Source organism: Marinobacterium sp. MBR-111, assembly GCF_040547585.1.
GTDB lineage: Bacteria > Pseudomonadota > Gammaproteobacteria > Pseudomonadales > Balneatricaceae > Marinobacterium > Marinobacterium iners.
Genome location: NZ_JBEPQA010000005.1, coordinates 1 through 115,343, shown reverse-complemented (window position 1 = coordinate 115,343; position 115,343 = coordinate 1). Strand labels below are relative to the sequence as shown.

Annotated in this window: 110 protein-coding genes, 3 tRNA genes and 2 riboswitches (1 of these 115 running past the window's edge); of the genes, 54 read left to right on the top strand and 59 right to left on the bottom strand. The window is 54.8% G+C overall.

The features are described from left to right. Nucleotides 1-743, bottom strand: partial view of a thioredoxin-disulfide reductase gene (gene trxB, locus ABIE61_RS05270; protein WP_354407382.1) — the 5' portion only. 214 nt of this gene lie to the left of the window's left edge; only the first 743 of its 957 coding nucleotides appear in the window; its start codon is at nt 741-743; its stop codon lies off the left edge, out of view. A 175-nt stretch (nt 744-918) separates the two neighbouring features. Here trxB and ABIE61_RS05265 point away from each other — a divergent pair, with 175 nt between their 5' ends. The 6 genes from ABIE61_RS05265 (at nt 919) to ABIE61_RS05240 (ending at nt 8,395) form a co-directional block, all read left to right on the top strand. Beyond that, on the top strand, nt 919-3,381 hold the full coding sequence (locus ABIE61_RS05265) for a DNA translocase FtsK (RefSeq protein ID WP_354407381.1): 2,463 nt from the start codon (nt 919-921) through the stop codon (nt 3,379-3,381). A gap of 1 nt (nt 3,382) precedes the next feature. Continuing rightward, entirely contained in the window at nt 3,383-4,009 is a 627-nt protein-coding gene (lolA, locus tag ABIE61_RS05260; protein ID WP_242530169.1) for an outer membrane lipoprotein periplasmic chaperone LolA, read from the top strand. Continuing rightward, on the top strand, nt 4,009-5,364 hold the full coding sequence (locus tag ABIE61_RS05255) for a replication-associated recombination protein A (RefSeq protein ID WP_206841557.1): 1,356 nt from the start codon (nt 4,009-4,011) through the stop codon (nt 5,362-5,364). The genes lolA and ABIE61_RS05255 overlap by 1 nt, the downstream gene beginning before the upstream one ends. Further along, nucleotides 5,361-5,732, top strand: a complete 372-nt coding sequence (crcB, locus tag ABIE61_RS05250; protein ID WP_206841561.1) for a fluoride efflux transporter CrcB — start codon at nt 5,361-5,363, stop codon at nt 5,730-5,732. Before ABIE61_RS05255 ends, crcB begins: the two co-directional genes overlap by 4 nt. 37 nt (nt 5,733-5,769) lie before the next feature. After that, the gene (serS, locus tag ABIE61_RS05245; protein WP_354407377.1) at nt 5,770-7,044 is read left to right on the top strand and encodes a serine--tRNA ligase; all 1,275 of its coding nucleotides are present in this window, start codon (nt 5,770-5,772) and stop codon (nt 7,042-7,044) included. 142 nt (nt 7,045-7,186) lie between these two features. Further along, a complete protein-coding gene (locus tag ABIE61_RS05240) occupies nt 7,187-8,395 on the top strand; it encodes a UbiH/UbiF/VisC/COQ6 family ubiquinone biosynthesis hydroxylase (RefSeq protein WP_354407375.1) in 1,209 nt (402 codons plus the stop codon). 67 nt (nt 8,396-8,462) lie between these two features. Here ABIE61_RS05240 and ABIE61_RS05235 read toward each other — a convergent pair whose 3' ends face one another. Then, entirely contained in the window at nt 8,463-8,957 is a 495-nt protein-coding gene (locus tag ABIE61_RS05235) for a phasin family protein (RefSeq protein ID WP_354407372.1), read from the bottom strand. 270 nt (nt 8,958-9,227) lie between these two features. Then, complete coding sequence (locus ABIE61_RS05230; protein WP_091824119.1) at nt 9,228-9,614, bottom strand: phasin family protein; 387 nt, start codon at nt 9,612-9,614, stop codon at nt 9,228-9,230. 316 nt (nt 9,615-9,930) lie between these two features. Between ABIE61_RS05230 and ABIE61_RS05225 the strand changes: the two genes are divergently transcribed. Next, complete coding sequence (locus ABIE61_RS05225) at nt 9,931-12,852, top strand: insulinase family protein (protein ID WP_354407369.1); 2,922 nt, start codon at nt 9,931-9,933, stop codon at nt 12,850-12,852. A 99-nt stretch (nt 12,853-12,951) separates the two neighbouring features. Here the strand turns inward: ABIE61_RS05225 and ABIE61_RS05220 are convergent, their stop codons facing one another. Continuing rightward, nucleotides 12,952-15,180, bottom strand: coding sequence for an NADP-dependent isocitrate dehydrogenase (locus tag ABIE61_RS05220; protein WP_354407367.1), 2,229 nt, complete (start codon nt 15,178-15,180; stop codon nt 12,952-12,954). A 263-nt stretch (nt 15,181-15,443) separates the two neighbouring features. Beyond that, entirely contained in the window at nt 15,444-19,166 is a 3,723-nt protein-coding gene (metH, locus tag ABIE61_RS05215; protein ID WP_502915035.1) for a methionine synthase, read from the bottom strand. Nucleotides 19,167-19,533: 367 nt separating this feature from the next. On the opposite strand from metH, the gene panD reads away from it, so the two are divergent. The 5 genes from panD (at nt 19,534) to ABIE61_RS05190 (ending at nt 29,214) form a co-directional block, all read left to right on the top strand. Next, on the top strand, nt 19,534-19,968 hold the full coding sequence (gene panD, locus ABIE61_RS05210) for an aspartate 1-decarboxylase (protein WP_091824107.1): 435 nt from the start codon (nt 19,534-19,536) through the stop codon (nt 19,966-19,968). 297 nt (nt 19,969-20,265) lie between these two features. Next, nucleotides 20,266-22,200: a propionyl-CoA synthetase gene (locus ABIE61_RS05205; protein WP_354407537.1), complete on the top strand. Its 1,935-nt coding sequence runs from the start codon at nt 20,266-20,268 to the stop codon at nt 22,198-22,200. A 143-nt stretch (nt 22,201-22,343) separates the two neighbouring features. Further along, entirely contained in the window at nt 22,344-24,701 is a 2,358-nt protein-coding gene (locus ABIE61_RS05200) for a sensor domain-containing diguanylate cyclase (protein ID WP_354407362.1), read from the top strand. Between the two features lie 128 nt (nt 24,702-24,829). Then, the gene (locus tag ABIE61_RS05195) at nt 24,830-26,896 is read left to right on the top strand and encodes a DctP family TRAP transporter solute-binding subunit (protein WP_354407360.1); all 2,067 of its coding nucleotides are present in this window, start codon (nt 24,830-24,832) and stop codon (nt 26,894-26,896) included. Further along, entirely contained in the window at nt 26,893-29,214 is a 2,322-nt protein-coding gene (locus ABIE61_RS05190; protein ID WP_354407358.1) for a putative bifunctional diguanylate cyclase/phosphodiesterase, read from the top strand. Before ABIE61_RS05195 ends, ABIE61_RS05190 begins: the two co-directional genes overlap by 4 nt. Before the next feature lie 6 nt (nt 29,215-29,220). On the opposite strand, the gene ABIE61_RS05185 is transcribed toward ABIE61_RS05190, so the two are convergent. Beyond that, a complete protein-coding gene (locus tag ABIE61_RS05185) occupies nt 29,221-29,640 on the bottom strand; it encodes a DUF6691 family protein (RefSeq protein WP_354407356.1) in 420 nt (139 codons plus the stop codon). Between the two features lie 8 nt (nt 29,641-29,648). Further along, complete coding sequence (locus ABIE61_RS05180; RefSeq protein ID WP_354407353.1) at nt 29,649-30,095, bottom strand: YeeE/YedE family protein; 447 nt, start codon at nt 30,093-30,095, stop codon at nt 29,649-29,651. 179 nt (nt 30,096-30,274) lie between these two features. On the opposite strand from ABIE61_RS05180, the gene ABIE61_RS05175 reads away from it, so the two are divergent. The 5 genes from ABIE61_RS05175 to ABIE61_RS05155 all read left to right on the top strand — a co-directional run bounded on the left by ABIE61_RS05175 (nt 30,275) and on the right by ABIE61_RS05155 (nt 34,175). Continuing rightward, nucleotides 30,275-30,607: a 4a-hydroxytetrahydrobiopterin dehydratase gene (locus ABIE61_RS05175; protein WP_354407350.1), complete on the top strand. Its 333-nt coding sequence runs from the start codon at nt 30,275-30,277 to the stop codon at nt 30,605-30,607. 280 nt (nt 30,608-30,887) lie between these two features. Beyond that, nucleotides 30,888-31,730, top strand: coding sequence for a transposase (locus ABIE61_RS05170; RefSeq protein ID WP_354407347.1), 843 nt, complete (start codon nt 30,888-30,890; stop codon nt 31,728-31,730). A gap of 487 nt (nt 31,731-32,217) precedes the next feature. Then, a complete protein-coding gene (locus ABIE61_RS05165) occupies nt 32,218-33,099 on the top strand; it encodes a GIY-YIG nuclease family protein (RefSeq protein ID WP_354407345.1) in 882 nt (293 codons plus the stop codon). Continuing rightward, nucleotides 33,083-33,601 (top strand): hypothetical protein, encoded by a 519-nt coding sequence (locus tag ABIE61_RS05160; protein WP_354407342.1) that lies wholly within the window; start codon nt 33,083-33,085, stop codon nt 33,599-33,601. The genes ABIE61_RS05165 and ABIE61_RS05160 overlap by 17 nt, the downstream gene beginning before the upstream one ends. A 22-nt stretch (nt 33,602-33,623) precedes the next feature. Then, nucleotides 33,624-34,175 (top strand): DUF6933 domain-containing protein, encoded by a 552-nt coding sequence (locus tag ABIE61_RS05155; RefSeq protein WP_354407340.1) that lies wholly within the window; start codon nt 33,624-33,626, stop codon nt 34,173-34,175. A 397-nt stretch (nt 34,176-34,572) separates the two neighbouring features. Here the strand turns inward: ABIE61_RS05155 and ABIE61_RS05150 are convergent, their stop codons facing one another. The 4 genes from ABIE61_RS05150 to ABIE61_RS05135 form a co-directional block, all read right to left on the bottom strand. After that, nucleotides 34,573-34,869, bottom strand: coding sequence for a hypothetical protein (locus ABIE61_RS05150; RefSeq protein ID WP_354407339.1), 297 nt, complete (start codon nt 34,867-34,869; stop codon nt 34,573-34,575). 47 nt (nt 34,870-34,916) lie between these two features. After that, nucleotides 34,917-35,591, bottom strand: coding sequence for a response regulator (locus ABIE61_RS05145; protein WP_354407337.1), 675 nt, complete (start codon nt 35,589-35,591; stop codon nt 34,917-34,919). Nucleotides 35,592-35,664: 73 nt separating this feature from the next. After that, on the bottom strand, nt 35,665-36,114 hold the full coding sequence (locus ABIE61_RS05140; RefSeq protein ID WP_354407335.1) for a response regulator: 450 nt from the start codon (nt 36,112-36,114) through the stop codon (nt 35,665-35,667). Nucleotides 36,115-36,155: 41 nt separating this feature from the next. Next, entirely contained in the window at nt 36,156-36,782 is a 627-nt protein-coding gene (locus tag ABIE61_RS05135) for a DNA-binding protein (RefSeq protein WP_354407333.1), read from the bottom strand. Between the two features lie 181 nt (nt 36,783-36,963). Here ABIE61_RS05135 and gap point away from each other — a divergent pair, with 181 nt between their 5' ends. The 4 genes from gap to ABIE61_RS05115 all read left to right on the top strand — a co-directional run bounded on the left by gap (nt 36,964) and on the right by ABIE61_RS05115 (nt 39,529). Continuing rightward, nucleotides 36,964-37,968, top strand: a complete 1,005-nt coding sequence (gap, locus tag ABIE61_RS05130; RefSeq protein ID WP_354407330.1) for a type I glyceraldehyde-3-phosphate dehydrogenase — start codon at nt 36,964-36,966, stop codon at nt 37,966-37,968. Nucleotides 37,969-38,074: 106 nt separating this feature from the next. Continuing rightward, nucleotides 38,075-38,160: transfer RNA gene (locus ABIE61_RS05125), tRNA-Leu, on the top strand. Nucleotides 38,161-38,441: 281 nt separating this feature from the next. Then, complete coding sequence (locus ABIE61_RS05120) at nt 38,442-38,657, top strand: hypothetical protein (protein ID WP_206841686.1); 216 nt, start codon at nt 38,442-38,444, stop codon at nt 38,655-38,657. 37 nt (nt 38,658-38,694) lie between these two features. After that, a riboswitch (glycine riboswitch) is annotated at nt 38,695-38,779 on the top strand. A 3-nt stretch (nt 38,780-38,782) separates the two neighbouring features. Beyond that, nucleotides 38,783-38,882: riboswitch (glycine riboswitch) on the top strand. A 29-nt stretch (nt 38,883-38,911) separates the two neighbouring features. After that, nucleotides 38,912-39,529 carry a trimeric intracellular cation channel family protein gene (locus tag ABIE61_RS05115; RefSeq protein ID WP_091824066.1) on the top strand — a complete coding sequence of 206 codons (618 nt, stop codon included), beginning with the start codon at nt 38,912-38,914 and terminating at the stop codon, nt 39,527-39,529. Between the two features lie 188 nt (nt 39,530-39,717). Here ABIE61_RS05115 and ABIE61_RS05110 read toward each other — a convergent pair. The 9 genes from ABIE61_RS05110 to mtnN form a co-directional block, all read right to left on the bottom strand. Next, nucleotides 39,718-39,791 (bottom strand) — tRNA-Cys (locus tag ABIE61_RS05110). 13 nt (nt 39,792-39,804) lie between these two features. Further along, nucleotides 39,805-39,880: transfer RNA gene (locus tag ABIE61_RS05105), tRNA-Gly, on the bottom strand. A gap of 89 nt (nt 39,881-39,969) precedes the next feature. Beyond that, the gene (gene pgsA / locus ABIE61_RS05100; protein WP_091824538.1) at nt 39,970-40,518 is read right to left on the bottom strand and encodes a CDP-diacylglycerol--glycerol-3-phosphate 3-phosphatidyltransferase; all 549 of its coding nucleotides are present in this window, start codon (nt 40,516-40,518) and stop codon (nt 39,970-39,972) included. 33 nt (nt 40,519-40,551) lie between these two features. Further along, the gene (gene uvrC / locus ABIE61_RS05095; protein ID WP_354407326.1) at nt 40,552-42,417 is read right to left on the bottom strand and encodes an excinuclease ABC subunit UvrC; all 1,866 of its coding nucleotides are present in this window, start codon (nt 42,415-42,417) and stop codon (nt 40,552-40,554) included. After that, complete coding sequence (locus tag ABIE61_RS05090; protein ID WP_091824061.1) at nt 42,404-42,721, bottom strand: excinuclease ABC subunit C; 318 nt, start codon at nt 42,719-42,721, stop codon at nt 42,404-42,406. The genes uvrC and ABIE61_RS05090 overlap by 14 nt, the downstream gene beginning before the upstream one ends. A gap of 71 nt (nt 42,722-42,792) precedes the next feature. Continuing rightward, nucleotides 42,793-42,939 (bottom strand): hypothetical protein, encoded by a 147-nt coding sequence (locus tag ABIE61_RS05085; protein ID WP_175527586.1) that lies wholly within the window; start codon nt 42,937-42,939, stop codon nt 42,793-42,795. A 71-nt stretch (nt 42,940-43,010) separates the two neighbouring features. Further along, a complete protein-coding gene (locus tag ABIE61_RS05080; RefSeq protein ID WP_354407324.1) occupies nt 43,011-43,883 on the bottom strand; it encodes an NAD(P)-dependent oxidoreductase in 873 nt (290 codons plus the stop codon). Nucleotides 43,884-43,895: 12 nt separating this feature from the next. Continuing rightward, nucleotides 43,896-45,074 (bottom strand): pyridoxal-phosphate-dependent aminotransferase family protein, encoded by a 1,179-nt coding sequence (locus tag ABIE61_RS05075; RefSeq protein WP_354407322.1) that lies wholly within the window; start codon nt 45,072-45,074, stop codon nt 43,896-43,898. A gap of 34 nt (nt 45,075-45,108) precedes the next feature. Further along, nucleotides 45,109-45,879 (bottom strand): 5'-methylthioadenosine/S-adenosylhomocysteine nucleosidase, encoded by a 771-nt coding sequence (mtnN, locus tag ABIE61_RS05070; protein ID WP_206841696.1) that lies wholly within the window; start codon nt 45,877-45,879, stop codon nt 45,109-45,111. A 414-nt stretch (nt 45,880-46,293) separates the two neighbouring features. On the opposite strand from mtnN, the gene ABIE61_RS05065 reads away from it, so the two are divergent. Next, nucleotides 46,294-46,500, top strand: coding sequence for a cold-shock protein (locus tag ABIE61_RS05065; RefSeq protein ID WP_091824050.1), 207 nt, complete (start codon nt 46,294-46,296; stop codon nt 46,498-46,500). A 134-nt stretch (nt 46,501-46,634) separates the two neighbouring features. Here ABIE61_RS05065 and ABIE61_RS05060 read toward each other — a convergent pair whose 3' ends face one another. Further along, entirely contained in the window at nt 46,635-47,936 is a 1,302-nt protein-coding gene (locus ABIE61_RS05060; RefSeq protein WP_354407318.1) for a DEAD/DEAH box helicase, read from the bottom strand. A 268-nt stretch (nt 47,937-48,204) separates the two neighbouring features. On the opposite strand from ABIE61_RS05060, the gene ABIE61_RS05055 reads away from it, so the two are divergent. Further along, nucleotides 48,205-48,684, top strand: coding sequence for an S-ribosylhomocysteine lyase (locus ABIE61_RS05055; protein WP_091824044.1), 480 nt, complete (start codon nt 48,205-48,207; stop codon nt 48,682-48,684). 12 nt (nt 48,685-48,696) lie between these two features. On the opposite strand, the gene ABIE61_RS05050 is transcribed toward ABIE61_RS05055, so the two are convergent. Further along, the gene (locus ABIE61_RS05050; protein WP_354407315.1) at nt 48,697-49,464 is read right to left on the bottom strand and encodes a pseudouridine synthase; all 768 of its coding nucleotides are present in this window, start codon (nt 49,462-49,464) and stop codon (nt 48,697-48,699) included. Between the two features lie 143 nt (nt 49,465-49,607). Between ABIE61_RS05050 and ABIE61_RS05045 the strand changes: the two genes are divergently transcribed. From ABIE61_RS05045 to ABIE61_RS05015, 7 genes are all read left to right on the top strand, one after another. Next, complete coding sequence (locus ABIE61_RS05045; protein ID WP_354407312.1) at nt 49,608-50,288, top strand: Bax inhibitor-1/YccA family protein; 681 nt, start codon at nt 49,608-49,610, stop codon at nt 50,286-50,288. Between the two features lie 68 nt (nt 50,289-50,356). Next, the gene (gene tusD / locus ABIE61_RS05040) at nt 50,357-50,755 is read left to right on the top strand and encodes a sulfurtransferase complex subunit TusD (RefSeq protein WP_206841771.1); all 399 of its coding nucleotides are present in this window, start codon (nt 50,357-50,359) and stop codon (nt 50,753-50,755) included. After that, nucleotides 50,752-51,114, top strand: a complete 363-nt coding sequence (tusC, locus tag ABIE61_RS05035) for a sulfurtransferase complex subunit TusC (RefSeq protein ID WP_091824032.1) — start codon at nt 50,752-50,754, stop codon at nt 51,112-51,114. Before tusD ends, tusC begins: the two co-directional genes overlap by 4 nt. After that, the gene (tusB, locus tag ABIE61_RS05030) at nt 51,111-51,392 is read left to right on the top strand and encodes a sulfurtransferase complex subunit TusB (RefSeq protein ID WP_091824030.1); all 282 of its coding nucleotides are present in this window, start codon (nt 51,111-51,113) and stop codon (nt 51,390-51,392) included. Before tusC ends, tusB begins: the two co-directional genes overlap by 4 nt. Nucleotide 51,393: 1 nt before the next feature. Next, nucleotides 51,394-51,729 (top strand): TusE/DsrC/DsvC family sulfur relay protein, encoded by a 336-nt coding sequence (locus tag ABIE61_RS05025; RefSeq protein WP_206841773.1) that lies wholly within the window; start codon nt 51,394-51,396, stop codon nt 51,727-51,729. Nucleotides 51,730-51,731: 2 nt separating this feature from the next. Further along, nucleotides 51,732-52,526, top strand: a complete 795-nt coding sequence (locus ABIE61_RS05020; RefSeq protein ID WP_354407307.1) for a hydroxypyruvate isomerase family protein — start codon at nt 51,732-51,734, stop codon at nt 52,524-52,526. Further along, nucleotides 52,523-53,089: a chemotaxis protein CheW gene (locus tag ABIE61_RS05015; protein WP_091824021.1), complete on the top strand. Its 567-nt coding sequence runs from the start codon at nt 52,523-52,525 to the stop codon at nt 53,087-53,089. The genes ABIE61_RS05020 and ABIE61_RS05015 overlap by 4 nt, the downstream gene beginning before the upstream one ends. Nucleotides 53,090-53,116: 27 nt before the next feature. Here ABIE61_RS05015 and ABIE61_RS05010 read toward each other — a convergent pair whose 3' ends face one another. The 14 genes from ABIE61_RS05010 to ABIE61_RS04945 form a co-directional block, all read right to left on the bottom strand. Then, complete coding sequence (locus tag ABIE61_RS05010) at nt 53,117-54,022, bottom strand: radical SAM protein (RefSeq protein ID WP_354407304.1); 906 nt, start codon at nt 54,020-54,022, stop codon at nt 53,117-53,119. Nucleotide 54,023: 1 nt separating this feature from the next. After that, complete coding sequence (locus tag ABIE61_RS05005) at nt 54,024-54,803, bottom strand: TatD family hydrolase (RefSeq protein ID WP_354407302.1); 780 nt, start codon at nt 54,801-54,803, stop codon at nt 54,024-54,026. Between the two features lie 12 nt (nt 54,804-54,815). Continuing rightward, nucleotides 54,816-55,166, bottom strand: a complete 351-nt coding sequence (locus ABIE61_RS05000; protein WP_091824011.1) for a PilZ domain-containing protein — start codon at nt 55,164-55,166, stop codon at nt 54,816-54,818. A 19-nt stretch (nt 55,167-55,185) separates the two neighbouring features. Next, on the bottom strand, nt 55,186-56,178 hold the full coding sequence (locus ABIE61_RS04995; protein ID WP_206841785.1) for a DNA polymerase III subunit delta': 993 nt from the start codon (nt 56,176-56,178) through the stop codon (nt 55,186-55,188). Next, complete coding sequence (gene tmk / locus ABIE61_RS04990) at nt 56,168-56,803, bottom strand: dTMP kinase (RefSeq protein WP_206834231.1); 636 nt, start codon at nt 56,801-56,803, stop codon at nt 56,168-56,170. Before tmk ends, ABIE61_RS04995 begins: the two co-directional genes overlap by 11 nt. A gap of 6 nt (nt 56,804-56,809) precedes the next feature. Further along, on the bottom strand, nt 56,810-57,844 hold the full coding sequence (gene mltG / locus ABIE61_RS04985; protein WP_354407297.1) for an endolytic transglycosylase MltG: 1,035 nt from the start codon (nt 57,842-57,844) through the stop codon (nt 56,810-56,812). Next, nucleotides 57,838-58,683, bottom strand: a complete 846-nt coding sequence (gene pabC, locus ABIE61_RS04980; RefSeq protein ID WP_354407294.1) for an aminodeoxychorismate lyase — start codon at nt 58,681-58,683, stop codon at nt 57,838-57,840. Before pabC ends, mltG begins: the two co-directional genes overlap by 7 nt. A gap of 16 nt (nt 58,684-58,699) precedes the next feature. Further along, nucleotides 58,700-59,938, bottom strand: a complete 1,239-nt coding sequence (gene fabF / locus ABIE61_RS04975) for a beta-ketoacyl-ACP synthase II (protein WP_206834235.1) — start codon at nt 59,936-59,938, stop codon at nt 58,700-58,702. Nucleotides 59,939-60,032: 94 nt separating this feature from the next. Continuing rightward, nucleotides 60,033-60,266, bottom strand: a complete 234-nt coding sequence (gene acpP / locus ABIE61_RS04970) for an acyl carrier protein (protein ID WP_010323864.1) — start codon at nt 60,264-60,266, stop codon at nt 60,033-60,035. Nucleotides 60,267-60,448: 182 nt separating this feature from the next. After that, nucleotides 60,449-61,192, bottom strand: a complete 744-nt coding sequence (gene fabG, locus ABIE61_RS04965) for a 3-oxoacyl-ACP reductase FabG (RefSeq protein ID WP_091823995.1) — start codon at nt 61,190-61,192, stop codon at nt 60,449-60,451. Between the two features lie 25 nt (nt 61,193-61,217). Further along, nucleotides 61,218-62,147 carry an ACP S-malonyltransferase gene (gene fabD / locus ABIE61_RS04960; protein ID WP_354407290.1) on the bottom strand — a complete coding sequence of 310 codons (930 nt, stop codon included), beginning with the start codon at nt 62,145-62,147 and terminating at the stop codon, nt 61,218-61,220. A gap of 93 nt (nt 62,148-62,240) precedes the next feature. Further along, nucleotides 62,241-63,284: a phosphate acyltransferase PlsX gene (gene plsX / locus ABIE61_RS04955; protein WP_206834238.1), complete on the bottom strand. Its 1,044-nt coding sequence runs from the start codon at nt 63,282-63,284 to the stop codon at nt 62,241-62,243. Nucleotides 63,285-63,286: 2 nt separating this feature from the next. Further along, complete coding sequence (gene rpmF / locus ABIE61_RS04950) at nt 63,287-63,466, bottom strand: 50S ribosomal protein L32 (protein WP_091823987.1); 180 nt, start codon at nt 63,464-63,466, stop codon at nt 63,287-63,289. Between the two features lie 17 nt (nt 63,467-63,483). Beyond that, on the bottom strand, nt 63,484-64,008 hold the full coding sequence (locus ABIE61_RS04945) for a YceD family protein (RefSeq protein ID WP_354407287.1): 525 nt from the start codon (nt 64,006-64,008) through the stop codon (nt 63,484-63,486). 119 nt (nt 64,009-64,127) lie between these two features. Between ABIE61_RS04945 and ABIE61_RS04940 the strand changes: the two genes are divergently transcribed. Then, nucleotides 64,128-64,721 (top strand): Maf family protein, encoded by a 594-nt coding sequence (locus ABIE61_RS04940; protein WP_091823981.1) that lies wholly within the window; start codon nt 64,128-64,130, stop codon nt 64,719-64,721. Here the strand turns inward: ABIE61_RS04940 and ABIE61_RS04935 are convergent. From ABIE61_RS04935 to paaN, 5 genes are all read right to left on the bottom strand, one after another. Further along, on the bottom strand, nt 64,713-65,753 hold the full coding sequence (locus ABIE61_RS04935) for a S49 family peptidase (RefSeq protein ID WP_502915033.1): 1,041 nt from the start codon (nt 65,751-65,753) through the stop codon (nt 64,713-64,715). The two genes, ABIE61_RS04940 and ABIE61_RS04935, sit on opposite strands and share 9 nt — an antisense overlap. 9 nt (nt 65,754-65,762) lie before the next feature. Further along, nucleotides 65,763-66,428 (bottom strand): HAD-IA family hydrolase, encoded by a 666-nt coding sequence (locus ABIE61_RS04930; protein ID WP_091823979.1) that lies wholly within the window; start codon nt 66,426-66,428, stop codon nt 65,763-65,765. A 44-nt stretch (nt 66,429-66,472) separates the two neighbouring features. Then, nucleotides 66,473-67,219: an SDR family oxidoreductase gene (locus tag ABIE61_RS04925; protein ID WP_206834240.1), complete on the bottom strand. Its 747-nt coding sequence runs from the start codon at nt 67,217-67,219 to the stop codon at nt 66,473-66,475. Nucleotides 67,220-67,366: 147 nt separating this feature from the next. Then, nucleotides 67,367-68,152, bottom strand: a complete 786-nt coding sequence (locus ABIE61_RS04920; protein ID WP_206834243.1) for an enoyl-CoA hydratase-related protein — start codon at nt 68,150-68,152, stop codon at nt 67,367-67,369. Between the two features lie 11 nt (nt 68,153-68,163). After that, nucleotides 68,164-69,834, bottom strand: coding sequence for a phenylacetic acid degradation protein PaaN (gene paaN, locus ABIE61_RS04915; RefSeq protein ID WP_354407283.1), 1,671 nt, complete (start codon nt 69,832-69,834; stop codon nt 68,164-68,166). A gap of 403 nt (nt 69,835-70,237) precedes the next feature. Between paaN and paaF the strand changes: the two genes are divergently transcribed. Genes paaF through paaK form a run of 6 tightly spaced genes read left to right on the top strand, consistent with a single transcriptional unit; the run spans nt 70,238 to nt 76,368 of the window. Then, on the top strand, nt 70,238-71,020 hold the full coding sequence (gene paaF / locus ABIE61_RS04910; protein WP_354407280.1) for a 2,3-dehydroadipyl-CoA hydratase PaaF: 783 nt from the start codon (nt 70,238-70,240) through the stop codon (nt 71,018-71,020). 5 nt (nt 71,021-71,025) lie between these two features. Further along, on the top strand, nt 71,026-71,817 hold the full coding sequence (gene paaG, locus ABIE61_RS04905; protein ID WP_206834246.1) for a 2-(1,2-epoxy-1,2-dihydrophenyl)acetyl-CoA isomerase PaaG: 792 nt from the start codon (nt 71,026-71,028) through the stop codon (nt 71,815-71,817). A 3-nt stretch (nt 71,818-71,820) separates the two neighbouring features. After that, nucleotides 71,821-73,326, top strand: a complete 1,506-nt coding sequence (gene paaH / locus ABIE61_RS04900; RefSeq protein WP_354407277.1) for a 3-hydroxyacyl-CoA dehydrogenase PaaH — start codon at nt 71,821-71,823, stop codon at nt 73,324-73,326. Then, nucleotides 73,323-73,778: a hydroxyphenylacetyl-CoA thioesterase PaaI gene (gene paaI, locus ABIE61_RS04895; protein WP_091823952.1), complete on the top strand. Its 456-nt coding sequence runs from the start codon at nt 73,323-73,325 to the stop codon at nt 73,776-73,778. Before paaH ends, paaI begins: the two co-directional genes overlap by 4 nt. Nucleotides 73,779-73,789: 11 nt before the next feature. After that, entirely contained in the window at nt 73,790-74,998 is a 1,209-nt protein-coding gene (gene pcaF / locus ABIE61_RS04890; protein WP_354407275.1) for a 3-oxoadipyl-CoA thiolase, read from the top strand. Nucleotides 74,999-75,057: 59 nt separating this feature from the next. Then, complete coding sequence (paaK, locus tag ABIE61_RS04885) at nt 75,058-76,368, top strand: phenylacetate--CoA ligase PaaK (RefSeq protein WP_091823946.1); 1,311 nt, start codon at nt 75,058-75,060, stop codon at nt 76,366-76,368. 96 nt (nt 76,369-76,464) lie between these two features. Here the strand turns inward: paaK and rnk are convergent, their stop codons facing one another. After that, complete coding sequence (gene rnk / locus ABIE61_RS04880) at nt 76,465-76,851, bottom strand: nucleoside diphosphate kinase regulator (protein WP_206834249.1); 387 nt, start codon at nt 76,849-76,851, stop codon at nt 76,465-76,467. Nucleotides 76,852-77,237: 386 nt separating this feature from the next. On the opposite strand from rnk, the gene ABIE61_RS04875 reads away from it, so the two are divergent. Then, nucleotides 77,238-77,669: an RrF2 family transcriptional regulator gene (locus ABIE61_RS04875; protein ID WP_206834251.1), complete on the top strand. Its 432-nt coding sequence runs from the start codon at nt 77,238-77,240 to the stop codon at nt 77,667-77,669. Between the two features lie 98 nt (nt 77,670-77,767). Continuing rightward, nucleotides 77,768-78,670: a DMT family transporter gene (locus ABIE61_RS04870; RefSeq protein WP_354407270.1), complete on the top strand. Its 903-nt coding sequence runs from the start codon at nt 77,768-77,770 to the stop codon at nt 78,668-78,670. Here the strand turns inward: ABIE61_RS04870 and ABIE61_RS04865 are convergent. After that, on the bottom strand, nt 78,645-79,256 hold the full coding sequence (locus tag ABIE61_RS04865; protein ID WP_091823933.1) for a hypothetical protein: 612 nt from the start codon (nt 79,254-79,256) through the stop codon (nt 78,645-78,647). The two genes, ABIE61_RS04870 and ABIE61_RS04865, sit on opposite strands and share 26 nt — an antisense overlap. Before the next feature lie 61 nt (nt 79,257-79,317). On the opposite strand from ABIE61_RS04865, the gene ABIE61_RS04860 reads away from it, so the two are divergent. Both ABIE61_RS04860 and ABIE61_RS04855 read left to right on the top strand, forming a co-directional pair. Further along, a complete protein-coding gene (locus ABIE61_RS04860) occupies nt 79,318-81,057 on the top strand; it encodes an ABC transporter transmembrane domain-containing protein (protein ID WP_354407267.1) in 1,740 nt (579 codons plus the stop codon). Then, nucleotides 81,044-82,867, top strand: a complete 1,824-nt coding sequence (locus ABIE61_RS04855; protein ID WP_354407264.1) for an ABC transporter ATP-binding protein — start codon at nt 81,044-81,046, stop codon at nt 82,865-82,867. Before ABIE61_RS04860 ends, ABIE61_RS04855 begins: the two co-directional genes overlap by 14 nt. Here the strand turns inward: ABIE61_RS04855 and ABIE61_RS04850 are convergent. After that, complete coding sequence (locus ABIE61_RS04850) at nt 82,823-83,170, bottom strand: PilZ domain-containing protein (protein ID WP_091823924.1); 348 nt, start codon at nt 83,168-83,170, stop codon at nt 82,823-82,825. The genes ABIE61_RS04855 and ABIE61_RS04850 overlap by 45 nt on opposite strands. Before the next feature lie 184 nt (nt 83,171-83,354). Here ABIE61_RS04850 and ABIE61_RS04845 point away from each other — a divergent pair, with 184 nt between their 5' ends. Together ABIE61_RS04845 and ABIE61_RS04840 are read left to right on the top strand one after the other, a co-directional pair. After that, nucleotides 83,355-83,924: a rhodanese-like domain-containing protein gene (locus tag ABIE61_RS04845; RefSeq protein WP_206834262.1), complete on the top strand. Its 570-nt coding sequence runs from the start codon at nt 83,355-83,357 to the stop codon at nt 83,922-83,924. Between the two features lie 61 nt (nt 83,925-83,985). After that, complete coding sequence (locus tag ABIE61_RS04840; RefSeq protein ID WP_091823919.1) at nt 83,986-84,657, top strand: response regulator; 672 nt, start codon at nt 83,986-83,988, stop codon at nt 84,655-84,657. 16 nt (nt 84,658-84,673) lie between these two features. Here ABIE61_RS04840 and ABIE61_RS04835 read toward each other — a convergent pair whose 3' ends face one another. The 8 genes from ABIE61_RS04835 to pedF form a co-directional block, all read right to left on the bottom strand. Next, nucleotides 84,674-87,274, bottom strand: coding sequence for a NahK/ErcS family hybrid sensor histidine kinase/response regulator (locus tag ABIE61_RS04835; RefSeq protein ID WP_354407261.1), 2,601 nt, complete (start codon nt 87,272-87,274; stop codon nt 84,674-84,676). Next, entirely contained in the window at nt 87,264-88,424 is a 1,161-nt protein-coding gene (gene nosP / locus ABIE61_RS04830; protein WP_354407258.1) for a nitric oxide-sensing protein NosP, read from the bottom strand. Before nosP ends, ABIE61_RS04835 begins: the two co-directional genes overlap by 11 nt. A gap of 253 nt (nt 88,425-88,677) precedes the next feature. Beyond that, nucleotides 88,678-89,817 carry a porin gene (locus ABIE61_RS04825; protein WP_354407256.1) on the bottom strand — a complete coding sequence of 380 codons (1,140 nt, stop codon included), beginning with the start codon at nt 89,815-89,817 and terminating at the stop codon, nt 88,678-88,680. 312 nt (nt 89,818-90,129) lie between these two features. Next, entirely contained in the window at nt 90,130-91,902 is a 1,773-nt protein-coding gene (locus ABIE61_RS04820) for a PQQ-dependent methanol/ethanol family dehydrogenase (protein WP_354407254.1), read from the bottom strand. Nucleotides 91,903-92,081: 179 nt separating this feature from the next. After that, nucleotides 92,082-93,005 carry a quinoprotein relay system zinc metallohydrolase 1 gene (locus ABIE61_RS04815; RefSeq protein WP_354407251.1) on the bottom strand — a complete coding sequence of 308 codons (924 nt, stop codon included), beginning with the start codon at nt 93,003-93,005 and terminating at the stop codon, nt 92,082-92,084. A gap of 10 nt (nt 93,006-93,015) precedes the next feature. Then, nucleotides 93,016-93,783 carry a quinoprotein dehydrogenase-associated SoxYZ-like carrier gene (locus ABIE61_RS04810; protein WP_354407249.1) on the bottom strand — a complete coding sequence of 256 codons (768 nt, stop codon included), beginning with the start codon at nt 93,781-93,783 and terminating at the stop codon, nt 93,016-93,018. Nucleotides 93,784-93,824: 41 nt separating this feature from the next. Continuing rightward, the gene (locus ABIE61_RS04805) at nt 93,825-94,763 is read right to left on the bottom strand and encodes a substrate-binding periplasmic protein (RefSeq protein ID WP_354407246.1); all 939 of its coding nucleotides are present in this window, start codon (nt 94,761-94,763) and stop codon (nt 93,825-93,827) included. Continuing rightward, nucleotides 94,750-95,193: a cytochrome c-550 PedF gene (gene pedF, locus ABIE61_RS04800; protein WP_091823895.1), complete on the bottom strand. Its 444-nt coding sequence runs from the start codon at nt 95,191-95,193 to the stop codon at nt 94,750-94,752. The genes ABIE61_RS04805 and pedF overlap by 14 nt, the downstream gene beginning before the upstream one ends. Before the next feature lie 388 nt (nt 95,194-95,581). Between pedF and ABIE61_RS04795 the strand changes: the two genes are divergently transcribed. Both ABIE61_RS04795 and ABIE61_RS04790 read left to right on the top strand, forming a co-directional pair. After that, nucleotides 95,582-97,447 (top strand): methanol/ethanol family PQQ-dependent dehydrogenase, encoded by a 1,866-nt coding sequence (locus ABIE61_RS04795; protein WP_354407244.1) that lies wholly within the window; start codon nt 95,582-95,584, stop codon nt 97,445-97,447. 47 nt (nt 97,448-97,494) lie between these two features. Then, on the top strand, nt 97,495-98,130 hold the full coding sequence (locus tag ABIE61_RS04790; RefSeq protein WP_354407241.1) for a pentapeptide repeat-containing protein: 636 nt from the start codon (nt 97,495-97,497) through the stop codon (nt 98,128-98,130). Between the two features lie 92 nt (nt 98,131-98,222). On the opposite strand, the gene ABIE61_RS04785 is transcribed toward ABIE61_RS04790, so the two are convergent. The 3 genes from ABIE61_RS04785 to ABIE61_RS04775 are packed head-to-tail and all read right to left on the bottom strand — an operon-like array spanning nt 98,223 to nt 100,587. Further along, nucleotides 98,223-98,870: a response regulator gene (locus ABIE61_RS04785; protein ID WP_091823890.1), complete on the bottom strand. Its 648-nt coding sequence runs from the start codon at nt 98,868-98,870 to the stop codon at nt 98,223-98,225. Beyond that, nucleotides 98,870-100,147 carry an ATP-binding protein gene (locus tag ABIE61_RS04780; RefSeq protein ID WP_354407238.1) on the bottom strand — a complete coding sequence of 426 codons (1,278 nt, stop codon included), beginning with the start codon at nt 100,145-100,147 and terminating at the stop codon, nt 98,870-98,872. The genes ABIE61_RS04785 and ABIE61_RS04780 overlap by 1 nt, the downstream gene beginning before the upstream one ends. An 11-nt stretch (nt 100,148-100,158) precedes the next feature. Continuing rightward, nucleotides 100,159-100,587: a cupredoxin domain-containing protein gene (locus ABIE61_RS04775; protein WP_091823884.1), complete on the bottom strand. Its 429-nt coding sequence runs from the start codon at nt 100,585-100,587 to the stop codon at nt 100,159-100,161. 166 nt (nt 100,588-100,753) lie between these two features. Here ABIE61_RS04775 and ABIE61_RS04770 point away from each other — a divergent pair, with 166 nt between their 5' ends. From ABIE61_RS04770 to ABIE61_RS04755, 4 genes are read left to right on the top strand one after another with little or no spacing between them, the layout of a single operon-like run. Continuing rightward, the gene (locus ABIE61_RS04770; RefSeq protein ID WP_354407236.1) at nt 100,754-101,926 is read left to right on the top strand and encodes a lanthanide ABC transporter ABC transporter substrate-binding protein PedA1; all 1,173 of its coding nucleotides are present in this window, start codon (nt 100,754-100,756) and stop codon (nt 101,924-101,926) included. A gap of 21 nt (nt 101,927-101,947) precedes the next feature. Continuing rightward, nucleotides 101,948-102,916 carry a YVTN family beta-propeller repeat protein gene (locus ABIE61_RS04765; RefSeq protein ID WP_206834279.1) on the top strand — a complete coding sequence of 323 codons (969 nt, stop codon included), beginning with the start codon at nt 101,948-101,950 and terminating at the stop codon, nt 102,914-102,916. 7 nt (nt 102,917-102,923) lie between these two features. Then, the gene (locus tag ABIE61_RS04760; RefSeq protein ID WP_206834281.1) at nt 102,924-103,664 is read left to right on the top strand and encodes a lanthanide ABC transporter ATP-binding protein PedB/LutE; all 741 of its coding nucleotides are present in this window, start codon (nt 102,924-102,926) and stop codon (nt 103,662-103,664) included. Further along, entirely contained in the window at nt 103,655-104,458 is an 804-nt protein-coding gene (locus ABIE61_RS04755; protein ID WP_242529948.1) for a lanthanide ABC transporter permease protein PedC, read from the top strand. The genes ABIE61_RS04760 and ABIE61_RS04755 overlap by 10 nt, the downstream gene beginning before the upstream one ends. A gap of 3 nt (nt 104,459-104,461) precedes the next feature. Here ABIE61_RS04755 and ABIE61_RS04750 read toward each other — a convergent pair whose 3' ends face one another. After that, nucleotides 104,462-106,198: a PAS domain-containing hybrid sensor histidine kinase/response regulator gene (locus ABIE61_RS04750; RefSeq protein WP_354407232.1), complete on the bottom strand. Its 1,737-nt coding sequence runs from the start codon at nt 106,196-106,198 to the stop codon at nt 104,462-104,464. Beyond that, entirely contained in the window at nt 106,182-107,342 is a 1,161-nt protein-coding gene (gene ercA / locus ABIE61_RS04745; protein WP_206834285.1) for an alcohol dehydrogenase-like regulatory protein ErcA, read from the bottom strand. The genes ABIE61_RS04750 and ercA overlap by 17 nt, the downstream gene beginning before the upstream one ends. Nucleotides 107,343-107,572: 230 nt before the next feature. Between ercA and ABIE61_RS04740 the strand changes: the two genes are divergently transcribed. From ABIE61_RS04740 to ABIE61_RS04730, 3 genes are all read left to right on the top strand, one after another. Continuing rightward, on the top strand, nt 107,573-108,880 hold the full coding sequence (locus ABIE61_RS04740) for an NAD(P)/FAD-dependent oxidoreductase (protein ID WP_354407229.1): 1,308 nt from the start codon (nt 107,573-107,575) through the stop codon (nt 108,878-108,880). A 121-nt stretch (nt 108,881-109,001) separates the two neighbouring features. Further along, nucleotides 109,002-109,868 (top strand): ADP-ribosylglycohydrolase family protein, encoded by an 867-nt coding sequence (locus ABIE61_RS04735; protein WP_354407226.1) that lies wholly within the window; start codon nt 109,002-109,004, stop codon nt 109,866-109,868. 290 nt (nt 109,869-110,158) lie between these two features. After that, entirely contained in the window at nt 110,159-111,709 is a 1,551-nt protein-coding gene (locus tag ABIE61_RS04730) for a methyl-accepting chemotaxis protein (RefSeq protein WP_354407223.1), read from the top strand. Here the strand turns inward: ABIE61_RS04730 and ABIE61_RS04725 are convergent. Next, entirely contained in the window at nt 111,706-112,323 is a 618-nt protein-coding gene (locus ABIE61_RS04725) for a LysE family translocator (protein WP_354407220.1), read from the bottom strand. The two genes, ABIE61_RS04730 and ABIE61_RS04725, sit on opposite strands and share 4 nt — an antisense overlap. A 155-nt stretch (nt 112,324-112,478) precedes the next feature. Here ABIE61_RS04725 and ABIE61_RS04720 point away from each other — a divergent pair, with 155 nt between their 5' ends. Next, the gene (locus ABIE61_RS04720; RefSeq protein WP_354407218.1) at nt 112,479-113,900 is read left to right on the top strand and encodes an aminotransferase-like domain-containing protein; all 1,422 of its coding nucleotides are present in this window, start codon (nt 112,479-112,481) and stop codon (nt 113,898-113,900) included. A gap of 58 nt (nt 113,901-113,958) precedes the next feature. Then, a complete protein-coding gene (locus ABIE61_RS04715; RefSeq protein WP_091824526.1) occupies nt 113,959-114,138 on the top strand; it encodes a PLDc N-terminal domain-containing protein in 180 nt (59 codons plus the stop codon). A 102-nt stretch (nt 114,139-114,240) separates the two neighbouring features. Here the strand turns inward: ABIE61_RS04715 and ABIE61_RS04710 are convergent, their stop codons facing one another. Next, nucleotides 114,241-115,212, bottom strand: a complete 972-nt coding sequence (locus tag ABIE61_RS04710; RefSeq protein ID WP_354407215.1) for a TRAP transporter substrate-binding protein — start codon at nt 115,210-115,212, stop codon at nt 114,241-114,243. Nucleotides 115,213-115,343: the final 131 nt, after the last annotated feature.

Sequence of the window (115,343 nt, the reverse complement as noted above, 5' to 3'; positions counted from 1 at the left end):
TTCGGCTTGTGTCCAATGGCGACAAACACGCCCTGCAGATCAAGCTCGTGCGTTGTGGCATCGGTTGTGCTGCGGACGCGAATACCGGTGACCCCACTCTGGTCACCCAGCACCTCATCAAGCTGGTGGTTCCAAACGATATTGATGTTGCCGTTTTCAGCCCGTTCCAGAATTTTGTCCTGCAGGATTTTCTCGGAGCGCAGGCTGTCACGACGGTGAATCAGGGTGACTTCTGCCGCAATATTGGACAAGTAGAGTGCTTCTTCAACAGCGGTGTTGCCACCGCCGATCACAGCCACCTTCTGGCCACGATAGAAAAAGCCGTCACATGTGGCACAAGCGCTGACACCTTTGCCCATAAAAGCCTCTTCGGACGGCAAGCCCAGGTACTGTGCCGATGCCCCTGTTGCGATGATGAGGGCATCACAGCTGTATTCGCCCATATCACCCTTGAGGCGGAAAGGGCGGCTCTGCAGCTGTGTTTCATTAATGTGATCGAAAATCACCTGAGTATTGAAGCGTTCGGCATGGGCCTGCATCCGCTGCATTAACTCAGGGCCCTGCACACCATCCACATCTCCGGGCCAATTGTCGACTTCGGTGGTAGTGGTCAACTGCCCGCCAGCCTGCATGCCGGTAATTACGACCGGGTTCAGGTTGGCGCGTGCAGCATAGACGGCAGCGGTGTAACCGGCAGGGCCAGAGCCCAGGATAATCAGACGATGGTGTTGTACTTCACTCATGGGTGTTGGGTATCCGGATTGAATGGTTCCTGTTACTGATTGCAGCCGACTCTAAACCCGCGATGGCGGATTGTCTATGACAGCACGGGTGAGCATGGCAATATTCGGTGTCCGTGGCCGATATATGGTATTTTTGCCGCTGCATCGAGATCTGTTGAGTGTAAGGAAAACCGGATTGAGTGAAAAGCGACCCCCCACAGTGCCTTCTCTGACAACCCAGCTGGCCAGTATTGCCCGCGAGGGTGGGCTGATCCTGCTGGCTGGAGCCTGTCTGTTTTTATTGCTGGCACTGATTGGATATGACCCGCGCGACCCGGGATGGTCGCATCTGGCTTACCAGCCAGAGGTGAAGAATTTTACCGGAACTGCAGGCGCCTGGATGGCTGATGGCATGATTTCCGCTTTTGGCGTAGGCGCCTATCTGTTACCGCTGCTGGTGTTGTGGCCAGCCTGGCGCTATCTGCGCCAGGTCCGCGTGGGTATTATGGAAACCTTGCCATTCCTGATGCTGCGCAGCCTGGGGGCCGCTATCTTCCTGCTAGCCCTCTGCACACTGTCATCCATCCATCTTTCCAACGACAGCCTGCATTACCCGTTTACGGTGGGCGGCTTGCTGGGCGAGGCCACTTCTGACTGGGCTGTCAGCTGGTTCAGCGTTACCGGAAGCTCAATTCTGTTCTGGACTCTGATGCTGCTGGGCCTGACCTTGTTTCTGGAGTTCTCGTGGCAGGAGCTGCTCGAACTGCTTGGTGGCGCTCTTCTGCGGATGGTTGACCAGTTGCGCGGACGGCTGCCCCTTACGACTGCAGACGAACCCGCAATTGCAAATAACGCGTTTGCAAGAGCAGCTGATTCACCTGACGTGGCACCTCGTGTTTCACGACCGGTCAGCCCAGCCCCAGCCATGCATGAACGCATTGAACCACACATGGAACCATCCATTGCGGAAAATACTGTCATTCCGTCTTCAGAAGAGTCTACGACTGCTGCGAAAGCGGCCATGGCCAAAACAAGTGCAGCCGCTGGAGCGGTTACAGAAGCGGCAAAACGCAGCCTCAAAATTGTGCCGCTGTCTGAAACTCACCAGCCGATGGCGGATGAGCCTGACAGCGAGCCGACCCCGGTCAAACGCAAACAGTTACCCAGACTGCCATCTCTTGATCTGCTTGACCCGCCAGAGCTGCAGCAGCAGCAGGGCTACAGCGAAGATGAGCTGGAGCAAATGTCACGCCTGCTGGAAAGTAAGCTGAAAGACTTTGGCGTAGTCGTTGAAGTGGTTGAGGTCAATCCGGGCCCTGTCATCACACGCTTTGAGCTTCAGCCAGCCCCTGGGGTGAAAGCCAGCAAAATCAGTAACCTGTCGCGTGACCTTGCCCGATCCATGGCCGTCATGAGTGTGCGAGTGGTTGAGGTCATTCCGGGCAAATCCGTTGTTGGGGTGGAAATTCCAAACGAGGTCCGTCAAACCGTGCACCTGAGCGAGGTTTTGAACGCCAGGCCTTATCTGGAAGCCTCCTCACGCCTGACGCTGGCACTGGGCAACGATATTGCAGGCAATCCGGTGGTAGCCAACCTTGCCAAGATGCCACACCTGCTGGTGGCCGGTACGACAGGTTCGGGCAAATCAGTGGGCGTCAATGCCATGCTGCTGAGTCTGTTGCTGAAGGCAACGCCGGAGGAAGTGCGGCTGATTCTGGTTGACCCCAAAATGCTGGAGTTGTCGGTCTACGAGGGCGTCCCACATTTGCTGACTCCCGTCATTACCGATATGAAAGAGGCCGCCGGTGGTTTGCGCTGGTGTGTCGCCGAGATGGAGCGACGTTACCGCCTGATGGCCAAAATGGGTGTGCGCAATATTGCCGGTTTTAACGACAAGGTCATTCAAGCGCAGGAAGCAGGGAAGCCGATCCCGGACCCGCTATGGAATCCGCAGGAATACGGCCTGCCCGATGATGAGCCAGCCCCAACGCTGGAAACGCTGCCCTATATTGTGGTGGTGATTGATGAATTTGCCGACATGATGATGATGGTGGGCAAAAAAGTCGAAGAGTTGATTGCCCGTATTGCACAAAAGGCGAGGGCGGCCGGCATACATTTGATTCTTGCCACGCAACGCCCCTCCGTGGATGTGATCACTGGTCTGATCAAGGCCAATATTCCGACCCGTATCGCCTTCCAGGTGTCATCGAAGATCGACTCGCGCACCATCCTTGATCAGGGCGGTGCCGAGAGTCTGCTGGGTTATGGGGACATGCTCTACGTGCCGGCCGGCACCAGCATTCCGAACCGTGTACATGGCGCCTTCGTCAGCGATGACGAGGTCCATCGAGTGGTTGAGCAGTGGAAGCTGTTGGGAGAGCCGAACTACATTGACGTGAATCTGTCAGATGGGTCAGCAGGAGATGGCGGCAGCGGTGGTGATCTGTTTGATGACGAACAGGACCCACTTTACGACGAGGCGGTAGCGTTCGTGACCGAGTCCCGCAAGGCGTCCATCTCCAGCGTACAGCGCAAGCTCAAAATCGGTTACAACCGTGCTGCACGCATGATCGAAACCATGGAAGCAGCAGAGGTTGTTTCCGAGGCGGGCAGTAATGGTCAGCGCGAAGTGCTGGCACCGCCACCACCGAGGAACTGAGATGCTGAAAAAACTGATGGCTACACTGGCGCTGGGTATAGGCACCGCCTTTGCAGGCCCGGCCGACGATCTGCAACAGCGCCTGTCCGGGTATGAATCGGCACGAGCCGAGTTCAGCCAGTTTGCGCTCAGCAGTGACGGTGACCGAGCCGAGGAATCGGTTGGCTATTTTTACGTGGCCCGTCCGGACCGTTTCCGCTGGGTAACAGAACAGCCATTCGTGCAGGAGATCGTCAGTGATGGGGAGTCGATCTGGATACATGATCCAGACCTGGACCAGGTGACTCGCAGACCCTCCGGTTCACATGGCAACAGCGCTCCTGCGCTGATTCTGAATGGCCAGATCAGCGAACTGCAAAAACAGTTCAGTATCAGTCGCATCGATGAAAACGAACAGGGCATCTCCCTGTTTGAATTACGGCCGTTGAACCCTGAAGGCAACACATTCGCCCGTATACGGTTATTGTTTGAACAGGAGCGCCTGACAGAACTGTCCATGGAGGACAGCCTGGGCCAACGCAGCATGCTGGTTTTGCATGACCTGGAATACAACCCGGAACTGCCGCAGGACATTTTTGAGTTCAGCCTGCCGCCAGGCGCTGACCTGATTGAAGATCCGGGCTTCTGATGCAGGACCTGTTCAGCAACCAGGCCACCGGCTATCAGCCTCTGGCCGCCCGCATGCGACCGCACACACTGGAGCACTATGCTGGTCAGAGTCACCTGCTCGCAGCGGGTAAACCATTACGTCAGGCGCTGGATCAGGGGCTGATCCACTCCATGATTCTGTGGGGGCCGCCGGGGGTCGGTAAAACCACCTTGGCACAACTGGTCGCACACAAGGTCGATGCCCATTTCATCACCCTGTCGGCCGTACTGTCAGGCGTGAAAGAGATTCGCCAGGCGGTAGAAGAAGCACGTCAGGTAAAGGCGCAGAGCGGGCGCAAGACCATCCTGTTCGTGGATGAGGTACACCGTTTCAACAAATCACAACAGGATGCCTTTCTGCCCTATGTGGAAGATGGCACTTTGATCTTTATCGGTGCAACCACCGAAAACCCGTCCTTCGAGCTGAATAATGCTCTTTTGTCCCGGGCGCGCGTTTACCTGCTGCGGGCATTGCAGCCCGATGAGCTTATGCAGGTTGTCCATCATGCCTTGAGCGATGTCCAGCAAGGGCTGGGTTCGCTGCAGTTGAAGGTTGAACCTGACCTGCTGCAGCGACTGATTACAGCGGCTGACGGTGATGCTCGCAGCGCACTCAATCTGCTTGAGATCGCTGCTGATCTGGCACAGCCGCAAGCTGACGGCACCCACCTCGTAACGGAAGCAGTACTGCATGAAGTACTACAGGCGGGAGGGCGCCGCTTTGACAAGGGCGGAGATCACTTCTACGACATGATTTCTGCCTTTCACAAGTCGGTGCGTGGCTCTTCACCGGACGGGGCGCTTTACTGGTATTGCCGTATGCTGGATGGCGGCGCTGATCCGCTCTATGTCGCGCGCCGGTTGGTGGCAATTGCATCGGAAGATATCGGCAATGCCGATCCCCGTGCCATGCAGGTGGCGTTATCAGCCTGGGACGCGTTTGAGCGCGTGGGTCCTGCCGAAGGTGAACGGGCGATAGCACAGGCTGCGATCTACTGTGCCTGCGCACCCAAAAGCAACGCAGTCTACAAGGCATTCAACCAGTGTCTGATGCAGGTAAGAGGCGAAGGCTCTCATCCAGTGCCGGATCATCTGCGCAATGCGCCCACCAGTCTGATGAAGTCGCTCGGGTACGGTGATGAATACCGCTATGCCCATGATGAGCCGGATGCATATGCGGCAGGGGAGAACTATCTGCCGGAGGCCTTGGCTCATCAACGTTGGTATGAGCCCGAACCACGTGGGCTGGAAATCAAAATCCGTGAAAAACTGCAACGCCTTCGTGAACAGGACCAGCGCAGCCCACGGCGACGTTATCCAAGGAGCCCAGGATGATACATCTGTTCGCTGTGGCGCTGGGAGGAGCACTGGGTGCGGTGGCGCGTTACTGGGTCAGTGGCTGGCTCAATAACGCTGAGCATCCCATACCGATCGGTACGCTGAGCGTAAACGTACTGGGCTCTTTCTTGATGGGGGTATGCTTTGTACTGATCCTTGAAAAGGCTCGCCTGTCGCCAGAACTTCGGCCTCTGGTGATGGTTGGATTTTTGGGTGCCTTTACCACTTTCTCGACCTTTTCTCTGGAAACGGTGGCGATGATCAGCGAGGGGCATATAATGTCGGCCCTGATTTATATATCATTAAGCGTTCTATTGTGCATTGCCGCACTGGGTGCCGGATTGTGGTTGACCCGTCTGTTCTGACAACTCTGTACTGACAACACAAGGTAAGTTTGCTCTCATGCTGGATCCTAAATTTGTACGCGCCAACCCTGAAGCAGTCGCTGAGCTGCTGAAAAAGAAAGGGTTTGAATTCCCGGTTGAGCGCTTTATCGAGCTGGACAATCAACGCAAAGCCATCCAAACCGAAACCGAAGCGCTGCAGAATGAGCGCAACACTCGCTCCAAGAGCATCGGCAAGGCGAAAGCCTCCGGTGAAGACATCCAGCCCCTGCTGGATGAAGTGCAGAGCCTGGGCCAGCAACTCGACGATGCCAAACAGCGCCTGAATCAGGTGCAGGCTACACTTGATGCATTGTTGCTGGGTGTTCCCAACATTCCGCATGAATCAGTGCCTGCCGGAGCCGATGAAGAGGACAACGTCGAAGTCCGCCGCTGGGGCACGCCGGCACAGTTCAGTTTTGAGCCTCAGGACCATGTTGCGCTGGGAGAAAAAAACAACGAGCTGGACTTTGAAACTGCCGCCAAAATAACAGGCTCTCGTTTTGCCGTGATGAAAGGCAAGATTGCCCGCCTGCACCGCGCCCTGACTCAATTCATGCTCGACACCCATATTGCCGAGCACGGCTACACCGAAATCTATGTGCCGTATCTGGTCAATGCCGACTCACTGCTCGGAACCGGCCAGCTACCCAAGTTTGAAGAAGACCTGTTCCGCACGCCGCTGGGTGATCGAAACTACTACCTGATTCCCACCGCTGAGGTCCCGGTTACCAATACGGTGCGTGACGAAATCATCGACGCGGCCCAGCTGCCACTGCAGTACACCTGCCACACACCCTGTTTTCGTTCCGAGGCAGGCGCTTCTGGTCGTGACACTCGTGGCATGATCCGCCAGCATCAGTTTGACAAGGTTGAGCTGGTACATGTGGTCGAGCCGGCAAAATCCTGGGATGCCCTTGAGGCTCTCACCGGGCACGCTGAGGCCATTCTGCAGAAACTGAATCTGCCCTACCGGGTTGTCGCCCTCTGTGGCGGCGATCTCGGTTTCAGTGCCGCCAAGACCTACGATATCGAGGTTTGGCTACCGGGGCAGGGCAAGTTCCGCGAGATCTCTTCCTGCTCCAACATGGGTGATTTCCAGGCGCGTCGCATGATGGCACGTTGGCGCAATCCGGAAACCGGCAAACCGGAACTGGTACACACGCTGAACGGTTCCGGCCTTGCTGTTGGCCGAACACTGGTCGCTGTACTGGAAAACTACCAGACCGAAAGTGGCTCTGTTCGCGTACCCGAAGTGCTGCAGCCTTACATGGGCGGCATTACCGAACTGTGACTCTGCTACGCGCCATCCTAAAGCCCCGCAACTGCGGGGCTTTTTGTTTCCTGCTCACAATAGACACGGTTTGATCTGACGCAAGCGACCATTCAGGGCTTCCGGTATACTGACGCGCATTGCGATTTGAAGGAGCACCCTGATGAAAACCCGATACGATATTTTGATTGTCGGTGGCGGAATGGTAGGGTCGGCACTGGCCTGCGCCCTGGGTAATTCCGGCCTGTCGGTGGCCGTGCTGGAGCGTCAACTACCTGCCGGCTTCGAGCCTTCCCAGCCCCACGATCTGCGCGTGTCCGCCTTGAGTATTGCCTCCGAACGCTTCCTTCAGAATATCGGCGCCTGGGGTGGAATAAAGGACCGACGCAGCTGCCCCTACCGACGCATGAAAGTGTGGGAGAAAAGCTCAACTGCCGCAGCCACCGAGTTTGATGCCACTGCTATAGGCTACGACCACCTTGGTCATATCGTTGAGAACCGCCTGATCCAGATTGCGCTGCTGGAGCGCCTGAAAGCATTTGACAATATCGATCTGATTTCGCCAGCTCCTACAACGCGGATTGACTATGTTCCCGGTGCAACACTGGTGCAACTGGAGGATGGCCGCGAGTTGGTAGGTCGTTTGGTTGTGGCAGCGGATGGCGGAGACTCAAAGGTACGCCAGGCAGCCGGTATCGGTGTGACCAAGTGGGATTACGAACAGCATGCCTTGGTCGCCGGTGTTACGACCGCCTATGGCCAGGAGGATATCACCTGGCAGCAGTTTACCCCGACCGGGCCGCTGGCCTTCTTGCCGTTGAGTGGACACAACGCTTCACTCGTGTGGTACAACACGCCAAACGAGGTCAAACGCCTTCTGGCCTTGCCTGAAGAACAGTTCCTGCAGCAATTGCATGCTGTATTTCCGAGCGAGTTGGGCCATATCACCGAGATACAGGGGCGCAGCAGTTTCCCGCTGCGACGTCAGCATGCTCAGCAATATTGCCATGAAGGGGTTGTGCTGGTCGGGGACGCTGCCCATATGATTCATCCGCTGGCCGGGCAGGGCGTCAATATTGGTCTGCTGGATGCAGCTGCACTGGCACAAACGCTGCTTGCAGCGCATCAATGTGGCGAATCCATCAGTGATCTCAGTGTGCTTGAGCGTTTCGAGAAACAGCGCCGCCGCCACAACCTGCTGATGATGCAAGTCATGGACGGATTCTATCGCATATTCAGCAATGATATTGGGCCGCTCAAACTGCTTCGGAATGCGGGCTTGGGGCTGGCAGGGCACTTGCCGCCGGCACGTAACCGGGTAATGGAGTTTGCGATGGGGCTCAGAGGAGAGCTACCCGATCTGGCCAGATAGGCGCTCGGTACAGAAACAAAAATGACCGCCCTTGGGCGGTCATTTCATATACAGCGAAGAGGCGGTATCAGGATGCAGCAGAGGCGCTGGCTGCTGAAGCGGCCTTGCGAGCAGCAGGCTTGGCTGCCGGCTTTTCGGCTTCAGTTTTCGGCATGAAGTTGCTGATATCGAACTTGGTCATATCAAACTGGTTCATGTCGAACTTGGGCAGATCGAGTTTGGTCAGGTCGAAGTAGGGCATTTCGCTCAGTGAGCTCAGGCTCTGCTCGAACAGGCTGGATACTTCTTCACGCACTTCATTCAGCGTGGCCAGCTCCTGTTCGGCAACTTCGGTCCACTTCGCCTCCTGCTGCTTAATGAAGCCCATCTGAAGCTCCAGTGCCTGCTTCGGCTCTTTCACTTCAGCCAGTGCCTTAACCTGAGCCAGGCTGGCATTAACGCAATCGGCAAAGTAGCCGGACTGCAGAGCAAAAATTTTCTCAACAGCTTTTTTGTTGATTTCAGCCAGCTCGGTAACGGGCTTCATTTTGTCCTGCATCTCTTTCAACATGTTGTCGTACATAGTCACTTACCTTTAATAACAGTGCAAAGAACCGACTTCAGCGTTTTTGCTGCGGTGCAAAAACTGCATGATAGACATTCAATTCTCACTCTGTCAAACCTGCAGCCAACAAAGTGAATTCTTTTTGATTTGCGTTAATCTGCTGCCAGATCGACGAAATTCAGTATCTTTTAGCAGACAGCAGCAGTGCTGAATACATGCCACGGATGAGTCAATCAAGCGCAGCCAGCAGGTCGGGGATTGTGCAAACGCACAACCCCAACCACCGATTTACTTGCTGCTTTTGGCAGCCATGTCCATCGGCTTCATGAACTTCTGCAGCTCAGCCATGAAGGGAACATCCTTCAGGTCACCGATTTCGGCAACGCTTTTCTCAACCAGACCGGTAAGTTCTTCCTTGGCTTCAACCAGAGCAGCCATCTCTTTCTCGGCCACGTCTGTCAGTTTGGCTTCGATCTCTTTCAGATACTTGACCTGAAGCTCCAGTGCAGCCTTGGGATCGCGCGACTCAGACAGGGTCTTCATCTGGTTCAGACTGGCGTTAACAAATTCAGACACGTAGGCAGACTGCAGAGCAATCAGCTTCTCGGTGGTCTTTTTGTTGATTTCAGCCATATCCATGACCGGCTTCATTTTGTCTTTCATGTTCTCGTACATAGTAAGTCACCTCTTCAATGACGTTTGCAGCATTCGCTGCGTTTTTGTGCATTGCAACAATGAGTTCACTTTAGTGATCCTGAAGCAGAGTGTCAAGCCCGTTTTGTGCATTGCACAATAATATTTTCGATCAGCCAAAATCGCCTGTATAGACTGGGATTGGGAACGAATCGTCTGTTCTTTTCCAGCACTACAGCCATTCCGACAAGCGTCATGCGGCAGCGCAACAAACAGGCCAGTCAGGTTGAACTGCAATGATGATCCGGAATGGTTACAATGAGGTAAATACGACATGAATTCCGACACAAGGCACTCTATGCATACTGAAATCTGTCATCCCGGGTTCCGCTTTCTACAACACAAGGCGATTGAGTCACTCAATATTGAAGTGGCGGAGTATGAGCACATTACAACTGGGGCGCTGCATTATCACATTGCGTCAGAGCATGATGAGAATGTATTTCTGGTTGCGTTCAGAACCATGCCGGAAGACTCTACCGGTGTGGCACACATTCTGGAGCACACCGCACTCTGTGGCAGTGAACGCTATCCGGTTCGCGACCCCTTCTTCATGATGACCCGGCGCTCGCTTAATACGTTCATGAATGCTTTCACCAGCAGTGACTGGACGGCTTATCCCTTTGCCAGCCAGAACCGGAAGGATTTCTTCAATCTGCTGGATGTGTATCTGGATGCCACCTTCTTTTCACGACTTGATCCACTGGATTTTGCTCAGGAAGGACATCGTGTCGAGTTCAGCGAAGCAGCCAACCCTGACTCCTCACTGGTGTACAAGGGGGTGGTATACAACGAGATGAAGGGGGCAATGAGCTCACCGGTTTCCACGCTGTGGCAAACGCTGACACGCTACCTGTTTCCCACCACCACCTATCATTACAACAGCGGTGGTGAGCCGGACTGTATTCCGGATCTCAGTTACGAAGAACTGCTGGAGTTCTACCGTAGTCATTACCATCCCAGCAACGCAGTCTTCATGACCTTTGGCAACCTGCCGGTTGAAGAGCTGCAGCAGCGCTTTGAAGAGCAGGCTCTGTCCCGCTTTGAACGCCGTGATGAGACATTGAACGTAGACAACGAGAAGCGTTATTTCGCCCCTTTGAGAGTTGAAGAGGCGTATGCGCTCGAACAGGACGACCTGACAGCATCTACCCATCATGTTATAGGCTGGCTACTGCCGCGTTCGATTGAGCTTGATCAGCTGATGCAGGCCCACCTGCTCAGTCGGGTGTTGCTGGACAACTCCAGCTCACCATTACGGGCAGCACTTGAGTCGACCGATCTGGGCAGCGCCCCTTCACCGCTGTGTGGACTTGAAGACTCCAACCGCGAGATGAGCTTTATGTGTGGCCTTGAAGGCAGTGAGCCTGAAAAGGCGGCGGCCTTCGAGCAACTGGTGATCGATACGCTTGAAAAGGTTGCAGAAGAGGGCATACCGCAGGAAACGGTTGAGGCCCAGCTTCATCAGCTGGAGCTGAGTCAGCGTGAAATTACCGGTGACGGTTACCCATTTGGTCTGCAACTAATTCTGTCGGCTATGCCGGCGGCCATTCACCGGGGCAACCCGATTGGGGTGCTGGACATTGATCCCGCCCTGGAAAAGCTGCGCGAACAGATCAAGGATCCAGCGTTCATTCCTGGGCTGGTACGCCGCTGGCTGCTGGACAATCCGCACCGTGTGCGCCTGACACTGCGACCGGATGCCGAACTGGCTGCCCGTCGTGATGCAGCTGAAGCGGCACGGTTGGAACAGATCAAGGCAGGCCTGAGCGAAAGCGATAAACAAGATATTATTGATCGTTCTCAGGCGCTTGAAGCACGCCAACAGCAGGTTGATGATGACAGCATTCTGCCCTGTGTCACCCTTGAGGACGTCCCGGCTGAGCTTAACCTGCCGACTGCCACTGAACTGGCCACCGATCCGCTTAAAACGACCTGGTTTGGTGCCGGTACCAACGGTCTGGTTTACCAGCAGGTGATTCTTGACCTGCCTGAACTGAGTGAGCGTGAACAATCCCTTATGCCTCTGTACACCTACTGCCTGACAGAGCTCGGCTGTGGTGATCGCGACTATCGCGCCAATCAGGCCTACCAGAGCCAAGTGACCGGTGGACTGCATGCTTACACAAGCCTGCGAGGCAGCGTCGATGACGAACAACAGGTCAGCGCCTACCTGGTGATGTCCGGCAAGGCCCTTAGCGTTAACAGTGAAAAACTGACCGCGCTGATGGCCGAAACGCTTGCTGATGCGCGTTTTGATGAAACTGCCCGCATCCGTGAAATTGTGGCGCAACAGCGTGCACGCCGTGAGCAGAGCATTACCGGATCAGGCCACAGCCTGGCGATGATGGCCGCAGGGGCCGGTTTCAGCCCGGTAGCCCGACTGTCACACCAGACCCGTGGCCTTGCCGGCGTACGCTTTGTCAAACATCTGGACAAAAGTCTGGCAGAGGAGAATATGCTGACGGCTCTGTCAGCTGAACTGACGGCGCTGCATGAGCGTATTCGGTCGGCGCCTCGTCGCTTCCTGCTGGTCGGTGAAGAGGAGCATCGTGACAGTCTGCGTCAGCAGCTTGAGCAGTTCTGGATAGGTCAGGCTGACAGTCGAGGTAATTTTGTTGCTCTGTCATTGCCCGAAACCCGCTCAGCGGTTCAGCAGCTATGGCTGACCAGTACCCAGGTCAGTTTCTGTGCCAAGGCCTACCCGACAGTACCAACAGGCCACCCGGACGCAGCAGCACTGACCGTGCTGGGTGACTATTTGCGTAACGGCTACCTTCACCGTGCCATCCGAGAGAAGGGTGGGGCCTATGGGGCAGGCGCCGGGCAGGACAATGGCGATGCCATCTTCCGCTTCTTTTCCTATCGCGATCCGCGCATAGAGGGAACGCTGGACGACTTCGATCAGGCGCTGCAGTGGTTGGCCACCTCTGAGGGGGATCCGCAGCGACTACAGGAGGCGATTCTGGGTGTAGTCAGCTCCATGGATAAGCCCGGCTCCCCAGCCGGAGAAGCCAAATCGACCTACCACAGCAGCTTGTTCGGCCGCACGCCAGAGGTGCGTCAGGCCTTCCGCCAGCGGATTCTGTCGGTCACGCTTGATGACCTCAAGCGCGTGGCATCGACCTGGCTCTCGCCCGAAAAGGCGAGCATGGCTGTTGTGACCAGTCACAAGGCTGCAGATTCACTGCCGGCAGAGTGGGAGAGAATCGAAATCTGAACTCCGCTTGCGGCAGCATCAACATGGCTGCCGTAATACTTACGGACAGACACAAAAAACCCGGGCTTGCCCGGGTTTTTTCTTTTTAGATCTCAATGATCACTTCTTGAAGTCATCCAGGATCTTGTTGAAGGTAGTGCTTGGGCACATCACCTTGAACACGGTATCGAGATTTGCGTGGTAGTAACCATCCAGCTCGGCAGGCTTGCCCTGTACCGCATTCAGCTCGTCCACGATGGTCTGCTCGTTCTGAGTCAGCGCATCAGCCAGCGGCTTGAATTCGGCTGCAAGATCAGCATCCTCCGCCTGAGCAGCCACTTCCTGTGCCCAGTACAGGGCCAGGTAGAAATGGCTGCCACGGTTATCCAGTTCGCCGGCCTTGCGTGAAGGTGACTTACCGTTTTCCAGCAGACGCTCGGTTGCTTTATCGAGTGCGGTTGCCAGTACCTTCGCACGGACATTGCCTTTCTTGATGCCCAGCTCTTCCAGAGAAACGCCCAGTGCCAGGAACTCACCCAGTGAATCCCAACGCAGGTGGTTTTCCTGCATGACCTGCTGAACATGTTTCGGTGCAGAACCGCCGGCACCGGTTTCGTACATGCCGCCGCCAGCCAGCATCGGCACGATGGACAGCATCTTCGCAGATGTACCCAGTTCCATGATCGGGAACAGGTCGGTCAGGTAGTCACGCAGAACGTTACCGGTCACAGAGATAGTGTCCAGGCCGCGAATCAGACGTTCCATGGAAACACGGATCGCTTCGTTGTAGGACATGATGGAGATGTCGAGACCTTCTGTATCGTGCTCTTTCAGGTACTCTTTGACTTTTTTGGTCAGCTCCAGATCGTGCGCACGTTCCTGGTCCAGCCAGAAGATGGCCGGAGTATCGGACTGACGTGAACGGTTGACCGCCAGCTTGACCCAGTCACGGATCGCCGCGTCCTTGGTCTGGCAGGCGCGCCAGATGTCGCCTTTTTCCACTGCGTGCTGCATCAGGACAGTGCCGTCAGCCTTCACGACGCGCATGGTACCATCAGCCTGGATCTCAAAAGTCTTGTCGTGAGAGCCGTACTCTTCGGCTTTCATCGCCATCAATCCCACGTTCGGTACGCTGCCCATGGTAGTGGGATCGAACGCGCCGTTAGTTTTACAGAAGTTGATCATTTCCTGGTAGATGCGCGCATAGGTAGACTCAGGCATAACAGCCTTGGTGTCTTTCTGCTTGCCATCGCGGCCCCACATCTGGCCGGAGTTGCGGATCATGGCCGGCATGGACGCATCAACGATTACGTCACTTGGGATGTGCAGGTTGGTGATACCTTTAACGGAATCAACCATCGCCATTTCCGGGCGGTGTTCGTAGCAGGCATGGATCGCTTCTTCGATTTCGTCCTGAGTGGACTGTGGCAGAGACTTGATCTTCTCGTAGACGCTGCTCATGCCGTTGTTCGGGTTAACACCCAGTTGCTCGAACAGCTCACCATACTTGTCGAATACTTCACGGTAGAACACACGTACCGCATGGCCGAACACGATCGGGTGAGATACCTTCATCATGGTCGCTTTGACGTGCAGGGACCACATGACACCTGCTTCTTTACAGTCCTGAAGTGTGTCTTCGAAGAAAGCGTCCAGCGCCTTGGCACTCATGAACATGCTGTCCAGAACTTCGCCTTTTTCCAGGCTGAGCTCTTTTTTCAGGACCGGCTGACCGCCATTGGGAACAAACTCGATGCGTACATCGGTTGCCTCAGGCATGGTGACCGACTGTTCGCTGGAGAAGAAGTCACCGCCACGCATGTAATCCGCGTGGGAGCGTGAAGACTTGCTCCATTTGCCCATTGAATGCGGGTGCTTGCGAGCGAAAGCCTTGACCGCAGCCGGCGCACGACGGTCAGAGTTGCCCTGACGCAGAACCGGGTTTACAGCGCTGCCGAGAATGCCGGCGTAACGGGACTTGGCTTCTTTTTCTTCGTCGGTCTGCGCGTTCTCAATGTACTCAGGCACGTCGTAGCCCTGCTCCTGCAGCTCTTTGATGGCGGCACGCAGCTGGGGAACGGAAGCACTGATATTCGGCAGTTTGATGATGTTGGCATCAGGGTCTTTGGCCAGATCGCCGAGGAAAGCGAGACCATCTTCGACGCGCTGCTCTTCGGTGAGGCGCTCGGGGAAGGCAGCAAGAATACGGGCAGCCAGGGAGATATCGCTCAGATCAACTTCAATATCGGCAGAAGAAGCGAAGGTGCGAATAATCGGCAGCAGCGAAGCGGTCGCCAGTGCCGGAGCTTCATCAGTTAGGGTATAGATGATTTTTGATTTTGTAGGCATGTTTTTCCCCGAAATGATTTATGGCTGGATTGCCAAGGGCTCGTTCGGGCGATGGATAATCACCCTGCGCTGTATGAATGAGCCTGGCGCTTGTAAATCGGCTACAAATTATAAAGGCTGAAGGGGCTTTTTGATACCCGGGCACTATCGACTTAGGGCTAAAGAATGGGCCTGAGATGATAAAAAGGCGTGATTGAATGTAGCAAACCAACAACCTGACAGGCCCGGCCGGAAAGCCTGTCAGGTTAGTGCGAAACGAGGGGTCAGCTCTGTTCCGGCTCATAGCCCAGATTGGGTGCCAGCCAACGTTCGGCCTCATCCATGCTCATCCCCTTGCGCTTGGCATAACTTTCGACCTGGTCTTCACCAATTTTGGCAACGCCGAAGTATCGCGCATCAGGATGGCTGAAATACCAGCCGCTGACCGCTGCGGTCGGCAGCATGGCAAAACTGTCGGTCAACGTCATGCCTGCGTTATGCTCCACATCCAGCAGCTCCCACAGCAGAGCCTTTTCAGTATGGTCGGGGCAGGCCGGGTAGCCCGGAGCAGGGCGAATACCCTGATACTGCTCACGAATCAGTGCATCATTGTCGAGGTTTTCATCGGCGGCATAGCCCCAAAACTCGGTGCGAACACGCTTGTGCATGCACTCGGCAAAAGCTTCAGCCAAGCGGTCAGCAAGGGCCTTGACCATGATGCTGTTATAGTCATCGTGATCAGCTTCAAACTCGGCGATCATTTTATCGATACCGATGCCAGCCGTGACCGCAAATGCGCCGATGTAGTCGTCAACACCCGAGTCATGGGGAGCAACATAGTCACCCAAACAATGGTTGTAGCGTCCCTCTACTTTTTGCGTCTGCTGACGAAGGTGGTGCACGCGCATGCGAACCTGGTCCCGCGTATCATCGGTATAGATTTCGATGTCATCCGCGTTGCGGCTGTTGGCGGGGAACAGGCCGATAACGCCACGGGCGCGCAGCTTTTTGTTGTCGATGATATCGCGCAGCATCCGTTTGGCATCTTCATACAGCTTGCGTGCTTCTTCACCGACAATTTCATCATCCAGAATGCGCGGGAAACGCCCGGCCAGCTCCCATGATTGGAAGAAGGGCGTCCAGTCAATGTAATGGCTCAACTCCTCCAGGTCATAGTCCTCGAACACATGAATACCTGGTTTGGCTGGCGCGACGGGGGTGTAATCACTCCAGTCGATCGGCTGACGGTTGGCACGGGCGGCTTCCAGTGTTACTCGGCGCTGATCATTCTGGCGCGCTGCGTGACGTTCGCGTACTGCCTGATATTCATCCTGTATCTCTTTGATGAAATTAATTCTTTTTGTCTCTGACAGCAGCGATGAAGCAACACCAACAGAGCGCGAAGCGTTGGTAACATGCACGACCTGATTGTTCTTGTAGTTGGGTTCAATCTTCACCGCCGTATGCGCCTTGGAGGTAGTGGCACCGCCAATCATCAACGGAATGGTAAAGCCCTGGCGCTGCATCTCTTTTGCCACATGTACCATTTCGTCCAGAGACGGGGTGATCAAACCGGAGAGGCCAATAATATCGGCGTTGTGTTCACGGGCGGCCTGCAGAATCTTTTCCGAAGGTACCATTACACCCAAGTCAACGATTTCGAAGTTATTGCACTGCAGAACGACACCAACGATATTCTTGCCTATGTCATGAACGTCACCTTTCACGGTGGCCATGATCACCTTGCCGGCGGAGCTGCTGGCATTGTCAGCCTTTTCCTCTTCTATGAAAGGCATAAGGTAGGCAACAGCCTTTTTCATCACGCGAGCGGACTTGACCACCTGGGGCAGGAACATTTTGCCGGCACCGAAAAGGTCGCCCACGATGCCCATGCCATCCATCAGCGGACCTTCAATTACCTGCAGCGGGCGCTCATAGAGGTGGCGACACTCTTCCACATCCTCTTCGACATAGTCAGCAATACCTTTGACCAGTGCGTGGGCAAGCCGTTTGTTGACCTCCCAGCTGCGCCACTCAAGATCCTGTTTGACCGATGATTCGGAGGCGCCGCCCCGGTATTTCTCCGCCAGCTCAAGCATCCGCTCGGTGCCGTCTGCGCGTCGGTTCAGAACGATGTCTTCAACATGCTCGCGCAGATCTTCCGGCAGGTCATCATAGATCGCCAGCTGGCCGGCATTAACGATACCCATATCCATGCCGTTTTTAATGGCGTGGTACAGGAAGACACAGTGAATCGCTTCACGCACCTTGTCGTTGCCGCGAAATGAGAAGGAAACGTTGGACACACCACCGGACACCTTGGCGTAGGGCAGGTGCTGCTTGATCCAGCCAGTCGCATTGATGAAATCGTTGGCGTAGTTGTCGTGTTCTTCGATCCCGGTGGCAATGGCGAAGATATTGGGGTCAAAGATGATGTCTTCCGGCGGGAACCCCACCTTGTCCACCAGCACACGGTAGGAACGCTCACAGATTTCGATTTTGCGTTTGTAGGTATCAGCCTGCCCGGACTCATCAAACGCCATGACCACTACAGCGGCACCGTACTGACGAATCTTGCGCGCCTGTGCGATGAAGTTCTCTTCGCCTTCCTTGAGGCTGATCGAGTTGACCACACCCTTGCCCTGAATGCGCTTGAGCCCTTCCTCCATAACATGCCACTTGGAGGAGTCGAGCATGATCGGCACCCGTGAGATGTCAGGCTCAGAGGCGATCAGGTTCAGGAAGCGGTTCATCGCGGCTTCGGCATCCAGCATCCCTTCATCCATGTTGATGTCGATGATCTGGGCACCGTTTTCCACCTGCTGGCGGGCCACTTCAAGTGCTGTTTCGTAGTCACCCTCCTTAATCAGGCGACGGAACTTGGCCGAGCCGGTGACATTGGTGCGCTCACCCACATTGATGAACAGGGTATCGGCACCAATATTCATCGGCTCCAGACCGGACAGGCGACACTCGACAGCCAGTTCAGGAATTTTCCGTGGCGCCTGATCCAGCAGTGCTTCGCGAATGACGCGGATATGTTCCGGCGTAGTACCGCAGCAGCCACCAACGATATTCACAAAACCGGATTGTGCCCACTCGCGGATTTCGTCTGCCATCTGTTCGGGCGTTTCGTCATACTCGCCGAATGCATTGGGCAGGCCTGCATTGGGGTGCACGGATACGAAGGTGTCGGCTACCCGAGACAGCTCTTCCACATACTGGCGCAGCTCTTTCGGCCCCAAAGCGCAGTTGAGCCCAATACTGATCGGGCGGGCGTGACGTACCGAGTTCCAGAAGGCTTCGGTGGTCTGGCCGGAAAGCGTACGCCCGGAGGCATCGGTGATGGTGCCGGAAATCATCACCGGCAGGCGAATATCATGCTGCTCAAAGTAGTGCTCAATGGCATAGATCGCCGCTTTAGCGTTTAGGGTGTCAAAAATGGTTTCGATCAGAATGATGTCGATGCCACCTTCAAGCAAACCGTCGATGGACTCGGTGTAGGCCTCTACCAGCTCATCAAAGGTCACATTGCGATAACCTGGATCGTTTACATCCGGTGAAATGGTCGCTGTACGGTTAGTCGGACCCAGCACCCCGGCTACATAGCGAGGGCGATCAGGGGTTTGGGCTGTTATCCTGTCAGCCGCCTCGCGTGCCAGGCGGGCAGCAGCCACGTTGATTTCGCGGGTCAGCACCTCCATCTCGTAGTCCGCCATGGCGATGCGGGTAGCGTTGAAGGTGTTGGTTTCGATAATGTCCGCGCCCGCCTCAAGGTAGGCGATATGAATGTCGCGAATGAAATCCGGCTGAGTCAGTACCAGAAGGTCGTTGTTGCCCTTGACGTCCAGGTGCCAATCGGCAAAGCGTTCGCCACGGTAATCCGCCTCAGACAGCTTGCGCTCCTGGATCATGGTGCCCATGCCGCCATCAAGCATCAGGATACGCTGGTTCAGTGACTGGCTGAGCTGTGTGTGCAGATTTTTGTTGTTCACGTGTACATCCATTGCAATAACCTTTGAGAGAGCGCCATTGTAGTCCAAACAGAGGGCGCTTTGCCTGAGGGCTTGTCATACAGTATTGAAAATATTTTGAGATTGCTGCGTTGCATAAATTTTCCTGAACGCGCACTTATAATTTGAAACAAACGTGCTAGAATGCACCCGCTTTTTCAGATCGCTGTTTCTCAGGACCAATTCGACGTCCATCCCCTCCATGGCACCCTCAGACTTCCAGCCGGAACCTGTGGGATCATTTTGCCTATTCAGTGAAGGGGTTAGCCGCGGACGGACGTCCGGTATCACAGATACCAGAGAGCGGTGTTAATGAGTACCGGCAAGCCGGTCATACAGAGAGAAGACGCAGGTTTTCAGTATGCTGCAGACATTCTTGAAAGCGAAACTGCACCGGGTAACTGTTACCCATGCAGAGCTTCATTATGAAGGTTCATGTGCCATCGATGGTGAACTGCTGGAAAAATCCGGCATTCGTGAATATGAAATGATCCATATTTACAACATCAACAACGGCGAACGCTTCACCACATATGCCATCAGGGCTGAAAATGGCAGTGGCGTCATTTCTGTCAACGGAGCGGCCGCGCACAAGGCTCAGAAAGGCGATCTGCTGATTGTCTGTTCCTACGTCCAATTGGACGAACAGGAAGCGGAAGGCTACCAGCCAACTCTGTGCTACTTCGAGAATGCCAAGTCGGATAACGGCGTCGGCATTACCGATGATGAACTGCGCGCTCGAAACCAGCTGACTGGCATGAAGTCAGCCATCCCGGTCCAGACCAGCGACATGTAACGCAAAACTGGATTGAAGAACCCGCCCGGCACCCGCCGTGCGGGTTTTTTTAGTGTCTTTCATTGCTGATAGGTATTTACCCCTATTTGGTGACACCATGTCGACACTTTGAGACTATTCGTTTCATATGTGATCAGCATCAATTTTACCGAAGCCTGCAGCATGGCTCGCTTTACGGCCCCACGGCCTTTATTGAAGTAGCTGTTTACGCCTTTTGTCTTAGTTTACTCGGCAAGAACTTTCGCTAAAGTGTCGCCACCTGTCTCAGGGACTGTCAACAATACAACTATAAACCTCCTGAGCTATTCACCAACCCGAGAGTTAGAGGCCGCTGCGATGTCTTACCATGCAGAGTACACCAAGTCTGTTGAAACCCCAGAAGCTTTCTGGGCCGAAAAGGCGGCAGACCTGCCCTGGTTCAAACAGCCCCAAACCATCCTGTCCAAGGATGAAAACGGCATTGACCGCTGGTTTGCGGATGGCGAAATGAACACTGCCTATATGGCACTGGATCATCATGTCGAAAATGGCCGTGGTGACCAATTGGCTGTCATCTATGATTCACCGGTCAGCAATACCAAGCGCCAGCTGACCTATCGCGAAATGCGTGATCAGGTGGCACTATTCGCCGGGGTGCTCAAGGCGCAGGGCGTGGAGAAGGGCGATCGCGTTGTAATCTATATGCCAATGGTGCCAGAAGCCCTGATCGCCATGTATGCGGTTGCACGACTGGGGGCAATTCACTCCGTGGTATTCGGTGGCTTTGCTCCTCACGAGCTTGCAGTTCGCATAGATGATGCTGAGCCTAAGGTGGTAGTAACAGCTTCCTGTGGTCTTGAAGTCTCGAAAATCATCGAATACAAGCCAATGTTGGACGAGGCGATCGAGCAATCTGCTCACAAGCCTGAAAAGTGCATCATACTGCAGCGTCCGCAGGCAAAAGCCAGCCTGATTGCCGGTCGCGATCTGGACTGGGAAGAGGCGATCGCGGCTGCCGAGCCGGCCGATTGCGTGCCGGTAAAAGGGACCGACCCGCTTTACATCCTTTATACCTCAGGCACAACAGGCAAGCCCAAGGGCGTAGTGCGTGACAATGGTGGTCACGCTACCGCGCTGAAATACTCCATGAAGGCGATTTACAACATCGACGCCGGCGATACATTTTTGGCCGCGTCCGATGTCGGCTGGGTTGTAGGACACTCCTACATTGTCTACGCACCACTACTGGCGGGTGCAACCACTATTGTTTACGAAGGCAAGCCCGTACGCACACCGGATGCCGGTGCATTCTGGCGCCTTTGTGAAGAGTACAAGATCAAGGCTCTGTTTGCTGCGCCGACAGCGTTCCGCGCCATCAAGAAAGAAGATCCGGACGCCAAAGAGATCAGCAAGTACGACCTGTCCAGTCTTGAGATCATCTTCATGGCAGGTGAGCGCCTTGATCCACCAACCTACCACTGGACCATTGAAAAAACTGGCAAACCGGTCATCGATCACTGGTGGCAGACCGAAACCGGCTGGGCCATTTGCGGCAACCTGATGGGCATCGAGCAAAAAGAGCCCAAGCCGGGTTCTGCCACCTTGCCGGTGCCAGGCTTCAATGTGCAGATTCTGGACTCAGAAGGTAATCAGATGCCGGCAGGCGAGCAGGGCTCAATTGCCATCAAGCTGCCACTGCCACCGAGCTGCCTGCCGACCATTTGGGGCAATCATGAGCGCTTCCGAGCCGGCTACCTGTCTGACTTCCCGGGCTATTACACATCTGGTGATGGCGGCTATAAGGATGAAGACGGCTATGTGTTCATCATGGGTCGCACTGATGACGTCATTAACGTAGCAGGCCATCGCTTGTCTACCGGTGAAATGGAAGAGATCGTTGCGGATCACCCTGCAGTTGCCGAATGCGCCGTCATCGGTATCAATGACGCACTTAAAGGACAGGCCCCTATTGGTCTCGTCTTACTCAAGGATGGCGTCGATGTGGACGAAGCTGCTCTTGAAAGGGAGTTGGTCGCAATGGTACGCAAGGAGATCGGCCCGATCGCCTGCTTCAACCGTGCCATCGTGGTACAACGCCTGCCCAAAACTCGTTCCGGCAAGATCCTGCGCAAGCTGCTGCGCCAGATCGCGGATGGTCAGGAATACACTGTACCGTCTACCATCGATGACCCGGCCAGCCTGTCTGAAATTGAAGGCATCATGGACAGCCACGGGCTGGTTCAGCACAGCTGAGCAGCTTGAGTGACCTAACAAGGGCAGCCACAAGGCTGCCTTTTCTGTTTTGATTACTCAATAAGTCCTCATACGGTCGTAACTTACGTTCCATCTGGTAAACTGTCTGTTTAAAGATACCCCTCAAGGCCCCTGCGTCCGTTATGCGAACCATCTCTTTTCGCGCACTTCTGATCACCTCCAGCCTCTTATTGCTGCTGATCTTCTTTGGCATGACAGTTTACAGTCTGAATGAACGCCAGAATCTATTTCAGCAACAACTGGATCGCAAGGCTGACTCGCTGCAACAAAGTTTTGAACTGATGCTGCATGAGCAGGAAAACAAAATGATGTTGCTGGCCTCCATGGTAGCGGCCGACCCGGCAGTTCAGGAACTGTTCTACCATGGATCTCGCATGGTACTGATAGAAGGTGGAGGCAAGGGCGGCGTAGAAGCGGCACGCTTGCGACAGGCCCTGTTTGATCGAGTAGCCCCTGCGTGGCAACAGATGCAGGAGCAATATGCACTACGCCAGCTGCACTTCCACCTGCCACCTGCAAAATCCTATCTGCGCGTCCATGCCCCAGATCATTTTGGCGACGACCTTTCATCCATCCGTCCCATCATTGTAAACACCAATCACACAGGTGAGCCCCAGACTGGCTTTGAAATTGGACGCGTCTACTCTGGTATTCGTGGTGTCACGCCTGTGTGGTACACCCGCCAGGATGGAACGCGGGTGCAGGTCGGAGCACTCGAGGCAGGCGCTTCGGTTGACAGTGTATTGAGCCGGCTGGCACCCATGCTGGATTCCGAGCTGACCCTGTTGCTAAATCGAAAGGATGTTGAGCGGGCTGTCTGGGACGAGTTCAAGCCAAAACCTGTATCAGCTTGCGATTGTTACATAGAAGCCACAACCTCAGATCGCTTCACCCAATGGATGCAGCACTCAGAGCTTTCATTTGATGAGCTGAGTCGGCAGGGCGGTGTTGAGATATTGAACTGGGAAGGCCGTATATACAGTCTGGCACGCTTCCCACTACAGGATTACAGCAGTCAAACAGAGAGATCAGCCCTGCCACCCCCTGGTATTATCATCAGCTGGCAGGATATAACCGAACTCTGGCATGAAGAGCAGCGCGCTCAGCAACTTCTGATCCTGATTACAGCAGGGGCCTATATGCTGACCCAGCTGCTGCTTTTGCTTTTGCTGCGCCGGCTGAGAGAAATGATGCAACAGCGCGTGAATGCTGCCGCCGCGGAGGCGGAGCAGGCACAGCTGCAACTCACCAGCCTGCTGAGCGATTCTCCTGTCGTTACCTACAGCCTTCGCATTCCCGGCACTTCACTTGACTACATATCACCCAACTGCACACATCTGCTTGGCTATCATCCAGAGCATATTATTGGGGACGACCACTGGTGGAGTGAGCATATTCATCCACACGATCGTGAGTATGTTCGCCAGACGCTGGATTGGACGCAATGGCCGACAAAGGGCATTCGCAGGCGTTATCGACTGCAGCACAATAACGGCCAGTGGCGCTGGATAGAAGACCGGTGCCGTGCATCCCGCTCTGCAGATGGTGTGCAGATGCTGAATGGGGTATTGCTTGATATTACAGCGCAGCACCGCGCTGAAGAAGCCCTTAAAGAAAGTGAACGCAGCTTGAGAAGGGCGCAACGAATAGGCGCTGTAGGCAGCTGGGAGTATCACTTTGCTGATCAGTCTCTTACCTGGTCGGAAGAAACCTACCGCATTTTTTCGGTTACACCGGAGCAAACACCAGACTATGCTCTGTTTATCAGCCGAGTCCACCCGGACGACCGCGAGCTCGTCGACAGCACTTGGCACAATGCCATACAAGGCGGTCGTTACGATCTTGAGCACCGCGTTGTTGCTGGAGGAGAGGTCCGCTGGGTACGTGAAATGGCTGATTTCGAGCACGATGAAACCGGAGTTTTACGGGCCACCGGAATGGTGCAGGACATTACAAGCCAGAAACTGCGTGAGCAGGAACTGCATCGACTGGCGACAAGTGATGCGCTGACCGGGCTTGCCAATCGGCGCTATTTCATGGAACGCCTGGAGCAGGAGAGGGCAAGGGCCGTCAGATTCAATACGCGCTGCGGCCTGATGATGATAGATCTGGACCACTTTAAGCAGGTCAATGACCAGTTTGGCCACGCGACCGGTGACCGCGTACTGAAAGCCTTCGCAGATACGGCTGCTGCCCAAATGCGCCAGATCGATATTATTGGCCGTATCGGAGGTGAGGAGTTTGCCGTCCTCCTGCCAGGTACAGACATGGAGGGCGCCAAGATTTTAGCTGAGAGACTGAGGCTGGCCATAGCCGCAATCAGTTTTGCAGACATTTACTCATTGCACGTTACTACCAGTATCGGTGTAACCGTCATCACTAAAACGGATCATGAAGTGGATGCGCCACTCGGCCGGGCTGACAAGGCCGTATATACAGCAAAGCATAATGGTCGCGACCGAATAGAGATTGCCGAATGATTTGTATTTTTAATACTTAATACGTAATTAGTACTGCAATAGCATGGAGCAGCGATGGCTGATCTGTGACATATATCCTTATCAATATTGCGGTATATTGAGCAGGTTCAGACACTAAGGCCCATAACATGAAGCATCTCCTTAGCCTGCTTGCTGTAGCTATACTGCTGCTCGTCCTGATATTGTTGGTCATATGGCCGCTCGACCAAGACACCACCGTTCAACAGAGGCAAGCAGAAAACAGCCTTGGCAGCCAAGTATTGCGCTTTGGCTATAACATTCCCGAACGCAGTGCGCTCCATCTGGCAGCCATGCGCTTCAAGGAAGAGGTCGAACGCAGGACAGAAGGGCGTATTGAAATCCAGCTCTTCCCCAACCAGGCCCTCGGAAATGACCACCAGATGCTGGAAATGGCCCGACGCGGCGAGCTTGACCTCCTACTGATTCCCTCCGCCAAGCTCAGCGTGGCACTGCCTGAGATGCAATACGCCGACATGCCCTTCCTCCTGCCTACGCGAGAAGACATGTATGCAATGCTGGACGGTGAACCAGGCAGGCTGCTTTTGGAAAAAATGAACAAAATCAAAATGGTTGGCGTTACTTTTTGGGGTAATGGATTCAAACATTTCACCGCTAACCGGCCGTTGAAGAAACCTTCAGATTTTGCGGGCCTCAACATCAGAATCATGAAAAGCCGCCTGCTGCGTGATCAATTCAACCTCATGGGCGCGGAAGCGGTACCGATAGACTTTCACGAAACGCGCCAGGCACTTCTTGACGGCGTAGTGGATGGTCAGGAAAACCCTCTGGTGGCGATTCACAGTATGGGCATACACGAAGCACAAACCGATCTAACCCTGAGCGAGCACGCGTATCTGGCCTATATATTTGCCATCAGCGGAAAACGCTTTAACCAACTACCGGGACACCTGCAAACCCTTCTGATTGAAACGGCACGCGCAATCACACCCTGGCAACGCGCCGAAACTGAACGACAGGAAAGCGAATTTCTGGCCGAAATTGCAGCCACAGGCGTTCACATTCATCGACTGAGCGAGTCGGAGCGAATACAGTTTCAGCGCGCTGTACAACCACTTGCTGATCGCTTTGAAACCACCATCGGCGCCGACATCCTTGCATACACTATCGAATACGCCACATTGCAGCACCCACAGAAGAACCGCTGGCTTATCGGCGTAGACACTGACCTGAGCACCGTGTCGCCTAAGCTTGGCTTGGAAATCAAGCGTGGTGCAGAGTTGGCCGTCGAGCGGTTTCGCAGGGCAGATCCAACTCTGATCCCGGATATTCGAGTAATAACCCGCGACAATCGCAACCTTATCGGACGCTCAAACCGAACACTGGATGACTTTGCTCGCCAACCATCCATGATCGGGATTATTGCGGGAGTAGGGCCACTCTCTTTCCAGGCCCAACATATGATCACAGAAGCATCGCCGCCCATACTCAATCCATGGATGAGCCACACCGAGCTATTTTCAGCCGACAGTCGCTTGATCAACCTTGCACCATCATCATTCCAGATAGCCAAACAGCTGGGACAAGAGCTAAGCCAGCGAAACATCAGCACAGTACAGCTGCTGACAGAAGCAACAGCTCTGAGTGAAGATCTTGCTGCCGCAATAGAAACCGAGGCAATCAAAACAGGCCTTGAGGTCCACTCAAAGATCAAGCTTGACCCTACAAAGCCATTAGCCCAACAGCTTAAAATCCAACAAAATACAGCAACAGACGCTATTATTCTGGTACTACACAGCCAGTTGCTTGAACAGAGCCTGGAATGGTACGAAGATCAGCCTGATACACCACTGCTGATCTCAGCAGTAGACTGGACAGTTTCGGCAAACGCCCCCAATCTGCTCAGCCTTCAGAGCTGGCACCATGGAAATACAATAGACGATATCATAGCGGCATATACTGACCGTTACGGCAACGAACCAGCGTCAGTTTCAACGCTTTTGCAGTCACATGACGCAACCTGGATATTGCTATTCGCGGCAACACGGTGTGAGGCCGGACTGAGCGACAATATCAAGCAGGCACTTAACGCTGCAGTACCATGCGAACGAGTGGCATCGGATTTTTCAACGACAGCTCCTGACCAGCCGGGGCAATTCAGGCTTCACCTGGCGCCAGCCTATCGGCAAACCGGTAGCAAAAGGGGGACACCATGAAGTTATTGACCTCTGACCAGCCACCCAAGCATTACCGCAGCCTTCAGCGCAAACTGACACTGACAATATGCGGCTTTGTGGCGCTGGTTATGCTCATCGTTACTTTCACGGTTGCCTACATTTTACGCAATGAGCTATATCAGCAGGCATACAAAGGGCTAGGGGAAAGCGCTCACTCGTCATTGATCCAGCTGGAAAACCGTATTGCCTATCTAGTTGAGGGTACCGCAAGACTGGCGGAAAACCCTTTCATGGTGAATGGGTTAATTGACAGTCAGGCTCGCACCACCGATTTACCGCCATTGTTGGCAAACTTCTCTTCAGGGACGTCCATGCGCTCGGCAGCCCTGCTGGATTTTGATGGACAGCCGGTATATCAGGATGAACACTGGCTGCCTGAGTTTAACCAGTCAACAGAATTGAGAGCCGCTCTCTCGATGGGGGAAATTGCGCTCTATAACGACTCTGCCAACCGACAAATGACCGTCATTGCGCCAATCAAGTTCTACGACACAACTCAGGGTGCACTGCTGGCAGCCTTCGACCTGCGTGAACTGGTCGCACGTCATGCCTTTCGTGAAAACGAAGGATTCCTGAGGCTCTATACAGAAAACACTTCAGTGTTAACCCTGGGCCATGATGAAAACATCAATTACATCAGCAGTCGACAGCGACCGACCGTGGACACACCACTACTTCAGCAACTTGATTTAAGCCTTGAAACCGGCATTCCTGAATCCCAATTCGAGTCAGTCATCACAACGACTGTAACTCGCTTCGTCGGCATTGGCATCATTCTGACCTTGATAGCCGCCATACTGGCAGCATGGATTGGGCAGGGGATAGCCTCACCCATAATCGAACTGTATCGCAGAGTGAAGGATACTCGCCGCACATCCTGCGCTCCTCTTGGGACCCATGATGAACTTGAAGCTCTTGCGGAAGCCTTTGATGAACGCACGCGCGCATTGGAATTGGCACAACTGGGGTTGCAGGAGCAACGCGACCGGTTTGAGTATGAGGCCAACCACGATTCGTTGACTGGATTGCCTAATCGTTTCAATTTCAATCAGCAGCTGGAACTTGCCATTAGCCAAGCGGTACACGACAGTCTCAACTTCACTCTGGCGTATATTGATCTGGACCGCTTCAAGCTGATCAATGACAGCCTTGGACACCCTGTCGGGGATAAGGTACTGATCACCGTGGCTGACCGCCTTAAAGCTTTGCTTGGAAAGGGGGATCGTCTTTTCCGGCACGGCGGTGACGAATTTTTCCTGCTGCTGGCTGCCAGTGCCGATACCCGACATGAAGACGAACTTCTGCCACGCGTTGTGGCCGCCCTGTCAGATCCCGTCATCAAACATGGACATCATCTGGACGTTAGGGCCAGCATCGGAGTCACGCGATGCCCACAGGATGGCAATACCGCTCAAGCACTGACACGCAACAGCGATCTCGCCATGTACCTGGCCAAGAAGATGGGCGGCGGACAGTATCAGCACTTTCATACCAGCCTCAGTGATCAAGCACTGCAACGTATGGAAGTTGAAGCAGGGTTGAAACAGGCACTGCAAAAAGGGGAGCTGCGGGTATATTTCCAACCCCAGGTCGATATGCGCAATGGCCACATGACGGGCACCGAAGCACTGGTACGTTGGCAGCACCCGGATAAGGGACTCCTGATGCCAGGCGCATTCATTCCGATTGCCGAGGAAACCCGGCTGATTATTGATCTGGGCAACGAGGTCATGCGACAAGCCTGTCAGCAACAGGTCGAGTGGTATCGTGCTGGCTTCAACCCGGGAAGGGTCTCCGTAAACCTTGCGGGGGCACAGATTCACGAAGCTGACTTGGTTGAATCCGTTCAAAGCGTGCTGCATCAGACTGGTTGTAAACCACAATGGCTTGAACTGGAGGTAACCGAGGGCTTTATTATGCAGGACACAGCCAGGACCGTGCCAACCCTAAAGCAGCTTAAGGAAATGGGAATACTGTTGTCGATCGATGATTTTGGCACCGGATACTCATCACTGACCTACCTCAAACGGCTGCCGGTATGCCGGCTGAAAATCGACCAATCGTTTGTCCGAAACTCAGTAATGGATCCCAACGATCTTGCCATTATCGAAGCCATCATTGCATTGGCAAATAAACTGGACCTGGAGCTTATCGCAGAAGGAGTTGAAACCGAAGAACAGAAGAAATTGCTTCTACAGGCTGGATGCCCGCATGCACAGGGCTATTTATATGGCAAACCCATGCCGGCACTGGAGCTGATGGAGATGCTCCGTGAGAACCAGGCCGGCACGGCATAATAGATATTAAGAGCTTCGGTGAAGAACCCAGCGAGCGGCGAATGTACCCACCACAAACGCCATCACGACTGTCAGAATATCGCTGTCAGCAAAACTCAATGATGTAATCATCGGTCCGGGACAGTACCCTGCAAGCCCCCAGCCCACACCAAACACAACACCGCCAATAACAAGACGTTTATCAATCTCAGCCTTGGTTGGAAGCCTGAAAAATTCAGCCAGAAGCGGGCGCTTTTGTTTCAAAATCAGTGGCGTCAGCAGCGCATTAACCAGCAAACCGCCAGCCATTACGAATGCCAGAGACGGATCCCAGCTGCCCAACAGATCAAGAAAGTTTGTAACCTTGGTAGGATCAATCATCTGTGACAAGCCAAGACCAAAGCCGAATAGCGCACCAGCAGCAAGTGCGGCCAGCAGTTGTTTCATGGACTGACTCATGCTGCACCTCCCATAAGGTGACGCACAACATACACGGTTACTATCGCACTGCCCATAAAACAAAAAGTAGCCACCAGCGAACGCGGACTGCGGCGCGCAAGGCCACAAATACCATGACCGCTGGTACAGCCCGTACCGACCTGTGTACCAATACCCACAAGCAGGCCCGCAATAATCAGCACCGACTTGTCAGCAACCGCTACGATATGCTGCACACCAGCACCCAGCCCCGACCACTGATAGAGGAAGCCCCCCAGAATCAACCCAAGAATGAACACGACACGCCAGCCAATATCATCACGGGACTCGGGATAGATAATACCGCCGGCAATTCCGGAAATGCCGGCCACCCGACCTTTTGCAAGCAGCAGAAACGCAGCCGAGAGGCCGATTAAGGCCCCGCCGATCAGTGCAGGGACCGGGGTAAAGTTTATGATTGTCATGGATAGAAGATGCCTTGAAAATTGATATTTAAATTAGATTAGTCTTATATAAAAAGATTATCCCTGAACTAGCAAAAAGTGCAAGCGGAGTAGAGCAGGCCCAGACCACTGCGGCATGACTTCAGATTGGCGTCTACACTTTTATAGTCCAGTGACACATAATTAATGGGGAAGCAGACATGCTGCTGGCAGAAAAACGCTGCATACCTTGCCATGGTGAAGCATCAGCGCTCACACGCAAGGATGCCGAAAATTACCTTAAGCAAGTACAAGGCTGGTCACTTTCAGACAACGCGAGTCGCATCCACCGGGAGTTCATTTTCCCCGACTTCAAAACCGCCCTGACTTTTGCTGATCATGTTGGAGAGCTGGCAGAGGAGGTGGGGCACCATCCTGAAATATGCTTCGGCTGGGGCTATACCAAAGTAGAGATATGGACACACAAAATTGGCGGTTTACATGAAAATGACTTCATTCTGGCAGCACGGATAGACGCTATTGAAGAGGCTTGACTCTCAGCTGCATTAGATTTCTGAATCATACAAATCAATTAATTAAATTAAACACCTAAGAATTTAAATTACTTGAAAGAAGCCAATGGCCTGGCTCAACCGCATCTGGGTGACACCATGCTCAAGCTGGGTTATGACTGAGAAAACGACACTCAGCCCACGAAACTGAAATCTTCGACCCTCTGCGCACCGCTTGGTTAAGGCTTGATCACACACCGAAATCCGGTAGTGTTCAGAATTCTGCGTCATTTCTTTAGACTGAACCGAAAAGAGATGACTCATGACCAAACCTACATTCGATATGGATGCCGCACTTCAAGCCCTGCGTGAGGGCAAAGACCTCACCGGCAAAGACGGTATCCTGACCCCGTTGATCAAGCAACTCACCGAAGCCGCCATGCAAGGTGAGCTGGAGGCCCATTTAGCCTCGGAGGACACAGCTAACCGCCAGAACGGTTCCAGTCGCAAGACCATGAAAGGACCGACTGGCAGCTTTGAGCTCGACGCACCGAGAGACCGGGCCGGCACCTTTGAGCCCCAGATCGTCAAGAAGCACCAGACCCACCTCACTGACGAACTGGAACGTAAAATCATCGCCCTGTTCGCACTCGGTAACAGCTATCAGGACATCCGTACGCACATCGCCGAGCTGTATGGTGTTTCGCTCTCCAACGGCACTATCAACGCCGTCACCGACAAGCTGCTACCCGAGCTGCAAGCCTGGCGTGAGCGTGACTTGGAAGCCGTCTACAAGGCTGCCACACTCAATGCCGCCGAACTTGCGCTTGATGACCTGGAAGCCAAGTGGGGCGATAAATATCCCATGGTGATCAAGTCTTGGCGGGACAAGTGGCCCACGCTCTCAGCCTACTTCAAATACCCCGATTACGTGCGCAAGGCGATTTACACCACCAACGCGGTGGAAGCCGTACACCGCCAGTTCCGCAAGCTCACCAAGACCAAGGGCGGCTTCGCCAATGAGAACAGCTTACTCAAGCTGCTCTATGCCGGTATACTCAAGGCCTCTGAGCGCTGGACGCACCCCGTGCAGAACTGGAACTTGACGCTGTCACAGATGGCCATCCACTTCCCAGGGCGCTTGGAACATCACATCAGCCTATAAGGCTGGTTGGCTGACACAGAGTTTTGAACACCCTCACTGGAGGAGTAGAGTCGGTATATGGTGATGTTATTGGTTGGGTTCATGGTTTCCCGCTGATCATTGGCTTCGATCACCCAGAGCGCCACTTTCACATTGATGAACCTGCTACAGATGAGGCTCGTGCAGGGGTGATCAGGATTGATTTTAGTGCCACCTTGGGTTGTTTTTTTGGGCATACAGGAAAGGGCGTGCAGTCATTCAAAGAGCAGCTCAAATCATATTTGTTCGATAGCCCCGAGCATATGTTCACTGGCTCTACCATCCGCGTAGAGACAGGGCTATTGAGTGGACGAAAACTAATATGCCCGACCCAGCGAGCATGTCCACACTAGACCTCTTTACCAGCACTCGGAACACCTCAACAGCACCAGGCAAAGACAACTTCATTGATCGTGCACTCGCTGGGTTCACTCTCAACCGAAGCAGACGGTAACCAAAGGAATTCGTTATGTCACAATCACCTTTCTCAATCCGAATATTCGTCACGGATGGCGATCCAGACGGCTTGCGGCTGGTCGAGCGCTCAAACTGGATAGGGAAGGCGGTGCTATTTCCACGTTCACACCTGCCACGCGTCAAGAACCGTGATGAATTCAAGCAGACAGGCGTCTACCTCCTGCTTGGGCCTGAAGAGGTCGGCGATGGTGAGATGCTCTACATCGGGGAAGGCGATCCCGTTTTGCCGCGCCTTGAGAGCCACTTTGCCAAAAAGGACTTCTGGAACCGTGGCGTGTTCTTCGTATCGACGGCAGGGCAGCTGAACAAGGCACATGTGCAGTACCTTGAGCATCGCCTTGTCGATATCGCCAAAGAAGCCAAGCGGCTGGCGCTGGATAACATCCAAACGCCATCCAAGCCAACGCTGACCGAGGCGGACCAGGCTGACATGGAGGTTTTCCTCGACCATATTCTGGGCATCCTGCCTGTTCTGGGTATCCATGCGTTTGAGCAGCCACCTTCCAAGAAGGCATCACCAGCCACAAGGTTGTATATCAAGGCCCCGACAAAAGGCATACAGGGATCGGGAACAGAGTCGTCCCAGGGCTTTACAGTATTTGAGGGCACTGATGTCTCACCTGAAGAGGTGGCATCGGTGCCAACCTCCGTTTCTCAGATGAGAGCCAAGCTGCTGGCAGCTGGGGTCATTGCGGAAATGAATGGCCGTTTAAAATTCACCCAGGACTATAGCTTTTCATCACCTTCAACCGCGGCAGGAGTCGTGCTCGGACGCTCAGCGAATGGACGTCTGGAATGGTCAGATAAGAATGGAAGATCACTCAAGGAAATCCAGGAATCACAGGTCCCGCTGAGTAGTGAGCACGAAAGCTAACGCAGTTCCGCCTGACAATGAAGATGACGATGTCGACCTCAGCAATGTCACGCTGAGCCATTACCGCCTTTCAAAGATCAAACAGCAAGATCTACAGCTGAAAGAAGGCCAGGGCGAGTACGGCCTTGAGCCAGGTAACGAGATGGGTTCAGCAAAAGCCCGAGACAAGAAAGAGGAATTTCTTTCTACCATCCTTCAGCGACTGAATGAGCTGTTTATCACCGACAATCTGACTGATGACGACATGCTCAATTACGCTCGCACGGTTGCAGACAAAGTAGGGGAGAATGAAAGGGTGATGCATCAGCTCAGGAACAACTCGCCCGGTCAGGCTTTTCTTGGAGATTTCCCGCAGGCCGTAGATGATGCAGTCATGGGCAGTTCGGAAGCACATCAGAATCAGATGATGAAAATCCTTAGCAACCCGGGTAATCCCCCCGCAGATCGCACAAGGCTTCGCACGTGTCGTTTCCGATATGCAAATCAACAAAACTATAAATAAATCATATGGTTGAAGAATTATCTTGAGAATCCACGTTACAAAAAAGTTGGCAGGAAAACTCAAGAAGGCTGGCTTTGAAATCGCTGATTCAGCTGAAGAGCAGCCATCTGTGCTAGGCGACTGGCATGCCAATATCACCACAATCCAGCGCCGCCAGTGCCTGGTGCTTACTCACGACCAGACGCGGTTCTCATTGGCATTGATGTGCGTGACGCAAAAAGAGCTTAAGGAGCTGACATTCTGGTTCAGCGATATGCTGGCTAACACCATGCTAAAGCTGGGCTATCCTGCAGAGTTGATGGAACGTGCCGTGAGTTCATTTAGTGAACTCAGCTTCGACACACAGTGCAGCCGCTCAGTTCAAGGAACATTACGCAACATGATCTGGGACCTGGAATCATTTACGTGGGACGGCACAGAGATCACTGACTTGGCACCATACTCGATTTCCGCAAGCCTCTGTGAACATCCATGCAGCATCAAGGGCATGAGAGGGTTGGACTGCCTTTGGCCAGCCAAAGAGATGCAGAAGCTACTGGAGCAGCTACCAGACCCACATGAGACTCTTCACTGATCGGATCAGTACAGAATCACGCCAATCACAAATCGTCACGAGCTTGCACGGAACGACACTCAGCTCACGAAACTGAAATCTTCGGCACTCTCCGCACGGGTGTGATTAATCCTTAATCACACCCAAAAATTCTGCTTAGCGTTTTGCTCTCGAAAAAGCAGGATCTCATCTTATCGACAGTTAACCGTTTTGGCAGAACAGGGCGAATCAGTCTGTAGGCCAGGCGCTGTCTGAGATTGGGCTTTAGTCCGTAAGATGAGACCGATCTCACGGTAAAATACAAATAACAGCCGAACAGCCACCGGAGACTAACCAGACAAATAATTTAACATAATATACATTATACGAAGTTAAATAATCCCAAAAGAACAGCCATTGAGCATCAGTAAGTACTTATTTATGCATGATATATCTCGTGAGGATTTTGCAGATAATTGCAGATCAAACCGGGATGCAACTGAATTAGCTCTTCAGTAAGCTCAGACTGCACGACAAACATGGGATGAAATGGAGAAAGATCAGTCTTGGCCAGCACCTCATAGAGATGCCCTCTCGTCAAGACGAGCGTATTGTGGTCGATCAGATCAGCCTCAAGCTGTACCAGCGAGCCCACATCAATCTCATTCCAGAGCTGAAGCGACTCCAGCATCATGTCGGCAACAAAGTCTGTTGAGACACCAGTATGCGGACTCATAACCACCACCTCTTGCAGCAAAAAGCTTACAGTCAGTATAGACCCGATCAGGCCTGTATGATTCCGGTCCTCAATGCGAGATGAATGATTTCGGAACCATTGGTGAGACTCAGCTTGCGAAGAATATTGGCACGGTGCGCATGAACTGTTTTAGGGCTGAGAAATATAGTTTCAGCGATGGCATTTACGCTGCGCCCCTCAGCCAAAAGTGTAAAAATTTCCAGCTCACGTCGGGTCAGCTGCGCAATAGGAGAATACTCTGGCGGAACATGTGAGTCTTGCCCAATCTGATCACTAACCGACCTGGAAAAATAGCTGCGCCCACAATAGATTTCACGCACAGCATGCACAAGCTCATCCTGGGCACAGCGCTTGGTCACATAGCCTTTCACTCCCGCATCAGCCACCCGCGCGGGGTAAGGACTGGCCTCCCAGATTGTTAACACCAGAATACGCGCATAGGGATCAATAGCCAGAATATGCTTGATGGCATCAAGACCACCAGTCGTCGAGGTCGCCTCTACAGTCGTACTATCAGCAGGCATGGCGAGATCCATTACAACGACGTCCGGCGATAACTCTCGATACAGCTCAACAGCCTGACTACCGTTCTCAGCCTCTGCCAAAATCTCCATATCTTCTTCTTTCAACAACATATGCTGGAATCCAGCACGGACGATCGAGTGATCATCAACCAGCAATATGCGGATAGTATCGCTCATATCAGCCCCCGTGTGTTGATCGAAACGCGCAGAAAGAATACCAGAACCACCCTGCCAACTCACCACTCAGGAATTACCCTTTAGTATATTCCCCTATACTGTCAGCGCCCCGATAAACACCAGAGGTGTCAACATCTACGGCCTCAGCCGAGAGACAAGCGCTGTTATCAAGATGAGCCGGCACTGCAACCAGCTCATCACTGAACCCGATCAGTCGAATCCCTTCTTTATCACAATGAGCCAGCACACGTTCCAATGCCTTAAGCACCGACTCCTGTCGATCATTGAATCGATCCAGCTTTTCAACCTGGTGCCTGCGACGGCTGGTGACCGTACGCAACACATAATCGCCGGCATCCAGCAGCTGAATCGTGAGCCCTGCAAGCTTCTCACGCACCAGTACAGCCTTGGCAACTTCGAACAGAGCCTCATCAGAGCAACTCACCTGATCACCCGGCGAGCAGGCACGCAGACGTTCTGTCACTTCCTGTACACCAACATCGCTGGATAAATAAAATTCCATATTTTCAATTCGTTAGGGAGGCAAGTTAAAAGGCTTTATGATCATTCACCCAGTCGATTCCTCAGCCGGGCATTCTCCTGGCTCAGCCGGTCGCCAAGCTGGCGCAAACGCTGAAGCTCCTCTTCCTGCATTCGCGAGCGTACCCTCAGCTCAATCATAGCCTCAGCATGTCCGCCATTTTCGGCACCCATATGTTGCAGTTGGCGCACCTCACGCTGAGCAGCATCGCGCTCCACAGTAAGCTTCAACTGCTGCTCTTCCAGCTCAAATACGCGCCTTTCAAGCTCACGTTTCTCCTGCGCCAGCTGCTCGCAACGATCGAGCAGCCTTGCGTTCTGACTATGCGCATCAGAAAGAGCCCGCTCACCACCACTGTTTTTTTGCTGTGCAGACTGCAGCAACTCCTGCTGCCTTTGCTCAAACACTCGTTTTTGCTCAGCGAATTGATGCTCGGCATAAGCCAGAGCACGATCCCAGGTTTGATTGGCCAAAGTCAGGACCGGTTCAGGCAGTTGCGGGTGTTCATTTCGACGAGAAATACGCTGCGCAAGAGTATGCCACCAGTCATTCAAAGCGCGATTGATCGTCGTCAGACTACCGCTACCCAGCCTCTCGCGTACATTTTGCTGTGTGGGCCTGATTCCTTCTTCCAGGAGTTGATCAGCCACCTCAATGACCCGGCCATGTGTATCGCTTTTTTTGGACATATAGTACGCAATATGTATTGAATGATATGTATCGAGTTAGGCCAATTTAACGCCTCACTGACAGGAAACGCAAGCCACACATACCCCGATCAGCCAAACTCATCTAAGATGCTGTAAAGCCGATAAAAAAGGAGCAGCAACCATGGCTATACGCATTGCAATCAACGGGTACGGCAGGATCGGTCGCAACATTCTGCGCGCCCTGTACGAGAGTGGCCGCGAGCAGGAATTTGAGGTTGTGGCGATCAATGATCTTGGAGACAGCACAATCAGTGCTCACTTGACTGAATACGACTCAGTGCACGGCCGCTTCATGTGGCCAGTTCGCGCCGAAAAGGATCGTTTGATTCTAGGGGAGCACTCTATTCCGATGCTGCGTGAGCCAGATCCTCACGCCCTCCCCTGGCGCGAACTGGGCGTTGATATTGTGCTCGAGTGCACAGGTCGATTTACAGACCGCGAACAGGCCAGTATTCATTTGCAGCAAGGTGCCGGCAAGGTACTAGTTTCTGCCCCAGCCAAGGGAGCCGATGCAACTATTGTTTTCGGCGTTAACGAATCGATACTTACCTCAGAACATCAAGTTGTCTCAAACGCATCCTGCACAACGAATTGCCTGGCCCCGATGGCAAAAGCTCTGAACGATTCGATCGGCATCCAGCAAGGCCTCATGACAACCATCCACTCGTACACCAACGATCAACACTTGACTGATGTGTATCACACAGACCTGTATCGAGCACGGGCGGCAGCTCTATCCATGATTCCAACCAAGACCGGTGCCGCCAAGGCAGTTGGGTTGGTGCTGCCGGAACTCGACGGCCGACTTTCAGGTCTTGCTGTACGCGTTCCAACTGCAAACGTTTCACTGGTTGACCTGACCTTTACCGCCAACCGCAACACTACAGTTGAAGAGGTGAACGCCATCATGAAACGTGCAGCCGAGGCCAGCAAAGGGATTATTGAGTACAACAAAACACCTTTAGTATCGATAGATTTCAACCATCACAGCGCCTCAACAATCTTTGACAGCCTTCAAACTCAGGTACTTGGCAGCATGGTTAAGGTGTTCGCCTGGTATGATAACGAGTGGGGGTTTTCTAATCGCATGCTGGATACAGCCAGTTGCATGCACAAGACCTCCTAAGCCAGGGAGCAGAGCGCGTATTTCGTTTGACTTTTTATTCAAGCAACGGGAGAATGCGCGCTCAACGCTTTGATTGAAAAGACCAAGCCCTTAATCAGCGCGCAAAGCCCCGATGGTGAAATTGGTAGACACAAGGGATTTAAAATCCCTCGGCCTTTGGCTGTACCGGTTCGAGTCCGGTTCGGGGCACCAGTCAGTCTGTAAAGAAACCCTTTAAACAACACTTGGATTCTAAAAACAAACTCCCTTTTGATAGTTTTTGCACATAATCACGCCCGTTATATTGCCACCAAGATATCCATGCAAGATCCTAATCTGCACTCCCGAATAAGGCTTGCAGGTGACCTATGGCCTATATACAATCGATATCCGTAGTTTTATTTGCTGCACACCACCTGGATACAACACCTTCTTTATAATCTGTACTGGATGTACACCTAACGTGATACTGACTTGTCAGGAACTATATTGGTATGAGTGAAACCGAACTGCCTGCCTATTTAATGAACCTGGAGCCTGAACAACTGGAACAGGTTCGCAAAATGCTCGTACAGCGTATTGAAGATCAGCAGCAACAGAAACTCAAACAACGCTCCCTCCCCCCCGCCTTTCATGATCTCGATGCCCTTGCAGCCAATACCGGACTGGACTTGTCCAGCTTGATGCGCGACATCAAACGCCGCAGCTGATTTGGACGGTTGCCTTATTTCCTGCACAAGCTATAATCGCCGCTTCGCAGGAGAGAGGGCTCACGCCCCGCCGAAGGCGCAAACTCCCATAATCGCTCAGGCTCAGGTACTGCGACCACACACATATTACGTCGACTGGAGAGCGGTCAGCCAGAACTGACCCACCGAAGGGGCAACACGCCGAAAGCGTGCAAACTCTCAGGTAACCCGGACAGAGGGAGAGGCGGATAAACACCCTAACGGGAGGTTTACACGTGCTCACCTACATCTACATTCTCGCCATTACCGCAGAAGCCATGTCTGGCGCACTTGCTGCCGGCCGTCGCAATATGGATATGTTTGGCGTAAGTGTTATCGCCTTCATCACCGCCCTGGGCGGTGGCACCATTCGCGATATTCTACTGGGACACTTTCCTGTTTCCTGGACACAGCACCCCGAGTACATCTACCTGACTGTCTCAGCCGGACTGATCACCATGCTGATTGCCCGCTTCATGCATCATTTGCACAAGATCTTCCTGCTGCTGGACGCCATGGGCCTTATTGCATTCACCATCATTGGCTGCAATGTAGCCCTTGAGCTCGGCTACAGTACACCCATAGTTGTTATGGCAGGCATGATAACGGGTATTTTTGGGGGCATTCTGCGCGATGTACTGTGTCAGCGAGTACCTGTAGTTTTTCGACACGAACTCTATGCAAGCATCTCTTTGCTGGTTGCATTGCTTTATCTCCAGCTGGAGCAAATGGGATTAAATCATGATCTCAATCTAATACTGTCGTTTGCCACCGGCATCATGATGCGTGTAGCCGCCATATACTGGCACTGGTCGTTGCCTGTATTCAGCTACGCCCCTGGACGCTGGAAATAAATGCCTGAGGGCAGGCGTACGCCTGCCCGTTTAAACCAAGGCGGAGCAGACAGAATCGATAAGCCGAAAAAGAGAGTAATTGATTAGATATAGAGCTGTGCAGAATATTGACAGCATTAACAACGAAGAGGGGAAGTTTTTTGTATGGTTCCATTCCTCTCAGGTGTCAAAAAATCACCTGAGAGGAATGGAGGCTGGAGTCGGAATCGAACCGGCGTACACGGAGTTGCAGTCCGCTGCATGACCACTCTGCCATCCAGCCATACCGTTGAGATTGGAGCGGGAAACGAGACTCGAACTCGCGACCCCGACCTTGGCAAGGTCGTGCTCTACCAACTGAGCTATTCCCGCGCCTCAACAGTGGTGCGTATTATAGAGAGATCCCGCGGGGTGTCAACCATAATACTGAAAAAAATTTGCTTAAATATTAACCACTTACTTCAGATATCATCACTCAGATGAGGCCATGCCGCGTGCAGGTAGAGCACCATTGACCATAGTGTCAGCGCCGCAGCACCATACAGCGCAACAATTCCCAACCAGGAAAGCGGACTATACAGCGGCATTGCTATCAAGATGAGAATCGAGACCATCTGCAGTGTTGTCTTGATTTTTCCAATATTTGATACTGCCACACTGGCACGCTCGCCGAGTTCAGCCATCCATTCGCGCAGAGCCGAAATAACAATTTCTCGCCCTATAATGACAATTGCAGGAATAGTGACCAAAGGAGAAGCGAATACCTCAACCAGCACTACAAGTGCGGCAGCCACCATCAATTTATCTGCCACAGGATCAAGAAAAGCCCCAAAGGGGGAAGCCTGATCAAGCTTCCGAGCCAAATAGCCATCAAACCAGTCAGTAATCGCGGCCAGGCCAAAAATGGCGGATGCAGCCCAAGGTGACCACGCATATGGCAGGTAATAAACCAGTATGAAAACTGGAATCAGGACGATGCGAAGCAGCGTCAGTAGGTTGGGTAGTTTTATCGTATACAAATGAGTGTCCCGTTACTTCCTGCTTCAACTTTCGGGGTGGAGTGCGGCATAAATTTCCTGTGCCAACGTCCGGCTTATAGTAGAGACTTTTGCGATTTCTTCAACACTGGCCCGCTCGACCTCTTTGACACCACCAAAATGCTTCAGCAGTTCGCGTCTGCGCTTGGGGCCTACTCCAGATATTCCTTCCAAGGTTGATTTGCGGCGCGCTTTGCCGCGCCTCGCCCGATGCCCTGTAATGGCAAACCGGTGCGATTCATCACGAATATGTTGCAATAGATGCAAAGCGGGCGAATCCGATGCAAGCACAGTCTCTTCCCCGCTATCACCACGAATCAACACTTCAAAGCCCGCTTTCCGAGTCGGCCCCTTCGCCACTCCTACGACCAGTACGTCGTTGATTTGCAGCTCTTCCATAACCATCACTGCCTGTGCAACCTGCCCTTTTCCACCATCAATGATCAACAGATCCGGCAACACCCCCTCCCCCTTGCGCACTCGTGTATACCGACGACTGAGGGCCTGATGCATGGCGGCATAGTCATCCCCGCCTGTTATATCTTCAACATTAAAACGCCGATAGTCCGACTTCTTCGGCCCCTCTCGGTCAAAGACAACACAGGAGGCTACTGTTGCCTCGCCTGAACTGTGACTGATATCAAAGCATTCAAGGCGTTGCGGGATTGAGTCCAGCCCCAGTGCATCCTGCAGTGCCAAATAGCGATTATAGATATTCTGCTTACTGGCCAGATGACTGCCCAGCTGCTGCTCCGCGTTGGTTTGGGCCAGACGCTGCCAACCAGCGCGATCCCCCCTCACGCGCGACATGATGGCCATCTTGCGTCCGCGCCGCTGCTCCAAGGCCTGCTGAATACACTCCTGATCAGGTAGCTCAACGGAAACAATCACGGCTGCAGGAATCTCACGTGGACCGCTTAAATAAAACTGAGCGATAAAAGCAGACAATACTTCCGCTGGCGTATCCTCAATCGACACCCGAGGATGATAAACCTTGCTGCCGATGACGCGCCCACCACGCACAAACAGTGCATGAACACAGACACCACCAGGCTGAACTGCACACCCCAGCACATCGGCATCACCACTTTGCCCACTGACAAACTGCTGCTCCTGTACCTGCTGCAATGCACTGATCTGGTCACGCAGACTGGCGGCACGCTCAAATTCAAGACGGGCGGCGGCATCCTCCATTTCCTGCGCCAGTGTCTGCATCAATTCTTGGCTACGCCCCTGCAGGAACTGCATTGCGTGATTGAGGTCCTGACGATAGGCATCCTCACTGATCAGGCCGACACAGGGTGCCGTACAGCGCCTGATCTGATACTGCAGACAGGGGCGAGAGCGATTTCGAAAGAAACTGTCTTCACACTGGCGAATCCGAAACACCTTCTGCAGCAGATTGAGACTCTCTTTCACTGCACCGGAACTGGGATAGGGGCCAAAATAGCGCCCATTTTTACGCCCTGCCCCCCGCTGAAAAGTGATGGCCGGGAAAGTATCGCGGTCACTGACAAAGATATAGGGATAGGATTTATCGTCGCGCAGCAAAATATTGTAGGGAGGACGCTGCTGCTTGATCAGGTTTTGCTCCAGCAACAGAGCTTCCGTCTCACTGCCGGTGACGGTGACCTCAATACGGCAGATACGAGCAACCAGTGCCTGAGTCTTTGTACTCAGCCCACTGGAGCGAAAATAGCTGCTGACCCGGCTCTTGAGATTTTTAGCTTTACCAACGTAAAGAATTTTTCCGCCGGCATCATACATCTGATACACACCGGGCCGCTGGGTTAATCGGCGCAGGAATGCCTTGCTGTCAAACCCGACAGCGCTATCGGCAGCCGGGTCTTGTTGCTCTTCAGCTAACTTCATTCAGGTTTTTGTTGGCATCCATATGCAGGTGGGTGGCCTCGCGATGAATGGCTTCAAGCTGCTCACGGGTTGCATCCAGAATACCCGCGCCCCGGGAGAGCGACACCTCAAGATAGACACCGATTTCAGCATAGTAATACAGACGCGCATCAAAACTACGTGCCCGCTTCAACTTACTGAGAGAGATCTGCGCACCATTCACCAGAATGGTGTTGATGTCGTTGTCAGACAGTAGAGGATGGCGCTCACGCTCACTCGGCTGCGCAACCGAGGCTGCATGACGCCGACTATTGATGGTTGTCATCTGATCCCTCCTTGACGGGTAGAGGCCTGATTCACCTCCGGAAAATCAGGCGACCAAGGCCGCCAAATCTTTTACTTCTTTTGCTGTGCTCGGGCAGCATCCTTGGCGATTTCTCGCTTCAGAAAGCGCACACCAAGAAACGTCATTACCAGCATCGCCGCCACAATCGCAATACTCGGTGCGAATGAAATCATGCTGTATTTATCGATATTCAACATAGAAACTGCTCCTCAATCATTGTAATAATTCTGTTCGCACCGCTGGGCGAAAGAACGGCATTATCTGCAGTTCAGCTCCCTTTCTCAAGCCTTTTGAGCAGACTTGATGTATCCAGTCGACCATTGCCCTCGGCCTGCAAATCAGCATAAAACTGGTCAACAAGCGCCGTAACCGGGAGACGCGCACCATTACGCCGGGCTTCTTCAAGCGCAATTCGAAGATCCTTGCGCATCCAGTCCACAGCGAACCCGAAGTCATAACGATCATCCAGCATGCTTTGATGACGGTTTGCCATCTGCCATGACCCTGCAGCTCCGTGCTGGATTACATCAAAAACAGCCTCCCCCTCAAGCCCCGCACGCTTGACGAAGTGCACAGCCTCAGCCAAACCCTGAACCAGCCCGGCAATACAGATCTGATTGACCATTTTGGCAAGTTGACCACTGCCGGCCTCACCCAGCAAACGATGAGACTTGGCATACGCATCAAGCAGAGGCGAAACCCGGCCGTAATCAGCCTCCACCCCGCCAATCATGATACTCAGTACACCGTTTTCGGCTCCGGCTTGACCACCCGAAACAGGAGCGTCAAGAAAGCCACAACCCTGCTCTCTAGCCTGTAAATCCAACTCCCGCGCCACTTCAGCAGAAGCCGTGGTGTGATCTATCAGCACAGAACCTGGTGAAAGCGTTTTCAAAACACCTTCCGCTCCGGTAGTCACCTGACGCAAGTCGTCATCGTTACCCACGCAGGTAAAGACGAATTCGGCACCCTCTGCAGCAGCAGCCGGTGTCGCGGCAGAACGGCCGGAATAGGTAGCACACCAGTGCTCGGCCTTGCTGCGGGTACGGTTATAGACACACACATCATGCCCGGCGCGCGCCAAATGACCTGCCATCGGAAAACCCATGACACCCAAGCCGATAAAAGCGATTTTAGCCATGATATATTCTCCTTACTCGGCGTAAGCAGCCGATGCAGCCTGTGCAGCCACACCCGCATGAATATCAGCACCCAGTTCAAGCAGCGTATTTTCGAGCGCATCTATGCATACCATAACGTGACGCCGCGTGCATGAGCTGCCCATAAGACCGATACGCCATACCTTACCCGCCAGAACCCCGAGGCCCGCACCGATTTCAAGCCCATAACGCTCCAGCAAAAGTGAACGTACACGGGCTTCATCAACTCCAGTCGGCACTGCAACCGAATTCAGCTGAGGCAAACGCACTGACGCATCAACAGTAAAATGAAGCCCCATCGTCTCAAGCCCAGCCCGCAAGGCCTGATGATGGTACTGATGACGCTCCCAAGCCTGCTTGATACCCTCTTCCTGCAGCATGACCAACGACTCATGCAAACCGTACAGCGCATTAACTGGCGCCGTGTGATGGTAGGCGCGTTTCTGCCCTCCACCCCAGTATCCCATCACCAACTTCTTATCAAGGAACCAGCTGGGGACACGACTCTCTCGCTGCCGCACCTTTTCGAGCGCGCGCTCACTGAAACTGACGGGAGAAATTCCGGGCGGGGCCGACAGGCACTTTTGAGTGCCTGAATAGATGGCATCTATCCCCCAGAGGTCAACCTCAAGCTCTATCCCACCCAGAGAGGTGACTGCATCAACAATGGTCAAACAGCCATAGTCACGCGCCAAGCGACACAAAGCCTCTGCATCGGAACGAACACCGGTTGAGGTTTCTGCATGAACGAAGGCCAGCAGTTTGATGTCGTCATGCTGCTCCATCAGCGCCCTGACCTTATCCAGGCTGACCGCTGTGCCCCATTCATCTTCAACCATCAGAGCGATGCCACCGAAGCGTTCAACGTTTTCTTTCATGCGCCCGCCGAACACACCGTTTTGGCAGACGATCACCTTGTCACCCGGCTCAACCAGGTTAACAAAGCACGCTTCCATCCCCGCCGAGCCCGGTGCTGAAACAGGCATGGTCAATTCGTTGTTGGTGCGCAGGGCAAACTGCAACAGCTGCTTGATTTCATCCATCATGCCAATAAAGGCAGGATCAAGATGCCCAATAGTTGGGCGAGCCATGGCCGCAAGCACACGCGGGCTAACATCAGAAGGCCCTGGTCCCATAAGAGTTCGCAGCGGGGGATGGAAAGAATTGATCATGTCAATTTCCTTAAATAACAATTATTTATGATTATTACTTTGCGTTGTTTGTAGCCCTTGCGGCGATCCGTTTCACAATGGCAATTACCATCTCGGCTGAATGTTGTGCCGCCTTATCAAGAAACTGCTCAAATGAAAGATTCGACTCCTTGCCTGCAATATCCGAAAGCGCACGGATAACGATAAAAGGCGTACCGAATTGATGACAGGTTTGGGCGATGGCAGCAGCTTCCATCTCGACCGCCTTCATGGACGGAAACAGAACCCTAGTGCTCGCCACACGCGACGGACAGTTCATAAAACTATCACCGGTTGCAATAAGCCCTCGAACCGTATTGACATGAGGCATCTGTGCAATGCACTCCTCTGCCATTCTCGCCAGCAAGGGGTCGGCCGTGAACGCTGCGGGCAGCCCGGGCACCTGACCAGGCTCATAACCAAATACCGTTACATCCACATCATGATGACGAACCTCATCCGAAATCACGACATCGCCTACATTGAGCGCAGCATCAAACCCGCCGGCCGATCCGGTGTTAATGACACAATCTGGCTCAAACTGCTGCAACAGCAAGGTTGTACCTATCGCGGCATTGACCTTACCGATACCGGACTTGAGTAACACCACCTCAACGCCATCAAGCGCTCCAGTATAAAAGGGATAACCAGCCACCATGTGGGTGCCGACACCCTGCAGGGAGTTTTTGAGTAATTCGATCTCTTGATCCATTGCACCGATAAGAGCAATGCGCGGGGGACGAGTCAGATTTTCAAGTGCTTCAGCAAAGGAGGGCTTCATTGTCATTGAGATAGCGCTTCAGGGTTCGATATGGCGGAAAAAACTCATGCTACCACGACAGGTTCAATTCGCAATTTAGAACCGCACAAAACGCATGACTCCAGCCCTATTCAACCCTGAATCACACACTCGCCATAAAGAATAAAATTAAGTACACAATACGTATTGTGTACTTAATTCACATACACAAGCTATGATTTATTTTAACAACACCCGTAATATTTGATTGACAAGGCGAGGCAACCGTATAGAATGATTTTCAGCTTGAAAGTAACGCATATATTTACGTACGACCATTTCGAAGTCCTGCCTTGTAGTTAGTACTCGTCCTGAGATTCATAAGTAGATAGCAACTTTTAGAGCAAACCGCCTCGACACAGTCTTGGCAAAAAAATATTTTGAAATTTAGGATAGATCATCATGTCTACTACTACCGGCACCGTTAAGTGGTTCAACGAAACTAAAGGCTTTGGCTTCATCGAGCAGGAATCCGGTCCGGACGTCTTTGCTCACTTCAGCGCTATCCAGGGTTCAGGCTTCAAAACCCTGCACGAAGGCCAGAAGGTTGAGTTCAAGGTCACTCAGGGCCAGAAAGGTCCTCAGGCTGAGAACATCGTTCCGCTGTAAGCTTGCTCTTACTGCCGAATCTAAAAAAAGCGACCACGAGTCGCTTTTTTTGTGCCTGATTTTTGTATCAAAATATTCAGCAGCTTGCGCAGACAGGACGCCCCGACAAACCGAGGCACCCCCTCCCTCAATTGTTAACCCGCAGCGGCAACCGCTCGGGGGCGGCGAGCACGACGACGAGCATGCGCGCTGCCAGCCGGCTTCTGACCATCCTTGTGCTCTACCTTGGGCTTGCGGGCGCCCCGCTTCTGCTCACCGCCACGCTTTGACGCAGGCACTCGAGTACCCGCAGGCGGCAATGGATGCACAGGCTCAAAGCCTTCAACCTCCTGACGCTCGATCGTCTGCCGCGTCAAACGCTCAATACCGAACAAAAGATCAGCCTCATCGGCACACACCAGCGAAACAGCCTGCCCTGTTGCACCGGCACGACCAGTACGACCTATGCGATGCACATAATCTTCGGCCACATTTGGCAGCTCGAAGTTAACTACCTGCGGCAGCTGGTCGATATCCAGCCCGCGAGCCGCGATATCAGTTGCGACCAGCACCTCTACCGCGCCGGATTTGAAGTCAGCCAGCGCCTTGGTGCGTGCACCCTGGCTTTTGTTGCCATGAATGGCGGCCGACTTGACACCAGCATCATCCAGAAACTTGGCCAGCTTGTTGGCACCATGCTTGGTTTTTGTAAACACCAGCACCTGCTTCCAGCCATGCTGGCGAATCAATTCAAGCAACAGATCCGGCTTTCGCTTCTTATCAACCGGACTCAACCACTGCCTGACTGTATCCGCCGTAATGTTGCCGGGACTAACCGACACCTCAACCGGATCATTCACAATACCCTTGGCCAGCTTGCGAATCGGGTCAGAAAACGTGGCCGAAAACATCAGGTTCTGACGTCGAGCCGGCAGCAGCGCCATAATCTTGCGAATATCATTGATAAAGCCCATATCCAGCATACGGTCGGCTTCATCCAACACCAGAATTTCCAGATGATTGAAGCGGATGGCATTTTGCTGATACAGATCCAGCAGACGCCCTGGCGTCGCGACCAATACATCCACTCCGCCGCGCAGCTTTTGCATCTGCGGGTTGATCTTCACACCACCAAACACCACAGCAGAGCGCAGCTTCAGATTACGCCCATAGGTAGCAACGCTTTCGCCCACCTGAGCAGCCAGTTCACGGGTTGGTGTCAATACCAGAGCCCGTGCCTGATTAGCACCCGCAGGCTTTCCGCCTACCAGGCGCTCCAGCATCGGCAGCGTAAATCCGGCTGTTTTACCCGTACCTGTTTGGGCGGCCGCCATTACATCACGACCTGCCAACACAGCAGGAATCGCCTGCAACTGGATGGGGGAAGGGGTGTCGTAGCCCTGATCAGCTACCGCTTTCAGCAACGGAGCTGACAGCCCCAGAGAAGCAAAACTCATGCAACATTAGTCTCTTGAAGTACAACAGGGATAGCCGACAAGCCGGAATAGCGTGACGGCGATATGAGGTGTAACTTATAATTGAAAAATCACTGCGCACTAGCTTACCCTAGATGCCGCTCAACAGCCATCTGAATCTCAACCACCCCTGCCAGCAACCAACAGCTCTGCTATCATAGCACCAACAACATCATACCCGGCATCGCATCCATACCGTATGCATTACTGGAGATGATATCCCTAATTAATTGTTCAAAAAGGTTTTTTAATGAACGTCGAGAGCTTCAACTTCAACCACACAAAAGTCATTGCTCCTTATGTTCGTCTGGTCGGCGTTACCGAAGGCAAACAGGATCGAGTGCATAAATATGACATTCGATTCTGCCAGCCCAATCAGGCACACATGCCAATGCCATCACTGCATTCGCTGGAACACATGATTGCTGAGCTGATACGCAACCACTTGGATTGCGTGCTGGATTTCAGCCCCATGGGTTGCCAGACCGGCTTTTATCTTTCGGTCATGAACCACGATGATTACAGTGAAATTCTTGCAGTGCTGGCGCGCACCCTGCAGGACGTGCTGGATGCAACGGAAGTGCCTGCCTGTAATGAACTGCAGTGCGGTTGGGCCGCAAGCCATGACCTGGAAGGCGCTAAGTCCATTGCCCGTGAAATGCTCAACCACCGCAATGAGTGGCCGCAGGTGTTCGCTGACGAAAACGATCCAGACAACTGGCTGTCCTGAGCCCCTGACCGGTCAGCTCAGAGTCACACTGCTGCTGACCGGGTAGCCCTCTACCCAACCAAGACGCCTGAACAACCCCTCGACACCGTCGCCAACACCAGATTCAATTTTAACCTTCTGCCCTGTCACCGGATGCTCAAATTCTATCGCGACAGCCATCAGCAGCAAACGATGCGAATCCAGGTGCTCACGAAACAATCGATTGTGGCGCCCTTCCCCGTGCTTGGTATCACCGACGATGGGGTGCAGAATATGTTTCATATGACGCCTAATCTGGTGCTTGCGCCCGGTTTTCGGTTTAACCTCAACCAGTGAGTAGCGCGCCTCGAGGTAGCGCCCCACCGCAATCGGCAAGGATACGGTCGCCAGTCGCCGATATTCCGACACTGCCTCTTTCGGTTCCTTGTCTGGATTGGCCAGTGGATCCGCATATTTGTCATGAATAGGCTTGAGCGCATAATCGATCACTCCAGCCTCTTCCGTCCAGCCTCTAACGACACACAGATAGACCTTGCGAACGCTGCGCTCGATGAACTGCTGCTGCAGATGCTGCCCTACGTCCTTTCGACGTGCGAACAGAATAACCCCCGAGGTTGCACGATCAAGACGATGCACCGTATGCACGGTTTCACCGGGGTAGCGCTGCTTCAACATGGAAACAAGGTTCGGTGTTCTCGCCGGCGCTATCCAGCTGGGATGCACCAGCAATCCGGCCGGCTTGTGAACAGCCACAAGGTATTCATCTTCATAAAGAACAACAAGCTCAGTTGAGTCGGTCACAGGCTACCCTTGGCATCAACGGCAGATAAAAACAAAACGCAAAATTCTACCGGGAATCTTTTTGCAGTTAAACGGTCGAAACCTGCGTGAAACCCAATTAGAATCCGTTATCAGTACCGATGGACACCAACAAGAGGTTAATGATGGATAACGTTCGCACATTCGAAGGCCGCTCTCAGCAGGCGGTACTGGAGACCAACAAGGTCATCCGTAACACCTATATGCTGCTGGCCATGACACTGGTATTCAGTGCCGTGACAGCGGGTATCTCCATGGCAATCAACCCTCCGTTCATGGTGTATCTCGGCAGTGTGATCCTGAGCTTCGTACTGCTGTTTGTCATTAACCGCAAGCAGAACTCGGCCGCTGCACTGCCGCTGACTTTCGCCTTTACTGGCTTGCTGGGCTTTGGCCTGGGGCCATTGCTTAACCACTATCTGGCATTGCCAAACGGTGGACAGGTCGTGATGACCGCCATGGGCATGACTGCCATCACCTTCCTGGGGCTGTCCGCCTATGTACTCAGCTCTCGCAAGGACTTCAGCTTCATGGGAGGGTTCCTGGCAGCAGGCTCAATCATCCTTATTGTAGCGATGCTGGCTCTGTTCGTACTGCCACTGTTTGGTGTCGATATTTCCGGTATTAGCCTGGCATTCTCGGCTGCTGTCGTGCTGCTGATGGCCGGGTTCATCCTGTATGACACCAGCAACATTGTTAACGGCCGTTATACAAACTACATCATGGCTACAGTTGGCCTGTACCTGAGCATTTACAACCTGTTTGTACATCTGCTCAGCCTGGTCAGCGCTTTCAGCGACGACTGATCATCGACTGCCACCCGGCCCCGCATATCTGTTAAGATTGCGGGGCTTTTTTATGTCTGGTCTCCACAATGAAATTCACCCTTGTTATCCACTCAGCCCCCTACCAATCTGCATCGGCCGATACCGCGCTGCGTTTTGCACGCGCATTACTGGCAAGCGGGCATGAACTTTACCGGGTATTTTTCTACCGCGATGGGGTACATAACGCCAGCGCACTGGCATCTCCGCCCAGAGATGAGCAGTCCGTGCCGCTGGCATGGCAGTTACTGGCGCAGGAACATCAGTTGGATTTGGTCGTATGCATCGCAGCCGCTGTTCGCCGCGGTGTTCTCGATGAAAACGAGGCCAAACGATATGAAAAGCCCGCTGCCAATTTGGCACCCGGTTTTGAGTTGTCAGGCCTGGGACAATTAAGTGAGGCTCTGATCCAGTCAGACCGTGTTATCACGTTCGGAGGTCGAGGATGAGCAAGCCCGATGTATTGATCATCTGCCGGCGCGCACCCTATTCATCATCCGCCGCACGTGATGCCATTGATGTTGCACTCAGCTGCGCACTGTTTGAACTACCCGTGACACTTCTGTTGCTTGACGATGCGGTACTGCAGCTTTTGCCAGATCAACAAAGCGGTCGCATTGGCCAGAAAAGCCCCAACGCCATGCTGGGAGCACTGCCGATGTACGATATAGATCAAGTCTATACAAGCACCCAAAGTCTTGCTCTACATGGCCTGGAAGCCTCACGGCTTGATCCTGCCCCTGCCGTACTGGATCAGGACGAAATACGGGCTTTGATGGCACGACACTCTCGGGTTATAACGCTATGATTCTGCACACGCTGAACACCTCTCCTTCTGATCGCACAGCCTTCCAGACCTGTGCTGCCAGCCTGAGCGAAAACGACTCACTGTTACTGATTGAAGAAGCTGTTTACTGGCTGCTGCCACACTACAGGAACGAACTGACACGACTGCCCGCGCGCATTCTGGCACTTGAGCCTGATCTGCTTGCACGGGGTATCACCCCAGATGGAGTCAGCTGTGTGGACGATGCCGGATTTGTTGAACTGGCGGTAACTCATGATAGTGTCATAAACTGGTTTTGATATGACAATACTCAGTATTAACGGAAGCACCGTGGAGCTTGACGAAGAAGGCTATCTTTATGATGTCTCACAATGGACTCCTGAAGTTGCATCACATCTGGCTCAAGAACTGACAATTGAGCTGACGGATGCCCACTGGGAAATTTTGTATCTGTTGCGTGACTTTTATCGGCAGTACCAGCTATCCCCCGCCATGCGTCCTTTGGTCAAAGCTGTCAGCCAAAAACTCGGCAAGGACAAGGGGCGCAGTATCTACCTGATGCAACTGTTTCCAGGCAGCCCAGCCAAAATCGCAGCATTGCTGGCAGGTTTGCCCAAACCGGAAAACTGTCTCTGACCATGCTGCGTTTTGCCGCCAACCTCAGCCTGCTGTTTACCGAACTTCCGTTTCTGGAGCGCTTCGCGGCTGCCCGTGCCGCCGGCTTTTCATCTGTCGAAATCCAGTTTCCTTACGCTCTTGGACTGGAAGCTGTTGCCGATGCCTTGAGTCAACAGCAGCTAGAGCTGATACTGATCAATATTCCGGCCGGTGACTGGGACAATGGCGATCGCAGCCTGTGCTGTGACCCAAGGCGCCAAAGTGAATTTGCGGATGGCCTGGCGCTTGCGCTGCAGTGGGCAAAGCGGCTGAGTGTGCCCAAGCTCAACTTCCTGGCTGGCATTACACCTTGCGGGCAAAACGAAGAACAGATTCAGCAGACACTGGAATCAAACCTGCGACTGGCCGCTCAGCAGTGCCATAAGGCCAATGTTGAGCTGCTGATCGAAGCAATCAACACCGAAGATCTGCCGGGTTTCCGCTTGCACCACAGTACTCAGGTTGTAGACCTGATCAAACGCCTTGATCTGCCGAGTACCCGTTTGCAGTATGATGTGTATCACATGCAGATTATGGAAGGGAACCTGATCAACACTCTGAATCGCCTGAGTACACACATCGGACATATACAGATCGCGGACGTTCCAGGCCGTCATGAGCCCGGCAGCGGTGAAATTAACTTCTCTAACCTTTTCAAGGCTATTGAGGCTATGGGATACTCCGGCTATATAAGTCTTGAATACAACCCTTCAGGCCAAACAGAATCCAGCCTTGAATGGTTGCAACCTTGGATTACACAGGACAGAACAGCATGAGTCTAAACGCCGCGGCTGAACACCTGAAAACACTGCAGGCCGGACAACAGGCCGATTCCGAACGCTCACGCCGTGCCCAGCAGGAAGAGATTGTCTACCATCAGTGGGCAACCTTTCGGGTAGATGATGAACTCTATGGCATCGACGTAATGCAGGTTAAAGAAGTCCTGCGCTTCAGTGAGATTACTCCGGTACCCGGAGCCGACAAGGCGATACTGGGAATCATCAACCTGCGCGGTAATGTAGTGACCGTCATCGATACCCGCCGCATGTTTGGACTTCCACTGGTACCTTATGATGACGACACACGCGTCATCGTGGTTGAGTTCAATGAACAGGAAGTGATCGGGCTTGTAGTCGACAGTGTGGATGAAGTCATCAACCTGCCGCACAACGATGTGGATCGCGCCCCGAATGTTTCCGGCGATGACTCCACCAAGCGTTTTGTACAAGGCGTTTGCTACTACAACAACATCCTGATCATTCTGCTCGACTTGACCAAAATGCTGTTGAGCATCACCCCGCTGAGCGAAGAAGAGCTCAAGGCCCAACGCGGCTACTAAGCCAGCTCTAAGGGGGCTTAGGCCCCCTTAGAAACGCTCCTGCTGGCGCATTGGAATATGATGTTGCTGCGCCCACTCAACAGCTGCTTCAATCTCTGACAGCAAACGTGCTTTGTCCCGCCCCAACGTGCCCTTCAACACCAGTGCATTGGATACATGATCACTGCGAAAGACCGTCTGCTTCAGCTCGGTCGCACTGATCAACAGATGCATTTCACGAAATAGACCTTCCGCATCCAAAGGCTCAAAATCACCATCGTAGCCGGCACGCACACGCTGTTCGGCACCTCGACGAAAGAACAGCACCAGAGTTGCCAGATATTCTGGCTGCGTCAAGTTGACCAGCCGAGCTGAAGCTTCGGCATGCTCATCGGAATACCGCCGACCTCCTGCCCCGTTAATCAGCATTACGGAGCGCTTTATGCCTGCCTTTTGCGCCTTGAGCAGAGCTTCAGCAGTACTCTCAAAGGTTTCCCCTTTGTCGAAGGCCGCCAGGACGTTGTCAGAGCCACTTTCAGCCCCCATATAGATGAGTGTCAGCCCGAGCTCACGCAACCATTGCAGCTCTTCCACGCTCTTGCGCTTCAGGTTGACTGGCAAACAATACGCCGACACTCTTCGTACCTGTGGCAGATGCGTACGGATCGCTTCCAGAATGCTGCTCAGGCGCCTTACCGACAATGCCATGGCATCACCATCTGCCAGAAATACACGTTGCACCCAGGGCATTACTTGACCACAACGTTCGATCTCGGCCAGAACGTCTGATTCAGGCTTGGGCCTGAAGCGCTTATGGTCGTCAATATACATGTCACAGAAGGTACAGCGATTCCAGCTGCAACCATTGGTGACCTGGAGAATCAGCGAATCAGCTTCGCTCGGAGGACGAAATACAGGCTCGATATAATCGACCGGAGGCTGAAAATAATGCATTTCAGGGCTGAGTACGCTTGAACAACTGATGGAAGTTGGCCGTAGTCTGCTCGGCAACCTGCTCGACTGAAATACCCTTAAGCTCGGCGACACATGCGGCAACATCTGCCACATAGGCCGGCTGATTCTGCTTGCCCCGGTGAGGTACCGGCGCCAGGTATGGGGAATCAGTTTCGATCAGCATCCGCTCCAGGGGCACCGCTTTCACTACATCGCGCAGCTCTGCTGCATTACGGAAGCTGATGATGCCAGAAAACGAGATCATGTAACCGAGATCAAGTGCCGACTTCGCCATTTCCAGCGACTCGGTAAAGCAATGCAACACGCCGGCCGATTCCGAACTGCCATGCTCATGAATCAGGCGGATGGTATCTTCACGCGCATCGCGGGTGTGAACAATCACGGGCAGATCCATCTCGGCCGCCAGCTGCAGGTGCCCGGCAAAGCTGGACTGCTGCTGTTCCAGTGTTTCTTTGGTGTAGTGATAGTCAAGACCAGTCTCGCCCAGTGCCACAATACGTGGATTCTGAGCCAACTCTGCCAGTCGCTCCCGATCAAACGGACTCTCTTCAACATGCAACGGATGAATGCCGGCAGAAAACCAGACATTGGGCTGACTTTGCGCCACAGAAACCATGCTGTCGAACCTGTTCAGGTCGACACACACGCAGAGCATTTGCCCAACCTGACGCTCGCGGGCCGCCGCCATTATGTTATCGAGGGAATTATCATGCCGTGACAGGTCCAGCATATCGAGGTGGCAATGTGAATCTATAAACATGTTAACTCTTGATCAAAGGGTGTTGGTACGTCGTCCCGACTCCATTGCACCAGCCAGATAAGTCTCGATTTTGCGTACCAGAGCAGCATCATCACCAGACAGCTGAATGCCGATACCCGGTATTCGACCACCTTGGGCCGCCTTGGGCGTGACCCATATAACCTTACCGGTAACCGGTACCTTATCGGGTTCATCCATCAACATCAGCAACATGAACACTTCTTCCCCCAACTGATAGGTTCGGGTTGTCGGAATGAACAGGCCACCATTGGTGACGAATGGCATATACGCTTTATAAAGGCTGTCCTTATTATCGATGGACAGCGACAGGATACCGTGACTGATTCTTGGTATTACCGCCATGGATACAACGCTCCTCTGTTTAACGTGACAGCTCAGCCCACTGCAGCAACAGCCTTTCCAGCAATAGCTGCCGGTTCGGGTTCTGACGCAGCAAAAGACTGACGCGCTCTTCCTGAATTCTGTCTGCCAGTGCAAATACCTGCGCACTGGACGCTCGCTTGGCAATGGCCTGTAACATCCGCTTCATGTCAGCATTAACGGCAGGCTCCTGCAGATCAGCCAGCTGAATACGTACAATATCGCTCAACAGGCTATTGATCCAGTCCAGGCATTGTAGCAGGTCCGCCTTAAGCAGTTGTTGCGCCAGCTCACTGGCTGCCATACGTCCTCGCAACAGATCAGCCAATCCTGACATCAGTTTCTTGCGTTGCTCCAGCAGATCGCCTTCATACAGCGCCTGAGCCTTAAGGGGAGCGCCATGACACAGCCGCAGCAGCTGGGCTGCCCGATCCTGTTCCAGCTTAAGCTTCTGCTGCAACCAGAGCTCGCTCTGCTCAGCCGAAGGTGTGGCGAAATCGATTCGTTGACAGCGACTGCGAATGGTTGGCATCAACTGCCCGGGTTGATGGCATACCAGTAACAGCAGTGTATTGCGCCCCGGTTCCTCAAGAATTTTCAGCAGGGCGTTGGCCGAAGAGGTATTAAGCGACTCCGCCGGACTCATTATCACCACCCGGTAACCGCCCTGCTGTGCAGTACTGTGCAGATGTTCGATCAACTCACGCACCTGATCCACCTTGATCGGCTTACCCTCCGCTTCCGGAGAAACGCGCACAAGATCGGGGTGATGGCCGGCTGCATGCAACTCACAACTGTGACAGTGACCGCAGGGAGCATCATTATTCGGCTGATGGCAAAGCAACAGGCTTGCCAATGTTTCTGCAAAGCCTTCCTTGCCAACACCTGCAGGACCTGACAGCAGCAAGGCATGCGGTAGACGGTCTGAGGCTCGCTGCTGCAGCAGACGCTGCCATTGTAGCTCACACCAGGGATAGAGTTGCTCAGCAGGCATCGATACTCTCCAGCCTTGCAAGCGCCTGACCGACAGCCTGTTGCACCTGCTCCAGCGGCGGGGCTGCATCAATCACGGCAAAGCGTTGCGGCTCGGCAGCCGCTCTCTGCAGATAAGAGTCACGTACTCGCTCAAAGAACACTTCCGCTTCGGCCTCGAAACGGTCCGGCATGCTGCGTGCACGTGCTCGTGCCATACCCTGACGGGCGGGTAGATCCAGCAGAATCGTGAGATCAGGTCTCAGCCCACCCTGCACAAGGGTTTCGAGCTGGGCTATGCGTGACTGATCCAGACCTCGCCCGCCCCCCTGATAAGCGTAAGTGGCATCGGTAAAACGATCACAGAGCACCCATGCACCCCGTTGCAGAGCAGGCCTGATACATTGTTCGATATGTTGCGCACGAGCTGCAAACATCAACAGCAGCTCAGCCAGTTCAGCGACCGGCTCATTGCGCGGAGCCAACAGCAGTTCACGGATCGATTCCGCCAACGGTGTTCCGCCCGGCTCTCGGGTACGCACGACATCCAGCCCTCGGCTCAAAAGCTGCTGATGGATGAATTCCAGGTTGGTGGTCTTGCCCACCCCTTCTATGCCTTCAACAGTGATAAAACGGCCTGTGCTCATCTGCGCTTAGTTCCCGGGTGATGAACGGTAATCCGCTCGCCGCTGCAATTGATACTCTCGCACGGCACGATTGTGTTCCTGCAGAGTGTTCGAAAACTGATGGGTTCCGTCACCCTTGGCAACAAAATACAGTGCCGAGCCCTCTTCAGGATTAAGTGCCGCACGTATCGCTTCACGACCGGCCAAGGCAATGGGGGTGGGTGGCAGCCCATCGATCACATAGGTATTCCAAGGCGTAGGACGTCGCAGATCAGCTCGTGTAATGCGACCTTCATAGCGCTCCCCCATGCCATAGATCACGGTTGGGTCAGTTTGCAGCCGCATGCCTCGCTCAAGGCGGCGCACAAACACACCTGCAATTCTGCCACGCTCGTCCGGCACACCGGTTTCCTTTTCGATGATAGAGGCCATGATCAGAGCCTCATAGGGTGACGCATAAGGCAGACCTTCTGTGCGTCCCTCCCAAGCCTGCTGCAGAAAGGCATTCAGATCCGCATGGGCACGCTCAAGCAACTGAAGGTCAGTCATACCCCTTTCAAAGTGGTAGGTTTCGGCCAGAAACAAACCTTCAATCGCCTCTTCATCACTGCCCAGATGAGCCAGCAGCTCCGCTTCAGTCATCTCTGCTGCACGCTGCTCAAGCACTTCACTGCTCGCCAGCGCCATCATCAGCTGACGGAAATTCATTCCTTCAATAAAGGTAAAACTGTAGTCGACCGTATCACCGGCCAACACCCGCTCCAGAAGCTGCCGCAAGCTCATACCTGGCTCGAGTCGATATTCACCGGCCCTGATCTGAGTAATCGATGGATTGAGCTTTGCCTCTATGCGCAGCCACAGAGGGTCATCAATCAAGCCCTCCTCAGCCAATTGTCGGGCAAAAGCACCAAACCAGGTGCCTCTTTCAACCATCAGAGAGCGTTCAGATTCCACTGCAAGCGGCTGATTCAGCTTCTGCTGCTGCAGCTTGTATCCGTAACCAAGAGCCAAGGCCCCAACGGTCACAATCAACACCAGCAGCAGTACAATTTTCTTCAGCATGAGATCATCCGTTGTTGCAGGGCTGCCTGCAGTTTTGCCGTAAATGGGCCTGGCGTATATCTGCGCTCTCCCAACCGGGTTATTGGCCAGATACCGATCAGGCTGTTACATATGAACAGCTCTTCGGCAGACTCAACCTCTGCAGGGGTATAGTACCCCTGTTCAGTTTCAAGCCCCAGATCAGCCGCCAGCTGCAACAGTTGATTGCGCACAACACCCTCGATTCCGGCCTGGTCCAGCAACGGTGTACAGAAACGGTGCTGCCTGATAAAGCACAGGTTGCTCATGGTACCTTCGACGACCCAGCCCTCGGTATCACACATAAGCCCTTCCCGTACCGCCGGATCGCTCCATTCATTACGCGCCAACACCTGCTCAAGCCGGTTCAGGTGCTTGATACCTGACAGCAGTGGCTGACGGGCCAGGCGCGTGCTGCACCAGCGTACCTGAACACCCCGCTCAGGCTGGTCCGGATACGTGGGCATTGGCGTTAACATCAGGATACGAAGCGGAGAAGCGGGATCAGGCGTCAAATAACCTCTGCCGCCACTACCACAGGAGAAGATCAGTTTGAGTACGGAGGGAGTCTCGGGAAGCGCCAAGTATTCAAGATCAGCTTCAAGCTGCCGCTCAAGGCCGGCAGCAGGTATACCAAGCCGCATACAGCCATTCATCAGTCGCTGCAGATGAGCCGGATAAAATACCGGCTTGCCATTGAGTACCAGCAACGTTTCAAAAAGGCCGTGACCGTAAGCGAGAGCACGATCGGTGACATCAATCTGTGTGGCCGGAAGGCCATTGACCAGCGTCTGCGCCTGCATGGAATATTGGGAGGCCAAGACGCCTCCCGTCCTCTTAAAGCCGATTGAAGATCAAGGTGCCGTTGGTGCCACCAAAGCCGAACGAGTTCGACATGGCTGCATCAATACGACAGCTCTGAGCTTCATGCGGAACGTAGTTCAGATCGCATCCTTCGGATGGATTGTCCAGATTGATCGTGGGCGGTGCAACCTGATCACGCAGAGCCAGAACACAAAACGCCGCCTCGACAGCACCCGCCGCGCCCAACAGATGACCGATCATCGATTTGGTGGAGCTCATGCGTACCTGTTCTGCCGCACTGCCCAGTACACGTTTTGCGGCATTGGACTCAGCGATATCACCAGCCGGAGTGGAGGTGCCATGAGCGTTGATATAGTGAATCATATCCGGACTGATGGCTGCATCATTGATCGCATTCTGCATCGCCAGAGCCGCACCTGCCCCATCCTCCGGCGGAGCCGTCATATGGAATGCATCATCACTCATGCCAAAGCCTGACAGCTCACAGTAGATATTTGCGCCACGCGCCTTGGCATGTTCATACTCTTCCAATACCAGAACACCGGCACCATCACCAAGCACAAAGCCGTCACGATCACGATCCCACGGACGACTGGCTGCCTGAGGAGCATCATTACGGGTCGACAGAGCACGAGCAGCCGAGAAGCCGGCCAGCCCCAACGGGGTTGTGGCCATTTCGGCACCACCGGCCACCATCACATCAGCATCACCATACTGGATCATGCGCATGGCATGACCAATGTTATGGGTACCTGTGGTACAGGCAGTAGTGATCGCAATATTAGGCCCACGGAAGCCATGTTTGATCGCCACATTGCCTGAAATCATATTGATGATACTGCCCGGCACAAAAAACGGCGATACCCGGCGGGGACCGCTGCCGTTAAGAATATCATGGGTTTTCTCGATCATCGGTAAGCCACCGATGCCGGAGCCAATGGCACAACCAATACGGTGAGAATTGGCGTCACTGGCTTCAATACCGGAATCGTCGATGGCCTGGGCTGCAGCGACCATTCCGTACTGAATAAACAGATCCATCTTGCGCCCCTCTTTGGGGCTCATGTAAGGCTCAAGATCAAAATTCTTGACCGATGCAGAAAAGCGAGTTGCGAATTGGGAAGCGTCAAAAAAATCGATGGGTGCCACACCGCTTTTACCGGCCAGGATATTGCTCCAGGTGTCCTTAACGGCACTGCCTACGGGTGTCAGCAGACCGATACCGGTCACAACAACTTTTCTGCGAGACATCCTACTCCTCCAGCCAAAGAAGGCCTGTACAAAAGAAAAGCCGCACTATATTCGCATATAGATGCGGCTTTTCGGCTAATTCGGTCGGGATTGATTACTGATGAGCGTTGATGTAATCGATCGCCAGCTGAACAGTCGTGATCTTTTCAGCTTCTTCATCAGGAATTTCAGTCTCGAATTCCTCTTCCAGCGCCATTACCAGCTCAACAGTATCCAGGGAGTCGGCACCCAGATCTTCAACGAAGGAAGCAGAGTTAACAACTTCTTCTTCTTTAACGCCCAGCTGTTCAGCGATGATCTTCTTTACGCGCTCTTCAATGTTACTCATATCTCTTCCTATTTTCTTCTCAACACCATCACATCGCAGGATGCGACATGGAATTTTAGAAAACCCATTACGCTCTGGCAACAAGCGTGACGGTCTGAATTTTATTTACCGTCAGCTGACGGCCAATTATCAACAAATCGGCGGAAAAAACAAATTTTTGTGATGTCCGCCTTTGTCCCTGATCAGGACATGTACATTCCGCCATTCACGTGAATGGTATCACCGGTGACATAGGCTCCGCCATCACCCGCAAGGAAGCCCACAACAGCGGCCACTTCTTCAGGCTGCCCAAGGCGGCTCATCGGAATCTGTGACTGCAGGTTCTGCTTGTGCTCATCAGCCAGGCCTGCCGTCATATCGGTGTCAATGAACCCCGGAGCGACGCAATTGACCGCAATATTGCGAGAACCAACCTCACGGGCCAGCGCACGCGTAAAGCCCTCCATGCCCGACTTGGCGGCCGCATAGTTGGCCTGCCCGGCATTACCCATGGACGCAACCACTGAGCTGACGCTGATAATGCGTCCCCAGCGCGCCTTGGTCATGCCACGCAGGCAACCTTTAACCAGACGATAGACAGACGTCAAATTGGTATTCAGAACCGAATCCCACTCATCGTCTTTCATTCGCATGAGAATATTGTCGCGCGTAATGCCAGCATTGTTCACCAGAATCTCGATGGTGCCAAAGTCGGCCTGAATCTGCTTCAGCACAGCATCAACTGATGCGGCGTCCGCCACATCCAGCACCATGCCACAACCCTTGTTGCCCACCTCAGTCAGATAGGCACTGATTGCATCCGCCCCCTTCTCACTGGTTGCGGTACCAATCACCACCGCGCCCTGTGACGCCAAGTTGATTGCTATCGCCTTGCCAATACCCCGGGTTGCGCCCGTCACCAGCGCCACTTTTCCTTCAATACTCATTCTGCCTTCCCAATCATCTGAATACTCAGCCCAGCGCCTTTTCCAGGCCTGCCGGATCACTGATCGACATCCCCACAAGAGCACGATCAATCTTCTTGTTCAAGCCCGTCAAAACCTTGCCGGGGCCGCACTCTATGAGTGTTTCAACGCCATCGGCGGCCATTTTCTGCACCGAGGCTGTCCACAGCACCGGACTGTAGAGCTGCTGCAACAGGTTATTTTTAAGGCTATCAAGATCACCAGGCACGTCAGCACTGACATTCTGCACCACAGGAATATGTGGCATCTGCAACTCAATCGCACTCATCGCTTGTGCCATCTGATCTGCCGCAGGGCGCATGAGCGCACAGTGAGAAGGTACGCTGACAGGCAACGGAATGGCCCGTTTGGCCCCGGCAGCCTTGCATGCTTCAATAGCTCGCTCAACAGCCGCTTTTTCGCCGGCAATGACAACCTGCCCCGGGCAATTGTAGTTCACGGGAGATACCACGGCACCCTTTGCAGCCGATTCACAGGCTGTCGCTATGGCGTCGTCATCAAGCCCCAGAATAGCAGCCATGGCACCGGTACCAGCCGGCACGGCCTGCTGCATATATTCCCCGCGCAGCTTGACCAGGCGAACACCATCCGCAAGGCTCATGGCTCCGGCACATACCAGCGCTGTGTACTCACCCAGACTATGACCTGCCATGACAGTCGGATTAGCACCACCACGCTGCTGCCACAGGCGCCATAGAGCAACACCTGCGGTTAACAGTGCAGGTTGCGTGTTCTCGGTACTGTTAAGCGCTTCCTCCGGGCCATTCTGGGTTATATCCCACAGATCAAAACCCAGCGCCTGCGAGGCCTCTGCGAAGGTTTCCTGAATAACCGGATGATCCGCAGCCAGCTCAGACAACATACCCAGCTGCTGAGACCCCTGACCGGGAAAAACGAAAGCAAGCGATTGAGACATGGCTTCCCCATTTCTGCACACGAGTGACTTCGCCCTTCAACGCTGCTGCTGAAGGACGCTCAAAGGGGGTAAGTGTACAACATTCGGGCGTAATTAGAACGTTTTGGCACTACCGTCACGGCTTTGCAGATCGAGCTCAAGCTGCTCACTGATACGCTCCGGCACATTCATTTGTGCCTCTGAGACCGCCTGATCAAGCGCGTAGCCAAAACAGCTGCGATTGGCACCACCGTGACTCTTGACCACAATCCCCTGCAGCCCAAGCAAGCTTGCACCATTACGGCGACCGGGATCCAGCTGAGCCTGCAACTCCTGCAACACAGGCCGAGCCAACAATGCCAACAGACGACGATAGAGATTAAGACCAAAACTGCGCCTCAGCTTGCGACTGATCAATCTTGCCAGCCCCTCGCTGCTCTTGAGCGCAATATTGCCAACAAAACCGTCACACACCACCAAATCCGCTCGACCTGAAAAAACCCCATCACCTTCAACAAAGCCAACGTAGTTGAGTTGCTTTTGCTCTGCCAGCAGGCGCGAGGCCAGCCTCACCTGCTCATTACCCTTGATCTCTTCAGCACCAATATTGAGCAACCCAACACGTGGACGGTCGATATTTTCCACCGCCCTGACCATAACAGATCCCATGATGGCAAACTGCAGCAGGTGGCTGGCGGTACAATCCACATTGGCACCAAGATCCAACATATAGCAGTGACCATTCACGGTCGGAACAGCCGAAGTGATGGCCGGTCGATCAATCCCTGGCAAGGTCTGCAAAATACCGCGCCCCAGCACCATCAGTGCCCCCGTATTTCCGGCACTGACACAGGCATGGGCACGACCATCAGCAACGGCCTGTAGAGCAAGGTACATGGAAGAGTCCTTGCGACGACGCAGCGCAAGTGCGGGCTTTTCATCCATGGCAACAACAGAATCGGCATGAACGACAGCAAGACGATCTAATTCAATGGAAGTGCAGTGTGACAAAAGAGGGGCTATCTGCTCCTGCCTGCCAACCAGAAGAATCCGGAGGGAGGGATGACGCCGCAAGGCATCAATGGCAGCAGGAACGGTAACGCGGGGACCGAAGTCCCCGCCCATTGCATCAACCGCGATGCAATATCCAGCCGTCAAGCTTACTCGTCGCCCTGGGCGATGACCTGACGACCACGGTAAAAGCCGTCAGCGCTGACGTGGTGACGACGGTGTACTTCACCGGTAGTTGCGTCTACAGCCAGAGTCGGGCCGCTCAGTGCATCGTGTGAGCGACGCATATCGCGCTTTGAACGAGACTTTTTGTTCTGCTGTACTGCCATGGTATATAGCTCCTGGTTTAACTCTTATCGGCCTTTTCTTTAAGCTGGGCCAATACACTGAAAGGGTTTGGTTTTTCTTCCTGCGTCCGGGCCGTCTCTGCGTCACCGAACGAGGTCTGAATACTGCAATCATCGTGAAAAGGCACGAGCGGCAGGCTCAGCATCAACTCATCCTCGATGATGGGCAGCAGTTCAATCTCGTCCGTTTCCATGATCAAAGGATCATAGCAACGGGGCAGATTCTGTGCCTGCTCGCCTGTCAGTGTCACGGCAAGATTGAGCGATGCATCAATCTCGACACTGACGGGCTCAAGGCAACGCTGACAAGTCATACGGACCTTGCCATGCGCTTCGCCACTGATAACCCGCAAGCGCTGTTCATCCTTGGCAAACCGGATCTGGACCTCAACGGTACCTTCACTATCCACAAGACAGGAAGCCAATCGGGGCATATCAGCTATATTGGCTGTGCCTCTGAATTCGGCCTCCCGCTCTGCCAGTTTGCGAGGGTCAACTTTCTTCGGTAATGGACCGTACGACATAAGCGCGCAATTCTATGGTCAGAACCCCGTCCTGTCAAAGAAAATAGGGTTTCAGAGATTAATTTTAGGGTTAACATGGACACGACAGGTTTTATTTCGCAGCCGTGTAAGGATATCCCATGTTGCCCAACCTTGTTCTAGCTTCCAGCTCCCCCTGGCGTCGCCAGGTACTCGACAAGCTTGGCCTGCCCTACCGCACCAAGCACCCCGATATTGATGAAACCCCAATACCAACAGAAGCGCCTGCAGATCTGGTCGCTCGCCTGGCACTGGAAAAAGCCAAGGCGGTGGCTCCCACCTTCAAGGACGCACTGATCATCGGCTCCGATCAGGTTGCAGTACTGGATGATCAGATCATCGGCAAGCCCGGCACTCACGAGCGTGCCCGACAGCAACTAAAAGATGCATCAGGTCGCACATTGACCTTTTTAACCGGCCTTTGCCTGCTGAATACCGCCACCGGGCAGCATCAACTGGCGGTCATACCCTATCATGTGCATTTTCGCCCGCTCAGCGATCAACTGATCGAGGGATATCTGCAGCATGAGCAGCCTTATAACTGTGCCGGCAGCTTCAAGTCGGAAGCTGCCGGCATTGTACTCTTTGAGCGCCTCGAAGGGGATGACCCCAATGCTCTGATTGGACTGCCATTGATTGAGCTGGTCCGAATGCTTGAGCAGGAAGGGATCAACCTCTTCCAGATTTCAGCGTAGCACTTGCTCAGAACTCAGTCCGAGCTCCAGCGACAACTGCTTGGCGACCCCAATACCCAGCCGCTCGATAATACGATCCAGCGGCTGAGGCCGAGCGGTATAATCAACCAACTTCTCGACCCCGACGACTTCACGTGCCACCATGGTGGTACTGCCAAGTCCGTCAATCAAGCCCAGATCAAGCGCTTGCTCTCCCGTCCAAATCAACCCCGAAAACAATTCATCGCCACCCTTCAACCGATCACCACGCCCATTCTTCACCTCGCGGATAAACTGCTGATGTGTGGTTTCCAGTACCGTTTGCCAAAACTCACGATCCTCATCCTTGAGAGGACTGAAAGGATCGAGGAACGCCTTGTTCTCACCGGCGGTCAATGTGCGACGCTCAACACCGATCTTCTCAATCAGGTCTACAAAGCCGAAGCTGGATGAGATCACACCAATTGAACCGACCAGGCTTGCCTTGTCGGCATATATCTCATCGGCCGCAGCGGCCATGTAATAGGCGCCTGATGCACCAATATCCGTGATTACCGCGTAAAGTTTTTTCTGTGGATACAGCTCACGCAGGCGCTTGATCTCGTCATAGACATATCCGGACTGCACCGGACTGCCACCGGGGCTGTTGATCCGCATCACCACGGCATGACTGCGGTCCGCTTTGAAAGCATTACGCAGCGCGGTAATGATGGCATCAGCACTGGCTTCTTCTCCATCCATGATTGGCCCCGACACCTCAACCACGGCGGTATGTGCCTGAGGCACCACATCCTCCGCATTGAAGTTACTTCCTGACCAGAACAGCCACAACAGCGCAAACAGATATGAAAATGTAAGCAGCTTGAAGAAAATACCCCAGCGGCGCGCACGCCTATGTTCTACATTCAGACTGTTAACGACTTTTTCAATCAGGCGCCACTCACGCTGTGTACTCGGGCGATCCACTTCCCTTGCATCCGTTGGTGTTTTTGATGATTCCGTATCCTGTGACCGGCCCACTTCTTCCGGTTCACCCCAATGATTATCGCTCACATTAATCCCTCAACTGATAAGTTTGTTGCGCTCACCATCAAGCCACTGCTCCAATTCAGGGAAGTGGTGCACTTCCCTGACTGGCTTGAGCACTTTGAGGCGGTCAATATGATGAGCACCATAGCTGACCGCAACCGTATCGATTCCGGCACGGCTGCCCATCTCAAGATCGTATTCCGTATCACCGATCATCAATGCTTCGTGCCGCTCCACACCCGTCTGCTCAAGAATCTCGTGCAGCATGTGCGGATCTGGCTTGGACGTGGTTTCATCCGCGCAGCGCGACAACTCAAACAACCAGCCCAAGCCTGTTTCGGCAAGCACGTGTTCAAGCCCGCGACGGCTTTTGCCGGTTGCAACCGCTAGCCGATATCCCTTGCGGTGAAGGCTTTCAAGCGTATGCTGCACTCCGGGAAACAGCGCAGTCGGTGTTTCATCCACACCCAGATAATAGTGGGCATATTGCCGGGTCATAGGCTCAATAACCTCATCACCCGAGGCCGGAAACAGTATTCTGAGCGCCTCAGGCAAACCCAGTCCGATGATATCGCGCGATGCCTCTTCCGTCGGCAGTGGCAGCTCAAGATCTCGTGCCGCAGCACGAATACTGGAGACGATGCGTCCGGTCGAGTCGATTATGGTACCGTCCCAGTCAAAAATCAGCAGCTTATACAAGCCAGACTCCTTAAAAATCACACTACAGTGTGTCTTTCCATGCCTCAGTTTTCTTGCCGTGTTGGCCAGATCAACAGCTCACCCACATCCACATGCTCGGGCTGCGACAGGGCATACATAATGCCGTTGGCGATATCCTCGGGCTTAAGCATGGCCGAGTCGTTACCGTACATGTTGCTTTTGACGATGCCACGAATCTTGTCATGACCAATACTGTCTGGCAGTTCGGTATCAACCGAGCCCGGCTGTATATCGGTCACACGCACACCAAAGCGGATCGACTCCTTTCGCAGGGTCTCGGAAATAGCCCTGACCGCATGCTTGGTGCCGGCATAAACACCCGCACTGGGATAGGTCGTACGTGCAGCAATCGAACTGACATTGACAATATGACCCCGCTTGCGTTCCGCCATCCCTGAATACACGGCATTGATCGCATAAAGTACGCCCTTGATGTTCACATCGATCATGCGTTCCCACTCATCAACACGACCGTTAATGATCGGACTGATCGGCATGGTGCCGGCGTTGTTGATCAGGATATCGATACCGCCGCCCTCAGCCAGACGCAGGCCAAGCGACTCCATGGCAGCGCGGTCGGATACGTCGACCGGTTCTACACGTACCTGGGCGCCCTGTTGGCTCAACTCCTGCGCCAGCGACTGCAGGCGATCAGCGCGGCGGGCCGAGAGCACCACCTCAGCACCCTCGACCGCCAAAGCACGCGCTACCGCTTGACCAATACCCGAGCTCGCACCGGTTACCCAGGCACGCTTTCCTTTGAAAGTCATTCGCTTACCCATTTAAATTAAACGTATTTCAATATCAGTAACAAAACCTATTTTGACCCATGCCTCAGGACACGTCCACAGCCTCTTCTCAACGAAAAAACCGCTGACGCAAGCGACAGCGGTTTTTTGGTGGATCAAATCAGCCGATCAACGATGCTTGAATTCAGGCTTGCGCTTTTCAGCAAAGGCATTCATGCCTTCTGAGCAGTCTTCAAAAGCAAAGGTGGACTGGAAGGCATGGCGCTCATGACGGAGTCCATCCGCCAAATGAGCATCCACAGCCATATTGACGGCCTGCTTGATCATAGCCACGGCCGGAGCCGAGTTGGATGCGATCTTGCGCGCCGTCTTGAAGGCGGCCTCAAGCAACTCCTCCGCCGGTACGATACGCGACACCAAACCACTGCGTTCGGCTTCTTCAGCATCCATCATGCGACCGGTGAGACACATCTCCATCGCCTTGGCCTTGCCCACCGCCTTGGTCAGTCGCTGAGTACCACCGGCACCAGGCATGGTGCCGATGCCGATCTCGGGCTGGCCAAACTTGGCGGTTTCAGCGGCAATGATGAAGTCACAGGCCATGGCCATCTCGCAGCCACCGCCGAGTGCAAAACCTGCCACGGCCGCGATCACCGGCTTGCGCGCTTCATCAATGGCGCGCCAGCCGTCACGCTTCACGTAGGGAAAGTTCAGCGCATACAGGGAGGCGAAGTTGTGCTCTTTCATCTCCTTGATATCGGCACCAGCCGCAAACACCTGCTCACCACCGGTCAGCATGATGCAGCGGACATTGTCATCCGCTTCCAGAGCATCAATCGCTTGCCCCAGCTCAGAGGTCAATTGCAGGTTCAGCGCGTTCAACGCCTTTGGGCGGTTCAGCGTGACGATACCGACACCATCACGCACCTCCACCAGAACTGTTTCAAATTCCATGATCATACCTTTTACTTCGGATGACGACGGCTCTGCACGAAGCGGAAGCGGTTGGACACAAACGCGTAGTCTGTCAGGCTAGCATTGGCAGCCGGGTTGCCACCAGTCGCATGGAAGTCACTGAATGCCGCACTCTGGTTGACGAATACACCGCCGGTCAGGTTGACACTCAGTGCCACACAGGCATCCAGCGCCGCTTCTTCAATCTTCTCAAGCTGAGCATCATCACTACTGTAGCAGCCCATGGTGATGGCGCCATGCTTCTTCACGATGTCACGTGCCAACTCAATGCTGTGGTCACGGCTGTCACTGCGCACGATAAAGCTGATCGGACCAAACAGCTCCTGCCCCCAGACATCTTCCTTGGCGGCATCGATAGTCATGATCAGCGGGCTGCGTACACGCGCACTCTCGAATTGCGGATGTGTCAGACGCTCGGAGTCGCGCACCACTGTACCCAATGACTTGCTGTCATCAATACGTTTGTCAGTGGCTTCGGACTGAATGGCGCCCAGCACCATGGCGGCACGGTCAGGATCAGACAGGAACTTGGTTACGCCGGTTGCAAGCGCTTCAGCTACTTCATCAAAGCTCTTGTGACCAAGATCGGTATCGATACCGTCTTTCGGCACAAAAATGTCCTGAGTGGTGGTACACATCTGACCGGAATACAGGCTCAGAGTGAACGCCAGGTTACGCACCATGCCTTTGAAGTCATCGGTAGAGTCGATGACGATAGTGTTGGCACCGGCCTTCTCGGTATATACCTGCGCCTGCGGGCAGTTCTGTTCCAGCCAGTCACCAAACGCGGTGTTGCCGGTAAAGTCGATCAGCTTCACTTCCGGACGCTGAGCCAGGGTCATGGTTTCCGGCTTGGCAGCATCAGCATCAACAAACAGAGACACGATATGCGGTGGCAGTCCCTGCTCTTTCAGCACTTCCTGCGCAACCTTAACGCTGATCGCCGCCGGCAGTACAGCAGCCGGATGCGCCTTGACCACTACCGGGTTACCGGTCACGAGAGACGCAAACAGGCCCGGGTATGTATTCCAGGTCGGGAAAGTGGAGCAACCGATCACCAGCGCAACACCACGGCCACAGACAGTGAACTTCTTCTCCATTACCAGCGGGTCATGTTTGCCCTGCGGCTTGGTCCAGGTCGCCTGAGTCGGCACGCTGGCCATGGTTTCATAACCATAGGCAACGGCCTCAAGGCCGCGGTCCTGGGCGTGCGGGCCACCGGCCTGGAACGCCATCATGAAACCTTGACCGGATGTATGCATCACCGCATGGGCGATCTCGAAGCTGCGCTTGTTCAGACGATCCAGAATCTCAAGACAGATACCAGTACGCCCTTCAACACCTGCGTCACGCCAAGCTTTCCGCGCTTCTTCCATCGCCGGCAGCAGCTTGTCCATATCCACGGTCGGGTACTGAATGTTCATCTCGATGCCGTAAGGGGACACTTCGGCACCGGTGCGACCGCTGATACCCGGCATATCCAGCTCGAACGGCTGGTTCAGATGGGCCTTGAACGCCGCCTCTCCGTCTTCAGCAGCGGTTTCACCGTAGGCGCGAGGGCTCGGATTTTCAGACCAGGGGCTGAAGTAATCGCGGCTATGAATCGCTTTCAGTGCGCCATCCAAAGTCGCTTTATGCTTGGCAAAAAGATTGTCGCTCATCAGGGTCTCCCATTGTGCTGAACGCCGGATCTGTTACGGCGCAAGCTTATTCTGATTATGTATTCTGCATACGTTGACAGCATTGCTGCACGCAAAGATCAGAAGCATTACTGCAGGTGATAGCAGCATCTGCGCGCGATCGTGACTATAGTAGTCGTTATGATCCAACACGATACAACAAAGATTGTGATACGAAAAGAACAATATAGGTGCTAAATATTGTATCTCTTTTCAATTTTAGGTTAACCTTGCGCCAACTGTCGGGCCGCTTTGCCGGATTACTACAACTTATATATATGCAAGCTGCAGGCCCCATGATTGTTGCCAATACGGCGGACGCATCCACAAGCTTAGCCGCTTTACCGGATGCGTAAAATAACAAAACACAGATGACGGTAATTCTATGCAACACGAGTATCAGGACATCCTTGTTTCTGAGGTTATTGATGGTGTTCTGACCATCACCCTCAACCGCCCGGAAGCCTACAACGCGCTGCGTACCCAGCTGCTCAGCGAGCTGGCGGACGTACTCCAGCAGTGCAGTGACAATGACAGTGTCCGCGCTGTTGTCATCACTGGCAACGAAAAAGTCTTTGCCGCCGGGGCTGACATCAAGGAAATGGCGGCACTTGACGCTGTGGGCGTACTTAACGATCCGCGCGTTCTGCACTGGCGTCGTATTGCCCAATTCCCCAAGCCCCTGATCGCCGCCGTAAACGGTTTTGCACTGGGTGGCGGCTGCGAACTGGTGATGCATGCCGACATCGTGATTGCCGGTGACAATGCCCAGTTTGGCCAGCCGGAAATCAATCTTGGTATTATTCCCGGCGCCGGGGGTACACAGCGCCTGATTCGCACCGTCGGCAAATCGATGGCGATGCAGCTGGTGCTGTCTGGCGAATTCATTTCTGCCCAGCAGGCTCGGGACTTCGGATTGATCAGCGAAGTTACCATTCCGGAGCGTTCACTGGAGCGTGCAACTGAACTGGCGCGCAAGATCGCAACCAAGCCGCCCATTGCCGTACGCCAGGCCAAGGAAGTTTTGCTCAAGGCATACGATACCACTTTGGACAGCGGCCTGAGCCTTGAGCGAAAGGCGTTCACCCTGCTCGCCGCCACTGAAGACCGCAATGAAGGCATCGCTGCGTTCATGGAAAAACGTAAACCGAACTTCACAGGAAAATAACCGCCATGGCATACGAAACCATCGAATTTGAAATTACCGAAGGGGTTGCAGTACTGACCCTGAACCGTCCTGATCGGATGAACAGTTTCAACACTCAGATGCATGGCGAAGTTCGCGATGCGCTGAAGCAGGTGAAGAAAGATGGCAGTGTCCGCTGCCTGCTGATCACCGGTAATGGTCGCGGTTTCTGCGCCGGCCAGGACCTGAGCGATCGTAACGTGGATCCCAATGCCGAGATGCCGAATCTGGGCGAGTCCATCGAGAAAAACTACAACCCACTGATCCGGACCCTGCAGGGCCTCGAAATGCCGGTTATCTGTGCTGTAAACGGCGTTGCCGCCGGCGCGGGTGCCAACATCGCCTTTGCCTGCGACATCGTACTGGCAGCGCGCTCCGCCTCCTTCATTCAGGCATTTTGCAAGATTGGTCTCGTGCCGGACTCCGGCGGCACCTGGACGCTGCCGCGTCTGGTCGGCCACGCCCGCGCCATGGCCCTGTCCATGTTGGGTGACAAAATCAGTGCCGAACAGGCTCAGAGCTGGGGCATGATCTGGCAGGTGATCGATGACGAGCAGCTGAAGGATGAAGCACTCTCCATGGCCAAGCGTCTGGCGACTCAGCCAACCAAGGGTCTGGCTCTGATCAAGCGTGCCATTCAGTCCAGCTGGGACAACAGCTTCGATGAGCAGCTGGATCTTGAACGTGACCTGCAGACTTTGGCCGGTCGCACCGAAGACTACCGTGAAGGCGTCAAAGCGTTCATGGAAAAACGTCAGCCCGACTTCAAAGGCAAGTGATCCATGTTTGATACTAATTCCGTTATTGGTGTAATTGGTGCAGGTACCATGGGTGCCGGTATCGCTCAGGTAGCGGCTCAGGCCGGTCACCCGGTATTGCTGTTTGATGCCGCTGAAGGCGCAGCCGCTCGCGGTCGTGACGGCGTTGCCAAGGGGCTGCAGAAGCTGGTCGAGCGCGGCAAGATGACGGCAGAAGCGGTTGAAGCGCTGGTTGCACGCATCACTCCCATCGCCTCGCTTGAAGAGATGGCGCCCGCCGCACTGGTGGTTGAAGCCATTGTCGAGCGGCTTGACGTGAAGCAGAGCGTATTCGGACAGCTGGAAGAGATCTGTTCCGAAAGCACGGTACTGGCCACCAACACCTCCTCCATCTCCGTAACCGCCATAGGCAGCACGCTGAAGCGTCCGCAGAACCTGGTGGGCATGCATTTCTTCAACCCGGCTCCGATCATGAAGCTGGTGGAAGTGATCAGTGGTCTGGATACACGCCAGGACGTGGCCGATGCCATTTATAGCCTTTCCGCCAGCTGGGGCAAGAAGCCGGTTCATGCCAAGTCTACACCGGGCTTTATCGTTAACCGTGTAGCGCGCCCCTTCTATGCAGAAGGTTTCCGTATCTCGCAGGAAGGCGGTGCTGATAACGCCACCATCGACGCGGTCATTCGTGAAGCCGGCGGTTTCCGTATGGGGCCGTTCGAGCTGACCGACCTGATCGGCCATGACGTGAACTATGCGGTGACCTCCTCCGTGTTCGCGGCCTACTACAACGACCAGCGTTTCCTGCCCTCCCTGATTCAGCTTGAACTGGTCAATGCCGGTCACTTCGGCCGCAAGAGCGGCAAGGGCTTCTACGACTACAGGGAAGGCGCGGTCAAGCCTCAGCCTCAGACGGCCGAAGCTGCTGAAAAGCCGGCCAGCGTTACCATCGAGGGTGAGCTGGGTGTTGCCGAGCCGCTGGTCGCTCAGTTTGAAGCCGCCGGTATTGAAGTGATTCGCACCGAAGGCGATGGCCGCATCCGCGTCGGTGATGCCACACTGGTCCTGACCAATGGCCAGTTCAGCACCGTCCGTGCCGCCGAGACCGGCTACCGCAACCTGATTCAGTTTGATCTGGCACTGGATTACGCGGCCTCAACCCGCATTGCGCTGGCTCCGGCTGATCAGGCCGATGCCGACGCCGTACGCCAGGCCACCGGCCTGTTCCAGGCGGCCGGCAAGGCGGTCAGCGTGATCGATGATATCCCGGGTATGATCGTGATGCGCACCCTGGCCATGCTGGCCAACGAAGGCTTCGACGCCGTCAATCAGCAGGTATGCAACGAGGAAGCGGTCGATATCGCCATGCAGGGTGGTGTCAACTATCCGCGCGGGCCGATCAGCTGGGCAACGGAAGTAGGCCTGGGCCGCATTCTGAATGTGCTGCGCAACATTGGCGCCAGCTATGGTGAAGACCGCTATCGTCCGTCTCCCCTGCTGCTGCGAAAGGTTGCAGGAGGGCGTAAGGCATGAGCGTTGACAACATGACTCCGGAGCAACTTGCCGTTGCCTGCAGCGAAGCAATGCATACCACTGACTATGCCGCACAGGGACTTGAGATCAGCATTGACGAGACTCGCCCCGGCTATGCCCGTCTGAGCATGACCGTACGCAAGGATATGCTGAACGGTCACGGCATGTGTCACGGCGGCTTTATTTTCGCCTTGTCAGACACGGCCTTTGCCCACTCCTGCAACAGCTACAATAAAGTAACGGTTGCCAGCGGTTGCAGCATTGAATACGTCGCTCCCGGCTTCCTCGGTGATCGTCTCACCGCGGTTGCACAGGAGCGTCAACGCAAGGGACGCACCGGCGTGTATGACATCACTGTCTATAACCAGAACAATGAAGAGCTGGCTTTCTTCCGCGGCAAGTCCTACCAGATCAAGGGTAGTGTCATCCCGGAAGACGAGACCACGGCCTGAGGAGAAACCCAATGAAAGACGCTTTTATCTGTGATGCGATCCGCACGCCGATCGGTCGTTATGCCGGTGCTCTTGCCGGCGTGCGCGCCGATGACCTGGGCGCCATTCCGATGCAGGCGCTGATGCAGCGTAACCCGGATGTTGACTGGAGCCAGGTGGATGACGTGATCTACGGTTGTGCCAACCAGGCCGGTGAAGACAACCGCAACGTAGCACGCATGTCCTCTCTGCTGGCTGGCCTGCCGGTGAGCGTTCCAGGCACGACCGTTAACCGTCTGTGCGGTTCCGGCATGGATGCAGTTGGCCTTGCGGCCCGCTCCATCAAGTCCGGTGACTGTGAACTAATGATCGCCGGCGGCGTCGAGTCCATGTCCCGCGCACCTTTTGTGATGGGTAAGGCCGAATCCGCTTTTACCCGCAATCCGAATGGTCTGTATGACACCACTATCGGCTGGCGTTTCATCAACCCGCTGATGAAATCTCAGTACGGCGTGGACTCCATGCCGGAAACCGCCGAGAACGTTGCGGCCGACTTCAATGTAAGCCGTGAGGATCAGGACGCCTTTGCCTTCCGCAGCCAGCAGCGCACCGCTACTGCTCAACAGAATGGCAAACTGTCCCAGGAGATCGTGCCGGTCACCATTCCCCAGCGTAAGGGTGGCCCCAAGGTCGTTGACACTGACGAGCACCCCCGTGCCGATACCACCATGGAAATCCTGGCGGGGCTAAAAGCACCGTTCAGAGCTGGCGGTTCCGTAACGGCGGGTAACGCGTCCGGCGTCAATGATGGTGCCTGTGCCCTGCTGATCGCCTCCGCTGAAGCCGCCAAGGCCCACGGCCTGACACCGAAAGCGCGCATTGTCGCCATGGCGACAGCTGGTGTTGAACCACGCATCATGGGCTTCGGTCCGGCACCGGCCGCACGCAAGGTTCTGGCCAAGGCCGGGCTCAAAATTGAAGATATGGACGTCATCGAGCTGAACGAAGCGTTTGCTGCTCAGGCACTGGCCGTCACCCGCGATCTCGGCCTGCCGGATGATGCGGCCCATGTAAACCCGAATGGTGGTGCCATCTCTCTGGGACACCCGCTGGGCATGAGTGGTGCGCGCTTGATCACAACTGCCATGTACGAACTGCACCGTACCGGTGGCCGTTATGCACTGTGCATGATGTGCATCGGTGTCGGCCAGGGTATTGCAACAATTATTGAACGAGTCTGATGCTGCGGCTTCAGGAATCTAATAATTATTAACCTACAAGCAACGGGATAATAATAAGCATGAACTATCAACAGCCAATGATGCGCGGTTCCCTTGAAGAAATCGAAACAGCCAGCATCGACGAACTGCGTTCTCTGCAGCTGCGCCGTATGCGCTGGAGCCTGGCGCACGCCTATAACAACGTACCCCACTTCAAACAGAAGTGTGATGAAAAGGGTGTGCACCCGCACGAGCTTAAGTCTCTGGAAGACCTGAAGCACTTCCCGTTCACCACCAAGCAGGATCTGCGCGACAACTATCCATACGGCATGTTCGCCATTCCGATGGAAGATGTAGTGCGTATCCACGCCTCTTCCGGTACGACCGGCAAGCCGACCGTAGTGGGTTATTCCCAGAACGATATCGACACCTGGGCCAACGTAGTTGCACGCTCCATCCGCGCTGCTGGCGGCCACCGCGGTGACAAGGTTCACGTTGCCTATGGTTACGGCCTGTTTACCGGTGGTCTGGGCGCACATTATGGTGCCGAGCGCCTGGGCTGCACCGTCATCCCGATGTCAGGCGGCCAGACCGAGAAGCAGGTTCAGCTGATTCAGGATTTCGAGCCGGATCTGATCATGGTGACTCCGTCCTACTTCTTGAACATTCTGGATGAGATGGAACGCCAGGGCGTAGACCCTCGCAAGATCCGTCTGCGTACCGGTATCTTCGGCGCCGAGCCCTGGACCGGTGAGATGCGCAAGAGCATCGAAGAGCGTGCCGGTATCGATGCGGTCGACATCTACGGCCTGTCCGAAGTCATGGGACCGGGTGTGGCGATGGAGTGTATCGAAACCAAAGACGGCCCCACCATTTGGGAAGACCACTTCTATCCGGAGATCATCGATCCGAACACCGGCGAAGTACTGCCGGATGGCGAGTACGGTGAACTGGTGTTCACGTCTCTGACCAAGGAAGCGATGCCGGTTGTGCGTTACCGCACTCGCGACCTGACTCGCCTGCTGCCGGGCACCGCTCGCTCCATGCGTCGCATCGACAAGATTACCGGTCGTTCCGATGACATGCTGATCATCCGTGGGGTGAACGTGTTCCCGACCCAGATCGAAGAGCAGATTCTCAAGGTCGAAGCACTGGCGCCCCACTATGAGATCGTTGTCACCAAGAACGGCAACCTGGACATGGTTGAAGTGAAGGTGGAGCTGACTCCGGCAGCAACTGCAGCCAACAAGGATGCCGTCACCAAGGAGCTGTCACACCACATCAAGTCCTACATCGGCATCAGCACCCGCATCACCATTGGTGAGCCGGGTACCATTGCCCGCTCTGAAGGCAAGGCACAGCGTGTGTCTGACCTGCGCAACAAGGGCTGAATCGGGCTTGTCCCATTACGCAAAAGGCCGGTCATGATGACCGGCCTTTTTGTTGCGTCGTACGCCTGCCTGCTGCAGGAGGGCGCACATCAGCACTCATGCATGGCTGACTTCGATAATACGCACGTGGCTGTGTTTGCCATCCGGCAGGCGCCAGTCGATGGTCTGCCCCACTTCCAGCCCCAGCAGCGCTGACCCTATCGGCGCCACAATTGAGATCCCGTCTTCACGGCCAGCCATCTGATGCGGGTAGCACAGCGTACGCTGGAATGTTTTGTCACTTTCCTCCACCTTGAAGGTCACGGTGGAGTTCATCCGCACCACATCATCCGGCAGCTGTTCAAGCGGCACAATGTCGGCACGCTCCAGCTCCGTCCGCAAGCCATCCAGTGCGGGATTGTCCCGGTGCTCTTTCCGCTCCAGCATGGCTTCCAGTTGGTCAACGTCCTTCTCGGACACCTTGATTCCGGGCATTTCAGCCATTTTCAACTCCATCATTGTGACAACAGGTTGTACCTGGCTTGAGGTACAACGATAAATAAAAAGGATCAGTGGGAAAAGCGAAGTGCACCCGACGACCTGTACCGTGCTGATACAGGTCTATCAGCGTCAGCGGCAGGTTGGCGGGGCCTGAACAAGACAGGCCGCAGGTTTCTGAGTACTGATCGGGTGATGCATGACAACGTTCAAAACTGAGAAGGCGCCCCCATGAGGCGCCTTCTGAATATTAGGTATGTTGACAGCTATTGTTAACGTTTTACCGACCTGAACGCAAGCCCCCTCAGGCGTTGATGATTCATATAACGAAAAGTTTCGGTCCCGAGCGTTATCTTGTATCATCATATCCTTATATTAAGTCGGGTATCACGATGCAACTGAGCCGTTTCAGCGATTATACGCTCCGAGTCCTGTTCTATGTCGCAACCCATACCGATCGTCTCTCGACCCTGAGTGAAATCGCGACATTCTATGACATCTCGATCGAGCACCTGCGCAAGGTTGTTCACGCTCTTGGCAAACGGGGCTATTTGAGTACCTTCCGCGGCAAGAAAGGGGGCATTTGCCTTGCCCGCCCCCCCGAGCAGATTAACATCGGTGAAGTGGTAGCCCATTCCGAAGGTACATCCCCGCTGGTGGACTGCAACAGCCAGCCCTGCCGTCTTGCCGGTCAATGCACTCTCCAAGGTGCCCTTGCCCGTGCTCAGCAGGCTTTTTTCGATACCCTCAAGGAGTACACGCTTGCTGACCTGCTGCGCAGTGACTCGATGCAGGCCAACCTGATTACCCACACCAACAGCTAGCCTCATCGCGGTACACACCCACGCCAACAGTTGCAGATTCCGGATAGACGATACCCGCTGCAGCTGAGAGAATGCCGTTTTGCATTTCAGGAGCTGTAATGTTGAAGGATCGTCACCCGGCATTTCTGGCTGCGCTCTGGATGACCGGCGCACTGTTCTCGTTCATGGCCATGGCTGTTTCCGGACGTGAGTTGACAGCTGAATATACCACCTACCAAATTCTGTTTTTCCGCAGCGTAATTGGCGTTGTCCTGATCGGTGCACTGGTGGCCAAAACCGGCATTGAACAGCTGCGCACCACCCGTCCCGGCGCGCACCTGGTGCGCAACATCGCTCATTTCGGTGGTCAGTATGGCTGGTTTTATGGCCTGGCCTGGATCTCGCTGGCGGAGGTGATCGCCATCGAGTTCACCACTCCTGTCTGGACGGCCCTGCTGGCCTGGCTGCTGCTGGGTGAGCGACTTACACTGCCCAGAGTGCTGGCGGTGGCGCTGGGTATTGCCGGCCTGCTGCTGATACTGCGCCCCGGCATGGGCGTGCTGCACCCGGCCTCACTGGCCGTATTGGCAGGCGCGTTCGGCTATGCTCTCTCTTACATTCAGACCAAGTCACTGACTCGCACCGACACCCCACTGTGCATCCTGTTCTACATGACCCTGATGCAGCTTCCCTTCGGCATGGTCCCATCACTGCTTGACTGGAAAAGCCCTACCCTTGAAGCCTTGCCCTGGATACTGGTCGTCGGCGTCACCGCCATGAGTGCACATTACTGTATGGCACGCGCATTCAAACTGGCTGACGCGACCGTTGTTGTACCGATGGACTTCATGCGTCTGCCCCTGATCGCACTGGTAGGTTATCTGTTTTATCAGGAACTGATCGACTGGTATGTACTGGCGGGCGCTGCGCTGATGTTCAGCGGCAACCTGATCAACATCCGCGCAGAGCAGCGCAAGGCGCCGCTACGGCAGGAGATCAGAGCACATCAGTCACCAGAATGAGTTCGCAGGCGCCATCGCCGGTATCTTCCCGCGACATGGAGCTGCGCCAGCGCCAGCCGTCTTCGCCGCGGGCCTCAACCAGAAACCCGCGCAGGCTTACCGTGCTGCCGGAATTGACACGATCCAGTGCCTCTCTGACTTGATCGTTGGCCGGAATCAGGTGCATATTGGCACTGCTGATCTCAACTTCACGCTGGGGAATCGGCAACTGTTCGGTGCGCCAGTAATACCATCGACCCGACTGACGTATGGTAAACTGACGCGCAATTTCCGGCTCGGCCATACGCCCCCAGCCCAGCGCGAAGTCCCAGGGGGAAAGATCTGCCTCACGCCCCATTCGATAGCGCTCTCGAGCCAGCACCCGGGCTTCCAGCGCGAACTCGGCCAACAGACGCAGCGAATACTGCCCGAATTCAAGCTCGGCTGGCGGGGTTAAATTCTGTTGCAGCGGCTCGGCAGACACAGGTGCCAATGACACCTGCGGCAGCTCAGACGACTCTGGTACCGGTGAATGGGAACGTCCCATCCACAACAGAACAACGATCAGGGCAAGTAACACCAGATGCCATCGCCGAATCAGACTCATGCGGTATTCTCCTGAATGAAACTGCCGTCCATCATATCACTTTGAAATTCGACAGGATGCCATGCAACTGTTTCAACAATTGAGCTGGTTCTTTCGCGAACACTGGCGCACCTATTCGGTAGCTCTGTTACTGCTGTCACTGGTTGCCATGCTCAATCTCAGCATTCCCTGGCTGGTAGGGCAAAGCGTTGACCATCTCGCTGCCGGTGACAACCAGAGCCACAGCCGCATCCTCTGGCTGCTGCTTGGCTGCGCTCTGGCGATTTACGTACTGCGCTTCACCTGGCGTCAAATACTGTTCGGAACCGCCTATCGGCTGGGTAACCTGCTGCGCAGCCGTTTTTATCAACGGTTGACCCGACAGGGGGACGCCTTTTATGCCGAACACAATACCGGCGACCTGATGGCACGGGCCACAAACGATATAGATGCGATTGAGATGGCAGCAGGCGAAGGGATACTGTCAGGATTTGATGGCCTGCTGACCTTTGTGCTGGTGATGATCATGATGGCAGCCGTGATCGACTGGCGCCTGACCCTGATCGCATTATTGCCCTTCCCCGTTATGGCATTTGGTTTCCATCGCCTGTCCAACCGTATCCACCACCAGTTCAATGAAGCACTGGAACAGTTCTCCGCACTGAATGACCGAACCCAGGAAGCACTCTCTGGCATTCGCATGATTCGAGCACTTGGACGCGAGCAGCAGGAGTTCGATGATTACGCCGCCATCACCCATCGCGCCGCGAAGGCCAACTATGATGTAGCCCGCAGCGAGGCCCTGTTCGACCCACTGATCTTTCTGTGCATGAGCGCCTCTCTGCTTCTCACTCTGGCCGGTGGCAGCTGGTTGATCAGCACCGAGGAGCTCAGCATCGGTGAACTGACCGGTTTCACCCTCTACTTGGGTCAGCTGATTTGGCCCATGTGGGCGTTCGGCTGGCTGCTCAATATCATCGAACGCGGCAGTGCCGCCTGGAAACGGGTCGACGCGACCTTGCAAACGCCCGACTCCATCAAGGACCAGGGGCAGCAGCCGGTCAGTGAAACATCCCTGACAGCCGAGGCACTCAGCTTCACCTACCCCAGCAGTGAGACGCCTGCATTGCAGGACGTAAGTTTTAATCTGCCGCCGGGCAGCCGCCTTGGCATCGCCGGCCCTACCGGTGCTGGTAAAAGCACCTTAATCCAGTTGCTGATGCGCTACCGTGAGGCCGATAGCCCACAGCAGCTGCGGCTGGGCGACCATGCCGTTGCGGATTACCCGTTGCAGGCCCTGCGCAGCTGCTTCGCATGGGTGCCACAGGACCCTTTTCTATTCAGCCTGACGGTGGCGGAAAACATCGCCTTGAGCCAGCCGGATGCAAGCCCTGAAGCGATACGCCACGCAGCATGGCTGGCATCCGTCGATGAAGATATCGAACGTTTGCCAAAGGGCTATGACACACCGGTCGGCGAACGTGGCGTTACCCTGTCCGGAGGCCAGCGCCAGCGTGTTGCGCTGGCGCGCGCGCTGCTGGCCCCGGCCCCTGTGCTGGTGCTGGATGACTCCCTTTCGGCGGTTGACCTTGATACCGAGAAACGCATTCTGCAGCGCCTGCAACAGGCCAGTGTGCGGCGCAGCCTGATTGTGATTAGCCATCGCCTGAGTGCGCTGCGAGACTGTGACAGCATTCTGGTACTGCAACACGGCCACCCCGACGAGATCGGGACTCATGAGCAGCTTCTTGCCACTGACGGCTGGTACAGTCGCATGTGGACCTACCAGCAGATGGAGGAAGAAACCGATGTCAGCCACTGAGCGCAGCCAGGCTAGACGCGCCTTCAGCCTGCTGTTCGATTATATCCGCCGTGACCGTTCGCTGCTGGTCAAGGCTTTGATTTTACTGGTGCTGGCCACTGCTGCTGATGTGGCCGGCCCGCTGCTGGCCAAGGTTTACGTAGATGATTACCTGATGCCCGGCAACCTGCAGTGGCAGCCGGTTGGACTGCTGCTGGGTGGATACCTGCTGGTACAGATACTGGCCGCCTGGCTGCGCTTCCATCAGACCATGAAATTTACCGACATGGCACTGGTGGCGGTGCAGGATATCCGCGAACGGGCTTTCAGACGTGCCTTGTGCCTGCCGCTTGGATGGTTTGACCATGCCATTACAGGTCAGGTGGTCAGCCGCATCACTAATGACACCGAATCGATAAAGGATCTGTACGTGCAGTTCCTGTCAGTAGTACTGACCAACACCGTGCTTCTGGTAGGCATCCTGATCGCAATGGCCGTATTGGATACGTTCCTGATGCTGATTGCACTGCTGATGATACCCGCTGTGGTCGGACTGATCTGGCTTTACCAGCGCGCCAGCGGTGCCGCCGTATCACGCCAGCGACAGCTGCGCTCGGAGATCAACGGGCTGGTCAGCGAGTCGATCAGTGGCATGGGCGTGATTCAGGCGTCCGGGCAGCAGGACCGGTTTATCAACCGGTTTGAAACGCTTAACCAGCCTTACTATCAGTCACGCCTGCGCACCATTCGCATCAGCGCGGCCCTGTTACGGCCGGCCATCGACCTGATGAGCGTACTGGTGCTCGTCGCCGTGATCTGGGGGTTTGGTTTGCAACCTGCCGAGCAAACCCTGGAGATCGGTGTACTGTACGCATTCATCAACCTGCTGGGACGTTTCACCGAACCACTGGCAGAAATTACTCAGCGTTTCAACCTTTACCAGCAGGCGATGATTGCCGGACGCCGTGTGCAGGAGTTGCTGGACGAACCGGAAGACAACGCTCTCAGTCAACCCGGCACGGGTTCTGTCAGCAAGGGGCACATTCAAGTGCAGCAGCTGGGCTTTGGTTATCAACCGGAGAAGCCGGTTCTGCGTGGAATCAGTTTTGACCTTCCGCCTGGCCAGTTTCTGGGCATTGCAGGGCCCACCGGTAGCGGCAAGAGCACGCTGCTGAGCCTGCTGCTGCGCTACTACGCTCCCGACAGAGGTACGATTCGAATCGACGACCAGCCCCTGCAGTCGCTGAGCAATGCTGCCCTGCGTGATGGCATCGGTCTGATTCCGCAGGAACCATTCATCGTTGCAGGCAGCATTCGTGACAATATCGACATGGGGCGCGGTCTTGGCGATGTTGCCATCGAACAGGCAGCCGCTCAGGCCCATCTGTTGCCGATGATCCAACAGCTGCCACAGGGAATGCATACATTGCTGGGGGAACGTGGGACTCGGCTCTCGACTGGTCAGCGCCAGCAGCTGGTCATCGCCCGTGCACTGGCAGGTTCTCCGCGCGTTCTGCTGTTGGATGAGGCCACGGCGAGCGTCGACAGCGAAACAGAACAAGTGGTGCAGCAAGCCTTGCACGAACTGCATGGTAAGGTAAGTCTTATTGTGATTGCCCATCGCCTTTCCACTATTCGTGAGGCAGACAACATCCTGCTGCTGGTCAATGGCGAGATTGTTGAGTCCGGTTCACACCGAGCACTGATGCGGGCCGAGCAAGGGCGTTATGCAAGACTGTACCGCCTGCAGCAGCAGGCAGCACGGGTGCAGGATGCTGAACAGTATTCAACTGAGACGGTCGAGCACAAAACGGTCGATCAGCGTGAGTGAGTCAGGGTCTGTCGACACAATGTGCAGACCCAAACCGATGCTGTCATGAGAGTTGCGCCGCTTGTACACAATACGGCAGTGGCAATGCAACGGACCCTGCCCAAGCCCGAAATGCAGCCAGACCTCGGTGGCCCCCAATCCCTGTGGCGGTTGTAACCCGGCCAGCACCTCACCACCCTCAACATGGAAACCACTGCGGCTGATGTTTACCAGATTCACATCGATCATCTCCCCTGCCGAGGTTTCAATTTCTGCCGGCAGGCTACAGTGCACGCGGGGAGATATGCGTCTTTCCTGAAACATCTTGCTTCTCTGTCAGTTGGATGCAGGTATGATAGTGCCGCCATGTGGCCGTAACAATGTTCAGGGTCAGATCAACCTTGTGATACAAACGGTTTTTTACTACTTAAGTACCGGTTTGGCGCCCCCAAGGTCGAATTCATAGTACCCGGCAGCAGGAGTCTAATAGTCGTAACGGAGTTACACCATGCATCTGCTTGCAAGACTATCAGTCATAACAGCCCTGCTTGCCGGGCTTACTGCGACCGCCGCGGCCGAGATAGACCCTGACGACCGGCTCTATTTTTCATGGGACGGCTATCGCATCGCCCACTATCGCAGCCCGCCTGCGATACCGGTAGAGGGTGGCACTCGAGTCGATACCGCGGGTGTTCGCAGTTTGCTGGAGCAACCGAAAAAGCCGGTACTGGTCGATGTACAGCCGGTAGGATGGCAGGACGGTATTTTTCTGATTACCAAACCCCGACTGCACCTGCCCGGCAGTATATGGTTGCCCAACGTAGGACTGGGCGAACCCGGTGAACGACTGGAGCGGTACTTCAGCACTCAACTGGAACAGGCAACTGGTGGCGATCCATTGAGACCGGTCATACTGTACTGCACGGCTGACTGCTGGATGTCATGGAATGCTGTCAAACGCGCCCACAGCTGGGGCTACCAAAATCTGTACTGGTATGCAGAAGGGACTGACGGCTGGCGCGAAGCCGAACTCGATCTGGTCACCGGAACCCCCGTGCCATTACCGGCCGACTATTGAAAAGTTTGACACGGAAGGTCTCTGAAGTTCTTAATAATAAAGATAAAAGGGGAACATACCCGTGTACAAGATTCTTATCGCTGATGACCACCCACTGTTCCGGGAAGCGATCACCAACGTGATCGAGTCGGGCTTTCCCGATACCGAAACACTGGAAACCGAAAACCTTGAGACCGCCCTTGCCCTGGCGCAGGAACACGATGATCTGGACCTGGTACTGCTGGATCTCAACATGCCCGGCATGAATGGTCTCAACGGGCTCATTTCACTGCGCAACGAGGCACCCACCGTACCCGTGGTGATTGTTTCAGCCGAGGATGACAAACAAATCGTGCTGCAGGCGATCACCTGCGGTGCCGTTGGCTTCATCTCAAAATCATCACCGCGCAACCAGATGACCGAAGCCCTGCAGCAGATCCTGGACGGAAACGTCTACCTGCCATCTGACATTATCCGCCAGAGCGGACAGGAAGGACGCCGCAACCGACGCGGCAACGACAACCCCCAGATTGCACCGGAACTCCTCTCTTCTTTGACTCGTCGTCAGCTGCTTGTGCTGGAACGGATGGCCAAGGGGGAGTCCAATAAGCAGATCGCCTACAACCTCCATATTGCCGAAACGACCGTCAAGGCCCACGTTTCGGCCATTCTGCGCAAACTCGGTGTACATAACCGAGTTCAGGCGATCCTCTCGGCCAGCGATATCGATTTCGCCCAGTATCTGCGGCGCTGAAGCATCTACTCTCTGCTTACGCCGGCTGTTGCCGGCGTTGCAGCAGATGGGCCAGTGTAGCCTTAAGCTTCAGTGGCTTGACCGGCTTGTTCATCAGCAGATACCCCTGGGCCTTCACTTCCTGTTTCAGCTCGTTGCTGTAGTTGGCCGTGATCATCAATACCGGCGGCTGGTCCGCCCGCAGGCTCAGCACCTCACGTACCAGCTCATCACCGGTCGCGCCGTCATCCAGATGGTAATCGGCAATCAGAATATCCAGCCCGGCGCTGCCAATGGATACCTGCTGCTGCAGATCGTCCAGCCCCAGCGCCGTCACCACTTCACAGCCCCAGCCTGTCAGCAGTGTGGCCATTCCGGCACAGATGGCGGGATCGTTATCGATCATCCAGATCCGCGCTCCCTCCAGCCGGGCATGAATGCTCGGGTCCGAAAACGGTGCCTGGAAGGATTGTGGCAATAACCGACCCACAGGCACTTCTACCGAAAACACCGACCCCCTGCCCTCGACTGATCTCACCCTGATCGGGTGATCCAGCATGCGGCCGATTTTGTCAACAATGGCAAGACCCAGCCCCAGACCTTTGTCCTGATGCTGATTGCCGTTACGGATACGACGAAACTCCTGGAATATTTCCGTAAGCTTGTCCTCGGGAATGCCAGAACCGGTATCCCAGACCTCAATCAGCACCCGCTCTCCTCTGCGACGGCAACCCAACAGGATTTTCCCGCCTTTATCGGTATAGCGCAGTGCGTTGGTCAGAAAGTTGCGCAGAATACGGGCCAACAGCGTTGCGTCACTGAGTACGACCCGGTCACTGCCCGCAAAACGGAATGACAGCCCTTCGGCAGCGGCCATCTGGTGATATTCCGCTGCCAATGTGTCCAGCAACTCATTGAGCCTGAATGCGGATACATCAGGTTTGATGACACCCGCGTCCAGGCGGGAAATATCAACCAGCGTACCCAGCAGGGTTTCTACATCCTGCAGGGAGTTGCTGACAGAGCTGATCAGGCTGCGAATGCGCTCTGGCATGGGTTGTTCCAGCAAGGCACCGGTAAACAGGCGTGCTGCATTGAGCGGCTGCAGCAGATCGTGACTGACCGCCGCAAGAAACTTGGTTTTGGACAGGTTAGCCTGTTCGGCGTCCTGCTTGGCCTCCAGCAACCGCGCTTCGATCGACATACGCTCCTCGATCTCCTGTCGCAGCTGGAGGTTAACCCCAGTCAGCTCCGAGGTGCGTTCGCGTACGCGCTGTTCAAGGTTCTGATAGGCTTGTTGCAACGCAAGCGCGGTTCGTTTGCGCTCAGTGATATCACGAATCAGCACAAAGAAACCAACCGTGTTGCCCGCAGCATCAATATTGGCTACATAGGATTTGAGCATGTGCCGGTTTTCACCTGCCGCATTCTGCTCATCAATTTCGAAGGTGGCATTCTGCCCGCTCATGGTCTGGCGGATATACGGTTCCAGCCGAGCATACTGCTGCTCACCGTGTACCTGACGAATGCTCTGTCCGATCAGACTTCCCCGGGGCCAGCCATACCAGTCGTCATAAACCTGGTTGGTGAACTGGAAATGCCCTTCACCGCCCACATAGGCGATCAACGCCGGCACATGGTCGGTAATCAGACGCAGCCAGTTTTCGTTTTCGCGCAGGGTTTCAGCATATCGATGGCGCTCGGTTATATCCGTGTAGGTATTCACAAAGCCACCGGATGGCATCGGGTGGGTACGAATCTCCAGTACTCGACCATCCGCAAGGTGCTGTTCGGTTTCCAACAGTGGCCGGCCGTGTACACTGAGCGTGTCGGGTGTCAGCAGCTGCACTTCACTGGCACCCATCAAAGACTCAAACGGGACGCTGCTGACCGGGCTGAGTCCGGTCAGTTCGGCAAAGCGGTCATTCCAGACTTCCAGCTCGCCCTCCGGGTTAATCAGCGCCACCCCCTGGGACAGATTATCAACGGTACGCTGCAGCAACCGGCTTTTTTGTGCCAGCGCCTGCTCACGCCGAGCGGTCTCACTTGCCTTCAGGTCGGTAATATCGGTGTACAGGATCACAAGACCGCCATCATTGGTATGACGCTCGTTCATCTGCACCCAGCGGCCATCAGAAAGATGATATACAGTCGCCTCATCCCCCTGACCCACATGCTCCTCGGCGATTACGCCACGCTCCAGCGCAAGACGGCGCACGTCATGGATGGTAATGCCCCGCTCAATACGAGTTTGCGTGCCCTGCCAATAGTCACGAAAGCGGCTGTTGAACAGCACGATACGCCGTTCGGCATCAAACAGTACAAAGGCGTCCGAGATGCTCTCGATGGCGTCAATCAGTCGCTGGTGCGCCGTGGCTGCCTCCTGATTAGCCTGCTTCAGCGCCATGTTACTGTGTTTGAGTTCTGCCAATGCCGCATTCAATGCTTCGGTGCGCTCACGCACCTGCTCGGCAAGCACTACCGAATGCTCAAACGCGGCATACGGCGCAGTGCGAACCGTGCTGCTGGATTCAACCCGTTCAATCAACGCCTGTTTCATGCGACGCAGCTTGGCATTGTCCTGCTCAAGCTTTGCAATACGCGCTTCCAGCTGTGCCTTTTCGATATCAGTAGCCATGCTGCGCCCTGCCGATCACGACCCCGGTAAAGGTCTGATTGATATGCATGCCATCAAACTGCTCACCATAGGTGTTAAAGCCAATTACCTGATGCCGGGTCAGCAGTTCGGATGTCTTCTGTGCCTGCCCGGTATACTCCGCTTCCAGCCGGCGCAGAAAGCAGTCACAGCCGATGGTGATCAGCGGCTCGCCCAGAGTGCTTTCAATCTGTTCAAGGCGGTGAGAAAGGTCCTGCAGCATTTCTCCAGGCTGCATGGCGGTCAACACGATGCCGTTCTCGACGGCACAGTAGAAGGTCAGACTCAGGTCAGGATTGACCTTTTGAATGGAGCGCACGTAATACTCCTGCCCGATGCGTACGGCCAGAGGATTGAGTGCAAAAGTCTTGAAATCGAGTTGTTCAGGGTTCAGTCCCAACAGGCGAGCATACTCCAGCGCAGCCGGCTCGGCATTCAGCTCGTATACGGTACGACTGGCGGCATCTGCACGGGTTACAATCAGCTTCTGTTCCAGGCTATGCATGTGGTGCGTACTGAAGACCTCAAAGTCCAGCGGCGTATTGATCATCACAACCACCGCTGCACGGGTCCGGAACTCGCCACCGGCAAATACATGGGTACCGGTCAGGTGAATATCATCACCCGCCGAGCCACCAAAATTGGGGATGCTGCCCAGTGCTGAATCCAGTGTCAGCAACACCAGCTCTTCCTGACTGGATAGCCCATCCAGCAGCGTCAGGGCAAAGGTATGTCCCTTGATCGGCGCAACCTGACGCTCACGACAGCGCCCAATCAGCCGTTCCACCTGAGACTGGGCATCGGTCAGGCTGAACTGTTCCAGCTCTTCTATCAGCCCGACTTCAACGGCAAACAGATGACGATCAAAGCCGATGGCGGTGATGGTTCCCTGATCGTAGCCGCGCGGTGTCAGCTCACCTGCAGTGGTACAGCCTGCCAGCTGAACTTCGCCAAAGGCATCATTGAGGCTGTGCGCAAGTGCATTCAGGTCATACTCTGCCGAGCAGAAAAACAGAACGAAACCAAGTTCAGGATGATCAAGTGCCGTGGCCAACTCCCGAGATGCGGTTTCAGGATCGCGTGCCGATGACATGGCAGAACGGACGGGACTGTGCAGTACAGGCGCGTTCATAGGGGTACACTCGCGCAGATATGGGTATACCCACATTGTAGCCAGCACCACAGTGGCGGGTAATGCTACTTGAGTACTTCAAACAGCAGTAAAAGCAGCATTAAAGTAGTGGTTTTGGGCTAAACAGGCCCATGCTGCGGGAATCTGATACCAACTGATCTTCTACTCCCAAAGTACTGCTTCAAATGGCAGACAAAAAAACGCGCAGACGGCGAAGGGGAGCCGGCTGCGCGCCAGGAGTGGTACTGCAGGTTTACCAGGTCAGGACGGCACCAAATGCCATGGTATCGTTCTTTTCGGTACCCAGAGTGGAACCACTGATTTCGGTCTGGTCGTACTCGGCAATCAGTTTCAGGTTGCTGTTCACAGTATAGAACCAGGCAACTGCTGTATTTTCGTAGGTGAAGTCAGCGCCATTGTCGCCTTCGTTTTCACCGTATGAAAGGGCTACACGGTTCGGGCCAAAGCTGTAGGAACCCTGCACCAGATACCCATCAAGCTCAACACTTTCATCCGCTACAAAGTTGTCGATTGCTGCCGGGTGGATACCTTCGCTCTGGAAACCGGATGCCGTCAGTGACAGATCACCAAATTTGACGTTGGCGCCGTAGGAAACACCTGTCGAATCCACACTTGTATCGGCTACTGGGTCATCAGAGCTCTGATACAAACCACCCAGCCACGCTTTGAAGTCCATAGAGTCGGTGTTAACTGTGTAGGTCAGCTCACCTTCAAAACGCGGTGCATCTTCTGACGAGTCGGCCGACGATTTGCTTGGATCAAAGATACCAACCGCCAGCTGGAGGCCATTGCGAGTGGGTGATCGGTACGTGATCTGCGCTTTCGGGAACGGGTAGGTATAGCCACTGCCGATGTTGCCGAAGGAAACGTTGCCACCATCAATCAGACCCAAGGCATCAGAGGTCTGGCCATAACCGAGCAGCAACTCGTCTGACATGATGTTGGTACGGTTGAACAGACCAAAGTCCTTACCGATCAACACCTGGCCCCAGTCACCATCGACTGTGCCGTAAAACTGACGTACATCGATGCCAGTATCGGTACCCAGAGACTCGCCCCGCCCCTGATTATTGGCACGCACCACATCGGAATCATTGATGCTGACCCAGAACGATGAACGCGCACCAAGTTTCAGGTCACCTGTTTCCTTGCCGAAATTGAAACCGATCCAGTTGGGCAGGAAGCCCATTTTGACACGAGACTGCTCGCGGCCATCATTGTCACTGTGTACGTAGAAAGCGTTGATCAGGCCATCGGTCGAGAACGTTGTACCTTCCTGATCATACAGCTTGATCTCGGCCTGAGCCTGGGCCGCCATACCCAGTGCAATCATTGCAGGCAGAAGTCTGGTGGTGAATTTTTTATTGTTCATGGTTTCCCCCAAATAGAAACATCGGTCATGACATCGTGATTACGATGGGGTGATATTCGCCCAAGGGGAGACCTTGATATATGCAACAACAGAAGGTTTTGCGCACGCTTTCAGGCGCACTACCGAGGCAGACTGAACCGTATCAATGCCGGAGTATTACGACTCTGCCTAAAGGTAGCAGAAGCAGGTGCAACATAAGATATGCTTTATATCCAATTGATATTAATAGATTAAAAGCTCAGCTGAAAGTTCAACAAAAAAGCCCTGCCGACAGAGCCGGCAGGGCTTTTTCAAACAGCGGGTATCAGTGGATCAGCTTTTTTTCGGCAGTTTGAAGGTCCAAACAGAGCCACCCTGGTTCAGGTGTTTGACACGCTTGGCCACTTCACCACCCCAGAGAGGTACTGCACCACCCCAGCCGGACACAACGGAGACGTACTGCTCACCATCCATCTCCCAGGTAATTGGCGAACCGACAATGCCTGAACCGGTGTTGAACTTGTACAGCATCTCGCCGGTCTTGGCATCGAATGCCATCAGGTAGCCTTCAGGATTACCGGTGAACACCAGGTTGCCCTTGGTGGTCAGCACCCCACCCCAAAGCGGCGCGTAGTTCTTGTAGCGCCATACTTCCTTACCGTTAACCGGATCGATCGCACGCAGCACACCGATATACTCTTCATTCATCGGCCTGATGGTGAAACCGGCACCCAGATAGGCAGCCCCTTTCTTGTAGGAGATCGGCTCGTTCCAGATGTCCATCTCCCACTCATTGGAGGGTACGTAGAACAGCCCGGTATCCTGGCTGTACGCCATCGGCATCCAGTTCTTGCCGCCAAGGAAAGAAGGCGCAGACACAACGGACTCACCCTGCTTGCCCTCTTTGGCATCGAGCGGATTACCCGGACGACCACCGTCCTTGTAGATCGGACGACCTTTCTCATCCAGACCTTCGGCCCAAGTGATCTTGTCAACAAACGGGAAACCACGAATGAAGTCGCCGTTTTCACGGTTCAGGACATAGAAGAAGCCGTTACGGTCGGCAGTAGCTGCTGCCTTCACCGTTTTTCCACCCTGGGTGTAATCGAACGAGATAACCTCGTTCACGCCATCGAAGTCCCAACCGTCGTGAGGAGTGGTCTGGAAGTGCCATACAATTTTGCCGTCATCCGGATTGATTGCCAAACGCGATGAGGAGAACAGGTTATCACCCGGGCGCAGGTGCGAGTTCCAGGGAGCGGGGTTACCGGTACCGAAGAACAACAGGTTGGTATCCGGATCGTAGGTACCGCCCAGCCAGGTAGCAGCACCGCCCGTTTTCCAGAGATCACCCGGCCAAGTCTGGCCCGGCTTGCCACCGGAGATGCCATTCTCAACCTTCTTGCCATCCTTCCAAACATATCCCATGTGACCTTCCACAGTGGGACGGGTCCAGAGGATATCACCGGTTTTGGCATCATAGGCTTCAACCTTGCCCACTACGCCGAATTCGCCACCGGACACACCAGTAATGATCTTACCGTTCACGATCAGCGGTGCAGCCGTAATCGAGTAGCCTTCCTTGTAGTCGGCCACTTTCTTGATCCAGACCACCTTGCCGGTATCCTTGTTCAGGGCTACCAACTTGGCATCCAAGGTACCGAAAATTACCAGGTCATCATACAGACCTACACCACGGTTGATCACGTCACAGCAGGGCATGATGCCATCAGGCAATCGGGCATTGTATTCCCACAGCTCGTCACCGGTACGGGCATCAACAGCAAACACGCGTGAATAGGAGGCCGTGACGTACATCACGCCATCTTTGACCATCGGCTGGGATTCCTGCCCACGCTGCTTCTCACCACCGAAAGACAGCGACCAGACCGGACGCAGTTCCTGAACGTTTTCCGTGTTGAGTACATCGAGCGGACTGTAGCGCTGGCCCTGCAGCCCGAGGCCGTTGGTCACAATCGCGTCCGTTGTCATATGATCGGCGAGAATATCCTTGTCGGTCACACCTGCCTGCGCCAATGTTGCAACCGACATGGCTGCAACCAGCGTGGATAGAGCGAAGCCATTACGGCAGCCAAATTTCTTCATCGCTGTCCCCTTTGAGGATTTTTGTTGTTCGGGAGAGAGCCGGGAAAATTTCCCGACCCGTACAGGCATTCTTGAATTTGACCCCGTTTGGAACAATTGAACGGGCGAAGCAGTTTTCTCCTCACTTGGTAGTAATACCCGGCTGGAGAGCCTGCATTGACTGGCCTTTGCCGCAGCCATCAGCGGCCAAAGGCTGCCTCTTCATAGGCAGGAAAGAGATGAACAACGCTGCGCTGGAACTCGACTTCACGCAGGGCGATGCTGTCAAACTCGGAAGGGATCGGCAGCTGCATCACTTCCGTCATGCTCAAACCCTGCTCTGCGGCATCACGTAACGTTTTATCCAGCCACACCAGATAGGCGTCCATCTGATCAAGCGCACGTTGATCGCTCACCATTGGCCCATGCCCTGGCAGCATCAGCTTGAATGGATACTGCCGCAGTTGTGCAATTTCGTCTCGCCACTGCTGCAGTCCTAGGGTATGTGGAGTTGTCAGGGCGCGCTGATAGAACACCATGTCAAAGGGAAACAGCACTCCAGTGCTGTGGTCAAACAGCACCAGATCAGCACCACTGTGCCCACTCATGCGGATCCACTCAAGTCGATGGTTGCCGATTTGCTGCACACTAGGCGCAAGTGTCTCAGTCGGCACCACCACTTCCGTGCCCCGCATCCAGTCCCCTACCAGCCGGTACATGTTTTCCGCAAAACTGTCACCGTGATTTCGAATCTGCTGCTGGGTCTCCGCCAGAGCCACAATGGGAACATCTCGAAATGCTTGATTACCCAGAAAGTGATCGGGATGCTGATGGGTATTGATCACCATGCGAATGGGCTCATCCGTGACCGACTGAATCGCTTCAAGCAGCGCTTCGCCATAACGACGTGATACACCTGTATCCAGTACCAGCACCCCATCGCCAGTTGCTATGAAGGCGGTATTGACGATGTTGCCACCGTTTTCAACGCTGAAGTCTTCGGTACGCCCCTCAATGAACCAGGTGTTTTCAGCCACTTCGACCGGCTTAAGTCCATAATCGAACGACGCTGCACTGGCTGAAAGCGAGACCAGCAGGCCCAATAAAGCGGTTATCCGTTTCATCTGAACCTCCTCAAAGTTCCCGTGTGAATTCATTACCACCGTTATCCCTCAGCCAGAGGGTATAACCGGTTGTATCTTCATCAAGATCAAAACTGATCACCGGGTTCTCAGACACCGGCTGAGACAACTCCATACGGATCTGAACCTCGCCGTCCCCATTACGCAATTCAAGTTGCTGCAGATAAAACTCCGGAATGGCATCCACCAGGCCGGTATCCATCGGGTGGATCACACGCAGCTTAAGCCGAGAGCCCTCGCCTTCTGCGTTGCTGAAGCGGCGCGCCTGAACTTCACCGAGGTGACTCTGCCAGTAAGGGTCCGCATTACCCATACTGGGCGTGGTACAACCACCACCGGCCGCTTCGAGCTGGGCATAGCCGATATGCCAGTTGCCGCTTTTGGTCAGCACAGCTGCCCGCACTGCGGTACTCTGCTGCACCTTAATGCGCAGTGAAATGCGACCGTTAGCGTTCTTAAGCGGGTAGTAGTCGAAGATATGCTGGATCGGGTTCAGGTCAGCCCAGACCACAATGCGCTCGATCTCACCGGCAAAGGCACTGGCGTCAATACTGATCGGCACCTGGGCAGGATCTTCGGCAAATGCCGGGACTTCAACTTTGATACGAGGCTCAAAGCGGTAGTCTGCATCCCCCAGAAAAATTTTCCGCGTGTAGTCCCACATCACTGAATTGAGGGGATCATCGGGAGTACCCGCCTGCAACACCCCCGTAACCAACAGAGCCAGCAGACCAACAAGGCCTGAGCGAAACATCTGCATGTGTCATTCCTCTTGTTTTTATTGTGTGAATCCTGACCGGGTTATTGCGCTTGAGTCTGGGCTGCCTGCTCCACCTGATAGAAAGACGGCGCACTGAAACGCACCCCATAACGCTCGAAGATCTGCTTCATCTGACCGCCCCTGATCATGTCGTCAAGTACCGCCTCAACGGCATACCCCAGTTGACGATCAGTCTCACGCACCGCAATACCTACATCCCACATCTGCCTGCCCATGGTCGGGAAGCTGTTTTCCGCGAGTCTGAAGCGCGGATTGCCCGCCTGTTCGAGCAACCAGTCGATCTCTGATCGCATTGCCATCACGGCTGCAACCTCACCCTGCTCCATGGCCTCAAATGCAGCTCGTGGGTTCACGTAATGACGAGTCTTGTCACGCAGCCGGCCATTCAGAGCGGATGTAAAATAAAAAGCAGGCACGGTATCAACCTCGACCCCTACAGGCTCATACTGAAACACCGCAACAGTTTTGACTGAGTCCAATCGCTGCGAGTCATAGGCGACCTGCCAGCGTTCTTCATGATAGGGCGCCATCATGACCACGAATTCGTTGATCAAATACCCCAGTGAATCCCGTTTGTAGGCATAGGCTTTGTCATAGGGCACTCGCAGCATCACGTCTGCCACGTTTTTCAGCGCAAGAGGATTGTCTTCATCCTTGTCCAGATAGTGCCCCCGCCAGACATTGTTGCGCAGGTCATCTTCGAGACCTTCGTCGGGCGTGATCCAGTGCAGCTGCAGATCAAGCTCCAGCTTATCCGCAATGTGGCGAGCGATATCCACATCCAACCCGGCAGGCTTGCCCTGTTCTTCCCATGAATACGGTGGAAAGTCCTTGTAGACACCGATACGAATATATCCCGAGTCGATCACGTCATCATACAAACGCGCAAAAGCCTGCTCGTTTCCGAGCAGGCCTGCCATCAGGGATATAAGCAGTGTCAGCAGCTTATTCCTCAACATACTTGGTCTCCAGCCAGGTTCTGATCGCCCAGAGCGCCTCCTGACTCAACGTATCCGCCATTTTGGGCATGTAGACGGCGCCATCGCGCACCGCACCATTAATAACGCGGTACTTGAACCAGTCATCACCTTCAAAATCCGGGCTCAGGTAACGCAGATCGGGTGCGATACCGCCTGAAATACCGTCCAGTCCATGACAGCGAGCACAATTCTGGTTATAGGCTGAGGCACCAATCTTCACCGCCAGATCGTGGTCATCAGAAGGCGCACGATAGGGGTTGGTATCTGCCCAGTCTTCACCCAGACTGGACAGCCCTTCGGTATCCACTGCCTGAGGCGTGACATCGCCGTGCGCCAGTACCTGGCCGGAAAGTGCAGAAGCCATCAAAGTGGCAGCCAACAGGCCGGTGAGTTTGTTATGCTTGGACATGGTTGTTCACCCGTTTCTTGTTTTATCTGACAGAACGCAGCCGGGGAACAGGCCCCGACCTTGATGAGCTCATGATGAACCAGCCGTCACAGCGCCAGAATTCAACCTTGGCACCCAAAACATTGGCCTTTGGTAGTAAATTTCACAGATAACCAGTACCAGGGGTTGATTCAGTCACACCAAGGTAGTAAAACTAAAGCATAACCACTTGATTGTAAGGGATTTTTCCCGGACACCATGAAGAATCTCCCGCTCACATCCACCTCCATTCCCAGCTTTTCAGGGTCGGCTTCCGTCGCCTGAACCCCCTCTTGCTGAACACAATGCTCTGGCAATGGCCACTCTCGAACGAGGCTGGCTGAACACCACTCAACAGGGTATTGAACTGATGAAAACAAATATAAAAGCGCCACGCCGCGCCCTGCTGGCGGGATCTGTCCAGACCGCTGTACTGGGCATCGCCATCAGCCTTGGCAGTGCCGGGGTACAGGCTGCCTCTTCCAATGTCAGCTGGGACGACATACTTAACGACCAGAGCACCCCGCAGGATGTACTTGGCTATGGCATCGGGCCCAAGGCGCAGCGTTACAGCCCGATGAGCGCCATCAATACTGATAACATCGAGATGCTGACGCCGGCATGGTCATTTTCCTTCGGTGATGAAAAGCAGCGTGGACAAGAGTCACAAGCGCTGGTGCATGACGGTGTTATCTATGTGACCGGTTCCTACTCACGCATCTTCGCCATCGACGCCCGCACTGGTAAACAGATCTGGTCCTACAGTGCACGTCTGCCGGACGATATTCGCCCCTGCTGCGATGTGGTAAACCGAGGTGCCGCCATCTTTGGTGACAAGGTATTCTTCGGCACGCTGGATGCTGCCATCGTGGCGCTGGACAAGAACACCGGTAAGGTTGTCTGGAAGCAGAAATTTGGTGATCACAGTGCCGGATATACCATGACCGGTGCTCCCACACTGGTAAAGGATCAGAAAACCGGCAAGGTACTGCTGATTCATGGCTCATCGGGTGACGAGTTTGGTGTAGTCGGCAAACTGTTCGCGCGTGACCCGGACACCGGTGAAGAGATCTGGATGCGTCCGTTCGTTGAAGGTCATATGGGTCGCCTGAATGGCAAGGAAAGTACGCCGACCGGTGACCCTCGTGCCCCCACATGGCCAGATGATCCCAACACCGAGACCGGTAAGGTCGAAGCCTGGAGCCATGGCGGCGGCGCCCCCTGGCAGAGCGCCAGCTTTGATGTCGAAACCAACACCATCATCATCGGTGCCGGCAACCCTGCCCCCTGGAACACCTGGGAACGCACTTCACCTGGCGGCAATCCGCTGGACTATGACAACCTCTACACATCGGGACAGGTTGGCGTCGATCCCAGCACCGGCGAGGTGAAATGGTTCTATCAGCATACCCCCAATGATGCCTGGGACTTCTCCGGCAACAACGAACTGGTGCTGTTTGAATATGATGACGATGGCAAGACCGTCAAGGCCACGGCTCATGCCGACCGTAACGGCTTCTTCTATGTAGTCGACCGTGAGAACGGCAAGTTCATGCACGCCTTCCCGTTCGTTGACAACATCACTTGGGCCACCCATATCGATCCTGACACCGGGCGTCCGGCAGAAGTTGAAGGGCAGCGTCCGCCACCGCCCAAACCCGGTGAGAAAAAAGGCGAATCCATCGAGGTATCTCCTCCATTCCTCGGTGGCAAAAACTGGAACCCTATGGCCTACAGCCAGGATACCGGCCTGTTCTATATTCCGGCCAACCACTGGAAAGAGGATTACTGGACTGAAGAGGTAACCTACCAGAAAGGCGCGGCCTATCTTGGCCAGGGCTTCCGCATTCGCAAAATGTATGACGACCATGTCGGCATCCTGCGCGCCATGGACCCGGTCACCGGTGAAACCGCCTGGGAGCACAAGGAGAAGCTGCCATTGTGGGCAGGCGTTCTCACCACCAAGGGCGGACTGGTCTTTACCGGTACCGGCGATGGCTACTTGAAAGCTTTTGATGCCAAAAACGGCAAGGAGCTGTGGAAGTTCCAGACCGGTTCCGGAATCATCTCCAGCCCCATCACTTGGGAGATGGACGGTGAGCAGTACATTGGTGTCGCCTCCGGCTACGGTGGAGCCGTGCCACTCTGGGGCGGCGATATGGCCGACCTGACCAAGCCCGTACCACAGGGCGGGTCCTTCTGGGCCTTCAAGCTGCCGAAGTGGGCTAACAAGTAAACCCATGGGGCCCAAGCGGCCCCATTTTTCATGGCAGGAGATCTTCCATGCTTAAATTGATTATTCCCACGTTGGCCCTGTCATTGCCACTGACAGCCCTCGCGTGTGAACCCGCGCAAAAAGCCGAATGCCCGGGCGCCAACCTGCAGGGACACAACCTTGCCGGCATGCAGCTTGATGGTATCAACCTGAGCAAAGCCAATCTGCGTTATGCCGACTTGCGCCATGCAGATCTACGTGGTGCGAATCTTGAAGGCGCCGATCTTAGCCACGCGCTGCTCACACGGGCCAATCTGGAGAAGGCCAACCTGCGCGCTGCCAAACTGAATGAAGCCAATATGGTGGCCATTAGTGGCTGGGCCCTGTTTGCACAGGGGGCTCAATTCAAACAGGCACGGCTGGATGGGGCGGATCTGTCATTTGCCCGTCTTAGCAATGCCCGATTCGAACAGGCTACCCTCTATGCCGCCAATCTTGAAATGGCATGGATGACCAAAACCCGTTTTACAGGCAGCAATCTGCGTGATGCTGACCTGCAGGAAGCCAAGCTCAATAACGCCAACCTTGAAAACGCTGACCTGCGTGGAGCAAAACTCCGCTTTGCAACCTTTCAGAACACCTGGATGGAAGGCTGCACCGGCTGCCCCCACGACTGGATGACGCCTAAACACCCCATTGAGTAACCAGCCACATAACTGAAAGGCCGCTGCAACCTTCATCAGGTGCAGCGGCCATTATCACTTCAGAGAGCAGCCTGCCAGGGCAAGTGTAAAGCTCAAGGCAGCTCAGAGCATCCCGGCTTGATCAAGCCACAGCGGATAGCCAGATGCACCAGCTCCGCAGTCGATCCGACCTCCAGTTTGCTCTTCAAAAGCGCACTGTGATTGGACACCGTTTTGGCACTGATACAGAGCTGGTCCGCAATGTGTTTCGGTGTAAGGCCTCGCGCTAGCATGACAAAGATCTCAAACTCACGCTGTGTCATGTTGGCCAGCCGAGGATCGCCGCCGCCCTTGCCCTGCATCGCCAGTCGCGTTGCCAGCTCATGCTCCACATAGGGCTGCCCTTGCACCACACGCTTAACAGCGTCCAGCAGAATTTCGGGCGAACTGCTCTTGGTGATATACCCCAGCGCGCCAGCATCCAGGGCCTGCTTAACCATCGGTAGCTCATCATACATGCTGAAGAACAGTACTTTTGCCGATGCATCCCGCTCCAGAATACGTTTGGCCGTTTCGATCCCACTGATATCGGGCAGGTTGATATCCAATATCACCAGGTCGGGCCGCTGTTGCAGCCAAAGCGCAAAACCATCGTGGCCACAGCCAGCCTCGATGATCTCGCACCGTTCCAGCATGGCTTCCAGCAAACTGGCATAGCCCTGACGTACAACCGCATGATCATCAGTCAGCAGAATTTTCATCACTGTGCGCCCCCAGGCAACGGAAGATCAAGTTTGAGCAGCAGGCCCTGCCCCACCGCCGAGGTTAATTCCAGACTGGCATTCATGTAACGAGCTCGCTCTTGCATTGAACGCAGACCCACACCAGGGCGCAGCTCGGCAGGCAGCCCCTGGCCATTGTCCTGCACACGTAAGCTCAGATGATCACCACAACGGATCAAACTGATACAGACTCGTGTTGCCTGAGCATGCCTTGCCACGTTATTCAACGCTTCCTGCAGTAACCGGTAAAGATGAGTCGCTGACTCCTCATCCGGCAACTCCGGCAGGGTTCTGAGCAGCAACTGGCACTCAATTCCACTGCTGCGCTGCCACTGCTCCGCCAGGCTGCGCAGAGACTCCTCCAGCCCCAACGGCTCCAGTATCACCGGATGCAGGCTGCGAATCAGGCGCCGAAAACCCTGCTGAATCTGCTCGCAATCGCGCACGATCAAGGGTGCCGTTTTCGCTACGATATCAGCCCGGTCCGACGCTTTACTCAGCAGGTAGGCCTGGGCATGGATGCCAGTCAGGTATTGGCCCAGATCGTCATGCAGCTCACGAGCGAGGTAGCTGCGTTCCTTTTCCTGCAGCGCCATCAACTCACGGGTCAGACGTCGGTTATCCGATTGCTCACGCTCCAGCACCTCGGCCATACGGTTGAAATGATCGGCAAGACGTCGCACCTCCGGCACAGAGTAGTTGCCAAGGCGGGCATTGAATTGCCCATGCTGAATACGATCCAGAGCCTGCAGTATCTGAGCAACCGGGCGCATGCCACGGCTCACGCCCCAGCTGATCGCGGCAGACGACAGCAGCGCCGCACCGGAAAACAACCAGAAAATCTGCAACGCCGATTCCCAGACCTCTTCCAACTCATCGGCAGGGTCTGCGATCAGAACCAGCACTTCCTGCTCATTGAGTGGAATGCGTCGCTCAAACAGTGGTTGATGCGCAGGCCAGACCAGTGCTGCAAACCAGTCCGGTGTGTCACCTCCCCCCCAGCTTTCGGGGGTCGGTGACACACCGGCAGGCAGTACCTGCAAATTCAGGTGCCTCAGTTCCACCTGCAGCAAAGAATCCAGCTGCTCCGGATAGCGAACTGCCTGCATCAACAGTTGCTCTGCCATCCGCATGCCGGACGAAAGCTCGCGGCGAATATCAGAGCGTGCCTGATGCATCAGGGCATAGAGACTCAGCAGCAGGGCCAGTAAAAAGGCCGCTGCCACCAGCAGGTTCAGTCTGACGACGGCTCGCATGGCATTCAACTTCAGCGAACGCTGAAGACTCCTTCCATGCCCTTGCCTTCAAGCCCTTTCATGAAGAAGCGGTAATCACCAGGCTTGATCGGTACGAAGTAGATCTCGGCTTCGCCTGCCTGTTCGAACTCAAGCTCAGTCAGTGTTGTGGCCTTAATCTCGATATCACCCGCTTCCACCTTACGCAAAAAGATCGAAGTGAAAAATTCAGGTGCCTGCATGGCGTATTCCTTGAGTCCGCTGGACACCACTTTCAGGCGATAGGCCTGGCCCGTTTCCAGCTCATAGCGTGTCTGGGACATGGCATAGTCGGTCACCTCACTCCCCAGTACCAGATCAGGCAAGGCTTCAGGGCGAGTTGTGAGATCACCGGCGGCATGGGTTGTCATAGCGGACAACGACAGCAGCGAGCCAACGAGGCAGGTTTTCAGTCTGGACATGGGTGTTTCCTGTGTTTGGCGTAATGGTTCACACCATGTTAGGCCCCACGCTCAGGCACAACATACTACTTCGGTACTGAATGTTTCGTACTTTCTGAATATTTCACCTGTCTCGCCTGCCCCCTAAGCTGGGTCCATAACAATGATAAAGACCTGAGCGCACATCATGAAATCACTGAACCGTCTGACGTTAACCGCCCACATGGCCCTGCTGCCCTTCAGCCAGACAGCCGGTGCGAGCGCATTGGAGATTCAGATCGCCTACCTGGGCTTTGAGGCCGACCATGGCCCGGTGCTGTCGAATATTCTGCCAGAGCCTGCTGATGCCGGCCTGCGTGGAGCCGAACTGGGCATCAGCGACAGCAATTCAACTGGCCGCTTCCTGAAACATAAGTACAGTCTGCATACTCTCAGCAGTCCGGACTTAGCCAGCCTGATAACCCATGCCCAGACGCTGTACGATCAGGGCCTGAGGCTGTTTGTACTCAACCTTAATGCGGATCAGTTGCGCCAGATTGCAACACAGTTGCCCGATGATGCCGTCCTGATCAATGCCGGCAGCTCAGACAATGAGCTGCGCAGCAACGCCTGCATACCCGGCATGCTGCACACCCTTCCATCACGCGCCATGCTGACCGACGCACTGGGACAGTGGCTGGCATCAAGGCGCTGGAGTCGATGGCTGTTACTGGAAGGCAACCAGCCTGAAGACAAGGCCTATGCCGACTCATTGCAGCGCAGCGCCGATCGCTTCGGTGCAAAAGTCATTGAACGCAAGAGCTGGGACTACGACACTGATCTGCGCCGGACCGCCCAGAAGGAACTTCCTCCTTTCACTCAGACCCGTGAATATGACGTTGTTCTGGTGGCCGATGAACGCGGGGATTTCGGTGAATATGTCCCCTACAACACCTGGTACCCAAGGCCGGTCGCAGGCACTCAGGGCATGAGCCCGGTCGCCTGGCACAAGGTGGTTGAGGCCTGGGGTGCCGCCCAGTTGCACAGCCGCTTTGAAAAACAGGCCGGTCGCTGGATGAACAGCCATGACTATGCCAGCTGGGCCGGCGTACGCACCTTTGCCGAAGCGGTTACCCAGACCAGCAGTACCGATCCCGCCACACTAAAGGCTTTTATTCTGTCACCCGAATTTCAGCTCGGTGCATTCAAGGGGCGCAAGTTGTCCTACCGCCCCTGGAGCGGCCAGCTGCGGCAGCCCATTCCGCTGGTCCACCCACGCGCGCTGGTTTCACAATCACCGCAGGAAGGGTTTCTGCACCCGGTCACAGACCTGGACACCCTTGGCTATGACGCCAGCGAAAGTAAGTGTCAGGTTCAATAATAACGAAGGAGTTTAACGGCCATGCGTATTCCGTTCATCAAGGCAGCACTGGTTTCAGCCATGCTGGCCACCCCGTTGGCACACGCGGCAACAGCGATTGTTTCCAATGAAAAGGATGACACATTGTCATTCATTGACCTAAAAACCCTGGAAGTGACCGACACGGTATCGGTGGGGCAACGTCCACGAGGTATTATTCTGTCAAAGGACAAGTCCCGTCTTTACATCTGCGCCAGCGACTCCGATACCGTGCAGGTGATGGATCTGGCCAGTCGCAAAATTATCGCCAACTTGCCATCGGGCGAAGACCCGGAGCAGTTCTCCTTGCACCCGGATGATCGTCGCCTGTATATCGCCAATGAAGACGATGCGCTGGTAACCGTGGTTAACACCGAGTCGCATGAGGTGCTGGCACAGATTGAGGTTGGGGTCGAGCCCGAAGGCATGGCCGTCAGTCCTGATGGGCGTTGGGCGGTCAATACCAGTGAAACCACCAGCATGTTGCACTGGATTGATACCGAAACCCATGAACTGGTCGACAATACGCTGGTGGATCAGCGCCCTCGCCATGTTGAATTTACCCGCGATGGCAGCATGCTGTGGGCGTCCGCCGAGATCGGTGGAACCGTTTCGATCATTGATGTGGCAAGCCGTGAAATCATCAAGAAGCTGAACTTCCAGATTCGGGGTATCCATCCCGACAAGATTCAGCCTGTCGGCGTCAAGCTGTCAGCGGATGGCCGTTTTGCCTTTGTCGCTCTGGGCCCTGCCAACCATGTTGCGGTCGTGGATACGTCCAGCTACGAGGTGCTGGACTATGTGCTGGTCGGGCGCCGGGTCTGGCACATGGAGTTCACACCTGATCAGAAATACCTGCTGACCACCAATGGTGTCAGTGGTGATGTCTCGGTGATTGATATCGATAAGATGAAAGTGATCAAGTCAATCAAAGTGGGACGCTACCCCTGGGGTGTGGTCACACTGGAGTGATGAGCCGATGAGTATCGAGGCACAGGATATCAGCTTTCGCTACGGCCACCGCCTGGCACTGGACAATATCAGCTTTAGGCTTGAACCGGGGCGCTTCAACGCCCTGCTTGGCCCCAACGGCGCAGGCAAGAGTACGCTCTATGCCCTGCTGACTCGATTGTTTGCCCTGCAGCAGGGTGAAATTCGCATCGATGGGCTGGCGCTGAGGCAACAGCCTCGGGCTCTCATGCAGCGAATCGGGGTTGTGTTTCAGCACAGTACGCTGGATCAGGACCTGAGTGTATTGCAGAACCTGGAGTACCATGGTGCCCTGCACGGACTGTCGACACGCCAGGTGCGTACCGCTGCAGCCCCACTGCTGGAGCGACTGCAGCTGAGTGATCGCCTGCATGACAGTATTCGCAGCCTCAATGGCGGTCATCGGCGCCGGGTTGAAATCGCCCGTGCCCTGTTGCATGAGCCCTCGGTACTGCTGCTGGATGAAGCGTCAGTCGGTCTCGACACCGCTTCTCGGCAGGCGATCAACCGCCACGTGCGCGAGCTGTGCGCAGGCAAGAACCTGACCGTACTCTGGGCCACTCATCTGATTGAAGAGATCGAGCAGGACGATCCGGTACTGATTCTGCATAAGGGACAGATACTCGCCGACAACATTGCCTCTGCGATCTGCTCCGAACATCATTGCCCCTCACTGGCAAAGGCGTTCGAGCGGATTACCGGGCTTGAGGAGCCAACGGCATGCCATTGAAAGCCTACCTGATCTGTTTTAAGGGCGTGCTGAAGCGGGAATTTTTGCGCTTTGTTCATCAACGTACCCGTTTTCTCAGTGCCTTGATCCGCCCTCTGCTGTGGCTGGTGGTCTTTGCTGCCGGTTTCAGGGCAGCGCTCGGGGTATCGATCATCCCCCCCTACCAGACCTATATCACCTACGAAACTTACATCCTGCCAGGGCTGTGTTGCATGATTCTGCTGTTCAACGGCATGCAGGGGTCACTGTCGATGGTCTATGACCGTGAGATGGGCAGCATGAAGGTGCTGCTGATGAGCCCATTGCCACGCGCCTGGCTCCTGTTTTGTAAACTGGTGTCCATTGCCCTGCTGTCGCTGGCACAGGTTTATGCCTTCATCGCACTTGGCTGGCTGGTGGGGGTGGAGCCACCGCTTTGGGGGCTGGTCGCCGTACTGCCGGCGCTGCTGCTGACCGCCTTTCTGCTGGGGGCCATCGGCCTGTTTCTGTCCTCGCGAATTCGTCAGCTGGAAAACTTTGCCGGGGTGATGAATTTCGTGATTTTCCCAATGTTCTTCATGTCATCGGCACTGTATCCGCTGTGGAAGATGAGGGAGTCCAGTGAGTGGCTGTACTGGGTCTGCAGCTTCAATCCCTTTACCCACGCCGTCGAGCTGGTTCGGTTTGCACTCTATCTGGAACTGAATCAGACAGCCCTGCTGATAACACTGGCAACGACTGCCGTATTCACGCTTCTGGCACTGCTGGGCTTCAATCCTGAACGCATGGCCTCGAACACCAAGGGTAAGGGCTGATCCTTAACTGTCGGTGTCTAGCAGGTGACTCATCAGTGCCCGCAGTTTGCCCGGTTTGATCGGTTTGTTCAGCACCCGCACACCGGCATCACGAAACGCCTTGCGGGTCGGGTCACTGCGGTCGGCCGTCAACATGACAACCGGCACACAGGGCATCCCCTGCGCCTGCATCAGTGACAGCAGCTCGAGCCCGGTAGTCCCTTCTTCAAGATGATAATCCGCCAGAATCAGCTCCACATGGCAGGTCTGCAACCGTTCCATTGCGGCTTCAAGGTCGGGCGCCAGTACAACATCACAGCCCCATCCACCCAACAGCGCCTCCATGCTGGCGAGAATGGAATGGTCATTATCCAGTACCAGAATCTGGCGACCATTGAGCACATCCGAGGGGATCGCTGCAGGCCCACTGGCAGTCACGCCCAGCATTCCGCTGCTGCCACAGACCAGCGGCACCGACAGCTCGAAACACGAGCCTGCCCCCAGTATTGAGTTGAGATTGACAGGGTGCGCCAGCATCCGCGCGATACGATCCACAATCGCCAGCCCCAGGCCGACGCCGGCCTTGCGACTGCGATGCTGACTCAAACGGCAGAATTCATCGAAGATCGCCTGTTGCTGGTCCTGCGGAATCCCGCCACCGGTATCCCATACCTGAATCAGCAGTCGATCCCCCCGTCGCCTGAACCCCAGCAGCACGCCACCTTCATCGGTATAACGAAAGGCATTGCTGAGCAGGTTGCGCAGAATACGGGTCAGCAGTCTCAAATCGCTGCTGATCCAGTAACGTGAAGGGCGTGCGCGGAAGCTTAGCCCTGCCTGCTGCGCAACGGGCTCAAACTCGGCCTGCAACCCCTGCAACAGTCGCTCGACGGGAAAGCTCTGCAACTCCGGCTGTACCGCATTCTGATCCAGTCGCGAGATGTCCAGCAGATCGGTCAGCAGATGTTCGGCACCATCAAGCGCCAGATGCACCCGGTCGACCAGCTCCGATTCGCTCGTCGGCAGGCTGCGCTCCTGCAAGGCCGCTACCAGTAAACGGGCGGCATTCAGCGGCTGCAGCAGGTCGTGGCTGGCAGCGGCCAGGTACTTATCCTTGCTGAGGTTGGCCGCCTCTGCAGCCTCTTTGGCCAGCTGCATTTCGTGCTCGGCCTGCTGGCGAATACTGACCTCATGCCAGAGCCGGTCATTGAGACTGACCAGCTCACGGGTGCGTTCACCGACGCGTTGTTCCAACTCCTCGTTGAGGCTTCTCATCCGCTGCTGCACGCGCTTGCGTTCGGTAATGTCGGCCACAAAAGCTTCAATAATGGCGCCATCCGACTCCTGTCGCAGCAGGATATTCATCGAAACCTCTACTGGGCTGCCATCAGTTCGACGCAGGCGGGTTTCATACAGAAACAACTGGCCGGTCTGCGTCAGCTGTTGGCAGATGCAGTCAAGCTCTTGCGGGTCGAACAGCAGATCATCTGCCAGATTGACCTTATGTTCCATCTGCACCGGGTCCGAGTAGCCACAGATACGCGCCAGCGCACGGTTGGAACGGGTCAGACTGCCATCAAGCTCGGCCTGAAAGATGCCATGCAGGGCATTCTCGAACAGCCACTTGTAGCGGTTGCGCTCCGCTTCCAGCTCTTCGACCTTATTCAGTAGTTCGGGGTAGTAACTCTTGCGCGCTGAATGGCCACCAAGACCAATCAGGTCTTCAAACGTAAGACCACTCTCGTCAGAGGGCTTCTTCATACACGGCCTCAACATCACGCCGGTTGGACTTGCGCGGGTTGGTCAGAATACAGGGGTCTTTCAGTGCGTTCTCGCTTAACCAGGGAATATCGGTCAGATGCACTCCCTGCTCGGCCAGCTTTTGATACAGGCCAACTTCACGCTTGAGTGAGATCACGTGCTGCATCAAGCGACGCTTGACCTGAGACTGGCTCAAACCACGCGTATCGATCCCCATGGTTTCTGCGACAATACGGAAGCGGTCCGTGGCGGCATCGTAGTTAAAGTCGATTACGTGCTCCAGCAACATGGCGTTGCAGAGGCCATGAGGCAGGTCCAGATAGCCGCCTAGGCTGTGTGACATCGCGTGCACGGCGCCCAGTATCGCATTGGAAAACGCCAGACCTGCCTTCATTGATCCCAGCATTACCTGTTCACGCAGGTGGCTGTCATCAGGCTGTTCTACCAATAGCGCCAGATGACCGTTGATCAGCCGGATGGCATCCAGTGCATGCATATCAGTCAGCGCACCGCTGCCGGTGGATACAAACGCTTCAATGGCATGTACCAGTGCATCCACGCCGGTGCAGGCGGTCAGGAAGGCATCCATGGTGCGGGTGGTATCAGGGTCAATCAGCGCCACATCCGGCACCACGGATTTGCTGACGATGGAGAACTTGAAGCGTTCCTGTTGATTGGAAATGATCGCGAACTGTGACACATCCGCTGAAGTACCGGCGGTGGTGGGGATGAAGATCAGCGGCGGAATCGGGCTCTGAATGCGGTCGATCCCCTCAAACTCAAGAATGCTGCGGCCATGGGCACTGACAATGCCGATCCCTTTGGCGCAGTCCATCGGGCTGCCGCCGCCAACGGCGACAATCACGTTACAGCCCTGCTCGGCATAGATTTCGGCACCGCGCATCACCTGCTCAACCCGGGGGTTGGGGGATACCTCGGTGAAACGAACACAGCCGATACCCTGTTCAAGCAACAGAGACTCGATTTCAGCCACCCAGCCCGCCTGTTCAACGCCGGGGTCAGACACCAGCAGTACCTTGCGCGCACCAAAGGTAACCGCGTAGTTGGCAACGGTCTTGCGAGCACCACTGCCAAAAATAATCTCGGGTGAAACAAACTTGCGAAGGCGGGAAATTTCACTCATGGGCGTGACCTGTTGCCGCACCGGTCAAACCGGTGTCTGATAATTATTATGTAATCGCGCCATTATACCCACCTGAGCGGGTACAGGTAGTGTACAAACGGCTACAAAAAAACCACAAAATTGCACAAACTGTCATGTCCCTACAACTTTCGCATTAAGTACCATAGTGGCCAATAATTCTCGCCAAGGCAGCAGATCAATGCTGCCACAATTGCAGGATAATTGTTGCCATGGAACAGTCATCTCCCCTTTATCAACATGTCGTGATTGTCGGCGGCGGCGCCGGCGGGCTTGAGCTTGCAACCCGCCTGGCCCGCAAGTACAGCCGCAAGGGCCTCAAGGTCACGCTCGTGGACCGTGAGCCAACGCATATCTGGAAGCCTCTGCTGCATGAAGTGGCAACTGGGTCGCTGGATGCCGGCCTCGATGAGTTGAGCTACAACGCTCAGGGCCGCAGCGCCGGTTTCAAATTTCAGATTGGCCAGATGCAGTCACTGGATCGAGAGCAGCGTTGCATTCACCTTGCCCCCGTATGCGGGCAGGACGGCCAGATGATTCTGCCCGGCCGCGAGCTGTATTACGACTACCTGGTGATGGCCGTAGGCAGCGTAACCAACGATTTTGGCGTCGAGGGCGTGGCCGACCACTGTACCTTTCTCGACAGCCGTGAACAGGCCGAGCAGTTTCGCCATACACTGCTTGAGTCATGGCTCAAGACCAGCAACACGCCGGATGCACGCCTGCGCATCGCGATTGTCGGCGCCGGTGCCACCGGTGTTGAGCTGTCGGCCGAACTGTTCAATACCGCACGCGAACTCAGCGCCTATGGTCTGTCAAAACTGGACCGGCAGCGGCTGGAAGTGATTCTTGTTGAAGCAGGCCCGAGCATACTCCCGGCCTTGCCGCCCCGAATCTCTTCGGCAGCCCGTCATGAACTGGAAAAACTGGGAGTCAGTGTCCGCGAAAACACCAAGGTTGCTTCTGTAAACGAGAAGGGGCTGGTCACCGATACCGGTGAAGTGATCGAGGCGGAGCTGAAAGTCTGGGCCGCCGGTATCCGCGCACCGGACTTCATGCAGTCGCTGGACGGGCTGGAGTGCAATCGCCTCAATCAGCTGGTGGTGCAGCCGGATCTTCGTACCACTGAGGACAAGCGCATTTTTGCCCTCGGTGACTGCGCTGCCTGTGCACGTACGGACGGCAACGGCAATGTGCCGCCCCGTGCTCAGGCAGCGCACCAGATGGCCAGCTTTCTGTATCGCCACTTCCGCAAAATTCTGCGTGAAGAGGCCCTGCCGGCCTATGAGTACAAGGACTATGGCTCGCTGGTATCGCTCAGCCGATTCAGCACCGTCGGCAGCCTGATGGGCAACCTGTCCAAGGGCAGCCTTATGGTTGAAGGACGCCTTGCGCGGCTGGTCTATGTCTCGCTCTACCGGCTGCACCAGCTGGCAATACACGGTTACATCAAAACGTTTCTGATCACGCTGGTTGATCGCATCAACCGGGTGATCCGTCCCAGACTCAAGCTGCACTGAGCGAGAGGGAGCCATCAGCACTGAGCCTTGCCGACCATTGGTCGGCTTTTTTTATCTCGGGCAAACCGAAATTTCTGCTACGCTTAACAACGGTTGTTAACGGATTCGGATCACAACGCTCATGCTGACACCCTCCTTGACCCGCCCGTTGGTGATGGCTGTTTTCATTGCAGATGCCTACTCGTTGGCACTGCATTGGATATACGACCACGACCTGCTGGACCGTGAGCCGGTCGATCCGGATCAGCTACACGCACCCTTGAGCCACTGGCACGGCAACAAGCAGGCAGGAGATCTGACCCATTATGGTGATCAGGCCTGGCACCTTTATCAGTTTCTGCAGCAACACAACCAGTTCAACGCTGTGGCCTACCGCAATAGCTGGGCTCGCTTCATGCGGCATTACACCGGCTATATCGACAAGGCCAGTGCCATGACGCTGCAGAATATCAGTCAGGGAATTGAGCCCGCCGGCTCTGAATCCACAGAGCTGTCGGTCACTGGCCGGGTCGTGTGCCTACTGCCCTTTGTCAGTAACAAGCACGCCTTTCTGGAGCAGGCCCAGGCCCTGGCTGCCATAACACACAACTCACCCTCAACACTGGCGACAACCGAGTATCTGGCACGTGTTCTGCTGGACTGCCTGGGCGGCATTCCCGCTGAGGAAGCACTGGAGCGAGAGCTTCACAGCCTGCCCCCTGCGCTGCAACAGCTGGTGGCAATGGGACGTGATTCAGCGGCCGACGACACACGTCAGGCGCTGCGCCGGTTTGGCATCGCCTGTGATTTGCAGCACGGGTTGCCCGGTGTTGCTCACCTGCTGTGCCGTTACCGTTCTGTGCCTGAGATGTTGCAGCAAAATGCCCTGGCCGGAGGTGACTCCAGTGCCCGCGCGATGATTACAGCCGCCATCATGACAGCACAGGCAGAATCACCTGAACTGCCGCAACACTGGTTACCCCGCTGTTGGCCAGAGACGGCCATCTGATTATTCTGAAAATTCGAAAATTTCAGAATAATGTCAACAAATTACAACAGTATTACAGTTGATCAGTTGAAACCCTACCCCCAGGTGTTTATGATCCACGCCTTTGTTTTATCCGCACCAAACCATTCCCATGATTTTTGTCACAGGTTGACTACTTTTAAGTAAGCGACCTATTGATCTGAGGCAGACCAGCTATTCGCCAAAGTTGCAACTGGCAACTAGGGCAGGCAGGTACAGATACCATCCGGAGTGATTGGTCGACCCTGTAAAGCACCGGGAGCTGCACCGCCATGAGAAACAATCTTCCTGTCACGCAAAAAGAACGGCGTTTCGGCAGCGATGAAAAATTGATTTCCACGACCGACCTCGATGGCAACATTACCCACTGCAACGATGTGTTCGTGAATATCAGCGGCTACTCACGTGAAGAGTTGATCGGCCAGCCACACAATATGGTGCGCCACCCCGATATGCCCGAAGCCGCCTTCAAGGTCCTCTGGGACACCATCAGAGCAGGCAAGCCCTGGATGGGATTGGTCAAGAACCGCTGCAAGAACGGCGATCATTACTGGGTGAACGCCTACGTCACGCCCATTACCGAGCATGGAAAGGTTATCGGCTTCGAGTCGGTACGCGTCTGCCCGGAGCGAGCGGATGTTGCTCGTGCTGAAAAGATCTACGGCCTGATCAATCGCGGCAAGTCGATCAGCAAATTCAGCATTCCCTGGGACTGGGTCATTTTTGTTGTGGCTCTGGTTTTAGCCGGCGTACTGGGCAATCAGGTTTCACCTCTGCTGGGTGGAGCGCTTTTTGCTGTGGTCGCCGCAGCTCTATTGGCCAATCAACAGATACAGCGCCAGCGTCGCCTGAATCGATTGCTCAACATGATGCCATCTGCCTTCAAGCACCCGGTCGCGACAGCAACCTACACCGACAGCATTGGCAGCCTCGGTGATCTTGAAGTGGCTATCAAGAGCGAACAGTCGCACCTGGACACCGTACTCACCCGCATTGATGACGCAGCCCTCAGCGTAGCCGACAAGGCCCGCAGCGGGCTGGAGATGTCTCAGGAATCCTGTGCTGCCATGCGCCGCCAGCAGGAAGAGACCGAAAAGGTGGCCGCCGCCATGCACCAGATGGCCTCCACCATTGCCGAGGTCTCCGGCCATGTGCAGGAAACCGCATCACAGGCTGAGCGTTCCAATACCACAGCAGTGAAAGGGCGTGAGCTGGCCAGCACCACGAGTCAGTCGATCGCCCACCTGAGCCAGACGGTTAACCATATCGCTTCCTCGGTTCAGGATCTGGTTGAACAGACCGGCAAGATTGCCGATGCCGCCCGCATCATTGAAGAGATCGCAGACCAGACCAACCTGCTGGCACTCAATGCCGCCATCGAAGCGGCTCGCGCCGGCGAGCACGGTCGTGGCTTTGCCGTGGTCGCCGATGAGGTCCGCCAGTTGGCCATGCGAACGCAGGCGTCTACCCGCGATATTCATCAGATTGTTGATGGACTGGGCTCCCGTGCCGATCATGCCATCAAGGCTGCGCATGAAGGGCAGGACGAAGCCGATGCCGGCCTTGCGCAGGTGCAGGAAGCCGAGCAGATGCTGAACGAGATCTCCGGAATGATGAGCACCATCGCCAACATGTCGATGCAGATGGCCGCTGCCGTTGAAGAGCAGGCCCAAGTCTCTGAAGGGGTCAACGCTCAGGTTGCCAGCATTTCGGCACTTTCAAGCGAAAGTCTGTTCAAGGCCGAAGAGGCCGCGGGCACCACCCGTGAACTGCAGTCGGTATCCGCTGACATGCATGAGCTGGTCAGCGGTTTCAAACGCTAAACCAGAATCATCACCACACAGGCAGCGGTCAACAGCCCCATCACTGCGTTGAACCGCTGCCAATGGCGAGGCGTGCTCAACAGCCGCCCAAGTGCAACACCAAACCCGGCCCAGAGGGAAATGGCCGGGATATTCACCAGCGCCATAACCGCAATCAGTACCAGAGCTGACGCCACGAAGGCATCCCCTGCCAGCGTGAATGAAGCCACCCCCGAGATCGACATAATCCATGCTTTCGGATTGGCGAACTGAAAGGCTGCTGCCTGCCACAGTCGCAGCGGCCTGCGCTCCGCAGCGCAGTCCACCTCAGGTGCGGGAGCCGTCGCGATACGCCAGGCCAGCCAGAGCAGATAAACGCTGCCTACTACCTTCAGCGCCAGCTGCATCGCCGGCCAGCGCTCAAACATTGCTCCCAGCCCCATGGCCACTGCTGCCATCAGCCCCATACACCCCAGTGTGATACCCATTATGTGCGGCACCGTGCGGCGAAACCCAAAGTTCGCACCCGATGCCGTCAGCATCATGTTGTTGGGTCCTGGTGTCACTGACATGCTGAACGCAAACAGCATGGCAGGCCCCAGCAGCCCGGTCAGTTCCACGGCTTCCTGTGTCATCACTAACGCCTCTATTGTATGGGTACAATTATATGATTTTGATTCAATTATTCTCATTGAATCCATACAATGCACGTTAGACCCTTGCATTTATGCGAGCAATGTTTACTTTGTCACCTATACAATCAATTGTACCCCTGACAAATGGAGCCCGTATGGACCTGCATGAGCGCGCCCGCGCCCGCTGCCACTGGCTGCCCGACCTGACAGGCCGGACCGGCGCACGTTACCAGGTACTGGTCGATCAGCTGGCGGCCGATATCGCCAGCGGCCAACTCAAGCCGGGTGATCGCCTTCCACCGCAACGCCTGCTGGCTGATGCACTTGAGGTCACCATCGGTACCATCACGCGTGCCTATCGTGAAGCCGAGCGCCGTGGCTTGGTTGAAGCACGCGTGGGCAGTGGCACGCGAGTGAAGGGAACGACCGAACAACCGCCTGACTTTCACCATCTTTCGCGCGCCGGCCATGACAGCATTGATCTGTCACTGAGCATCCCGATTCCCAATCCGCTGCGGCAGCAACAGCTGGCCGCCATTTTGCAACAGATTGCCAGCCTGCCCACAGCTATCGAATCCGCCCTTACCTATCAACCTGAACAGGGCAGTCCGTTGCAGCGTGAGCAACTCTGCCAATGGCTCAACGCTCAGGGGCTTATGCTGCTGCCTGAAGAGGTCATCCTCACCGAGGGCGGGCAACATGCTGACTTTCTGGCTTTACAGGCATTGATAAAACCGGGTGAAGCGGTGGCCTCTGCTGCCCTCACCTACCCAGGCATGATCGCGGCGGCACGTCAGCTTGGGCTGAAACACATCCCTGTACCCATGGATCGGGAGGGCATACGGCCCGAGGCCCTGGAGCGGCTGTGCCAGCAGCAGCGCATCCGCCTGCTCTACCTGATGCCCGAGTACAACAATCCCACTGGCCTGAGCATGAGCCAGCAGCGACGTGAGGCCATCGTCGAGGTCGCACGACGCCATGACATGCTGCTACTGGAAGACGGTGTGCAATTTGTTACCCCTGACTTGAGAGGAACGCCGTTGTTTGAACTGGCACCTGAGCGAGCACTTTACATCTTCAGTGCATCCAAGTTGCTGTCAGGAGGTCTGCGATTCGGTGCATTGCGTGCTCCTTCCAATTTGATGCCCCAGCTACGGGTAGCATTGCGTGCACAATGCTGGTCATCACCGGGGCTGATGGGAGCCGTCACCTGTCAGTGGCTGGCAAAGGGACATGCCGACCCGCTGCTGCACTGGCACTGGGATGAAGTACGGACACGCCAGAAACTGCTGCATGAGGTATTGGGGCAGTACAACCTGAGCTCCCACCCCTGTGGTTTTCATGGTTGGCTCCAGCTGCCGGAACCCTGGCGTGCGGCCGATTTTGTCAAACTTGCCGATAGCAGAGGTGTTACGCTGATTGCCGCAGAACCTTTTTGTGTCGGCACTCAGCCCGCACCTCAGGCTGTGCGCATCTGCGTAACGCCCCCTGCCAGCCGTGAGCGGCTGCAGGAGGGACTGGAACGGCTTGCACAACTGCTTCATGACGAGCCTCCGCTGATGCCCCCGCTGCTGTAAATGCAGAGTTGATATCAGCTGTTATACTGAACCTGTTCCGACAAGGAGGGAAACAATGATGAGTGTTGAAGTGAGCGGCCTGTTCGGCCTTATCGTTCTGGTACTCAACGTCATGGCCATCGTGAAAACCATCCAGAGCCCTGCCACCACCATGGCAAAGGTGGTCTGGATTGTCGTGATTCTGCTGCTGCCTGTGCTTGGCCTGATTCTGTGGTTCTTGCTTGGCCCCAGGGGCTGAAACGGTTCTGACTCCCATAAACATGTTGTGCATTGCAGGTACTGCACCGCCTTATGCGGTACAGCACCTGAAATAGCGCAGCCAAACTCTTGCGGATATCGATTACTGCTGCTTCTGAGCTTGGTACTCACGAGCGATTTTACGCAGTTCTGCCAGGGCCGCAGCGGCATTTATGTCGAGGTCCGCAACACTGTCGATCCACGCCTGATCCATGCCCTCGGACAGCTTCAGGAAGTCCTGAGTAAACGGGGCATTTTGGTCATGCTCGACAATGGTAACGCCCTGCTCTCGCGCGAATTCCAGACCTTCATAGTCGGTTTCTTCCCAGGCCTTGCCAGCCAGTGCAGACAGCTTTTCACCGGACACGCTCATGATCGCTTCACGGTCTTTCGGGTCCAGATCAGCCAGGAAGTCCGGGTTGATGAAGATTGAAAATGTACCCATGTACATCCCGCCGGGGATTGTGGTCAGATACTTTGTCACTTCCGCCAGACGCTGTGCTTTCTGCTGTCCCACAGGCAGCAGAGTGCCATCCACCACGCCCTGCTGCATCATTTCGTACAGCTTTGTGGCGGGCGCCGATACCGGCGCAGCCTGAAGCCGCTCGGCAATATCGGCCTGTACACCACCACCGATACGGATCTTCTTGCCCTTGATATCGTCAATACGCTCAATGGGAATGGTCGTCATCAGCTGGCCCGGCCCGTGGGTGAACATCCCCACCACCTCAAGCACCGAGAACTCATCTGCAGACTGAAAGTATTTTTGCTGTACACGCCAAAGCGCAACGGAGGCCGCCTCGGCACCCACCCCCATACCCGGCTGTTCTGCCACCATGGGCAGCCTGAAGCGTCCTGGCACATAACCGTGATAGCTGAAACCGGCATCAATGACGCCGTCTTCAACCAGCTGGAAATAGGACTTCGGATGCCCCACATCGTATTCAATCTTTACCTTTACCCGCCCTTCTGTGGCCTCTTCAACCCACTTCGCCCAGGTCGGCCAAACAACCGAATTCTGCACAGACGTCGGAGGCAACCAGGTACCGACGACCATGGTCGTTTCCGCACTCACCACGCCGGAACACCCAAGGCCCGCAATCAAGGAAAGGGTAGTGTTCAGAATTCTGTGTCATTTCTTTAGACTGAACCGAAAAGAGATGACTCATGACCAAACCTACATTCGATATGGATGCCGCACTTCAA

Coding starts and splice junctions, on each gene's coding strand:
- ABIE61_RS04765 (WP_206834279.1), top strand. CDS start 101,948: ATGCGTATTCCGTTCATCAAGGCAGCACTGGTTTCAGCCATGCTGGCC.
- ABIE61_RS04870 (WP_354407270.1), top strand. CDS start 77,768: ATGTTGAAGGATCGTCACCCGGCATTTCTGGCTGCGCTCTGGATGACC.
- ABIE61_RS05255 (WP_206841557.1), top strand. CDS start 4,009: ATGCAGGACCTGTTCAGCAACCAGGCCACCGGCTATCAGCCTCTGGCC.
- ABIE61_RS05230 (WP_091824119.1), bottom strand. CDS start 9,614: ATGTACGAGAACATGAAAGACAAAATGAAGCCGGTCATGGATATGGCT.
- uvrC (WP_354407326.1), bottom strand. CDS start 42,417: ATGAAGTTAGCTGAAGAGCAACAAGACCCGGCTGCCGATAGCGCTGTC.
- ABIE61_RS04920 (WP_206834243.1), bottom strand. CDS start 68,152: ATGGAATTTGAAACAGTTCTGGTGGAGGTGCGTGATGGTGTCGGTATC.
- pedF (WP_091823895.1), bottom strand. CDS start 95,193: ATGTCCAAGCATAACAAACTCACCGGCCTGTTGGCTGCCACTTTGATG.
- ABIE61_RS05025 (WP_206841773.1), top strand. CDS start 51,394: ATGACAATACTCAGTATTAACGGAAGCACCGTGGAGCTTGACGAAGAA.
- lolA (WP_242530169.1), top strand. CDS start 3,383: ATGCTGAAAAAACTGATGGCTACACTGGCGCTGGGTATAGGCACCGCC.
- ABIE61_RS04940 (WP_091823981.1), top strand. CDS start 64,128: ATGTTGCCCAACCTTGTTCTAGCTTCCAGCTCCCCCTGGCGTCGCCAG.
- ABIE61_RS05120 (WP_206841686.1), top strand. CDS start 38,442: ATGAGTGAAACCGAACTGCCTGCCTATTTAATGAACCTGGAGCCTGAA.
- ABIE61_RS04855 (WP_354407264.1), top strand. CDS start 81,044: ATGTCAGCCACTGAGCGCAGCCAGGCTAGACGCGCCTTCAGCCTGCTG.
- ABIE61_RS04760 (WP_206834281.1), top strand. CDS start 102,924: ATGAGTATCGAGGCACAGGATATCAGCTTTCGCTACGGCCACCGCCTG.
- rpmF (WP_091823987.1), bottom strand. CDS start 63,466: ATGGCAGTACAGCAGAACAAAAAGTCTCGTTCAAAGCGCGATATGCGT.
- ABIE61_RS05150 (WP_354407339.1), bottom strand. CDS start 34,869: ATGAGTCCGCATACTGGTGTCTCAACAGACTTTGTTGCCGACATGATG.
- mltG (WP_354407297.1), bottom strand. CDS start 57,844: ATGCTGAAGAAAATTGTACTGCTGCTGGTGTTGATTGTGACCGTTGGG.
- ABIE61_RS04775 (WP_091823884.1), bottom strand. CDS start 100,587: ATGTCCAGACTGAAAACCTGCCTCGTTGGCTCGCTGCTGTCGTTGTCC.
- ABIE61_RS05235 (WP_354407372.1), bottom strand. CDS start 8,957: ATGTACGACAACATGTTGAAAGAGATGCAGGACAAAATGAAGCCCGTT.
- ABIE61_RS04820 (WP_354407254.1), bottom strand. CDS start 91,902: ATGAAGAAATTTGGCTGCCGTAATGGCTTCGCTCTATCCACGCTGGTT.
- panD (WP_091824107.1), top strand. CDS start 19,534: ATGCTGCAGACATTCTTGAAAGCGAAACTGCACCGGGTAACTGTTACC.
- ABIE61_RS05165 (WP_354407345.1), top strand. CDS start 32,218: ATGTCACAATCACCTTTCTCAATCCGAATATTCGTCACGGATGGCGAT.
- gap (WP_354407330.1), top strand. CDS start 36,964: ATGGCTATACGCATTGCAATCAACGGGTACGGCAGGATCGGTCGCAAC.
- tusC (WP_091824032.1), top strand. CDS start 50,752: ATGAGCAAGCCCGATGTATTGATCATCTGCCGGCGCGCACCCTATTCA.
- ABIE61_RS04865 (WP_091823933.1), bottom strand. CDS start 79,256: ATGAGTCTGATTCGGCGATGGCATCTGGTGTTACTTGCCCTGATCGTT.
- ABIE61_RS04715 (WP_091824526.1), top strand. CDS start 113,959: ATGAGTGTTGAAGTGAGCGGCCTGTTCGGCCTTATCGTTCTGGTACTC.
- ABIE61_RS04735 (WP_354407226.1), top strand. CDS start 109,002: ATGCTGACACCCTCCTTGACCCGCCCGTTGGTGATGGCTGTTTTCATT.
- ABIE61_RS05225 (WP_354407369.1), top strand. CDS start 9,931: ATGCATACTGAAATCTGTCATCCCGGGTTCCGCTTTCTACAACACAAG.
- ABIE61_RS05080 (WP_354407324.1), bottom strand. CDS start 43,883: ATGGCTAAAATCGCTTTTATCGGCTTGGGTGTCATGGGTTTTCCGATG.
- ABIE61_RS04755 (WP_242529948.1), top strand. CDS start 103,655: ATGCCATTGAAAGCCTACCTGATCTGTTTTAAGGGCGTGCTGAAGCGG.
- paaK (WP_091823946.1), top strand. CDS start 75,058: ATGAACTATCAACAGCCAATGATGCGCGGTTCCCTTGAAGAAATCGAA.
- ABIE61_RS04780 (WP_354407238.1), bottom strand. CDS start 100,147: ATGCGAGCCGTCGTCAGACTGAACCTGCTGGTGGCAGCGGCCTTTTTA.
- ABIE61_RS04815 (WP_354407251.1), bottom strand. CDS start 93,005: ATGAAACGGATAACCGCTTTATTGGGCCTGCTGGTCTCGCTTTCAGCC.
- ABIE61_RS05185 (WP_354407356.1), bottom strand. CDS start 29,640: ATGAAACAACTGCTGGCCGCACTTGCTGCTGGTGCGCTATTCGGCTTT.
- ABIE61_RS05180 (WP_354407353.1), bottom strand. CDS start 30,095: ATGACAATCATAAACTTTACCCCGGTCCCTGCACTGATCGGCGGGGCC.
- ABIE61_RS04995 (WP_206841785.1), bottom strand. CDS start 56,178: ATGCCTGCTGAGCAACTCTATCCCTGGTGTGAGCTACAATGGCAGCGT.
- ABIE61_RS05170 (WP_354407347.1), top strand. CDS start 30,888: ATGACCAAACCTACATTCGATATGGATGCCGCACTTCAAGCCCTGCGT.
- ABIE61_RS04860 (WP_354407267.1), top strand. CDS start 79,318: ATGCAACTGTTTCAACAATTGAGCTGGTTCTTTCGCGAACACTGGCGC.
- ABIE61_RS05015 (WP_091824021.1), top strand. CDS start 52,523: ATGAGTCTAAACGCCGCGGCTGAACACCTGAAAACACTGCAGGCCGGA.
- pcaF (WP_354407275.1), top strand. CDS start 73,790: ATGAAAGACGCTTTTATCTGTGATGCGATCCGCACGCCGATCGGTCGT.
- ABIE61_RS04770 (WP_354407236.1), top strand. CDS start 100,754: ATGAAATCACTGAACCGTCTGACGTTAACCGCCCACATGGCCCTGCTG.
- fabG (WP_091823995.1), bottom strand. CDS start 61,192: ATGAGTATTGAAGGAAAAGTGGCGCTGGTGACGGGCGCAACCCGGGGT.
- metH (WP_502915035.1), bottom strand. CDS start 19,166: ATGGATGTACACGTGAACAACAAAAATCTGCACACACAGCTCAGCCAG.
- tusD (WP_206841771.1), top strand. CDS start 50,357: ATGAAATTCACCCTTGTTATCCACTCAGCCCCCTACCAATCTGCATCG.
- ABIE61_RS04725 (WP_354407220.1), bottom strand. CDS start 112,323: ATGACACAGGAAGCCGTGGAACTGACCGGGCTGCTGGGGCCTGCCATG.
- serS (WP_354407377.1), top strand. CDS start 5,770: ATGCTGGATCCTAAATTTGTACGCGCCAACCCTGAAGCAGTCGCTGAG.
- fabD (WP_354407290.1), bottom strand. CDS start 62,147: ATGTCTCAATCGCTTGCTTTCGTTTTTCCCGGTCAGGGGTCTCAGCAG.
- tusB (WP_091824030.1), top strand. CDS start 51,111: ATGATTCTGCACACGCTGAACACCTCTCCTTCTGATCGCACAGCCTTC.
- paaH (WP_354407277.1), top strand. CDS start 71,821: ATGTTTGATACTAATTCCGTTATTGGTGTAATTGGTGCAGGTACCATG.
- mtnN (WP_206841696.1), bottom strand. CDS start 45,879: ATGACAATGAAGCCCTCCTTTGCTGAAGCACTTGAAAATCTGACTCGT.
- ABIE61_RS04875 (WP_206834251.1), top strand. CDS start 77,238: ATGCAACTGAGCCGTTTCAGCGATTATACGCTCCGAGTCCTGTTCTAT.
- ABIE61_RS04785 (WP_091823890.1), bottom strand. CDS start 98,870: ATGAAAATTCTGCTGACTGATGATCATGCGGTTGTACGTCAGGGCTAT.
- ABIE61_RS05075 (WP_354407322.1), bottom strand. CDS start 45,074: ATGATCAATTCTTTCCATCCCCCGCTGCGAACTCTTATGGGACCAGGG.
- ABIE61_RS04805 (WP_354407246.1), bottom strand. CDS start 94,763: ATGTTGAGGAATAAGCTGCTGACACTGCTTATATCCCTGATGGCAGGC.
- ABIE61_RS05090 (WP_091824061.1), bottom strand. CDS start 42,721: ATGACAACCATCAATAGTCGGCGTCATGCAGCCTCGGTTGCGCAGCCG.
- ABIE61_RS04825 (WP_354407256.1), bottom strand. CDS start 89,817: ATGAACAATAAAAAATTCACCACCAGACTTCTGCCTGCAATGATTGCA.
- ABIE61_RS05175 (WP_354407350.1), top strand. CDS start 30,275: ATGCTGCTGGCAGAAAAACGCTGCATACCTTGCCATGGTGAAGCATCA.
- ABIE61_RS04810 (WP_354407249.1), bottom strand. CDS start 93,783: ATGCAGATGTTTCGCTCAGGCCTTGTTGGTCTGCTGGCTCTGTTGGTT.
- rnk (WP_206834249.1), bottom strand. CDS start 76,851: ATGGCTGAAATGCCCGGAATCAAGGTGTCCGAGAAGGACGTTGACCAA.
- ABIE61_RS05195 (WP_354407360.1), top strand. CDS start 24,830: ATGAAGCATCTCCTTAGCCTGCTTGCTGTAGCTATACTGCTGCTCGTC.
- ABIE61_RS04720 (WP_354407218.1), top strand. CDS start 112,479: ATGGACCTGCATGAGCGCGCCCGCGCCCGCTGCCACTGGCTGCCCGAC.
- ABIE61_RS05200 (WP_354407362.1), top strand. CDS start 22,344: ATGCGAACCATCTCTTTTCGCGCACTTCTGATCACCTCCAGCCTCTTA.
- ercA (WP_206834285.1), bottom strand. CDS start 107,342: ATGAGTGAAATTTCCCGCCTTCGCAAGTTTGTTTCACCCGAGATTATT.
- ABIE61_RS05140 (WP_354407335.1), bottom strand. CDS start 36,114: ATGGAATTTTATTTATCCAGCGATGTTGGTGTACAGGAAGTGACAGAA.
- paaG (WP_206834246.1), top strand. CDS start 71,026: ATGGCATACGAAACCATCGAATTTGAAATTACCGAAGGGGTTGCAGTA.
- ABIE61_RS04835 (WP_354407261.1), bottom strand. CDS start 87,274: ATGGCTACTGATATCGAAAAGGCACAGCTGGAAGCGCGTATTGCAAAG.
- ABIE61_RS04730 (WP_354407223.1), top strand. CDS start 110,159: ATGAGAAACAATCTTCCTGTCACGCAAAAAGAACGGCGTTTCGGCAGC.
- ABIE61_RS04740 (WP_354407229.1), top strand. CDS start 107,573: ATGGAACAGTCATCTCCCCTTTATCAACATGTCGTGATTGTCGGCGGC.
- ABIE61_RS05045 (WP_354407312.1), top strand. CDS start 49,608: ATGGATAACGTTCGCACATTCGAAGGCCGCTCTCAGCAGGCGGTACTG.
- paaN (WP_354407283.1), bottom strand. CDS start 69,834: ATGAGCGACAATCTTTTTGCCAAGCATAAAGCGACTTTGGATGGCGCA.
- ABIE61_RS05190 (WP_354407358.1), top strand. CDS start 26,893: ATGAAGTTATTGACCTCTGACCAGCCACCCAAGCATTACCGCAGCCTT.
- ABIE61_RS05065 (WP_091824050.1), top strand. CDS start 46,294: ATGTCTACTACTACCGGCACCGTTAAGTGGTTCAACGAAACTAAAGGC.
- ABIE61_RS04750 (WP_354407232.1), bottom strand. CDS start 106,198: ATGAAGAAGCCCTCTGACGAGAGTGGTCTTACGTTTGAAGACCTGATT.
- ABIE61_RS04945 (WP_354407287.1), bottom strand. CDS start 64,008: ATGTCGTACGGTCCATTACCGAAGAAAGTTGACCCTCGCAAACTGGCA.
- ABIE61_RS05240 (WP_354407375.1), top strand. CDS start 7,187: ATGAAAACCCGATACGATATTTTGATTGTCGGTGGCGGAATGGTAGGG.
- ABIE61_RS05220 (WP_354407367.1), bottom strand. CDS start 15,180: ATGCCTACAAAATCAAAAATCATCTATACCCTAACTGATGAAGCTCCG.
- ABIE61_RS05000 (WP_091824011.1), bottom strand. CDS start 55,166: ATGGCGGTAATACCAAGAATCAGTCACGGTATCCTGTCGCTGTCCATC.
- ABIE61_RS05085 (WP_175527586.1), bottom strand. CDS start 42,939: ATGTTGAATATCGATAAATACAGCATGATTTCATTCGCACCGAGTATT.
- paaI (WP_091823952.1), top strand. CDS start 73,323: ATGAGCGTTGACAACATGACTCCGGAGCAACTTGCCGTTGCCTGCAGC.
- fabF (WP_206834235.1), bottom strand. CDS start 59,938: ATGTCTCGCAGAAAAGTTGTTGTGACCGGTATCGGTCTGCTGACACCC.
- ABIE61_RS05010 (WP_354407304.1), bottom strand. CDS start 54,022: ATGCATTATTTTCAGCCTCCGGTCGATTATATCGAGCCTGTATTTCGT.
- ABIE61_RS04845 (WP_206834262.1), top strand. CDS start 83,355: ATGCATCTGCTTGCAAGACTATCAGTCATAACAGCCCTGCTTGCCGGG.
- tmk (WP_206834231.1), bottom strand. CDS start 56,803: ATGAGCACAGGCCGTTTTATCACTGTTGAAGGCATAGAAGGGGTGGGC.
- ABIE61_RS04850 (WP_091823924.1), bottom strand. CDS start 83,170: ATGTTTCAGGAAAGACGCATATCTCCCCGCGTGCACTGTAGCCTGCCG.
- ABIE61_RS05005 (WP_354407302.1), bottom strand. CDS start 54,803: ATGTTTATAGATTCACATTGCCACCTCGATATGCTGGACCTGTCACGG.
- ABIE61_RS04795 (WP_354407244.1), top strand. CDS start 95,582: ATGAAAACAAATATAAAAGCGCCACGCCGCGCCCTGCTGGCGGGATCT.
- acpP (WP_010323864.1), bottom strand. CDS start 60,266: ATGAGTAACATTGAAGAGCGCGTAAAGAAGATCATCGCTGAACAGCTG.
- ABIE61_RS05055 (WP_091824044.1), top strand. CDS start 48,205: ATGAACGTCGAGAGCTTCAACTTCAACCACACAAAAGTCATTGCTCCT.
- ABIE61_RS05145 (WP_354407337.1), bottom strand. CDS start 35,591: ATGAGCGATACTATCCGCATATTGCTGGTTGATGATCACTCGATCGTC.
- ABIE61_RS05060 (WP_354407318.1), bottom strand. CDS start 47,936: ATGAGTTTTGCTTCTCTGGGGCTGTCAGCTCCGTTGCTGAAAGCGGTA.
- ABIE61_RS05020 (WP_354407307.1), top strand. CDS start 51,732: ATGCTGCGTTTTGCCGCCAACCTCAGCCTGCTGTTTACCGAACTTCCG.
- paaF (WP_354407280.1), top strand. CDS start 70,238: ATGCAACACGAGTATCAGGACATCCTTGTTTCTGAGGTTATTGATGGT.
- ABIE61_RS04925 (WP_206834240.1), bottom strand. CDS start 67,219: ATGACTTTCAAAGGAAAGCGTGCCTGGGTAACCGGTGCGAGCTCGGGT.
- ABIE61_RS04790 (WP_354407241.1), top strand. CDS start 97,495: ATGCTTAAATTGATTATTCCCACGTTGGCCCTGTCATTGCCACTGACA.
- crcB (WP_206841561.1), top strand. CDS start 5,361: ATGATACATCTGTTCGCTGTGGCGCTGGGAGGAGCACTGGGTGCGGTG.
- nosP (WP_354407258.1), bottom strand. CDS start 88,424: ATGAACGCGCCTGTACTGCACAGTCCCGTCCGTTCTGCCATGTCATCG.